The organism is Caulobacter sp. GW822-FHT07D08 (assembly GCF_058798735.1).
On sequence record NZ_JBXAKU010000010.1, the window covers coordinates 113,318 to 223,076 of the forward strand.

A 109,759-nucleotide genomic window follows, 5' to 3' on the forward strand; every position below is an offset into this window, starting at 1 on the left:
CAAAGCTGGCCTTGGCCTCGGCGCGGACGGCCGGGAAACCCTCCTCGACGTCCTTGCGGTTCCAGGCGACGCGGATGCCCTTGCCGCCGCCGCCGGCCGACGCCTTGATCATCACCGGATAGCCGATCTGTTCGGAGATCGTCACCGCCTCGGCCGTGTCGGCGATCTCGCCGATATGGCCAGGGACGCAGGAGACGCCGGCGGCCTGCGCGAACTTCTTGCTCTCGATCTTGTCGCCCATGGCCGAGATGGCGCCGGGGTTGGGACCGATGAACACGATCCCCTCGTCGGCGCAGCGCTGGGCGAAGCCGGCGTTCTCCGACAGGAAGCCGAAGCCCGGATGCAGGGCCTCAGCGCCCGTGGCCTTGCACGCCGCGATGATCTTGTCGGCCACCAGATAGCTCTGATTGGCAGGCGAGGCCCCGATGTGCACGCTCTCGTCGGCCATCTCGACGGCCAGGCTGCCGGCGTCGGCGTCGGAATAGACCACCACCGTCTTGATGCCCAGGCGGCGGCAGGTCTTGATCACGCGGACGGCGATTTCGCCACGGTTGGCGATCAGGAGTTTTTCGAACATGGACCGCGCTCGCTGACAGGCATTGGAGGTGGGATTGAGGACTGATCGTCAGCGCCGACTTCGACCGTCATGACGACGTCGCCATAGTCATCGATGACCAGCACGCGGTTGTTAATCATCAGTACTTGGCTGTTGATCTCATCGACGAATGTTGGCGGAGACGCGCCGCTATGCTTCCACCACACGCCGAGACGAAAGAGCCGACCGCACCGTGCGTCGAGCATTCCCGGCCAACGGCCATCGCCATATCCTGCCAGGATCCAGCCGAGCGCGTCCCGTTCTGAAGGATCGGTCGTTTCAGTCACGGCGAAGCCCCGCCGCTCCCGCCAGGCGTCTGCGACCCACTTGAGTTTTGAGATCCGCCTCGCGGGAGATTTTCGGCCCGATCGTCCCGCTGATGATGCAAGACCTGTCGACCGCCAACGCCCCGCTTCTCATCGAGGCGCCAGCCGAATAGCGCCATCAAGCCGGATCGCCGCCGCGTTCAAGTAGGCGTTGCTGCAGATTTCGACGACCAGTGAGGCGTATTCAGCGCCCGTTCCCAGCCGCGCCGGGAACGGTACGCTCGTTGCAAGGCTTTCGCGTACGGCCGGTGGCAAGCTCGCCATCATCGGCGTTTCGAAAAGTCCCGGGAGAATGGTGTTGACTCGTATGCCCTCACTGGCCAAGTCGCGGGCGATGGGAAGGGCCATCCCTTGAACACCCGCCTTCGACGCCGCATAGGCGGCCTGTCCGATCTGCCCGTCCTCGGATGCGATGGACGCCGTCGAAACGACCACTCCGCGCTCGCCATTTGCCAGGCGCTCAAGCGACACCATTCCCAAAGTCGCCAGTGCGATACATCGAAACGTGCCGCCCAGATTGACGCGAAGAACACGATCGAAGTCATCCGTCGACGCGGCCGTCAGCGCCCCATCGCTTCTTCGCCGCGACACGGTCTTGGCGCCGATCACGATGCCCGCGCAGTTCACGAGGATGCGCTCCTGACCGTGACTTGCGCGAGCCTCCGCGAGGCCCGCGATCACGTCCGCATCGCTCGTGACGTCAACTCGACAGGCGAGGCCGCCGCATTCGGCCGCGACCATCTGAGCCCGCTCTAGATTCATGTCGAAGATCGTCACCTTCACGCCTTCGGCCGCCAAGCGTCGCGCCGTGGCTTCGCCAAGGCCGGAAGCGCCCCCCGTCACAATGGCCGCGATGTCGGAATTGAGTTGCATGGAGTTCCCCGGCCCTAGAGCGGAATGTTGTCGTGCTTCTTCCAGGGGTTCGACAATTCCTTCCCCTTCAGGCTCTTGAGCCCCCGCACGATCCGGCGGCGCGTGCCATGCGGCATGATCACGTCATCCACATAGCCGCGCTGGGCCGCCACGAACGGATTGGCGAAGCGGTCCTTGTACTCGGCCTCGCGGACGGCCAGGGCCTCTGGGTCCTTGGCCTCCTGGCGGAAGATGATCTCCACCGCCCCTTTGGCCCCCATCACCGCGATCTCGGCGGTCGGCCAGGCGTAGTTGAGGTCGCCGCGCAGATGCTTGGAACTCATCACGTCATAGGCGCCGCCATAGGCCTTGCGGGTGATGACCGTGATCTTCGGCACCGTGGCCTCGGCATAGGCGAACAAGAGCTTGGCGCCGTGCTTGATCAGGCCGCCGTACTCCTGCTTGGTCCCCGGCATGAAGCCCGGGACGTCGACCAGGGTGATGATCGGGATGTTGAAGGCGTCGCAGAACCGCACGAAGCGCGCGGCCTTGCGGCTGCTGTCGATATCGAGCACCCCGGCCAGCACCTGCGGCTGGTTGGCGACGATGCCGACCGTCTCGCCATCCATGCGGGCGAAGCCGCAGACGATGTTCTTGGCCCATTCGCTGCTGATCTCGAAGAAGTCGGCCTCGTCGACCATCTTCAGGATCAGCTCCTTGATGTCGTAGGGCTTGGTCGGATCGGCCGGCACCAGGGTGTCGAGGCTCATCTCCTCGCGATAAGGCTCGTCGAAGCTCTCGCGCTCCGGGGCCGGCTCGCGGTTGGACGACGGCAGGAAGTCGACCAGGCGGCGCACCTGGGTCATGGCCTCGAGATCGTTCTCGAACGCGCCCTCGGCGACACCGGACTTGGCCGCGTGAACCCGGGCCCCGCCCAGTTCCTCTGCGGTGACGACCTCGTTGGTGACGGTCTTCACGACGTCCGGACCGGTCACGAACATGTAGCTCGTGTCCTTCACCATGAAGATGAAGTCGGTCATGGCGGGCGAATAGACGTCGCCGCCGGCGCAGGGGCCCATGATCACGCTGATCTGCGGCACCACGCCCGAGGCCATGACGTTCTCGAGGAAGATGTCGGCATAGCCGGCCAGGCTGTCGACGCCCTCCTGGATGCGCGCCCCGCCGGCGTCGAACAGCCCGATGATCGGCGCGCCCACCTTCATGGCCTGGCGCTGGACCTTGACGATCTTGGCCGCGTGGGCGCCGCTCAGCGAGCCGCCGAACACGGTGAAGTCCTTGGAGAAGACGTAGACCACCTTGCCGTTGATCGTGCCCCAGCCGGTGACCACCCCGTCGCCCGGCACCTTCTGGGCGTCCATGCCGAAGTCGGCGCAGCGGTGCTCGACGAACATGTCGAACTCCTCGAAGGAACCCTCGTCCAGCAGCAGGTCGATGCGTTCGCGCGCCGTCAGCTTGCCCTTGGCGTGCTGGGCTTCGACGCGCTTCTCGCCACCGCCGGCCTTGGCCTGGGCGCGACGACGGTCGAGTTCCTCGAGAATGTGCTGCAAGGCGACGGATCTCTCGCAATGGGATCGCAAAGAACCGGCCGCCAAGCCGACAAGCGGCTCGGCGGCCTAGGTTTCCGGAGGTGGGCTCCGGCTGGGTGGGAGGAACGCTGTAAAAACATCGCTCTATTGCAAAATGCGATTTTTGCGCTTGCCGGCAACAAAAACCGGATCAAAATCAAGCTTTGAAGCCAGATTGAGTGAGCGAAATCTGTAAAGCTGCAAAGTTGTGAAAATGCGAGATAAACTGTTCATCGGCCCCAAGCTCCGCCTGCTGCGCCAAGCGAAAGGCTGGAATTTGGAGGCCTGCGCCACACGGCTTGGCTTGTCGGCAAGCTATCTCTCGCAAATCGAAGCCAATCAGCGGCCGGTGACCGCGCGGGTTGTGATCGATGTGATGCGGGTCTTCGAGGTCGAGGCCGCGACCCTCGATGTCGCCGACGACCAACGGATGGTCGCGGATCTACGCGAGGCTACGGCCGACACGATCCCCGGCGGCGAGCCTCCGGGGCTGCAGGAACTGAAGTCGGCAGTCGCCAACACGCCGAACCTGGCCCGGGCCTTCCTGGCGCTACATCACGCCTATCGTCGACTTGATGAGCGCCTCAAGACGACCGAGGAAGCGGTATCCCTGGACGAGCGGGGCGCGGCCAGCGCCCTCCTGCCCTATGAGGAAGTCCGCGACTTCTTCCACTACAAGAACAACTACGTTCATAGCCTGGACGTTGCCGCTGAAGCCCTCTCGGCCGAACTCGGCTTGGATGGCCCCGAGCCTGTCGAGACGGTGCTGGAGCGCTGGTTGAGGGAAAAACAGGGCATAGGCGTGACACGATCAGCCGAGCCGGATCTTCTACGCCGGTTCGATCCGGCAGCGGGCCTTTTGACCCTCGGCGCGCCCCAGGGCCCCGCCACGCGATCGTTCCAAATGGCCTATCAGATCGTCGCCGCATCGCTCTCTGATACGGTCGAAATGGAGTTGGGGGCGGCGGGCTTTCGTAGCGAGGGCGCGGCCAAGGTTTGCCGCACCGCGCTGTTGAACTATGCGGCGGGCGCGATGCTCTTGCCGTATGAGCGTTTCCGCGAAGCCGCACTCGCAACGCGACACGACACTGAGCGCCTGAGCCTCATGTTCCAGACGAGCTTGGAACAGGTTTTCCATCGGCTCTCGACGCTCCAGCGACCCGGCGCGCGGGGCGTGCCGTTCTATTTCGTGCGTGTCGATCAAGCCGGCAACATCACCAAGCGCCACAGCGCCACACGGCTTCAGTTCGCCCGCTTTGGCGGGACCTGCCCGCTGTGGAACGTGCACGACGCCTTCGCCACCCCCGACAAGTGGCTCGTACAACTGGCCGAAATGCCGGATGGCGTCGGCTATGTCAGCATCGCCAAGGGCGTCGTCAAACCCTCGGGCGCTTACCTACAGCCCGATCGGCGCTACGCGCTGGGTTTAGGTTGTGAAGTGCAGTACGCTGACAGTCTCGTCTATGCACAAGGCTTGGACCTGAAAGGTCCGCCGGCCCGGATTGGGGTTAGCTGTCGGATTTGCGAGCGTAACGACTGCTCGCAACGGGCTTTCCCGCCCGTGGATCGAGCCTTCGAGGTGCTCGAACATGAACGCCGCTCGGTGCCTTTCTCTCTTGAAACTTAGGGCGTTGCGGCCGGTTCGGTCGACATGACGCTGCAGCGCCGCCAAGTCTGGCTAGCGCACGGCGACGGACACCGCCGTCACCTAGCGCTAGCTGGCGACGATCCTTTGCATCAGGCCTTCGCGGGCAAGGTCGCGTTCTTGTCGAAGAGACCCACGCCCCAACCGGGCGTGGCGCCGACATAGAGGGTGTTGACGAGCACAGCTCGGCGCGCCGCTTCGGGATCTTGATTGATCAGCGCCACGAAGGTCGCCAATCCCATGGCTTCAAGACCAAAGTTGAGCACCGAACTCCAATGCAAGGCGCCTTCGAAGTAGGCGTCGGACCACTTGTCGTTGGATTCGCCGCCCCATGTCTTCAGGCCCAGCAACACCGCCCGCTTCCAAAGATCGCGCAGATTTTCCTGCCCAGGCTCGCCGCGAATGATCTTCTCGTAGGCGTCCGGATTGCCGGTCACGGCGCCTTCGAATTTGGAACGCCAGACCTTCAGGTAGAGCGGCGACGGCAGATCGTAGTCGACCCGCATGAAATCCCGAACATTGATCCGTACGGAACTGGGCTTGGCCGGGCGTTGCGGACGACGGCGGCCCACCGGGGGATCTTCGGTCTTCACCACCTGCACACCGGCATTATAGGCCATGCCGTGCACCGGCCCGGTGGTGGAGTCATCGCGGATCAGGGTTGGCAGAATGCTGAGGCAGCTGGCGGGACCGCCGGCCAGGGCGTTTAGGCGCAGAGTCATCTTTTCGGCCATGTCTTGCTGGCTCCTGGCCAGGCGGGCCGCGGCCTGCTGAACGACAGCGTCGGGCATGGCGGGCGCGCTGTCCCACTTTTCGCGTAAACGCCGCAGCTCAACCCCACCCCAGACGCTGGAAGCATAGATCGCCCAGGCCTGGGGTCCGATATCCTTGGCGTCCAAGGTCCCATCCATGATCGAGGCCGACAAACGGTCCGTCATCCAGCCGTTGAATCCCAGCCAGTAGATGTCCTGGCTCTGCAACCGGGCCGCAGTCGGAGCGAACTCGGCCGCAAGGGCCTCCATCAACGCCGGAGACTCCGGCATAACCTTGGCGAGCTCAGGACCGAGGGGCGCGGCGCCGGCGAACCGGGCGGCCCCGGCGCTAGTCACTGCCTGCGCCGCTGCCGGGAGGCTCATCGCCAGCGCCGCGGAGCCTGCTCCGGCGAGAATGGTGCGCCTGTCGTATTGCATGTTTGTCGCCTTATGAATTTGATCGCTGTGTCCGCCAAAGCCGATCGCTAAGCCGTCACGGTGGGAAGGTGCGCGCCCGTGTCGATAAGGCCGAGCAGCCAGCCCGGGGTCGCGCCGAGGTAGAGGGCGTTGCCCATTACGGCGAGCTTGGCCGCCTCGGGATCCTGATTGATCACAGCCGCGATCGCGGCGAGGCCGACGGCCTCCATGCCGAAGGTCAGGATCGAGCTCCAGCGAATGGTTTCGTCGAAATAGGCGTCGGTCCAATTGTCCTGAGAATCCCCGCCCCAGGTGGTGTTCCCGAACGCAACGCCTTTGCGCCATAGGTCGCGCAGGTCAGTCTGACCGGCTTCGCCGACGATGACCCTCTCGTAGGCCTCGGGATTGGCGGTGACCGCGCGCTCGTAAGCCGAGCGCCAGACCTTCAGGTAGTGCGGCGTCGGCAGGTCGTAGTCGACCCGCATGAAGTCACGACCGTTGATGCGTAACGCCGCGGGCTTGGGCTGGCGGTGCGGTCGTCGTTGACCGATCGGCGGATCCTCGGTCTTCACCACTTGGACGCCGGCATTGTAGGCGATGCCATAGACTGTGCCGGAGGTGCCGCCTTCACGCATCAGGGACGGCAGTAGGGCAAGGCACGCCTCGCCGCCGGCATTCACCGCCGCCATGCGCTGACGCATCTGGGCCAATATGCCCATTTGCACGTCGGCGAACGGCGGCGAGAACTTGATCCCCATCTTGGCGATCACCGGGGGCATGCCCCAATGTTCGCGCAACTCCAGCCCGCCCCAATAGCTGGACGCGTAGATGGCCCAAGCCTGGGCGCCGAGCTGCTCGGGGCTGACCTTCCCCTCCATGACCGGACCGGAAAGACGGTCGGTCATCCAGCCGTTCAAGCCCGCCCAATAGGCCTGGGGCGTCGACAGGGTCGTCGCCGTCGATGCGAACTCCGTCGCCAGGGCGTCGGCCAAGGCCGGATCGGCGGGCATCACGTCCGCCAGATCGGGCAGCAGGGGCGGCGCGCCACCCGCGAGGCGGACCTTGGCCAATTGCGGGTGCTTGGTGGTGTCACTCATGACGTGTCCCCAATCTTCCATGGTCAAGAGCCGAAGGCGTAGCGCAGGGACACGCCAAAGGTGCGCGGGTCGCCGTAGATGTTGGAGGTGAAGCCGAGCGACTTGGACTGGTCGCTGATGTTCACGATGTAGTCCTTGTCGGCGAGGTTCTTGGCCCAAACCCCGGCGGTGATCGGGCGGCCGCCGATGTTGCGAACCTCGATATTGAGATCGAGCAGACCGTAGCCGTTGGTAAAGGCGTAGGGTTGGCCGATATTGCTGTCCGTGAAGGTCACATCACCGACGTAGGCGTAGCTTAGGCTGGCCGACAGCTCGCCGAACGACAGGTCGTGGTGGAAGGTGCCCGAGAGGTTGTAGGTCACCTTTGGCGCTTGGGCGAAGCGATTGCCGGTGGCGCTGCCTGAGATCGCCGTGGCGTCGAACCGATCGTACACCGTGTCTAGCAGGCCCAACGAGCCATTGACGTCGAACATCGAACTGGGCCGCGCCTGGATCTCGAGCTGGGCGCCTTTGATGGTCGCTTCTGCGGCGTTGAACGTGCCCGCGATGGTCACGTTGTTGACGAAGCGCACCACGCTGCGCTGGATGTCTTTGTACTTGCCTTGGAAGGCCGCGAGGTTGGTCCGCACGGGCATGTCACCCAGATGCCAGTCGGCCTTGACACCCACCTCGTAGTCCGTGAGGTGCTCAGGGGCGTAGCTGCCAAGGTCGGTGTTGATGATCCCCTGGTTGAAGCCCCCGGCGTTGTAGCCCGTCCGCGTCGTGGCGTAGACCAGCAGGTCCGGCGTCACTTGATAGTCTAGTGAGACCAGATAGGTCAGCGCATCGAACTTCGCCGCTTGGCGCTGCTGGCACGCTGCGAAATTGACGCCCGGCACGGCCGGATTCAGCCCGCATTTCAGGCCCGGCAAGATGCTGGATGCGACGTTCTTCTGATCATCGTTGGTTTGCCGCAGGCCGGCGGTGAGGGACAACCGGTCGGTCAGCTTGAAGTTGCCTTGGGCATAGAAGGCGGTTGAGCGGTTGTCGGCGTGCGAGGGCGAGGTCTGCGCCGTCGCCGGACCGAACGGAGCGCCGACCGGGTTCAGGATCTGCAGCGAGTTTTCGTTGTTGGAAATCACATGTCTTAGGAACACGCCCCCGACGAGGTCGAGCCGACCGTCCAGCAGCTTGGCCCGCCCCTGGACTTCCTGGATCCACTCGTGGGTCCGATTGTAGTCCTGACCATAGACGAACGGGACGTTGAACGAAGTCTTGTTGGAGAGGTTCTTGCTCTGGCTCTTCCGATAGGATGCGATGTACTTCAGGCTCAGGTCGTCGGTCAGGTCATAGGTCAAGACGTTCTGGAAGCCGACCTCTTCGCCGTGCGAATAGGCCGGAAACGCGCTGGCGATCTTACGTATGCCGAATGCTTCCTGTTGCTGCTGGAGGCCAACCAGCAGGGTGGGGCCGTAGACGCACGCCGCGTAGGTCGCAGGACAAGCGCCGCCGGGATAGTGGTAGGTGATGGCCGCGAAGAGATGGCCGCCGGTCTTGCCGTAGTCCGCCAACGTGTAGTTGTTGATCTTGTCGGTAGGCGTGAACAGCACGCCAACCCGATAGGCTTGGCGAACAATGTCTTGGGCGTCATCGCCGAGCGTGTTTTCCACCACGCCGCCGCGATCGGTGATCTGGGCCCCCAGGCGTACCTTCAGCATGTCGCTGACCGGGATGTTCAGCACGCCGGTGAACTGGCGCCGATCATAGTTGCCCAGTTCGCCAGCGACCGAGCCTTCGAAGACGTCGGTCGGCTTTTTGGGCGTGAAGAGAATGGCGCCGCCCGTCGAGTTGCGGCCGAACAGCGTCCCTTGCGGACCTGAGACGGCCTGGACGGAGGATAGGTCGTAGAGCTGCAGGTTCACCGCCGAGGCGCCCGCCTGGCCGCTGGGTGTGGGCACCTCGTTGAGATAGGTGACGACCCCGGTGCGGATCCCCCGCAAGGAGTAGGATGCGCCATTGGCCTGGGTGCCCATCACGACGCTGAGCGTCGGCACCATCTTTTGCAGATCCAGGCCGGACTGGATAACATTCTTCTGCAGGCTCTCAGCGGAGATGGCGGTCACAGTGACCGGTACGGACTGGGCCTGCTCCTCAGCCCGGCGGGCGGTGACGACCACCTCCTCCAACTCGTTGTTCTGGGGCTTGGCCTGGGCAAATGCAGCCCCGGCGAAAGCCGAGGTCCCCATCGCGAGCGCCAATAGGCTGGCCGCCTGCAACCATTGCTTCGTCATCGTTTCCCCCTGACGCACCTTGGACGGCCCGTCTTATGCTTCGTAAGTCGATCGCCTTAGGCGTCTGTCCTTGATAGCCCTGCGCCGGGGTCCGCGGGGGCAAAATCGTAAAACCCATATTTCTTTTTATCTATTGCCTGAGCGCGCCCTAGCGGACCCATTGCCGCCGACATCATCAGGGATTGCCCATGCCCGCACGAGCCGAAGACACCGTCGCCGAGTTTCTGTCCCAATTAGATATGGAGCAGCCGGACTTGGCGCGGCTGATGGCCTACTTCAGCGCCGACGCGCGTTATTTTAGCCGCGTAAGGCACGCCGAGCCCCTGCGGGGGCGGGCGGCGATCGAAGAGGAACTGCGCAGTCAATTTTCACGCTATCGCGATTGTCGCTGCCAAATCCTGTCCGTGGCGTCCAACGGCGCGCAAGTCTTCACCGAACGGGCCGACACCGTGACCATGCGCAAGGACGACCGTAACGTGACCGTGCTGGTCTGCGCTGTCTTCGATATCGACGACAACGGGAAGATCCACTATTGGCGCGAATACTGGGATCTGGCGGATATCGAAGCGCAGATAACGGCAAGCGCACCGTAAAGATAGAACGACATCGAAGTATCGCGAAATACGATAGCGCCAGCCCAACGCGATCAACTCGTCAGATATTCTCGCGCCGTCCGTTAGGTCTTGTGCGTTCGCGTCCAAGGTCTATCGTGGGGTAATAGCTGAAGCGGCCACAAGAGCCGCGAGGCGAGGAAACAGCGTGGTCGCCAATGTCGGACAAAAAAGTTCGGTCGCTGCAACGCGTCATCGAGGTGGCTGGCGAGGCCTTCGCCTGTCGCAAGTTCAACGATGTCTCGATCAGCGAGATCTCAGAGGTCGCGCGGTGTTCGACCTCCACCATTTACGCGGTCTTCGGAAACAAGGAGGCCTTGTTTCTGAACGCGATGTCTCATCTGCTGAAGACCACCGCCCCTCGCCCCTCCCCTGAGCAGCGGCCGTCACTCCATATTCTGCTGAGCTTCGCCGAAGCCCGCATCCGAGCCTTGGCCAATCCGGTCCGGCGCGGCGCGGTCAGAGCGATCAGTTCCCAGATCGATCTGGCATCGCCCCTGATCGACATGTTGGCGCACCAACAGTGCGGCGAGGTCGCCCGGCTCCTACAGGCCGAGGTCGTTCATTGCGTCGAGAGCGGGGTCATTCGCCCCCTCGAGCCGCATCTGATCGTCTACACCGTCATGGCGGTGACCGCCTACGAGCCGGTGGTCTATGGCTTGCTCTACGGCGACGAAAAGGCGGTGGACGTGATGAAGCTGGTTGAACGCGCCTTCCTGCCGCTTGTCTCGGCCGAGGGCGCCAGACAGCTGGCCACTTATCTTGGGAAAGCGCCGGTCGAGGCCGATGCCCCCCGCGAGCGCCTTCGCGCCGCGGGTTGATCACGGTCAGATCTCCGGAAAGCCAGCCTTTATCGAGGCGTTACGATCAGTGTGCTCGTGCATCTCGATGATCTTGCCGCCGCGCACGATCGCCACGCAGTGAAAGCGATTGATGTAGTCGTAGGTGGGGTAGATGACGTCGGTGTTGATCAGGACCGACGCCCTGTCGCCTTCAACCGTCATGCCTGAAATCACCTTGCTGTAACGCACCGGGGAGACCGGCGGGCCCATGGCGGCCATTTTCGGCATCAGCTTGGCGAAGAAGTCGAACATGTCGTCATAGCCGCGGCCGTTCACCCACCAACGGAAGCCGGGTGCGGTGAGCTCCCGCGCCAGGTTGGTCGGACCTGGGGCGAGAAAAGCCTCGGCCACGGCGCGGGTCTTGGCCTCATCGATATCGTCGGGACGGGCCGCGGGCCAGGGATCAAGGCCGGGAGGAACCGCCTGGGAGACCTTGAAACGCGGGGGCCGCGCGCGCGGATCGGTCCACTCGCGCACCGAGACGATATGGTTGTCCCGCACCTGGAACAGGTGGTGATAGACGATGAAGATGGGCTCGCCGTTTTCCACGGTCGCGGTCTCATACTCGACCGCGACCCGGTCATCCTGCGCCGCCATGCCAAGTATCGAAGACTTGCGGCTGATCGCCTGGTCGAAACGGCGACGATTGATGGCCATGATCGTCGCTCGGTCGAAGTCGCCACGCGAAACGATCCACCATTTGACTTCTGGAGACACCAGGGCTTCGACGGCCGCTATATCACCGCGATCGGTGGCTTCGATGTAAGCCTTCACCAGAGCCTTGTTGCGGGAGCGGGGCTCCGCCGCCTCGGCCAGCGCCTGTCCTGCGAGCCCGAGAACCGGCGCGGAGAGGCTGGTTTGCAGCAGCTGTCGCCGGTGCGGATCCATGGATTTCCCCCTTAAAAAATCCGAGCCTTTCGATTCGCTCGGCGGCCACTGCTGCCGGTGGCGCTTTCCCAATGTCTAATCCTATATACCAATTAGTCAATTCAACCCTCGTCTGGCGCCGACTTCTCGGTTATGCGAGGTTTGCAAGGGCGATGAGGACTTATGGCTGACATTGGCCGCTCAGCGGTGCTACGGGCCCTCCCCGTACTGCGCGACATTATCTTGCGGCTTCCGGCCGGCGCTTTTATCGGCTCGGAAACCGAATTGATCGCCCGCATCGGCGTCAGCGCGCCAACGCTGCGACAGGCCGCGCGACTGCTCGAACATGAGGAACTGCTGGTCATTCGTCGGGGCGTCGGCGGCGGCTTCTTCGGCCGTCGCCCCAGCGCCGAAACAGTGGCGCGCTCGGCCGCCCTGTTCCTCAACCTACAGAACACTCCGATCGAGGAGGTCTATAGCGCCGCTCAGGCCATCAACGCCGAAGTACTGAAGCGCGCGGCTCTCTCCGACAATGATGCGGAACGGGCCCGCCTGGGGGAGATGCTGGAAGAGTGGCGCGGTTCTGAGGAATCTCTCGGCCGCGACGCCTTCATCGTTGTGGCCGAACGGCTCACCGATCAGATGGCGACCTTGGCCGGAAACGCTCCCTTGGCGCTGTTCTTGCGCGTATTCCGCTACATCTCGCTCTCGGAGCCCGGCGTGCTGAGCCGATACGACTCCAATCGCGAGGAGTGGAAAACCGCGTATATCGCGCTCGCCCAGGCCGTATTTGACCGCGACGCCCGTGCGGCTATCGCCGCTGCTGAACGATTGTCCGGCTTGGCAGCCAGTTCCGTCGAAAGCACCGATCGATAGCCGTTGCGCGACCAAGTCGGATGCGATCCGAGACATGAGCGCGGCCTCCCTGAACGGATCCTAAGCTTGGCGCAGGCTAGGCCAGGTGAGCGTCCACAGCGGCCACACCCCGTTTGCGGTCGAGATCGGCCATGTTGATGTACTCGCGCCATCGGCTGATGCGGCCGTCTTCATTCAGCTCGTAGACGGCGACCATCTGATGGGGACAGGCGCCGCCGCGCATCACCGCCCAGTCGGAGCGTTCCTGCAGCACGACCCTGGGGGTCGAGACCGCCCGCAGCGTGTTACACTTGTTGTTCGAGGCGTATCGCATCTGGCGCAGGATTTCCGCGCGGAGGGCTTCGCGCCCCCGGACCACCGGACCGCCGGGCATCCAAAGACGCCACTCCGCGTCGGGCGCCATCATCGCTACGATGCGTTCGACGTCAGGCCTGCTGGCGTCCGAACCATCGCCCCACGCATCACAGAAATCCTGCACGAACCGCTGTTCGGACGTGGCGGGAGACTGCAGGGACGCTGTGATCGCGCCGCCCTCGCTCGCCTCGGGAACCGGGCGATAGCTCTCCGCCGCACCTTCTAGGCCTGATACGGCGTCGATATTGGCGCCCGTATGCTCGACGAAATCCTTCAGGTCGAAATAGTCGCGGTAGGCGGTGATCAGATTGTCCTCATCCACCTCAAACACTCCAGCGATGTATTGCGTCAGAGGCTTGCCGTTGCGGATGAAGGAGTCCTCGCGTTCGGCGATGACGGTGTCCTCGCTCGACGCGATATGGAGGATCTTGCACATGAAGCCTCCGACGTACTGCAATTGCCGCTCGATCTCTTGGCGAATGGCCTCCCGCCCGCGGATGGAGGGACCGTCGGGCATGTAGAGGGTCCACACCGCTTCGGGAGCAAAGCAGGCGACGATCCGGTCAACATCCGGCTCGTAGGCCCCTTCACCCCATGCGCCCAGCATCTCCCGCACCACGGCTTCCTGTTTCGCGCCCATGTCGTCCTCCTATCGTTCGGGGTGGTTGCCGACCCCGCCAGCGACCGCAGGGCGCGCCAGCCAGGGCGGAGGCGCCGTCGCTTGAGCGCTCGTGAAGCGCTGGTGAATGATCGGAAGGTTCCATGTCGCCCGATCACCGACAACGCCACCTGCGGCGGCTCGGCTTGACCGCGAGTCAACCTGGGCTCGGCTGCGCGGAAGTGACGTCGGGCCTCATCTGGAAAACAAACGACGCCCCACCCGGCGCGCCAGACACAGAACAGGAAGACTCATGGCCGCACCTTCCAGCAGCGATCGTCCCTACCCCGCCCGCGAGGGGCGCTTGCCGCGCCACCTGGAAGAAGTGACGGCGCCCTGGCTCACCGGCCTGATGTCGCACCGTTATCCCGGTCTCGTGGTCGAGGCCGCCAAAATCGTCGAGGTCAGGAACGGCCACACCACCAAGCTGCGCTTGGAGCTGCAGCTGAACGCTGTCGGGCGGGCGGCCGGTGTCCCTCGCCAGGTCTGCCTTAAGTCAAACTGGTCTGAGGGTTTCGAGAGCGGGAACATTTGCGAACTGGAAGCCCGGTTCTACTATTTCATGCGCGAGCAGCTCAGCGCACCCGTCGTACGGAGCTACTATGCCGACTGGGATGGCGACGGTGGCGGGCGCGGCCTTGTCATCATGGAAGACCTGGGCGCGTCCCCCGGGCAGTTCGGTCACAGTTCGCATCATCTAGGCGTCGATGGGGTCGCCAAGGCCTTGGAAAGTCTTGCCATATTGCACGGCGCCCTGTGGGACAGCCCCCAGCTGGACGAGCAGGCCTGGCTGCATGCCTCCATGGACACTCCAGTCGATACCGACCAACTCCTGCGCATGTACAACTACATCGGGCTGAACCTCCCAAAGCCCGAGTACAGGGCCGTTTTGCCTCATTGGCTGTACGAGACACCCGAGCTGTTCAGCCACGCCTATGATGAACTCGCGGCCTTCGAGAGGGCCCAGACGACGCCCCGCTGCCTGGTTCATGGTGACGCCCACCAAGGCAACAGCTTCCTTCGGACCGATGGCGAACGGGTCTGGCACGACTGGCAGCTTGTTCGGAAGGGCCGTCCCTGGCGCGACGTCACCTATCTCATGTTGGGCGCCTTGACCGTGGAGGAACGGCGGCGATGGGACCGCGACCTGGTGACCCACTATTGTGAAGCACTCACGGCCACGGGCGCTCGCGGCGTGCTCGCAAAAGACGCCGCGTTTTAACAAGTGCGGCGCTGGCCGGTCTACGGCGCCCAGGCTTGGCTGGCCAATGTCGATCAATGGGGCCAGGGGGGCCTCGCCATGGTGGAGCGCTTCTTCAGCGCCATGGAGGATTACGGCACGATCGAGGGGCTGACACGTGGCAAGGCCCCGCGCCGTCAGGTCAAGCTGGGAGAAGGCGCCCGCGAGATCGCCTCGGGTCTGCGTGCTCTGCTGTAAGGCGGAGCTTAGCCCAGGTCTCGTCCACGCCGGCTGGGGTGCGGTCGGCGATATATCCGACCGTCAGGCCATGCCCGCCCGCTCGCCAGTAAAGCGCATGGCCGCGTCCGATTGGGCGTCCCCCGCCAGGAGCCGGGCGAGGCCCGCTTGACTGCCAGTCAAACCGCGATCGTTGCCGGTTCAAGGCGATCCCCTTACGCCAAAGACCGAAACAAGAGCCGACCGAAGCCGGCGAGGGGGAGGACAGTGCGAGGCTGCGACTTCGCCGACCGCCGATCTTCCGCGCCGCCCGTACTTGAAGGACAGCCGGTGAGCCCCTCCGAACGCGACGCGAAATTCCTTGAACGCTACGGACCGTGGGTGCTGGTTTCCGGCGCCTCGGAAGGCACCGGCGCCGCGTTCGCGCTACAGGCTGCGTCCAGGGGCGCCAACGTCATCCTCGTCGCTCGCCGCGTGGACAAGCTCGAGGAGTTGGCCGCGACGATACAAGACACTTACGGCGTCGAAGTCGCCATCCAGTCCATCGACCTATCGCTACCGGGGGCAGCGGCGTCGCTTCAGGCGGCGGCCGCCGGCAAGGATTTGGGTCTCGTGGTCTTCAATGCGGGCGGCGATAGTGTCGGCGGGCGCTTTTTGGACAGCAGCTATGAGCAGTGGCGCGTGCTGCTTCAGCGCAACATCGACCTTCTGACCGAGGCTTGTCACCGCTTCGCGAGCTACTTTGTCGACCGCGGCCGAGGTGGCATTGTTCTGGTCGGCTCGGAAGCCGCCCTTCAGGGCATCGGCCGCTTGGCGCTCTACACCGCCACCAAGGGCTATGCCCTGAACCTCGGCGAAAGCCTGTGGCGCGAGCTCAAGCCCAAGGGCGTAGACGTGCTCAACCTCCTGATCGGCGCCACGGACACGCCCAAACTGCGCACCGTCTTCGCCAAGAATGGCTTGGCCCACGACGCCGTGCCGCTGACCCCGCCTGCGGAAGTTGCTCGGGTGGGGTTAGGCGCTCTGGGCGATGGCCCCACCGTGGTGCTGAACGCCTTGGACGATGACGACAACCCTCTTCTCTCTCGCCGCCTGCGCCGCGAGCGAGTGGTTTGGCAGAGTGAGTTTCTCAACAATTTCTACGGACCGGAATAGCGCGCCATGAGACGGCTCGAGCGCAAGATCGCCATCGTGACCGGAGGCGCTGGTGGTATCGGCGTCGCCACCGGGCGCCGGCTTGCCGACGAAGGCGCCGTGGTGGTTTTGGCCGACATTGATCTTGCCAGGGCCGAGGCGGCCGCCGCCAAGATCGGCGGGGACGCCAGCGCGCTTTTCTATGACGCCGAAAAGGTCGAAACGATCGAGGCCATGGTGGCCGAAACGGTGCGGCGGCACGGTCGTGTCGATATCCTTCTCAACAACGCCGCCATCACCACGCCGCAGATTCAACGCGAGGACACCACCGCCGCCGACATTACCTTCGAGACCTGGGACAGGGTCATGGCGGTAAATCTGCGCGGCTATCTGGCCGGGTGCAAATACGTCATCCCGGTCATGCTAAGAAATGGCGGCGGGGCGATCATCAACACCGCGTCGGGGTCTGGCCTCACCGGCGATCTCAGCCGCATCGCCTATGGCGCCTCCAAGGCGGGGGCCGTGGCCATGACCCGCCACGTCGCCACGCAGTACGGTCGCCAGGGGATCCGATGCAACGCCGTCGCTCCCGGACTGATCCTCACCGAGGCGTCTAAGCAGGGCGTCCCCGAACTGATCAGCATGATCTCCAATCACGTGTTGACGCCGCGTTTGGGCACACCCGAGGACGTCGCGGCGGTCGTGGCCTTTCTGGCGTCGGAGGACGCCGGCTTCATCAACGGCGAGACCATCTGCTGCAATGGCGGGTCCTTGGCCCACCAGCCGCATACCCACGACCTTGCCCAGTACATTCAATCGCAACTCTGAGATCACACCCATGGCCGTTCCCACCGAAGACGAGATCCGCCACTTCCTCCATGAGCAGATCGAACTGTGGAACGCTGGAAAGCGCGAGGAGCAGACTGCTCTTTACCGCCGCTTCGCCGCGAAGGAGCTGGTGATCGAATATGTCGGCCAGCCCGTCGGCGATGGTTGGCGGACCTTCGAACACATGTGGGACACCTTCGGCGGCAAGGTCCGTGTCGAGGTAGATCTGATGCTGGTCAACGGTTCGGAAGGCGCTTGCCACCACCGCAACTTTCGCCTCGCCAGCGGCGTGGTCAATCCCAGCATCGAGACCTATCGCTTCGAAGAAGGCCGGCTTTTCATTCGCTATTTCTACGTCCCGACGCCGGTTCAATGACGTGCAATCTGTGATCGGTGGAGAACGCTAGTGACCTTGGAGGCCACCCCGGACGGAAGCGCCGCGAGCCGGGGCATGACCAACCGCTGGTGGGCGCTGGCGGTGCTTACCGCCGCCCAAGCGTGCCATCACATCGATCGCAACGTCATCTCGGTGGTGGCCGAGCCCATCCGCGCAGAGTTTCACCTCACCGATTCCCAGGTGGGTCTGATGGGCACCCTGGCCTACGCCATCGCCTTCGCGGTCGCAGCCCTGCCCATGGGCTATCTCGTGGACCGCGTCAGTCGTCGCAACCTGCTGGCCGCGATTCTGGCGATTTGGAGCGGCATGACGGCGCTGGGCGGGGGGGCCAACAACTTCGCTCACCTGGTGTTTGCGCGCATGGGCGTCGGCGCCGCCGAAGCCGGAGGCTCACCCACGGCCATGTCGATGGTGTCCGACTTCTTCGGCCCCAAGAACCGCTCCACGGCGCTGAGCATCTGGTATCTCAGCGCTGGCGTCGGCACCGGCATCATATTCCTTGCCGGTGGCTTCCTGGCCAAGACGTTCGGTTGGCGCACGGTGTTTTTCGTCGCCGCCCTACCCGGTTTCCTGGTGGCCCTCATCCTGCTCCTGAGCGTGCGTGAGCCCCGTCGCGGCGCGGCCGAGACGCTTAAGGTCGAGGCCTCGCCACAGCCGGGAGACGAGGCGCCGGCCACGCCCCGCGAGTCCCTGCTATTCGTGCTGCGTCGGCCGTCAGTTCTCTGCGCCATGACGTCCATCGTCATGGGTGGTGCGATGAGTTCGGCGTTCGGCCTCTGGTCGGTGTCCTTTCTGGTCCGCGTCCACCATGTCGATCTGCCGGTCGCGGCGATGTGGATCGCCCTGGCCTTCGCCGGGTTCGGCACGGTCATCCCCCTCGCGGCGGGCATCTTCGGCGACCACTTCGCCGCGCCGAAGGCGGGGTCCCGGCCGGGCCGGCTCCCGCTGCTCAGCGCCTGCACGATGACCGGCGTGGTCATTTCCGGATCACTCGCCGCCCTAAGCCCCAACCCTGCCGTGGCGATCGGCGCCATGCTGCTGTGGTGCGGGCTCATGCTGGCGCATAACGGTCCAGCCAACGCCTTCATCGTCACCTTGCTTCGTCCACGCATGCGCGGCCAGGTCGTGGGAGGGCTGCAGATGATCGCCTCCCTCGTCGGCGCCGGCCTCGGGCCCTTTCTGGTGGGGATGCTCAGCGACTTCTACGGCGGTCCCAACTCCTTGCGCTGGGCAATCCTCACGGGCATGTCGCTCAATGCCCTGGCGGTCGTCTTTTTCCTGATCTCGGCTTGGCGCGCTCCACGAGACATCGCTCTGGACCTCTAGCGGGCCTACTAGGCCTTGCGGCGGATGGCTTCGAGGACAAACTCGCTGGCCATGCGCCGCCAAGCTTCCCTACCCTCACCTGTCGCGGTGTCTCTCTCGAGGATGACCGACAACAGGTAGCTGTTGGTGAAGCCTCCTGTCATGACGAGCGAAATCAAGGCGAGGGTCGCGCGCACATCCAGGTCTTGGCGGAAGTCGCCGCACGCCTCGCCCCGCCGCAAAATGCCTTCGAGCTTTTGCGCTAGGGCTGGCTTCAGCTGGATGAACCGATTGTGGGACGAGTGGTGATCTTCGTGGAAGCCCAATCCCTCGCGGGCCAGGCGGCCCAGCAGCGGGTCCACGCGATATTGATCAAACACCGCGTCGGTGAAAGCCTGCAGCGCCTGTACCGGCGGTAGATCGTCAAAATTGGTGGCCAGCAACTCGGTCATGACCACACCCGAGGTCTGATCAAGCACTGCGGAGAACAGGTGGTGTTTGCTCTCGTAGTATTGGTAGAGGAGCTGTTTGGTCACGCCCGCTGAGCGGGCGATGGTTTCCATGTTCGCGCGCGCGATGCCGTTGATGGCGAACTCACGCCGCGCGGCCTCCAGCAGCCGCGCGATGGTGTCGGCCTTGCTCGAAGATCGCCCCCGCGCCTTCACTCCCAGATTGATGTTGTCGGTCGTCACCAGACGGTCGCCGTACATTGTTTGGTGCGCAGAGATGCACGCGGTTTGACCCGCGGTCAAATGGAACAGGTTGCTGCGGTTAGTGACGACGGGGATGGTGCCGGCTCAGAAACAAGGCCGGTTCGCGGCCGGTCAGAGGAGCAGAGCCAGGATGCGTTATCATCGCCAAATTCCGCCGCGCGCGGATTTCGGCTACCAGGTTCTGGTTGGGCCTCACAAAGTCAGCGGCGAAGCGCTCAATAGCGTCCGGGGCTACTTTGGCCTGGTCTTGAACAAGACCATTCCGTTCGGCTGCCTGCGCGACGACGAAGGCCACATCTACGCTGCGGTTCGCTCTGTCATGTCGCCCAGCGGCACGCCCAACCCCACGACCTTCTTCTACCAGTCCACACGGCTTGACGGCGCGAACTTGAAAATGGATCGGCCGCGGATGGCCGCCCAGGCCCAAACCGCCCGCCCCATTCAAACCTTGGAAGGCGATATCTGCACCTGGCGGTCACAGCCCGAGGACGCCGGCGCGCCTTGGCGACTTTCGGCTTCGGGCGCGCGCATGGACTGGGTCGAAGAAGGCCTGTTCGAGGTCGGTGGCCGCCTGCTCGGTAGCGGCATGCAATGGTACCTTCCGGGGGTGGATTGGGGCACCTTCTATGTGGCTCAGATGTACGAAGTCACCGGTCATTGCCTCGGCAGACCGGTCAAGGGCGTCATCTCGATCGACCAGGCCTATCTGGCCGAGGGCGGGGCGATCCACTACCAGAAGGATCTGGTGGTGAATAACGGGATGCACGTCATCTGGTGGAACTTCGCCACCGTTTACGATGACGGCAGCTACGACGTGGGCTCCTTCATCGTCGGTCACCAGAACCTCGGCTACGCCATCTTCCAGAATGAGAAGGGCGAGGTGCGCACCACCACCAAGATCGAGGGCGTCTCACGACATGCGCCCGACAGCTATTTCGCCGAGGACGCCCGTATTGTCCTAGAGGACAACGAGGAGTGGGAATTCCTGCCCGATCCTAAGGGGCGTATGGTGGACTTCATCGGTGGCTTTCCCATCACGGCCCAGCAGGAGGGCCGGTGGCGGCGGGTCGGCGACACGCGCACGCCTTCGCATTGGATGGCTTGGGGCGAAACCGATCGCCGCAACGGTAACACCCGTAACGGACCTGGATCCGACATTTCATGAGCCTCATCGCTGGGCAGGACTTGTCGATCCCCTACGACGCCGTATCGCACAAGCCATGACCGATAAGTACGACGTCATCATCGTTGGCGGCGGTCACAATGGTCTGGTCGCCGGCAGTTATCTGGCCAAGGCGGGCCGCAAGGTGGTGGTGCTCGAGCGCAGCGCCGTCGCCGGCGGTTTGTCACGCTCCGATCCCGTTATTCCTGAAGCGCCCGGCCATATGATCAACACGGGGGCGGTGGAATTGATCCATATCCGCGCCTCGCCGGTGATGCACGAATTGGACCTGCGCCAACACGGCTGGAACACGGTCGAGACCGATCCGACCTATGCCTACCTGGCGCCGGACGGCGGCTCGATAGCGCTGTTCAGGGATCCTAGGCGCACAGCCGAGGATATCGCGCGGTTTTCAAGGAAGGACGCGAAGGCCTATCTTGAATTTATCGGCCTCATCGACGCTTTGCTCGACTTCGCCGGAGCGATGAACAAAGGCGATCCCGGCGTCACGAAACCAAGCAAATATCTGGACATCGCCAAGGCGGCCATCCGCAATCGTCGATTGAAGGATAAGTTGCAGCTAATCAGCGCCGCGCCCGCCGACCAGCTCGCGGCCGAGTGGTTTGAGAGCGACGCGGCTCAGGCCCTGCTGCTGGGAGTGGTCGCCGGCGCAGGTCCCTTCGACACCGATGGCAACGCTGTGGCCTATGCCTTGTTCGGGCTGTTGCACCGCGTCGGTGTCTCCAAGCCGATCGGCGGCATGCGTATGCTGGCCGACACGCTCGTCCGAGCCTACGCCGCCAGCGGCGGAGAGTTAGTTCTGGACGCGGAGGTGACCGAGATAATTATCGGCGACGGCGAGGCGCGTGGCGTCCGCCTGGCGGACGGGCGCCGCCTTGAAGCCATGGCCGTCATCGCTACCTGCGACCCTCAGACGGCGGCGCGACTGACCACGCCAGGCGGTTTGGATCGCGTCACCCGGACCCGCCTAGAATACGCCCCGGCGCACCGCGCCAATGTTGGACCTTCTCTGATCAACCTGGCTTCGTCCCGCCCCTTCCGCCTGAAACGGCACCAAGATCAACGTCATGATGGCGTCGATCTTAACCAGGCGGTGGGTCTGATCGGAACCGCCGACGAACTTCGCTTAGCGTTGGCGCAGGCCCGGCGTGGCCTTACCCCTTCGTCGCCCGTCTTCTCCGTCTCGGCCGCGACCAATTGGGACCCGAGCCAGGCGCCTGCGGGACAGGGAACCGCCTACATCTACCTGCCCATTTTTCCAGTGGAGGTGAACGAGGGGTGGGCGGTCGCCAAGGCTCCCGCGGCCGAAGCCATCATCGCGCGCGCGGCGGAATTCTATGACGGCTTCGAAAGTGAGCTGGGCCGCTGGTTCGAAACCTGCCCAGAACGTGCGGTGCGCGCCAACGTCACCAAAGGCTGCGTCACCCATGTCGACTTCGGCGCCCTGCGCAGTGGTAGTCGCCGACCGGCGGTGGGCCTTGGCGGCCCCGCACCTCTCGTGCCGGGCTTCTTCCTGGGCGGCGCGGGCATCCACCCCGGCGGCGGCGTCTCCGGCGGCCCCGGCCGCCTGGTCTCACAGCGGGTCTCGACCTATCTCCGCTCGAGGAACTGATGACTTCCCAGACCTTCACCGATGCGGATCGCCGCCTGACCCTGGCGGCGCTGATGATCGTGTTCCTGCTCAGCGCGCTGGACCAGACGATCGTCTCGACGGCCATGCCGCGCATCATCTCCGAGCTGAACGGCCTCAACCTCTATTCCTGGGTGACGACGGCCTATCTGCTGAGCTCTACGGTCATGGTGCCGATCTGGGGCAAGCTCGGCGACATCTTCGGCCGCAAGCCCGTGCTGATCACCGGCATCACCATCTTCCTGGCCGGCTCGTGGCTGTCAGGCCTGTCGGGCGAGTTCGGCACGGTGCTGGGCATGCCAGGCATGGTCCAGCTGATCGTCTTCCGCGCCCTGCAGGGCATCGGCGGCGGCGCGCTGTTCACCACCGCCTTCGCCATCATCGCCGACCTGTATCCGCCGCGCGAGCGAGGCAAGTTCGCCGGCATCTTCGGCTCGGTCTTTGGCCTGGCCAGCGTGCTGGGTCCCATCATCGGCGGCTATTTCACCGACCACGGCACGGTGCAGATCGGGACCCACACGGTCGCCGGCTGGCGCTGGGTGTTCTACGTCAACCTGCCGCTCAGCTTGCTGTCGCTGTTCATGGTCATCGTGAAGATGCCGCCGCTGGAGCATCGCCGCTCGGGCAAGATCGACTTCCTGGGCGCGGCCCTGCTGATCGCCGCCTTCGTGCCGCTGCTGCTGGCGCTCAGCCTGGGCGGCCATGACTTCGCGTGGAGCTCGCCGCAGAGCCTGGGGCTCTTCGCCCTGGCCGCCGCCTCCCTGGCCGCCTTCGTCTTCGTCGAGACCAAGGTCAGCAACCCGATCCTGCCGATGCACCTGTTCCAGAACCGGGTGTTCACGACGGCGAACCTAGCCGGCTTCCTGATCTCCATGGCCTTCATGGGCGTGGTGATGTTCCTGCCGCTGTTCCTGCAGCTGGGCCGGGGCGTACCGGCCACGGTCAGCGGCATGACCATGCTGCCGCTGATGGCCGGGCTGATCGCCGGCAGCACCATCGCCGGCCAGCTGGTCACCAAGACCGGCCAGTACAAGCCCTTCATGCTGGCCGGCGCGACCATCCTGCTGGTCGGAGTCTTCACGCTGCACGACCTGTCGAAGATCACGCACCTTGGCATGCTGTGCCTGCTGCTGGCCTTCGTGGGTCTGGGTCTCGGACCCGGTCAGAGCCTGTTCAACATCGCCACCCAAAACGCCGTCGATCCGCGCGACCTGGGCGTGGCCACCAGCTCCAACCAGTTCTTCCGCCAGATCGGCTCGACCGTCGGCGCGGCCCTGGCCGGGACCCTGCTGACCGCGCGCCTGGCCAACTTACCGGGCGGGGGCCTGGATCTGGGAAAGCTCGAAGGAATGGCGATCAAGGCCGCCGCCACCGGTCAAGCGGCTCATGCTGATCCGTTCCTGCAAAGCGCCCTGATCCAAGCGGTCAGCGGCGTGATGGTCGCGGCTCTGTTCGTGATCGCCGCCGGCCTGGTGACGATCCTGTTCATCCCGGCCCTGCCCCTGCGCTCGCACCAGCCTGCAGCGGGCGCGCCGGTGCTGAACAAGGCCGAACCGACGAACTGAGGCTCAACGGACACTCGCTAAGCTGAAGCTGTTGCCGCGCATCGCACGCCTCAACGACAGGATGGTAGGCTGTGCCAGTCAACACCGTCTGGGACTGGAAGTCCGCGCGCCAGCGTTGCCGCTCCGGCCTAGCGTCGGCGGCAAACGGTTGCATTGGCCTGCGGCATCGGCTCGCCCGATGGTTCTTGATGGCCCGCTCGCCTCGGGAGCACCCTAGAGCCTGATCCGGGCCACCCTTCTTGGTCACGGCCTGTTGGCGAGCGCGGACCAGATGCTGTCGATCGTCAGATGGCGGTTCTCGGGTCCTTGATTAGGCCGGCGAGCACCCGGTCACGGACGCCGGCCTTGGACCCGCGCCAAGTCTTGATAGGCGCATTCCAGAGGCCGTCGTGCAGGCCAAGCTTAATCTGGCCGGCACAGCGGCGAAACCTGGATGATGGCCGAGCTGGTGGCCCCGCAGGAGGGATCGGTGCGCCGAGCCGCCCACGCCGCCATGGAGATCCACAAGCTGATCGCCGTGGAGTCCAGCTCTGCCGCATGGGCCGCCCGCGAGGCGTTGTCCGCCAGCCTGGAAATGGGTCTGGCTGCCCGGGAACAGGCCATCTATCAAGGTCTGCTGCTCGAGCGCCTATGGCGGGAGATCAAGGACACGCCGGCCGCCCGCCTCTCGCAGGTCACCTATCCCTACGAGGATTGATCCTGCCGGGCTTCGTCGGCGGCCATGGTCGTTCGGGACGGATCGAGAACCGGGGGCCAGGTACGCACGCCGTCGCGGTCGATGGCCGCCACGATGGCGTCCTCCCGCCAGACCTCGATTGTCTCGGCGCTGGCGTGCTCTCGCAGCAGGCCGAAGGCATGAGCCCGAACCGCGTCGCGCGTCAGGGCCTGGATATCGACGTGCGTGGCTTCTTGTTTAGGAGCCAGGCAGACGAAGGTGAAGGTCTCCACGGAAGCCATGCTTGAGCTTAGCAAAGGTCCGAAGCTTCATCGGTCACGTTTACGACAGACCGGTGGTTAAGGCCGGAACGTCTGGCCTGCCTTGCGATTTAGGGGGCGTGCGCATCGCCACCTTCAACATCAACAACGTCCGCAAACGGCTGGACAACCTGATCGACTGGCTGGCCGAGTCCGAGCCCGACATCGTCTGTCTGCAGGAGTTGAAGACCGAGGACAAAGCCTTTCCAGCTGAGCCGCTGGAGCAGCTTGGCTATCACGCGGCCTGGAAAGGTCAACCGACTTGGAACGGCGTAGCGATCCTGGCGCGCGGCGCCGCGCCGGTCGTGACCCGGACCGCCCTGCCCGGCGACCGCGCCGACAACCAGGCTCGCTACATCGAGGCGGCGGTGAACGGCGTGCTGGTCGCCTCGATTTACTTGCCCAACGGCAATCCCAGGCCTGGCCCCAAGTACGACTACAAGCTGGCGTGGTTCGAGCGCCTTATCGCCCACGCCGCCGAGCTAAGAGCGACCGGCGCCCCAGTGATCCTGGCCGGCGACTACAATGTCGTGCCCACGGAGGCCGACATCTACCAGCCGCACCGCTGGCAGGACGACGCCCTGTTGCAGCCTCAAGTGCGGGCCGCCTACCAGCGCCTCCTGGACCAGGGCTGGACCGACGCGCTTCAGGCCCAGCACCCAAAAGCCCCGCCCTGGACGTTCTGGGCCTATCTGCGCAACCGCTGGCCCAACGACCAGGGCCTTCGCCTCGATCACCTCCTGCTGACCCCTGACCTGGCCGATCAGCTGGCCGACGCCGGCGTCGATCGCTGGGTCCGCGGGCAGGAAGACGCCAGCGACCATGCGCCCGCCTGGATTCATCTGGACCGATAGCGGTGGCCTCGGTCTGGACGAGACTCGCCCTCTGAAACATTTTGTTCTATATTTGTTCCACGGAACACGTCCGCCATGTCACCGCCGAGCCGCTGACCGCCGTGGAGCTTGAAGCGGCCTCGGCGATCCTCGATTTCTCACCACCCACCCGTGGGTGCGCCACGTCGAGGCCCTCGTCGACGGTGGCTTTATGGTCTTCATCGACGACGCCATCGACGCACCTCTGACGCGCATCGCCCAGGCGCCAGAGCGGCCGCCGGAGGTCGAGCTGCATGGACCGGGCAAACCGTGCCAGGCCTTGACCGAGCATCCCCGGGCCGAGTGTGTGGAGATGTTCGTCGACGCCGTGGGTCATCCCGAGGCCGCGCCACGCGGCTGGTGGCATGCCAGGATCTGGTTGAAGACCGAGAACGGCGTCAGCGCACCCGCCGGAGAATCCTGACCGGACCCGCTGGTTGCGACTGCAGGTCGGTGGATTGCTGACCCATGAGCGTCGCTGCGGCAATTCGCCGGTCCCCAGCCCCTGGTCCGCCGGTTCAGATTTCCTATCTAAGTGGCTCACCACAAAGAGGATTTCGACGACCATGGCGACCGGTTGGACGCATGCCGACGGCGTACTTGACCAGATTACCGACACGATCACCGACGGCGTCCTGTCGGCGCGCGCGCGTCTGCCGTCCGGCGACGGCGCGGCGTTCTGCGACGAGTGCGGTGAACCGATCCCCGAGGCGCGGCGCAAGGCCCTGCCCGGGGCGCGCACCTGCGTGGAGTGCCAATCAGGACGCGACGCTCGTGTGGTGTTCAGCGCCATCAACCGTCGGGGCAGCAAGGACAGCCAGCTGCGGTAGGCGCTGAACGGCGCGCTAGCGCGGGCGTTATCCCGCCATGCCGCGCACCTCGCCACAATGAAGAAGCCGTCCGCCGCCAGCCTCAAGAAGGTCACGCCTGAGAACCTCATCGGTCTTGGGGCCGAGCGCCTGGCCGGAATCCTGGCCGAGGTGGCCGAGACGCGCGTCGACCTCAAGCGCCGGCTGCGCATGGAGCTGGCCGCCGATCTTGGTCCCGAACACCTCGTTCCCGAGATCGACAAGCGGCTGCAGGCTTTCGAGACCAGCAAGGGCCAGATCACCTGGCGCCAGAAGCCGGCCTTCATCCGCGACCTCGACGCCCTGCGCGCGCTGATCGTCCGTCTGGCGCGCGGCGAATCCGACGCCGCCGCCGAACGCTTGTGGCGTTTCCTAGCCGCCGAGCCCCAGGTCGGACGCCGCCTTCGCGAGCGCGAGGACGCCGTGGAGGCCGTCTACCTTCGGGCGGCCGCCGACCTTGGCCACCTGTTGGCTCTGCGCGATCCCCAACTGACCGCCAACGCCCTGGTCGAAGCCGCCGCGGCCCGCCCCCAGGGCTGGGCCCGATGGCTGCCCGCCGCTCTCGAACCGGTGCTACCCGCCACAGCCGCCTTGGCGCTCGTCGAGGCCCTGGCCCTGGCCCTGAAGGTCAGTGCGCCGGGCTGGTCCTTGGTCCTGCGCCATCTCGCCGACGCCGCCGGCGACATCGAGGCGGTCAAGTCGACCTATAGTCCCGCCGCCCTGAAGACCCCGGCGGTCGCGGTCCAGATCGCCCGACGCCATCTCGCGGTCGGCGAGCTCGACGACGCCGGGGAGGCGTTGCGCCAAGCCGCGCCCAAGCCGGGCCTTCTGGGTCGGCTCCCTGCGCCGGACTTCGACTGGGAGACCGCCTGGATCGACTATCTTCAGGCCGCCGGCCAAGCCGAAGCCGCCCAGGCGATCCGCTGGGCCTCGTTTCAGAGAACCCTCGACATCGGTCGGGCCAAGGCCTTCGCCGGGGCGCTCGACGATTTCGACGACGTGGCGGCCGAAGCCCAGGCCTTTGATTACGCCGCCCAGCACGCCGACTTCGAGCAGGTCCTGGACTTTCTGATGCAATGGCCTGCCTTGGCCGAGGCCAGCCGCATGATCCTGAGCCGGCCCGACGACATCAAGGTCGACGCCGAAAAGGCCGAGCTTTGGGCGGGCAAGCTGCGCCGTCGTTTTCCGGTCGCCGCGCATCAGTTGCTGCGCCGAGCGGCGACGGCGGCGTTCAAGCGCCGCGAGTTTAAGACGTCTGAACGCCTGGCCCAGGAAGCCGACTCCATCGACCTGCCCGCCTGACCGCATCGGCGGCGAGCCTCGTTGGGCGCCCTCGGGTGCTAGGCGCAGGGGGCTTCGTCAAGGCGCATCGCCACCAGGAAGGCTTCGAGCAGCGGCTTGGCCAAGGTCTCGAACCGGCCGACCGCCGGCATCGGCACGCGAGCGATCAGGCCGCCGGGAAACTTCGCGACCGCCCCGCCGGTCAGGGCCACGACGAGCTGCAGTTGGTCGCGCGCGTCACGCAGATGGTCAGGCGCGCCGACCGCCGCCACAACGGCCTCGTTGGGCAGCTTCAGTTCATAGGTCACGACTTGGCGGGTGGCCGCCGCATAGCTCTCGAAACGCTCGCGACGGGCGGCGATCTCGAACTGCAGGATCTGCGCGGCCGACGGGGTGTCTTCCGCTGCGGACTCGACGGGTCGCGTCGCTGGTTTGGCCATGGCTTGGATATTGGGGATGATCTTCGCTCAAGCGACGGCGGCGGTTCGTCGCGGGCGCTACAGCGCGCTATGGGCGAAGCGGTCGCGGATGTTCTTGTTGAAGTATTCGACCTTGGCGAACGCCAAGCGCAGGCCTTCGGCCACGTCCTTGGGCGCATCGGCATAGGCGTAGGCGCGACCGCTGACGAAGATGATCGTCAGGGTCGCGCCCGCCGGATCGTAGATGTAGCTTTTGATCAGAGCTGACGGCATGAGCGCGCCTTAGGTCTTTTGGCGGTCGCCCTTGTCGCCCTGGCCGGGACCGGCGTCATGGGTCGAGTGGCGCCGCTGGTCCGCCGCAGAGGACTTACCCACGTCCACTTCTTCGCTGAAGTGGCCCTGGTTGTCGCGGCGCACGTAGCGCTTGTCACCGGGGGTGGGTTCGATCAGTTCGCGTTTGGGCATGCAAAAATCTCCCTGCTTAAAAATCGAATCCGCAGCGACGCGATTCTGTTCCGCGAGCGGCGTCCAGACACGCGCGAAGGCTCGCGCCTTTCTTCCGATCGGACGGAACGTCCGGGCGTGCGGGCGCATCTCCTGGTATCTGGAGAGCTTGGCCTTGGGATCATCCTTGGAGTTGGTCGTGGCCATGGCGTCTCCTTTGCCAACCTTAACGGCCAGGCGGTGCGGCTGATCCCGCCGCTAATTCTGTGGACAAGCGACCGCTGAAAACCGGGCGGAAACCATCACGTGCGATAACCGAGGGGTATCGGATTGAGCCGAGAGGTTTGGTCATGGATTTTCAGGAACACGCAAAGCAACACAGTCAAATCCGCGATGCGCTCGTCGCGGCCATTGCCGAGCGCCAAGCGATCGATCCCGCGACTTTGCGATCGGATCGTCTTTGCCCGAGCGGGTGCTGGCTGCATGGCGAAGGCGCCCGGCGCTGGGCCGGCAACCACGCCTTCCTGGGACTGATCGAGGCGCATCGCGCCTTCCACCACGAGGCCGCGGGGGTCGCCGACCTGATCAGCCGCGGCCAATGGGTCGAGGCGCAAAGATCGCTTCGCAACGGATCGCCGTTTGCGCTGGCGCTCGGCGACCTGACCGCCGCCCTGCGCCGAATGCGTGCGGCGGCCACGTCGGTGGCCGCCTAGACCAGGCTAGGCCCGCAGCGCCACGGGCATCGTGGGTTCGGCCAGATAGGCTGGAAAGAGGAAACGTCCAGCGCGTTCGCCGTTGCCCAGGCGGATTTCCAAAACCACCGGCTCGCCCGCGTCGGACAATCGGTGACAAAGGTCACGCGCGGCCTGCTCGGCGCGGGCGCCGGTAGCGAATTCCAGGGGGCCGTCGTCGAAATCGCCGTGAACGATCCAGCCGTCTCCCGACGGCGCGACAAAGACAAAGCAAGGCATGGCTACAACGCAGAAACAGTAGAATGACGAAGTGGCGGCCGGTCCTCCGCCGGCCGGCCGACCACTCCTACGCTTAGGAGAACGTGTCGCGGTCCAGGCGCCTCAGCGCTGAGAGGACTTCGCTGAGCGGCACCGGCCCGGGCGTCCCCAAAAGCCATCTCTGGCTAGGCCGATGTTCCACCGCACTGGCGTCCGAGGCCCAGGCCGCCAAGATCTCGCGCTTTTCAGCGGGATCGAGGTCCTGGTCCTTGAGCACCTCCAAAGGATGGAGAAAGCCGACAGCGGGCCGCACAGGCCATGGACGCGCCCGATCGTTCCAAATGTCCGTGCGCATGGCCCGTCTCCTAGGCGGCCTTCCGCGTCTTCGCGGGCTCGAGAGGCAGCGCGCGTAGGTCCGCGCCCACGGCAATGCGAATCTGCCTGGGCTTCAGAGCTTCGGGCACCTCGCGTGCGAGGTCGATCGACAAGACGCCATGGGCGTGGGTCGCGTCCTTGACGATCACGTAGTCGGCCAGCTCGAACCGGCGCTCGAAGGCGCGCTGGGCCAAGCCTTGGTGGAGGAATGTTCGCGCGCCCTGACCCTCGCTCGCCGCCTTCTGTCCTCGGATCACCAAGAGATTAGGCTCGGTCGTGATCTCCAGATCCGCTGGCGCGAAACCGGCGACCGCCAGCGAGATGCGATAGGCGTCCTCGCCCGTCCTTTCGATATCGTACGGCGGATAGGACGTGCTGGCGCCGGTGCGCAGCGCGGTCTCGACCAGATCGACCATCCGGTCGACGCCGATCATCGAGCTATAGAGGGGGGTAAAATCAAACGCGGTGCTCATTTCCATCTCCTCGAAAGCAAGTTGGACATGAGGGGCGCTGAGCGAAGCGCCAAGCACCCCACGCGCCGGGCCCTGTCGGCGCCCGGCAAGCAAGCGATGAATTAGGTCGACCTCGAAATGCGTCAAGATGTTCGCGCTTGGAAAAAATACTCGGATGTCGTCCTAACCTCGCGTGGTCCTTCCGTCGCGGACCACCCCGGGGGGAACGCCACGCGTCAAGCGCTTGAAGCTCCCGCAGGTTTTCTCCGTTTCCACCCGCCAGGGTCGAGCGTAAGGCTTGAAGCGTGAAGCGATGCTCGCTTCTGCCCTTCCTGGGCGTTTCCTCCCTATGACTGGCCCGGCGTGTGAACGCCGGGCCTTCTTTTTGGCGCGCGGCGCCGCCTGCCAGCGCCTCGCATGTCAAAAGCGGTCACAGCTTCAGCTTGGCGAAAATTTTCCGAGTCGCCTCAAACCCTTGGCGGCGTTGGGTCAGGCCTTGGCGCGCGCGTGGGTCGCACCCCTGGGCTGATTGACCCTCGCGCTGGGACTGCACGCTCAAACCGATCGGCGAAACGGGCCGTCTGGCCGTGCGCCTGGGCCTGCGCCGCATCAGTGGCCTGCGGGAGGAAGACGCCGCCCGCCTCGTTCTGGCCCGGGGCGAGGAGCCTTATCGGTCGGTCGAGGACGTCTGGCGCCGCCCGGGCCTGGTCCCGGCGCGCTCGATCACCTGGCCAAGGCCGACGCTTTCGGCCCCGAACTCAACGTGGCCCTGAAGGCCATGACCGAGGGCCGGGAGATCATCGAGGACTACAGCCACGTCGGCCTGACCCTGCGCCGCCAGCCGCTGGCCCTGCTGCGCGAGGACCTCTCCGCCCTCAAGCGCGTCCCCTGTCGCGCGGCGGACACGGCCTGGGACGGCCAGTACGTCCAGACCGCCGGCCTGGTGCTGGTTCGCCAGATGCCCGGCGCCGCCAAGGGCGTGATGTTCATGACCATCGAGGACGAGACCGGCGTGGCCAATCTGGTGATCTGGAAGACCCTCTACGAGAAGCAGCGTCCCATCGCGCTCGGCGCCCACCTGATCGGGGTAGACGGTCGCATCCAACGCGAGGGCGAGGTGGTCCACCTGGTCGCCTACAAGCTCCACGACCTGCGCGACGTGCTCAGCGGCCTGGAAAGCCGCGCCAACGATCCGGGCGACATGGCCTAGGCCAAATGCTCGCGCAATTTCTGCTGAGGAAGCCGATGGACGCCCAGCCCCGCCTGTTCGACCTGCCCCTGGCACCCAGGAAATCCCTGCCCGAAGGGTTCCGCTATCAGGAGAACCTGGTGAGCCCGCAGGAGCAGCGCGACCTGGTCGCCAGCGTCCAGGGCCTGCCGTTCAAGCCCTATGAGCACCTGGGCTATTTCGGCAATCGCCGCATCGCCGGCTTCGGCTGGCGCCAGGACGAGGCGGGCATGATGGTCGAGACCAGCGAGCCGATCCCCGCCCTTTTGAAGCCCCTGATGGAAAGGGTGGCCGCTCTCACCGGCCTGGCCGCCGAGAGCTTCCGCCACGCCCTGGTCACCGAGTACTCGCCCGGCGCCGACATAGGCTGACACCGCGACCGTCCGCGGGCCGTGGCCGTCGCCGGCGTCTCGCTGCTGTCGCCCTGCAACTTCCGCCCGCGTCGCAGGGCCGGGGCCGGCTGGGAGCGCGCCTCGATCATCGCCGCGCCGCGCTCGGCTATCTGATGAGCGGCCCCTCGCGCAGCGACTGGCAGCACTCCATCCCCGACGTCGAGGCCCTGCGCTACTCGGTGACCTTCCGAACCGTCCGCGGCTGAACCGCGCCCATCCCCGGCTAGGTCGCGGCCGGCGCGTTCAGCATTGCCTCCAGCCGCGTGACGCTGGACAGCACCGCCTCGAAGTCGGGAACAGCGCCAAAGATCATGCCGCTCATCGCCGCGTAGTCGCGCGCCAGCCTGACAATCATGTCGTCGTGCGGCGCCAGGGCGAAGCTCCCCGGCTGAGCCGAGGCCAGGTCGGCGTCGGGGCGGTTGAAGAACAGGCGCGCGTGGGCCACGCAGTCGGCGCCCAGGGCTTGGGCGCCCAGGGCGCCCCGGGCCGCCGGGCTCTCCATCAGCCGATGGATGTCGTAGTAGTGGCGCGAGACCCGCTGGCCCTCGCCCCGCAACACGCCCTTGGCGTCGAAGGCCCGCCGCAAGCCGTGCAGGATCACCACCTTGTCCCAGAAGGTGCGTTCCGGATCGACCGTGACGACGCCGGCCACGGCCAGATCCGCGCCCGGCAGATCTTCGTCCGCATAGGGTCTGATGGTCCTGGGCTGGTGCGGATCCAGGGCCGACTTGGCCCCGCTCTCGATCTTGACCAGCTTGTGAACATAAGGGTCGTCGGCCGTCACGGCCGGGTAGCGCAGAAGCAGGCTCTGGCCATCCTGGTCGTCCAGGTCGATGTCGACGGCGAAGGCTCCGGCGTCCAGGCCGTTGCACGCGGCGCAGGCGACCGTCAGTGCGACAAGACGCTCGCGCAGTTCGCCCTGGATATAGTCGGCGCACCGGGCCCGCAGCGCCTCGAGCCAACGCTTGCGCTCATTGGAGCCCATGGCCTGCAGTTGGGCGATGGTGGTCGTCGAGTCCAGGTCCGCCCGGAACACCGTCACGTCGATGTCCTCGGAGAAGCGGCTGATCAGCCCAAACCCCTTGGAGAGCGAGGTGCCGCCCTTGAACAGCAGGCGCGGCTCGGCGGGCAGGCCGTTGAACAGGGCGTCCAGGGTCCAGCAGACCCAGAAGTCCTTCTCGATGTTCGAGGGCGTGGAGCCCAGCCGCTGGGCCGTGGTGTTGAACAGGCCAAGGCGCGTTTCGGCGTCGGCGCCGATGACCTGATCGAAGGCTGGATTCATCATGGCGCCGGCGCCTGGGCCAACTCATCGGCGATGTGCGGGCGGATCAGGTCCTGCATCCAGCTGGGCAGGGCGGCGAATCCGTCGGCCAGGTCCCGGCGCAGCGCCGGCCCCGTCTTGGGATCGGCGAGCAGATTGCCCACCCGCCGCGCGTAGTCCTGGCCGACGTCGTCCTGGCCAAGCGTGTCGCGCAGCCAGTGCAGCGCCTGGACCAGGCGCATGGCTGGCCGGCCGGCCCAATAGAGCTTGCTGGCCGCGGTCGGCCGGAAGGTGATGGCCATCTGGCCAAGCTTTATCGACCGCAGCCGCGCGTCGGCATGGACCACGATCTTGGCCGGCACGGCGTTGGTGAAGCCCAGGTCGTTGGCCGCCGTCATGCCGTCGATCAGCAGCCGGATGTGGTCGCGGCGGGCCACCGCGTCGATCACGGCGGCCGGGTCGGGCGGACTCAGCTGCTGGGTCAGGCTGTTGAGCTTGGGTTTGTCGTAGAGTCCCCGGTCGATCCGGCGCAGCACGCCCTGCGCCAGCCGGCGTTGCAGCGCCTTGTCCACAGCGTCGCGACCGCCGAGGTCGGTGAAGTCCGACGGCGTCCACACCTGGCGGCCGGCCGCCTTGGCGATCCGGTCGTCCATGGTAGAGGTCAGTTGTGATCGGCCGCTGGTCATGTCCGAAATGTGTAGACAAATTTCGGACATTGGCAACCCACAGAGCGTCCGAAATTTGTATACAAGTTTCGGACGTCATTGCGCGATGGGCGTCAGGCGGTAATCGCCGTCAATCCAGCCCTCGACCCGAACGAGGCTCTCCAGACACCGGCCGGCCGGCGCGCGACGGATGAACGCCACCAGGTTGACGGCCTGGCCGATCGCCCGATGGGGCACACGCGGCGCGACCTCGCCGATCAGGTCTTCCAGGCGGCTGAGCGCCTCTCGCGCGCTGTTGGCGTGAAGCGTGGCCAGGCCGCCGGGATGCCCGGTGTTCCAGGCCTTGAGCATGTCGAGCGCGCTGCCGTCGCGGACCTCGCCGATGATGATGCGGTCCGGGCGCAGGCGCAGCGCGGCTCGAACCAGATCGGCCATGGTCACCGCCGGCTCCGTGCGCTTGGTCACCAGGGCGATCTGATCCTTGGCCGAGCACTGCAGTTCAGGCGTGTCCTCGGCGATCAGCACCCGATCGGCGGCGAAGGCGGGCTCGGCCAGAACCGCATTGGCCAGGGTGGTCTTGCCGCTGCCCGTGCCCCCGGCGATCAGGATGTTGTCGCGGCCCTTGGCGGCCGCGCGCAGCGCTTGGGCCTGCGCGTCGGTCATGACGCCCGTCTTCACATAGTCGTCGAGGGTGAAGATCACCTCCGGCCGCTTTCGGATGGTGAAGGCCGGCGCGGTCGACACCGGCATGAACACGCCCTGAAAGCGCTCGCCTGACCTGGGCAGGGTGGCGCTGACCAAGGGCTGGTCACGGGTGACCACCTCGCCCACATGGTCGGCCACCAGCCGCAGGATCCGCTCGGCGTCGGCCGGCGCCATGCGCTCCCCGCTGAAGACCCGGCCCTGGCCGATCCGCTCGACCCAGATCGCGCCGTCTGGATTGACCATCACCTCTACCACCGAAGCCTCGGCCAGGGCGGCGGCGATCACCGGTCCCATGGCTTGGCGCAGGGCGCTGTGCTTGCGGTCGAGCGCTTCCTGGGACGAAGACGTCACGCCTAGTCCTCCTCGTTGTAGACGAGGTCGAGGATGCTGAGCCCGTCCGCGCAGGCGAGAGTCATGGCGACATCGGTGCCGCGCATGGGCGGGGCGTATTCCTCGATGGCGCGCACGCTCAGCCAGTCGATTGGGGGCTTTCCTGGAACGTCCAGGGTCTCGGGCGTCTGGACGAACCCGGCCTTTTCTCCGTGAAAAAAGTCGCGGCAGTGGACCGAGAACAACGGTTCTTCCCAGAAGCGGATCTTGTCGGCCAGGAAGGGCTTGGCGTTGTTGACGAACAGGAACTGCTTGCCGCCCGGCAGGGCCCGCACATCCTGCTCGGCCAGAACATAACGTTCCACCTCGGCCTGGTTGCGGCTGCGGTGTCCCTTGGCGAACATCAGTCTTGGATCGCTGAAGCTCTCGCGCATTTCCAGGGACCGCCCCGCCCGCTTGATGATCCGCTCGATGCTGGTCGGCTCCGAAGTCGCGAAGGCGGCGGTGATGTGGCAGTTGTCGAAGATCGAGGTGTGCACGCCGTAGTGCTTGAACACGTCGTTAAACGACTGGCAGATCAGGTGGGCGGTGACGCCGTAGCCGGCCATCTCGCCCAGGGCGTTCTCCAGGAACGGCAAAGCGCCCAGCTTTGGGAACTCGTCCAGCATCATCAGCAGCCGGTGGCGCTTCTTGCGGCCGCGGCTGTCGGCGTCGATGGTCTCCATCAGACTGTTGAGGCTCTGGCGCAGCATCACCCGCACCAGGAACGCCAGGCGGTCGGCGTGGGCCTGGGGCGTGATCAGGTAGAAGCTGACGGGCGCCGGCGCGCAGACCAGATCGCCGATGCAGAAGTCCGACCACGACGTGGCGTGCGAGACCAGGGGATCGGCCCACAAGGCCAGCGACTTCTGCGCCGTGGCCAGGACGCTGGAGCGCACCCGGGGCTCCATGCTGCGAAACGCCGTCGCCCCCAGCCAGACCTCCGGATGCACCTCGGCGATCGGCTCGCCGTCGGGGTCGCGCGCCAGGCCGTCGGCGGCGCGTGGGTCGGGGCGCCAGCGATGCTTGGTTCCCAGCATGGCGTCCAAGGTTGCGTTGATGTCGATCAGCAGCCTTCGAACGTAGGTCAGGTTCTTCAGCTCGTCGGGCGCGGTGTAGAGCGCGTGAAGGATCACGCCGGTGAAGAAGTTGGCCGCGCTCTGGTCGAAGAAGTCGAGATTGCCCTGCTTGAGGCCGATGGGATCGACGAGAATCCCGACGATGTTCTGGATGTCGGCGATCTCCATGGGCCCCTTGCGGACCTCGAAGAGCGGATTCCAGCGGGCTGTGTTGGGGTCGGTGGGGGCGAAATAGAAGGTGTGGGAGAACTTGCGGCGATGATCGGCGGTGATGTGCCAAAGCTCGCCCTTGCGGTCGTAGGTGAACTGGCTCTCGCCCCAGGCCGTCTCGGTCGTCACCACGTGGCCCGCGCCCTTCCCCGAACGTGAAGCGCCCACCAGGATGCAATGCTCTACGCCGGTGAAGGTCAGGAGCTTGCCCTTCAGCCGTCCCAGCACCCGGCCGGTAAGCCGCTCGCCATTGAGCAGGCCCGCGGCCCTGGCTTCCGCGACGCCGCCCCAGGCGGCCGCGCCGAACGGCTTGGGCCTGGCGACGAACCGCCGCGTCAACCCGGCGATGAGCAGGATCGGCCAGACGAAGACGCAGAGCCCGACGAGGGCGGCCTGGTCGAAGGCCTGCGGGTACCGCGCAGCCCAACGCCCGTACCAGGACAGGATCGACCACGGCGCATAGATCCTGATCGGACCAAGTTCGCCCCACCCCGCCCCGAACGGTCTGGGATAGGCGAAGAGATGGCCCGCCGTCTGGGTCGCGGCCCAAAGCCCGATCAACGCCAGCAACAGGCTTAGAGGCGCGAGCCAGCGGGCCTTGGCGGACATGGTCATGCGGCCAGCAGAACCTACGGGGCGCGGCGGGCCAATTCCGCATTTCTCCGGGGTCGGGGTGCTTGCGCCAACCGGTTCCTGGCCCGCTAAGGTCCGGAGGCGGCGCGCAGGAGACCTCGATGGGCGGCATCTGGATGAACAACCACGACCTGGCCGACAGCCTGGCCGAAGTCGTCGGCTTCAAGGCCGGCCTGGCGCTCTCGCGCGCCCGGACCGCCGCGATGCTCAAGGCGTACGACGCCAAACTGGCCGAGCGGCTTCTGTGGCCCGACGCGCGCATGATGCGCGTGGAGTCGACGACCTATCAGGAGGCGGCCACCTATCTGCTCTACAAGGTCGGATACGTGGCCACCCCGACGGTCCTGCCGCCGGTGGGCGGGGTCTATCATCGGTACAAGGCCGATCCTGTCCGCGGCAAGCTCACCGCCCCGATCGGCGAGATGCTGGTGGAATGGATGGACGCGGCCCTGTCCGCGCCGGCCCCAGCCAGCGGCCTGGACCCGACCCCGTTCATGAAGCGCGCGGCCGAGACGTTCGGCGCGCCCGGGCTCGACGTCGCCATGGCCTACCTGCGCGGGATCGACGCCAGTCAGCAGGTGGATCCCTGGACGAGCATCCGCCGCACCGACTGGGCCGATACGCGCCAGCTGGAGGACCTGTTCAAGAGCGAAAACCTGGACACGCTGTACGGCAAGTTCTTCGACCAGCGCTTCATCGACTATATCGCCCGCAACTTCGACGAGGAGATCGACGACGTCCATTGGCGCCAGTTCGAGGCGCTGACCGCCGAGCACTTCGAGAAGCAGGGCTTTCGCGCCGAGCTCGGGCCAGGCCGCAACGACGACGGCATCGACGTCCGCGTCTTCCCCAAGGACGACAATCCGAGCCTTCCGCCTCTGATCATCGTCCAATGCAAGCGTGAGAAACGAAAGATCGGCAAGACCCTGCTCAAGTCAGTCTATGCCGACGTGCTCTGGGAGAAGGCCGGCTCCGGCCTGATCGTCACGACTACCGAGCTGTCGCCAGGAACCGACGACATGCGCCAGGCGCGCGCCTATCCGGTCGAGGCGATCGATCGCGGCAAACTGCGCGACTGGGTGCTGGCCATGCGAACGGCGCCGACCTAAGGCGCTGCTCAGCGATCGGGCCCAATCCCCGGGATCTTGCCCTGGACCAGCGCCATCACCTTGCCCAGCGCCCGCTCCTGGGCGAGCGGCGCGTGCGCCTTGACGACATCGACCACGCGGCGATCAACCTCGCGCACCGCCTGCCCCCCCCCCAGGTCCATGCGGGTCGGCGCGACCATCTGGTCGTGGCCCAATTCCCGGGCGACCAGCAGCTTGACCCGGGTGCGCGCGACCGCCTCGATACGCCGGTCGGCGCGCTTGATCTTCCGTTCCAGGGTGCGCGCCTCACGCCGCGCATCGGCCGCGGCGTGCTTGGCCGGATCCAGGCGCGAGGCGACATAGGCGCGGCCGGCCGGGCTGCGCAGCCAGTTTTCCCGAACCGCCAGCTCGACCTCGGCGCGGCGCTGAACCGCCCTGGCGCGATCCAGGGCGTTGAGTTCGGCGTGCGCGGCCCAGATCATGCGAGCCGGGTTGCGGATCCAGCGAAGGAGCGTCTGACGCTGCGCCCGGCCCCGTTCGATCCGTTCCTGAGTCCAGTCCAGACGCCGCGAGGCCGTCGCGCGCCGGGCGAGCGCATCGCCTAGAACCTCGGCCACGACCGCGCGACCGCTCGGGACCTCCACCGGCGACGAGGCCCGAGCATGCTCGCGGGCCCAGCCCTCCCGCTCGCGGATCATGGTCTGATGGATGGTTTCAAATTCGCGGATCACCGCGTCGATCGGATAGGCCTGCCGCGGCCGGCCGGCGGCGAGCCTGTCCTCGAGGTCGCGGATCTGGGCGGGCCGCTGCCCCCGCTCCTGGTTGCGCGTCCGAATCCTTCGGTTGATGTCGCCCCGGTCGGAGCCCTCGCCGCGACGTTCCATCCCGGAGGCCGCCGGGCCCAGATGGATGGTCGGCTCGGCGTCATGACCCTGGTCGCCCAGGCTGTGGCTGGTCACCTGCGGGGCCTCGGGACCCAGATGCTGGCGCAGATGCAGGTTCTGAATCTGCTCCCATTCCAGACGAAGGGCCTTCACCGCGTCGGGGTTGTCCCATTCGCGCGCCTTGAAGCCGAAGCCGTCGGGGCCCACGCGCCGGGTCGTCACCAGGATATGGGCGTGATGATTGCGCTCGTCGCCGTGCGCGTCCGGATAGTGGATTCCATAGTCGGCGATCATGCCCCGACCGACCAGGCTTTCGCTGACGAAGGCCCTGACCAGCGCATGACGTTGCGCGTCCGTCAGCTCGTGCGGCAGCGAGATCAGGACCTCGCGCGCCGTTCGCGAGTCGGCCCGCCGATCGGCCGCCTCGGCGGCGTTCCACAGACTTTCGCGCTCCAGCAAGGCCGCCGGCGCGTCGTCTGGCGCCATCACCCCCGTGAACGCCACCCCGCCCTTGCCGGTGTAGTCGAAGACCATCTCCAGGCGCTCGTCGAGGAGCCTGGCGGCGGCGCGATAGGCCGCGGCGGCCACGGCCGAACGGCCGTCGCTGCGTTTGATCGCCTTCACCTCCAGCCGGTACTGGGCCACCCGATCATGCTCCCGCCAAGGGCGCGGAGCGCCCCGACAACTCCCGCGCAGCGGGCCGGATCGCTAAGGGGCTGGCCCCTTGGCACGACGCCCGTCGAGACCCGCGATCGGGTCCGGAGACGGGCCGCCGGGTTTCCCGGCCGCAGGCATTGCACTGCAATGCATAACTGCGCCCTTGTCACTAATGACGAGATAGGGTTACGCTCCTTGCGTCCCTAGTGCAAGCCGCCGCCGTCCCATGACCCCAGCCCTCAAGCCGAGAAGAGCGCGCCGTCGCCCGCCCGAGTCCGAGGCCGCCAGAGCGCGCCGTCTTCACAACCTCGCCGTCCAGTTGGCCGACCGCGAACATCGCGCCAAGACCGCGTTGGCCAATCTGTCAGGCGGCCTGCCGCGCCATCGGGGCCATGTGACGCGGCTTGACCAGATCGAGGACGACGAGCGCCGGCTGACGGTCTGGAAGGCGCGGGTCGAGCGCCTGGAGGCGCTTCTCGACCAGACCGAGCGCAAGCGCGAGACCCGCGCCAAAATCGTGCTGGGCGGCGCTCTGCTGGCCGAGGCGCGGGCCGATGGCGACGGCCAGGGCGCGGCGCTGATGGCGCGTCTGATCGACGTGCTCGACCGGCGGGTCAGCCGCCCCCGCGACCGCAAGGCCTTGGCCGACACCCTGGGCTTGGCGATCCACGCCCTGCCGGGTGGGACGCCGCCGCCGCTTCCCGATTTCGACGCCCTGACCAGGGCCGTGCTCGACGGCGACGCGGCTTCGCCGACGGGTCCGGCCCGCGGGCGCAAAAAAGGGGGCTGACGCCCCCGTCTCAGCCAAGGCCCTCCTCCGCCGCCCAGCGGTGATACATCCGCTCCAGGGCCTCGTCGCATTCGATCCTCAGCTGCTCTCCGCTCTTGCCGGTCGGCCGGAAGTCCACCCCCAGGTGGTCGATCGCGATGTGGTCGAAGGTGATCACGCAGTCCATGTCCGGTGTCGCGACCGCCGCCGCGTGCATCGCCAGGGCCTGGCTGCGACGGTCGCTCCAGCGGCGGATGAACCCGCCGGTCGTCAGCCTCAGGTAACAGCTGTACCGCGGCTGGCCCGAAGCGATGTGGCCCTCGGCCAGGTCACGGTCGAGCCAGCTCAGATGCGACAACGTCGAATAGGTCATGGGACGATCTCCGGATCGACGCTCCCTTCGAGCGCCTTTGTCCCTCACGGCATGTCGGGCCCCGGCCCGTCACCGAAGCCGGCGCCCGCGCCGGCGTAGGGGAACCCGCGCAGCGGGTTGACGGGCTGGGTGACATGACAAACTTGGAAGAGGCGCCCCCAGGCTCAGTAGCCGAAGCCGCGCCGTCGCCAGTCGACGGCGACGAGCGCCGTCAAGGCGCTCGCCAGCGAGGCGGGCCCTCCGCCGGACGCGCGCCGACCGGGACCGGCCGCGCAGCGTCGGCCCGGGGAGGCAAGCGAGCGGAGCCCATCCGTTGGGGTGCACTCGCCGCAGGCTGCGTCCCGGAGGGCTCGCGTCAAGGATTGGGGGCGCTAGGCCCCCTCCCCTTTCCGGAGTTTCGCGACGACGGCCTGGCAGGCGGCGAGATAGAGGCCCGCCACGAGCGCCATCGCCAGGCCGCAGCCGCAGACGCCCGTCAGCGCGGCCCCTGTGGTCCGTCCGAGAAACAAAGAGGCGACGAGCCCGAGCAGGGCCACGAAGCCGATGGCCACCGACAGCTTCAGGCCGACGGCCACGATGAGGATTTCGATGCGCGAGAAAGTCATGGTCTTGGACTCCAGACGACGCTCCCAGCGAGCGCCTGGCCCCGCCGCGCCCGTCGGGTCCCGGCCTGTCACCGCCGGGCGCGCCTCGCGCGCCCCAGGGGAACCCGCGCCAGCGGGTTGACGGGCTGGGTGACGGGCGAGCTTGGCGAAGGGCGCCGCGAGATCCGGTGGCCATCACAACCGGCGGAAAAAGCCGTCGACCAGGTCCCGATCGGTCGGTCCTCGCGCCGCGAGCGCTCAGGGACCGTCAGCGGCCAAGGCCTGCCCCCGGCTCAGCGCGGGGGCGGCTGGGTTCGCGCGGGGTCCTCGACGATCCGACCGTCCGGCAGCACGAAGAGGCCGCGCGCTCCAGGGTGAAGCGCCGCGTCGGACGGCCCCGAACCGGCCACATCCGCCGCCCCGATGCTTTGGCTCTCGTTCGGGAAAATCGACCCGCCCGCCTGGGGGACCCTGTCGGTCGGCGGCGCGGCGGCGGCGGGCGCTTGGCCGACATAGAACGCGTGGTCGCCGATCACCACGCTGGGCGTGGCCCCACCGAAATTGACCAGGCGCGCCGACACGGTCCCCGCGGCGGCGCGCGCGGCGACGATCCGGGGGTTCTGGAAGTAGAGCGCCCCGCCGGTCAGATCGGGCAGACGCCCCTCCAGGGCGAGGTTCAGGATGGTGTCGATCCGGGCGCGTTCCGACGGCCGCGCCGCCGGCAACCCCCGCCAGTCGCCGCCCGCGCGCGTCACCGGCTCGAATTGGCGGCGGGCGTTGACCACCTGGTCGACGCTGTCGCCCCAGGCCCGCGAGGCCAGGCGATTGAGGATCGTATGGATCACGGCGGCTAGGCCGCTGTCACCCTGCCCCGCGGCCTCGGCCAGGGTCACCCGAGCGATGGCGTCACGCGCGCCGGGCGCCTCGACGAGGACGCGCAGACGGCCAAGATCGCTCCCAACCGACGAGGCGGCTTGCTGGGCCCACCCAAGGTCCGGCGCGGCCGCCAGGACGGCCCCCTCGACAAGCAGCCTCATGATCCTGGCCCCAGGGTGCGTCATGAGGCGCTCGGCGGCCCAGGAGGGGCCAGCAAGGGCGTATAGACCGCCAGGATGTCGCCGCGCCGCACTGGACCGTAGTAGCGACTGTCGAAGCTGTTAGGGATGCGGGTGGAGAGGACGAAGTATTCCCCCTCGCCAAGCCTACGGCATCCGCTCCATCCCGGCAGCGTCCGGCCCTGGCGGTCGGCGCGCGCGATCCGCGCCACGGGATGGCCTTTAATGGCCAGAACGTGGCGCTCGGCGCAGACCTGATCGCCCTGCCCGGCCCGGATGGTCTTGAGGATGCTGGTGCGCGCGCGCGCGGGCAGGGCCTCTCCGACATAGGGCCAAGCCGCCGCCGGCGGCCGAAAGGCGATGATCGTCCCCACGGCCGGCGCGTCCGAGGATCGCAGGTAGAGGCCCGTCGGTTCGCTAGGCGTGTCGTTGAAGAGGATGAGCGGCGCGGGCTGCAGCGCCTGGGCCAGGGCCACGGGCGTGGGGATCAAGCCGAGCATGGCGATGCGAAGGCCCCGATGCATGGGTCCAGACTTTCACGTCGCCGCCGGACGCCGCAATTCCCGAGAACTATAGGGTTGCTCGCCGGCGTCGGGACGGTGGGTGTTCCCCCGCGCCTCACTGTCTTCTCCAAGCGGGGGGATCAGGGCCGTCTTTTTGGCCCTGTTTCTCCCGGCGGCGCCTCAGCTGCGCCGTTAGAGATATTGTTATGGAAGAAGTTAGATAAGTTAAGGGGCTCCCGGGGGCCAAGTTCGTGTTTGCTTACAACGACTTATGAGAAGCCCGGGTGTGCGATAGACCGTCACTGGGTGTCTGATCCCCCGAGAGTGCGGTGGGCGTTCCCCCGGACCTTGGGTGTGTGATCCCCCGCAGCTGTCCACAGCTAGAGCAAGCGTCTCGGCGGTGTGTGATCCCCCGAAGGTCGCGGAATCTTCTCCGGTGGGCGAAACCCCGAAAGTCGTGATCGTTTTTCGATGCGGGAGCCCGGATTGTCGGGGTTTTGGACACCTCGGACGCTCGGCGGTGTGTGAAACCCCGAAGCGCGGGCCCACCCTGCCCTGTTGGCGGCCTGGCGGTGTGTGAAACCCCGACGCTCGGCGCCCCCGGCGGTGTGTGAAACCCCGATGGGCGGAGTGGCGGCCGGTGGGCGAAACCCCGAAGGACCTCCCGATCGGCTCGAAAGGGAGAAAGGGACTCCAAAATCGCCCTCAGGCTCGGATTTTAACCGGCTATTTACCAATTTGGCGGGCGCCGGGCGCGACTCCGGTGGGTGAAACCCCGTCACTGGAAGGGTTCGATACACTTTAAAGCGTTCAGGCAAGAGTTTGATTTCAAAAGGAATCGGCGAGCACGGTGTGTGATAGTCCGTTAGGCGTCGCCGGACTTCACGCGCCGCTTGGCCCACGGGTCGACCAGACCATCCACCTCGTCGGCGCGGCGATCCTCCCGCTCCCGGCGGCGCCGCGCGGCGTCCTCGGCCTCCAGCTCGGCCTGCACCTGGACCCGTTCAACGACCGATCGCCGGATGAACCGGACCGCCTGGGAGCCGTCGCCGGCCGTCGTGTAGGCCATGTCGTATTCGGGCAGATCGTTGGCCTCGACGATCTTGCGCAGCATGCGCGCGAACTCCTTGGGCGCGCTGTCGGATCCGCTCTTCTCGTGCAGCAGGCTGACGCGGCAGGTCCAGCCGTCGTCCTGGTCGCCCGCGTGCTTGCGCGCGATGCGGTAGATGATGCGCTCGAGCCCGCCGGAGATCTGGAAATAGTCCGGATGCATGGTCAGGACCGACTTCTCGGTCATGATCCCTTCCCAGACCCAGTTGGACAGCACGATGCGAAGCGCGACCGGCTTGTCGTGTTCGTCGGTTTCCACCCGCCACTCGTCGAGCCAGCTGAACCGGGCTTCACGACCCTTCTTCGGGCCCCGGATGGTCGTGCTGATCGAGGTGGTCGCGAGCCGATCAAGCGCGGCCTTCAGGTCGGCATAGCCCTTGCCGCCGGTATCGCGTTGGATCGTGCGCAGCAGATCGTAGGCGGTGACGCGCAGCGTGCGCGGCACGTCGTTCTTGCCATCGGCCTTCATCCGGTTGAGCGCGCTCGCCGCCCAGATCAGGACGTCGGCGTCCCAGATCGTGGCCATGCCATAGGCCGGCATCGCCTCGACCTTCACCGTGACCTCGCCATCCTGGCTGGCGTACTCGATCGGCTTAAGGCGCTTGCGCTTCTGCAGCGAGAAGAACGGCCGCTCCATCGTCTCGCGCTGATCCTTCAGCGAGAGATCCCGCATCAGCGGGATGAAGAGGTCGAACTGGTTGTTGCGGTCCTTGGGGGCCGTCATGCGCCCTGCCCTACTCTCACGATCATCTGGCGTACCGCGATTCGTCCCCGTGACGCCGCGCGCGCGATGGCCGCAGGCCTTTCGCCGCAACCACCCAAGTCACCCAAAGGGCAAAAGGGCAAAGCCCCATTTGCCCTTTTGCCTATTTCCGCGCCCGACGCCCGTCTTCCTGGAGCGTGGCCAGGTCGATCGGGTAGCCCTTCTCGGCCAAGGCCTCCAGCACCAGGAACTTCACCGTCACCCTTCGCTTGACCGCGTCCAGCTTCAGAGCGGTCGATAGCTCGTCGTCGATCACGAACTTGAGCGAGGTCTCTCGCTCGGAGAAGTTGCTCGCCGGGGCGGGCTTGACCGCCTTGGGCTTGGGCGCTGCGCGCGGGGCCGGCGCTGCGGCCGCGACCTTCGGGGCGGGATTCGACGCCGAGGCCGGCGCGGACGCGGGCGCCGACAGCGCCGGTTCGACCCTGGCGACCGGTGCGAGCGCCGGTTCGGCCGCGCTCGCGGGCGCGCTGGTCGTGCGGTTGAAGCCCAGGTCCTCGGTGGCCTTTCGCAGGGCCTCGGCGGTTCCGGCGTCGTTAATGCGCTGCGGGCGCGGCGCGGGCTGGAAGATCGGGCGGGCGGTCTTGTCGGTCATGGTCTCCCCTCCCCTATCAGGCCGCTTCGGCCTGGCGGGCGAGCGCCTCGAGCAGCTCGGCCAGCACGGCGGCGATCTCCTTGGCGGCCTTGGGCTCGCCGCCGGGCGCGCTGGGCGTCATGCCCGTGAAGTGGATCTGCTGGTAGGCGGCGCGCTGGATGACCTCGGTGTTGAGCACCGGAATGTCATTGTCGCGGATCTCCTGGCGGGCATGGCCGGCCACGCGGCTATAGAGCGGGTTCATCTGGCTAAACACGACGCGCGCGGGGATGCCGCGCTTGAGCATCTTCTCGGCGCGCTTGACCACCTCATAGGTGCGGTAGACCTCCTGCAGGTCCATGCCCGAGATTTTGGTCGGGATCAGGACCATGTCGCTCTCGGCGATGGCGTAGGTGACCGCCTGGGAGGCCGCGCCTTCTAGGTCCACGAAAACCAGGGCGTACTCGCTGGCGGCGTTGGCGATGACGTCCTGGATCTTGGTCTCATTGGCCTCGCTGATGACGGTGACCTTGCAGTCGTCGCCGGCGCGTTCGCGCCAGCTGGCGACGTGGCCGTTGGGATCCCCATCGACGATGGCCACCGAGCCGCCCTGCCGGGCGAAGGCGTCGGCCAGGCACATGACCAGGGTGGTCTTGCCCACCCCGCCCTTCGTCGAACACACGCTGATGACCGCCATGGGGAAGTTCCCTTCTGAGGCAATGGGCAACTGGGCAAATGGGGTCTTGAGCTTCTACCCAAGTCCCCTCTTGCCCAAATAAGGTTATGGGCAATTGGTGAACAGGGTTTTAACCCAAGTGGGTAAATGGGGTTCTGGGGGCATGTGGAAAACCACTTTTCCACAGAAACCCACTTGCTCAAATTCGCACAACACCTTCAACTCAGATGGGCAAGCGTGGACTAAACCCAGACCCCATTTGGTGATGACCACTCTAACCCAGACGCCCAAGTTCGCAAATGGGCTGAAGGGAACTTCCCGGTTTGGGCAAAATACCCAAATGGGGATTTGCCCTCTTGCCCTGATGGGAAGAGGGGTCTGGGCAAGCCCCCAAGAGGGTAAGACCACGCCTTGAGCTGAACTGCTTCGCCGGGCCGCGCAACACCCCAGACGCCCAAATGGGAACTTCCCCATTTGCCCACTTGGGTGAACCGCAGCGTCACAGCCGCCAGGCGCGATAGCGCGAGCGACCGCTGACTTCCATCACCGACGCGCCCAGGTTCGTCAGCAGCCGCCGGGCCGTATGGCCGGCGACGCCCAGGTGCTCGGCCGCCATAGGCGCGCTGACCAGGGGTCTGGCCAGCAGTAGGTCGACGAGATCGGCCGAGCGGTCGTTGGCCCTGCGCTCGCCGACGCGCTTGAGCACCACCTGGCGGGCCAGATCCAGACGCTTCATCTCGCCCAGGCCCGCTTCGGCTCCGACGGCCATGATCTTCAGCCAGTAGGCCAGGCGGGCCGCGATCGGGGCGGCGACGAAACCGCGCGCTGGCTGCAGGTAGATCCGACGCGGCGCCTCGAAGGCCAGCAGGCATGAGCGCGTGCGGCACGACAGCCTTAGAGCCTGGGCCACCAACACCCCGCCAACGAAGTTCTGGCGGGGCAGGGGATTGACCAGGCGCCAGCCCTCCAGCGCCGTGGCCGCGCGCAGCAAGGCCGGGGCGCGATCGGGGAGGCGGCGGGTCCACTGGACCCACTCCTCCACCGCCTCGACCGGATCGGCCGTCTCGCCCCGGCTGAGGGTTCGAACCTGGTGGACGAGTTCGCCGACCAGGTCGCGGGTTTCCGCGCCGGGGCTGGGCCCAACCTCGTCGGGGTCGATCGGGGAGGGGACCAAAAGCGGCGCCTCGCTGCGATGGCCCGCCAGCCAGACCGCTCCATGGGCGGTCTGCAGCTCTGGGCCTGCGCCGCGCGCTCGGCGCCGGGCCCGCACGAGACCGTACGTCGCGCGCAGAGCCTGGTCGGGAAGGCGCGCATCCATCTGGGCGTCGTGCAGGACCAGGTCCTCCATGTCGACGATCTCGCCGCTGACCCAGCCCCAGCCGTTGGCCTCGATGAAGTCGACACGCGCGGCCCAGCCCTCGGCGAAGGGGCAGGTCTGGGCGCGCGCGTCGAGTCGGCTCACGCTGTCCTCGGCCCGAGCCAGGGCCAGGAACAGCGCCTCGATCGGGGCGTCCATCAAAGCCCGTTCTCCACGAAAATAGCCGAGTCTGGGTGACGCACATTTGTAGGCTATAAATGTGCGTTACGCCAACCGCGTGTTACCTGCCCCGGGGTCGCCCCCGGGGCAGGCGCGTCGGCCCTAAGCTTCCTCGTCCGACTCCGGGTTGCTTTCGGGCCGGTCGAGCGACTTCAGCTCGTGACCCGGCCCAGCGACCACCACCTTGGTGAAGTAGCGTTCCTGGCCGTCCTTGTCGGTGTAGTGCTCGTTGCGGATCTCGCCCTCGACATAGACCTTCGAGCCCTTGGGCAGGGGACGCGAGGAGAGCCACTTGACCGTCGCGGGGCTCCAGATCTCGACCTGGTGCCAGGTGGTGAAGTCCTGACGCTCGCCGTTCTTCTTGGTGTAGCGGCTGGTGGCGACCCGCAGGACCGCCAGGGCCTTGCCGCCCGAGGTGGCGCGAATTTCAGCGTCCGCGCCGGTGAAGCCGATCAGTTGAACCTTGTTGAGCATGGTCTTTCTCCGTCTTCCGCCGGGAAGGGCCCCGGCGGCTCGCGGTCCCTGCCGCGATCACGCGTCCTGGCAGGGCGGGGACGAAGGTCCGGGCCAAAGCCCGCGGACGGTGGACACCGGGCTGCACGCCGCGCAGCGGAGGAAGGCCGGAGGCTCCGCCGGCCGCGCCTCGCGCGCGAGGTCGGCTTTGACCCGGACCGCCCCGCCCTAGGGATGGCGTGACCGATCGCGCGGGTCCGCTCGCCACCGGGTCTCTCCGGCCAAGACGAATGACCTGCTGATCAAGGTGCTGATCGGCCAAGCCGCGCGCCGCGCGTTTCGTCCGGTTCGGCGCGGTCGGCGCAGGCGGGCCGGCGCTCGCCGCCGCCTCCACGCCCAGCATCGGCAAGATTCAGGACACACCGGCCCCCGGGCGCGAGGGAGCCCGCGACATCCAGGCGCCGAACGCCCCAACCCCAAGCGCGCGTGTCGCGGGCGCGCCGCCTCGCGCAAGACGCCGTCAGCGGCTGGCGACTTCAACAGGCGACAGGTCGTCGGTCGGGCGCTGACGGCGCCGGCCGATACAACTCCGAACGGGCAGGGGCGCCGACCGTCCGCCCCCGTGGGGGCGCCGGGCGGGTTGTCGCGAGGCGAAGGAACGAATCGCCAACCGCTAAGCTTGGGGTCCAACCCGGCCGAGGCCGCAAGATCTCGCGGTTCGTTCGGGCTTTATTCCGCCGGGCGCGACGCCGTCCCGGGGCACGGCAAGGACGGCGCTCACCCTGCGCTGGGGGCGTCGTCCTCCGCCATGGCCCGGACCAGGTCCAGGATCTGCCGGCGAACCCGACCTCGCCCGATCTTGGCGAACTTCTCGGCCAGTTCGAGACCCTCCGGCGTGGCGAGGAAGGCGTTGAGCGTCCGGTCCGCCGCGCCGCGGGCGGGGTCGGCGGCGCAGTCGACCGGATCGGCGAGGCCTTCGAAGAAGTAGGCGATCGGCACCTTCAGGACGCCGGCGGTCTCGTAGAGCTTGGAAGCGCTGATGCGATTGGCGCCGCGCTCGTACTTCTGCACCTGCTGGAAAGTGAGCTTCAGTCCGGCGGCCAGCTGTTCCTGGCTGACGCCGGCCACCTTGCGGCGGGTGCGCACGCGGGCGCCGACATGCAGGTCGATCGGGTTGGGCGCGCGGCTGTCGGGCGGGGAATTGGCCAAGTCTTGAGGTCCTTTGTCCGAAGCCGCGGGCGCAAAACGCCGCCGGCGCGTCGGTGCGAGAGAAAAAGCGCAGGACGGCGGGTTTTCAACCCTGATCTTTTACCAGGGACGAACGCCGGCCCGCGAGCCGCACAAAAGAGGGCGCGACGGAGCAAGACCGCCGCGCCCGCGCCGTCAGGCCCTCAGGCGCACCGCCACGCAGCGGATCCCGCGTTCAGCGGCCTTCTGAGCCAGGTTGAGGGCCGGACCGAACGGCTTGAGCGCCGCCCCCCGCGCGGCGTCCAGTGAATTGGCCAGGGTCAGGACGCAGACCGGCTCCAGCTCCAGCAGCTCGTCATTGGCCCGGAACGGCGCGGCCCGGCCGTTGCGGTCGAAGTCGGCCCTGGCCAGCACCGTGGTGACGCCGTGCGAGCGGGCCCATTTCTGGGCGAGCTTCTCGCCGCCGCGCGCGCCGGTGACGGCCAGGGCCATGTCGGGCCAGGTCTGGCGCGCCCAGTTGAGGGCGTCGAAGATGCGCCCGGCGTCGACGGCGGTGTCGGCCTGAGGGGCCGCGCGGAAGCCCACCACCACGGCGCCCGGATCGACGGCGCGATGCCGGCGGGCCCGCATGGCGCGGATCGCTTCGCGGGCCTCGACCTGGGCCGCCGACAGGCGCGAGGCCTTGACGCTGCCGCGCCAGGGTTGCCAGGCCTCGCCGGTGGCCAGGGCGTAGGCCTGGGCGGCCGCGTCGCGGATCAACTCGACGGCCTGGACGGCGACGTCGGCCGCGCGCGTGCGCTGGGTGGCCTCCTGCAGGTCGGTGTCGGCCACCTCCGAGCCGTTGAAGTCGCGGACCTGGCGCTGCAAGTCGTCCCGGGCGCGGTCGGCCTCCCGCTCGATCCGCTGGGCGGCCGAATGGAAGGCGCCGATCAGGGTCTCGGCCAGGGTCGTCTGGAAATCCTCCAGGGCGGTGTCGGCCAAGAGGTCGAGCAGCTCGGTCATCACGCAGTGACCCAGCTGAACAAGGGCGTCCTCGGGCGGGTGCGGCCGAGGGTCGTCCAGGCTCAGGGCCTGGGCCTCCAGGGCGGTGAGCGGGCCGGTGAGGAGGGCAGGGGCGGTGGCGGTCATGGGACCAGTCCTTCAAGAGGGTCGGGAGCGAGCCCGTGGGCTCCCGACCGCCTTCCGCGCCGACGGACCGGTCCCGGTCGCAAGGGCTTTGAGCGCAGCGTCCCTTGCGGCCGGAGCCGGCCGGTGGCGAGGTCGCTGGAGCCCAGGGCGGTCTCCCGCCGCCGCCAGGACGGTCACCAGCCCCCCGCCGCGCCCGAACGACCTCGCCGCGCCGTCCCCGCGCAGGGGTCGGCCTTGAGCTGCAGGCGGACCGGATAGGCGACCGCGTGGTGGCCCGGGCAATAGGGCCCCTTGCCGATGACCGCCGCGCCGCAATAGCCGAAGCCCGCCGCCTTGGGATCGCCCACCGGCCAATGGCAGATCCGCGCCGTCAGCGCCGCCCCATCGAAGACGCGCGCGACCGCCTCGACCGGCGCGGCCTGGGGCGTTCGCGTCCGTACGGCCGGGGCGGCCGGCGGGGGAGGGGGAGGGGGCCTGGACGGCGACGGCCGGCGCAGGGCCGACGTCCTTGGCCGTTCGGCCCGGGTCCGGCGCGGAGCCGACGGCTCCATGCGCCCGGCCAGGCCCAGGCGGTGGACCTTTCCGATCACGGCGTTGCGGGTCACCCCGCCCAGGGCCTTGGCGATCTCGGCGGCGGAGCGGCCCGCCAGCCACAGGGTCTTCAGGGCGGTGACCCGCTCGGCGCTCCAGGAAGAAGACGGCATCGGACAAACCTCGTCTGCTCGCGCCCGATCGGCGCGCAGACGGATCCCTCCCTTTGCCTTTCCCCAGGCTGGGCGGGTCCCGGCCCACCCTTGAGATTCTCCGGTATTGGCAGGCCGCCCGGCCCCGCCTAAACCTCGTCGTTTCCGATCCTGGCCCCGCCCCATCGGGGCTCGCCCGGGAGGCCAGCGTTATGTCCAGGCTTCGGCTAAAGACGCTGGCGGGTGACTATCAAGCGCCTTCTCAACTCCCGGAGCGGCTGATCGATCGGCGACACGTCGGATCAAGGACCTCCATGTCGATCATCAAGGCCAAGCCCTTGCGTCCCGGCGACGTTCTCCTGGAGTCGGGGGATCCCAAGATCGCCGCCAGCACCGAGGGCGGCGTCTTCGGACATGCCAGCCTGGCCGTGACCCGGCTCACCTGGATGCAGGTCGGCCTGCGCGCGATCATGCTGCAGGCGCGACCCATCGCCCGCTACCGCTCCGGATCCGAGACGTTCATCGGCTTTGAAATCGACGGCGCCTTGGTGCGCCGCCGCCTCGCGCCGCCGTCGGCGACGGACGTCTGGGCGGAGGTCACCTCGGAGCTGGGCCGCAGATACGCCTCACGGGTCAAGCTGCAGCAGATCAAGGATCTGACGCCCGAGGCGATCGAGGCCTTGGCCCAGCCGCTGGACTACGTGCCGGAGACCGATGATCCGCTCACGCCCGGCCGACTCTGCTCGGAGGCCTGCGCCGTGGTCCTGAGCCTGTCGGACACCCTCATCAGCCCCGACGCCTTGGCGGCCGCCGCCGAGCTGGTGGATATGCCCGCCCTCGTGGTCCCGCAGGCGACCTTCATCGCGGCGCATCCCCGATCGGACGAGCTCGCCGATCTGGTCAACACCATCTCCCGCCGCGCCGCCCCCAGGCTCTCGCTGGCCTTGCAGGCTTGCGCCGCGCGCCTGAAGGCGGGCGAGGACGTCGACCAGGACGCGGCCTTGGCGTCGATTCAGGCCGAGTTCATCGACACGGTCGGGACCAATTCACGGTTGGTCCGCGAGATTGAAGACCTCGAGGCCCAGATCCTGGACGGCTGACAGCGCGGACCGTCACTTTTGCTTGTGACGCCTGGACGGGGACGCCAGACTCACCGGCGATGAAATCGAATCTCGACTACCTGCCCGACCGCCAGCACCGGGAGCTGGACAAGATCGTCGGCCACCTGCTGGCCGGCTTCGAGCAGGCCGTGGCCGGCGGCACCCAGCCCTGGCGGCGCGGGGCCAAGATCTACAAGATCATCCTGTTTGGCAGCTACGCGCGCGGCGACTTCGTCGACGAACCGCACAACGGCTACCTGTCCGACTTCGACATCCTGGTGGTGGTCAGCGACGAGAAGCTGACCGACACAGCCGACTACTGGTACGAGACCGAGGAGAAGATCGCCCACGACCCGTCGATCGGCCGGATCGTCAACCTGATCATCCACGATCTTGGCGAGATCAACGCCGCCCTCGACGCGGGCCAGTACTTTTTTCGGGAGGTCATCGAGCAGGGCGTCGTCCTTTACGAGGTGCCCGGCCATGCCTTCCACCCACCCCAGCCCCTGACGCCCCGGGCCGAACTGGACCTGGGCGAAAAGTACTATCGCAAGATCTTCGACACGATCCAGACGTCGTTCGAAACGGCGATCTTCCAGATCTCCAAAGGCGACCAATTGGACTGGCCGCACAAGGCCGCCTTCAACCTGCACCAGGCCGTTGAGGCCGCTTATATCGCCGTCCTGCTGCTGACCGGTTTCTACGCCCCGCGCTCGCACAACATCCTGTTCCTGCGCTCCCAGGCCGAGGCCAAGGCGCCGTCGCTGATCCCGGTCTGGCCGCGCGACACCCGCGCTGCGCGCAAGCCGTTCGGCAAGCTCAAGCGCGCCTATGTCGACGCCCGCTACAACCAGGACAGCTTTCACATCACCCAGGCCGAACTGGAGCACCTGAAGGTCAGCGCCGAGCAGCTGATCGGGCTGGTGCGGGCGGTCTGCGACCAGCGCCTGGCGGCGCTACGACGGGCGGCGGACGCGGGGTAGGGCGATCCGATGGACCTCATGCTGGAGCACAACAGGGTCGCGGAGCTGGGCGTGCGGGCGGTCGGCCTTCGTCCGGCGGTCGGCGCGTTCGATCTTTTGCTGATGACGACCATCGCGCCGACCAAGGCCGGCGCCTTTTCGGGTCAAGCCGCGACGCCGCGTTGGATCCGCATTGACGGCCTGGAGCTCTTCGTCCATCCGCGCGGACAGAACCGCGTGCGCCTGGCGACGCTTCAGGTCAGCGCGCCGACCTGGTTCGCGCAGGCCGACGGCAACGCCAAGCGCCCGCTCGACTTCCAGGCCCAGCTCGCCCCGCGCCAGCTATTGGCGCTCGAGGACCTGCGCGACGGCGGGGCGCTGGCGCTGCAGGTGCAGGCCTTCGGCGTCGGCGGCCTGATCGACGACCCAGTCGGTCACTCGACCCTGCAGGGCGACGGCTATCACACGGTCGCGCAGTCGGACTGGATCGCGCAGCTCAAGGGCGCGGGCGCTCTGGGGGTGATCCTCCTTGAAACCAGCTTGCCGCTCTCGCTCGGCGCAACGGACGACGACTCTATCGCGCGCCAGCTCCACATCGCCGAAAAGGCCTTTCACACCGGCGACTATCAAAACTGCGTCGGCGCCTGCCGGCTCGCCTATGAACGGCTCAAGCTTGGCCCCCAGTCCAAGCTCAAGACCCCGGTCGACGCCAAGACCCTGTCGTTTCCCGAGAGGATCGAGCTGCTGTTGGCGTCCGCCCGCCACGCCACTCAGCTGGCGCACCACGACGACGGCGGCGCGCTCAGCGCGCACGTCTACAGCCGCGACGAGGCGCGGCTGCTGCTGCAGGTGACGGCCGCCGCCGTGGCGTACCGCCTCAGACGCTGACCCCGCTCCAACGTCCGCGTCAGGGATCGCAACCCGAAGGGCCAAGACCCGCGCGCGGGGCTTGGGGCGGCCCGCCGCCTAGAGCCCGGCCGCCGCCAGGCGGCGACGCCCGTCCGGTCTCTCAATAGCCGACCTCGGCAGGTTGGACGTCCGGATAGCGGGTCAGCAGCGCCTGCACCGCGGCGACCCGGCCGCCGGCCAGCCCCCGGCTGGTCAGCAGGTGATCCAGGCACTCCAACCGGGCCTTCAGCTTGTTGACCGGCGCCGTCGGCAGGTTCTGGCGGCGCAGGCGGCTGGGTTGCTTCTGGAAGATCCGATTGAACAGCCGATCGTGGTGGGCGCAGACGTTCCGCAGATCGACCAGGCATTCCAACCAGTTGGTGAGAACCTCGTGCGTGGGCATGCCGAAGTCCTGGGCCACGGCGGTCTTTATCGCATTGGACAGCAGGGCGTAGAACCGCACCGCGGCCCCGAAGGTCAAGAACTCCTTCATGGTCCAGAACGGGGGAAGCACCGGATCACCGTACTTGGCCATGTAGTTGTGGGCGCGCGCGTCCCTGGACTTGGCATAGAGCGTCGACAGCTGGTCGAGCGCGACACGCCGTGACGCGCCGTCCTTGAAGGCGTCCTCGGCTTTGTGGGGATGGCTGCCGTGAGCGCGGGTCAACGCCTCGGACATGCTGTTGCGGAAGGCCAGCTCGAAATCGCCGCAGGCATCAAAGCAGATCGCCCGCAGACGGCGATCGCAATCATAGAGATTCAGAATCTGGTTGTAGGTCGTGCCGGCTCGAAAGGGCTTTCCCGCCAGATGAGTCTGGCGGCGAGCGATGAAGTAGATGCGCAGCCGCTCATAACCGACCCGCTCGATCTTGCGGGCGGCGACATTGGGCCGAGGCACCACGAGTCCGCGGGCGCGCAGATGCGCCACCCAATCGCTGGGCGTGGCGTGCGGCTTTGTAAAGGGAGGAAGCGCCATCTCAAACGAGAAGGACCGCCCTTTTGCACTCCACCCGGAGGTGGATCGTGTGGCGGCCCGTGACCCCTTATAAATAGCCTTTCGGCCTTTAAGTTCAAGTAAAAAGGCCCGCTTGCCGTCGCCGATCCGCAAGCCGCCTCTTTCAACTTGGCAATATTGGGGTCCACCCGAGTCCTGGCAAGCGCGAAGGCCCCCGCCGAGCCCTTCCGGATGGATTGAAATCCGCACGATTTCGCCGTAGCATCACCGCAAAGCTCGCCCGGCGGCCGATTTCCCGCGCCCACCCCGAGGCGCCAACGCCTCCCGGGGGAGACCCTGTCGTCGCCCGGCCCCCAGGCGGGACCGCCTCCCCGGCGGGAGACCCCCACGCCCGACCAAGCAGATTGCCGCCATGCTGCATCCCGTTGGAGCTGCATGCCCTGTCGCTCATTCCCAGATTCCCGCAGCCGGGAGACGCCCGCGCCTCCCCCTCGAAGTTGCGCCGGGCCCGGCCCGGGCTCATATCGATGTGACCAACCGGAGCCGAAGCGATGAGCGCCAAGGAAAAGGGCAAGGCCGCCGACGCGGACCTGCGCACGAACGAGAAGAAGTGGTCCAAACCGCTGATCGAGGCGGGCTACACGGTGTTCCCCACCGTGATCATCGAGAACCAGCGCCAGCTGGGCCTCGACGCCGTCGACGTCAACATCCTGATGCACCTGGCGTCCAAGTGGTGGAAGGCCGAGGGCAAGCCCTATCCGTCCAAGGGCACGATCGCCCAGGCCATGAACCTGGACCCGCGCACGGTGCAGCGGCGGATCGCGGCCCTGGAGAAGGCCGGCTATGTCCAGCGCGAGGAGCGGCGCGAGACCCCGACCGGCAGCAAGATCAATGTCTACCACCTGGACGGCCTGATCGCCGCGGCCAAGCCCTTCGCCGAGGAGAAGATCGCCGACATCGCCGAGCGGGTGGCGATCAACAAGGCCAAGGCCGCCCGCAAGGGCGCGCCCAAGCCCAAGCTCACCCTCGTGGCCACCGAGGAGGACTAGAGCCTAGTCCTCCTCCCTGACGCGGCGTAGCTCAGCCAGGATAGAGCCCCTGTTTTCGACATGGACTGGACGGTGACACGCCAGACTATGGGCAGGGAGGTCGCGGGTTCAAGTCCCGCCGCCGCGTCCCATCCCTTTCACTCAAGGCTCGGAACCTCGTCGATGCCCCTTGATCCAAGTTCCGCCCCCGCCGCGCCGGAAGGCGGCGATCGGGAATGGATGAAGGCGGCGCGGATCGTCGCGCAAATCCCTTATCCGCCGGTGTCGGCCTGGGAGTTCAACCAGCTCAAGACCGAAGCGGCGGTGCGCGAACGCCTGCAGGACGCGACGGTCTACATCATCGCCCAGCGCCCGATCCTCTGGTTCGATCGGGTGCGCGACGAGGACGGCGACATCAGGTTTGAGATCAACGACGGCCGGGGCCCGCCGGTGAAGGGGATCATCGATCCGCTGCGCCTGGGGCTCTTCGACCCCGGTGAGCCGATATTGCTCGAATGCGGCTTCCACCATGACGCCGAGGAAGCCCCGCCGCCCTGGGACCGGGCCGGAAGCATCAAGCTTTTGGACCGCGACAAGCGCCTGCGGGCCTGGTGGAGCCCGCAAAAGCTGCTGTTCGAGGCGCTGGCCCACGATCTGAGGGTCCCCTTCGCCGGCGACCCCGAACGGTTCATGGAGTTCGAGATCCACTATATCGGCAAGGCCTACGACCAGAGCCTCTGGGAGCGGCTGGCCGCCCATCGCCGCTATCTCGAGATTCTCATCAACGAGAAAGTCCGGGGCGTCGACCACACCCAACCGTCGCTGGAAATCACCATCCTCGCTCTGGAGGTCGTAGAGCTGGAGGAGCTTGTCGGCATGCGCGACGGGCCCGACGAGGACGCACCCGATCCGCCTCATGTGAGGATCTTCCGCCACCCCGACGATCCGGCCGATCCGCGCTGGCAGGCATTCCGGCGCCGATGGGCGCATGGTCACGAAGCGGCGGTGACGACCGAGCTCGAGGCGGCGCTCATCGACCTCTTCAAGCCCGAGCACAACAAGATCAAGGTCAAGAAGTACCCCAAGATCGCCGGCGGCCTACAGGCCCTGGGCTATAGCGACACCCTGCTGCGGCTGAGGAACTGCCCTTATATCTTCCGCACCGAGGCGGGCGGCACGCCCCTGGAAGGCGCCGATCCCGAGGACGGCTGGTAGCCGCGTCGGTAAGCCCAGCCCCGCGCCGACCGACTTGGCGCGGCCCAAAGTCTATGGCATCGCACGGCGGGAAACCTGCGGATCCCGCCCCATGACGCCCGACACCTTCCGCTCGCTCGCCCTTGGCCAAATGAACGCCCGCCTGGCCTCGCGCCTGGGAACGATCGAGTTCCTGATCGGCGACAAGGTTTTCGCCGCTCTGGGGGTGGATCCCGGCGTGGCGATGGTCAGGCTTTCGCCCGAGGACCAGGCCAGGGCCCTGGCCGCCGCACCCGCCGTGTTCTCGCCCCACCCGGGCGGGGCCGGCGCGCGCGGCGTCACCTGCGTGCGTCTGGGCCTGGCGCAAGACCATCAGGTCAAGCCGGTGCTCGTCCAGGCCGCGGGTCGCGCCCGCAACGCCCGCTCGGCGCTCACCCGCCTGAGCTGAGCGCCGCCGCAAGCCCCCTGGCTTGCAACCCCGAATCCGCCGTCTTAGACTCTGCCCGTGTCGCTGAAAGCGCGACACCGAGGCGTGAGAACCTCGCTTGATAGAGCCGCTTCGCGCCCGGGCGTCACCCCGGCGCGACCGGTGTGCCTGCGCCGCTGGCGTCGACGACGACGCGCGCCTTGCCACTCAAGCCATGGTCTCAAGGACGACCCGACCCTCGTCGGGCGGCGCCTCAGCACGGAGGCGAACCATGGCCGGTGGCCACGATCTTGAGGGCGGGTCGGTGACGACGCCCGCCGCTGGGCGGCGAGGGGAGGATCGACGATGAGCGACCTCCTGGTAGAGCCGCGTCCGGCCCCGACCGACACGCCCGCCCCCATCCCGGCGCGGGGCGGCGACGTCGAGCGCCTGTTCCGCAGCCAGGCCCCACGGCTCTTGCGGCTCCTGACCCGGCGCTACAGCCGCGAAGAGGCCGGCGACATCGTCCAGGAGGTCTTCCTGCGCCTGACCGGCGCGGCCGACCGCCAGACCCTCACCAATCCCGAGTCCTACATGAAGGGCATCATCTGGAACCTGCTGCGCGACCGGTCGAAGAGCTTCGCCCGGCGGATCGAGCGGAGCCACGCCGAGCTGCAGCCCGACCGCCACGCGGCCGAGGAGGGCGATCCACATCAACTCCTGGTGGCGCGCCAAACCCTGGCGCGCTACGAAGCGGCGGTCGGCGCCATGAAGCCCAAGACGCGGGAGGTCTTCCTGCGCCATCGGCTGGACGGAGAGAGCTACGGCGAGATCGCCGAGGCGCTGGGCATGAGCGTGAGCGGAATCGAAAAGCAGATGGCCAAGGCCGCGGCGCACCTCAAGCGCGCCTTGTCCAAGCGCTGAACAGGGAAGGGGGCGTATGAGCCAGCAGGACAAGGCCAGGGACCAGGAGGCCGCCCAATGGTTCGCGCGCATGCGCGGTCCCGGCGCCCTGACCCATCGCGCCGCCTTCGACGCCTGGCGCGCCGATCCAGCCAATCGCCAGGCCTATGAGGAGCTCGAACGCCAGTTCGACGCGGCCGGCGTCCTGGCCCAGTCGCGCCGCCCCGAGATGCGCCATCGCTCACATCGCATGCAGGATCGCATCCCGCTCTACAAGATCACCGGGGCCCTGGCCGCCTGCGTGATCGCCGCCGCCGTCCTGTCGCTGGTCGTCTGGCGCGGCGGCCAGGCCGAGACCCACTACGCCACGGGCCTGGGTCAGATTCGCGCGGTCAAGCTGGCCGACGGCTCCTCCATCGTTCTGGACACCGACAGCGCCGCCACCGCCGTCACCCGCGGCGGCCGCCAGGTCGTGCGGCTGGATCACGGGCGGGCGCGGATCGTCGCGGTCGGGGCCCTGCGGATCGAGGCCGACGGCGCCCAGCTCGACGGCCAGGGCGCCGCCTTCGATCTGGCGCTCGCGCCGCAGGGCAACCTCGCCGTCACCGTGCTGTCGGGCCAACCGCGGCTCGCCGGCGCCGCGGCCCGGCTGCTGCCGGCCAGCGCCAGCCTGCCGGCCGGGCGCGAGGTGCTGTTCGGACCCAATCTGTCGTCGGTGAACATCCGGCCCGCCTCCCGGGTCGAGGCCCAGTGGCCCTCGGGCCTGCGCAGTTTCGACCAGACGCCGCTGTCGGCGGTGGCCGCGATCGCCAACCGCTACAACAGCCGCAAGATCCGCCTGGCCGACCCGTCCGTCGGCGCGCTGCGGGTCTCGGGGGCCTTCCGCGTGACCGGCGCGGACGAGCTGGCCAACGGGCTGGCGGCGGCTTTCGGCCTCACCGTTCTCAAGGCCCCGAACGGCGACCTCATCCTGAGCCGCGCTGCCGCCTGACGACGACGCCGTGACACTGGCGTGAACTTTTTTTGGGAGGCGGCGGCCCATCGCCTCGTCCCTAGCCCCCAGACACGACGCATCTCGCGTCCCTTGGGGGAAACCATGTTCTCGATCACGACCCGTCGGGCCCTGCTCGCCAGCGCCGCGGTCCTCAGCCTGACCCTGGCGGGTCAGGCCTCGGCCCAGACCCGTCAGCCCACGGCAGCGCAAGCCTATGACCTCAAGCGCCAGGATCTCGGCCAGGCCCTGACCGCCGTGGCCCAGGCCAGCGGCCGCGAGGTGATCGTTCCCTCCGACCTGGTGGCGGGCAAGGACGCGCCGGCCCTGAAGGGCCGGTTCACGGCCGACCAGGCCTTCGAGCGCCTGCTGGCCAATTCCGGGCTCGTCCTGATCCCGGTCGGCGACAAGCTGGTCCTGCGCCGGGCCCTGGCCGCCGCCACGGGGGAGCAGACGGCCGGCGACCCTGAAGTCCTGTCGGAACTCGTGGTCACCGGCACGCGCATTCGCGGCGCGGGCCCTGTCGGCTCGAACCTTATCGCGATCACGCGGGAGGACATAGATCGCGCGGGCGCAGCGACCGCACAGCAGATCTTGCAGTCGGTCCCCCAGAATTTCGGCGGCGGTCCCGGCGAAACCACCTCTGGGGTCAGTAGTCGAAACGGCGCGCCGCTGAACACCGCCATGGGGTCGGGGGTCAACCTGCGCGGCTTGGGATCGAACTCCACCCTGGTGCTCATCAATGGCGTCCGGCCCGCCGGAGCCGGCATCGCCGGGACCTTCACCGACATTTCCGTACTGCCCGCTTCCGCCATCGCTCGGGTCGAGGTTCTGGCCGACGGCGCCTCGGCCCTCTACGGCTCGGACGCCGTGGCCGGGGTGGTCAATTTCGTGATGCGGGACCGCTTCGAAGGTCTGGAAACCCGCTTGCGCTATAGCAGCGCCGACGGCGATGCTCGCGAGGTCCAGGCGGGCGTGCTTCTGGGCCGCACATGGAAGTCCGGTGGGCTGACCCTCGCCTATGAGTACTACGATCGCGACGCCCTTGCGGCCGCGAAGCGCGCCTACGCCACCGAGGATCTGCGCCCCTTCGGCGGCGCTGACTATCGCCAACCCTACGCTGCGCCCGGCACGATCATCGCTGGCGGCCAAGCCTATGCGATCCCGGGCGGCCAGGACGGTCGCAACCTGACGACCGGCCAACTCGCCCCCGGCCAGGTCAACAGGACGGACGCCTACGCCAATGCCGATCTCCTGCCCCGGCAACAGCGTCACAGCCTCTACGTGTCGGGCCGCCAGGAACTGACCGCACACACTGACGTCTTCGTTCAGGCGTTGGCCGCCCGGCGGACCTTCGACCAGCGGATCCTGGGCGGCAATCCGACCACGGTCAGCGTGCCGTCGACCAATCCGTTCTATCTCAACCCGCAGGGCGGGACTGATCCGGTCCTGGTGCAATACGACTTCACTGGAGACCTTGGCGCCACCCGCACCAACGGCAGAACGGACGCCTATAGCGGCCTGGTCGGCATGACGCGGGATCTGGGAAGATGGTCGGCGAGCTTGCAGGGCGCGCTAGCGCAGCAGAAGGAGCGCTACCGGATCGATAACTACGGGCCCAATGGCGTCGCCCTGGCCGCGGCGCTGGCCGACAGCGATCCCGCGACCGCCTACAATGTGTTCGGCGACGCGGGATCGACCCCGCTGGCCACGCGCGAAGCCGTCCGAGGCTGGTTCGCCAGCCATAGCCTGTTCAAGTCGTGGTCGGTGTCGTTCCGCGCCGACGGCCCCATCGGCTCGCTGCCAGCCGGCGAGGTCATGTTGGCCGTCGGCGCCGAGCAACGCGCCGAACGCTACACCCAGAGCTCGACCTATCTGCTGTTCAGCATCAACCCGTTCGACCTCCCCACCGAATACCCCGGTACGCGTCGGATTACCGCCGGTTACGCCGAGCTGCGCGTTCCATTGGTCAATCCGGCGATGAGCGTCAGCGGCGTCCGCGCCCTGGACCTCTCCCTCGCCGGTCGCATCGAGCGCTATAGCGACGTCGGCACGACGTCCAACCCCAAGATCGGACTGGATTGGCGCCCCAGCGCCGACCTAACCGTGCGGGCCAGCTATGGCACCTCGTTCAGGGCGCCCAGCTTCCAGGATCTGCGTCAAGGTCCGTCGGTCAATGCCTACCAGCCCACAGTTCTCGTGGATCCAAGCTCCCCGAGCGGTTCGACCACGGTGCTCACCCTCCTGGGCAACGCCCCTGATCTAGGCCCTGAACGCGCCACGACGTGGACCGCCGGCGTCATCTTCCGACCCGCCCAGATCGACGGCCTGAGCGCTTCGCTGACCTACTACGACATCGACTACCGCGACCGGATCGCCAACGTGAACGCTAACGCGTTCAACATCCTGATTGAGCGCGAAGTCTACGGGGACGTCATCCAGGACCACCCCGGCGCGAGCACCGTCGCCGCCTACTACGCCAGCCCGCTGCTGTACAATCCCGCCGCCATACCGGCCTCGGCGGTCACCGCCATCGTCGATCTGCGAAATCGCAACCTCTCCTCGGCGCGCCAGCGTGGCTTGGACCTTGATCTTGGCTACGACGTCTCGACCCGGCGCGGCGAGGTGTCCCTGGGTTTGGTCGGCAGCTACATCTTTTCCATCGACCAGAAGGTCACCTCCGGCTCGCCGACCATCAACGTGGTCGGCACGGTCGGAACGCCGACGGACCTACGCCTTCGGGCTCACGCCGGCTGGAGCGTTGGCCCGTGGGCGCTCACCGGCTTCGTCAATTATATCTCGGACTACCAGAACCAGACGGTAACGCCCCGCCAGACGGTCAAGAGTTGGACCACGGCCGACCTGCAGGTGGCCTATAAGGTTCCTGACCGCGCCGATCGGCTGTCAGGCCTGCGCGTGGCCTTGACCGTGACCAACCTGTTCGACAGGGACCCGCCTTACGCCGAGTTGCGCACGGTGCTTTCGGCAATCGGCTATGACGGCGAGAAGGCCGATCCCACGGGCCGCCGCGTGGCCCTGGAACTGGTCAAGTCATGGTAGCCCTGCTGCTCGCGGCCAGCCTGGCCGTCGCCTCCACCGAGGCGCCGCGGGTCGCGCCCCCGACCTTGTCGGCGCTGATCGAAACGGTCGACATCACCACGCCGGTCATTTCACCGGACGGGCGATATGTCGCGTTTCGGCAGGGCCGCGCCTCGCTGGAGGCCAATCACTACGGCCTTGGATGGTGGGTGGCTGCGATCGACGGCTTGTCCCCCCCGCTTAAGGTCGGGGATGGCGGCCTGGCGTTATGGAAGGCCGAGGGGGTCGCGGTCGAAGAAGCGCCGGTCTGGTCGGCCGATGGACGCTACATCTACTATCGTGCGCTGCGGGAGGGACAGGTCCAGATTTGGCGATCACGCGCGGATGGCTCGGGGAGCCAGCGACTCACGGCCGATGACGCCGATGTCGATCGCTTCAAGGTCGACGCCGACAATCGCCTTGTCTACTGGGTGCGCGCGACCCGCGCCCAGGTGGCCGACGCCGAACGTACGCTCTACGACAGCGGCGTCCGGATCGATCACACCGTCGATCCGGCCCAAGCCCTGTTCGGCGCGGTCGAGATCAACGGCCGCATGGCGTCCGAGCGCCTTTCAGGACGCTGGTTCCAACGCGACGCCTTGCTCGGCGACACGCCCGAGCAAGCCAAGGCCATCGACTTGACCACTCTGGCCCCGACCAGCGCCCCAAGCGACGGCTCTCAGCGCCCTCCGCCGCCGGATGTCTTCGCCGCCGAGCATGTGATCACCACGATCCCTTCCCCCCGGTTCGGCGAGGCGCGCTTGGTCTGGCGCGACAATCACATGAGGCTTGAAGTGGTGCGACCGGGCGGGGCGGTCGACAGCTGCCAGGCCAAGGCCTGCCGTGACCACACGCCATCGTGGATCACCTGGCGGCCCGAACGGGACGAAGTCGTTTTCGCCGCGACCGATCCAGGCCTTCGCACAACCCTCTATATCTGGCGTCTGGCCGGTGGCGTGCGCGCGATCGTCCAAGACCCAGGCCAACTGGGCGGGGGAGAGTTTGGCGCGCCCTGCGCGGTCGGCGTCGACGCCCTGGTCTGCGTTTCGTCCCAGGCTTTGACGCCTCCGAGGCTGGAGAAGATCGGCATTGATACCGGCCGCCGGACGATCCTAGCCGCCCCAAACGGACCCGCCCCAAACGACAAGACCGTCGTCGCCGAGGCTCTGAGCTGGACCGACGCCAAGGGACGCGTGTTCACGGGACAGCTGATCCGGGCAGCCGGTGCGGGACGCACGCCTCTGTTCATCAACTACTATCGTTGTGAAGGGTATCTGCGCGGCGGCGTCGGCGACGAGTGGCCCCTGGTGACAATGGCCCAGGCCGGGCTGACCGCCCTGTGCATCAATCCGACCCGATCCCAGAGCACCGACCTGGACATGGTCGCCGACTACCAATCCGGTCTGGAAGGCGTGGTGGCCGTCGTCGCGCTTCTGGATCGCCGGGGCCTTATCGATCCTTCCAAGGTCGGCATGGGCGGCCTAAGCATGGGCAGCGAGGTGACCCTCTGGGTCGCGCGCCACACCAGGCTACTGGCCGCCGCCTCCATCGCTTCGCTGCAGGTTGAGCCGGGGTACTACTGGTTCAATGGCGTCGCGGGACGCGACATTCATGACGGCCTAAGGCGCGCGTGGAAACTTGGGGCGCCGGACGAGACGCCCCAGCGCTGGAAGGAGGTTTCCGCCGCGCTGGACACCGCTGACCTCACCACGCCCTTGCTCATGCAACTGCCCGAACAAGAGTTTCGGCCGACGATCGAACTGTTCGCACGGCTCTCCAATAGCAAGACCCCCGTGGAACTGCACGTGTTCGCACAGGAACGGCACGTCCTAGCGCAGCCTCGGCATCGCCTGGCAGCCTACCAGCGCAACCTCGACTGGTTTCGCTACTGGCTGCAGGACTACCGGGATCCCGACCCGATGAAAATCGACCAGTACCGCCGCTGGGACGCCATGGCGGCCAAAGCTCGCGAGCATTAGGTTTGACCCCAGGTTCGCGCCCAGGCCTCGACATCGGCCAGGTAAAGGAGCCGCGCCATGTCCAGACCGTTGGGCGCGGGGTCATCGAGCACCTGGCGGATCGCCTGACCATCGGCCAGGCCTGCGGTGACCAGCCAGCCGCGGACCAACTGGTCGACCAGGGTCGCGCGATTGGCCTCGAAGGCGGCGCCCATGAAGACGTTGAGCCCGCTTTTGGTCTGACGGCGCTTGATCGCGTCAGGCAAAACATCGCCGAAGGCGTCACGCGCCAGCGCTCGGTTGCGGCCTTCGGCGATCGACATCCAAGACGGAACCCGAAGGCAGGTCTCCATCACCGGTTGGGCCAGTAGCGGATAACGCACGGGGGCCTGGGCGGCGTGCTCGTAGCGATCGAGAAAGGCCTGGGCGACAAGGAGGCTCGCGACATGCTCGCGCTTGCCAGGCAGCACCCCGGCCGGCGCGGTCAGCCAAGGATGCTCTGGAAGGTCTGGCATGACGTCGCCCGCCAGGAATCGGGTAACCGGAACCACGCCTAGGCTCGACCTGCGCGCGATGGCCTTTCGAAACGCCAGACGGGCGACGTCCCACAGCGTGGCCTGATGGAGTCGGGCCAGATCGGCCAGTGACCGCAGAAAGTGACCGCCGGGCCCGAAGGTCAGCAGCGCGTCGGTGGCCGGCGCAGCCGTAGCGATCGAGCAGAAGACATTGTCCCCGCCCAAGCCGGTGAAATAGGCGGCAGCTCCCAGCTCCCGGCCGAGACGCGTGAAAGCAGCCTCGATCGGCTGGAGCAGAGCCTGGGAAGCGGGTCGAGCGTGACGACCGGGTCTCGCGCGACGAACATCGATCTGATGGGCATGAACCTCGCGCTCGATGAGAACGCCGCCAGCGGCCGTGGCGGCCTCTCGCGCATAGGCGCGCTCGTCGGCCTCGGCAGCGAGCGTGTAGAAATTGGCGAATGTCGCGTCCCCTCCCGCCAGGCCGGTGGCGATGATCGAGGAATCCAGGCCCCCAGACAGTTCCAGGATCAGCGGCGCGGAAACCCGCGCCCAAGCGCGGACGCTACGGTCCACCGCCTCCCGCACCGACGAGGCGGCGCACTCGCGATCGGGAAACGCCCGGTCGCGGTCGGCGAACACCCATGGTGACCAGGCCAGGGCCGTGGTTGCCCGTTGGTCGGGGCCAATGCAGGCGCGAACGCCCGGCAGCAGTTCGTCCACCCCGCGCAATCCCGTGCGAACGCCGCGACAATGCGGATAGGCCAGAATCTGCCCGACCGTCGGCCAGTCGAGACTCGGCCGAGGAAGGCCCGCCGCGAGCGCCAGGTCCAGCGACGAGGCGATGAGGGTCAAGCGCTCCTGGCGGATCCAAAGGGCGGGCAAGGCTCCAGACGGATCGCGCAATACCTGCGCGCCGCCGCCCGTCGGCGGCGTGATGATCGCCAGATACCCGCCCCAGGTATTGTCGATCAGCCATTGTCCGTTGGAGGCGACGATCGCTTGAACCTGATCCGGACCAAACTGATCGATCGCCGCAGGTTCGGCGGAATCGACGAACACATGGCCCAGAACGCACCCAGCCGCTCCAAGCGGTCGGTAAGGCAGCTCAGACTCGACCAGGACGGCGAGTTCACTGGTCTCCACGACTAGCCGGAGCGTCGAGATGGCGCGGGCGCCGTGCCGTAGCGCGTCGGCCGCAGGGCCTTGGCCCAGGATCAACAGATAGCCGCCAGCCATCAGACCACCAGGATCGGCGTGAACTCCGCCACCCGATCCAATCGATCGTTCAGCACGACGTCATGAGCTTGGACCCAGCAATGGGCGGCGAACGGCTGGCGTATCACGCCAAACACGAGATCGGCCGTTAAGCCGCGTTGATGGAGGAAGGCCAGTAGCGACAGGGAATCCAACAGGCACACCGGCTTAATCGGCGTCCAACGCCGTGCGCTCTCGAATAGGCTCGAAGGATCGGCCAGCTGATCGAGCGCCGAGGCCTGACGGTTTGCGCGTTGGACGTCCAGGCCCTCGAGGATTTGGGACAGGGAAAGGCGGCGTAACGCTGAACGGGTCGCCAGCAGGTGGCGGGTCGCCCAAACGCGCGCCGCCATCGTTGTCCGGCTATCCGGCGGCGGAGTGTCCATCCAGCTCGCCGTCGGCAGCTGGGTCGTCTGGCGTGTGATCCGTGCGCCGCCCTCGGCGGTTATCACTCCGATCCGACGTAGGCGGGCCACCAAGCTGGGGTCGGCGTCATCGGCCTGGAAGGCGCGCCCCGCCAGCGCGCGGAATGCGGGCTCCAGGGGCCGCGGCAGGGCGAAGTATCGTCCCTTGGCGACGTCTAGGAACATCACGCCGCCCTGGGCGTCGCAAAAGGCCAGATGGGAAGGCACGTGAAACTGCATAGGCGGCTCGGCATTGGGGACCCGCCAAGGCGAGCCCCCACCCGACTTAGTCTTCCGACAGACCGGGGTTCAGGGTGCCGATGCCCTGCTCGGGGCGAACCGGGAAGTTGCCCTTGGTTTCGACGGTGACGGCGCCCAGGTCGATCAGGGCGTCTTCGATGTGGTCTTCGGTCCGTTCCATGACGGTCTCCTTCTCTAAGTCACGCCCACCGTGACGGTTGTAAGGTGCGACCGAAGGTGGAAAACACGCAGGGAATAACACGGGGATTTTTCGAAAATTCGCCGGAAATTCAGCGTGGCTCGCGGTCCGCCAAACCGTGAAGGTGACGGACGAGGGTGGGCACCAGGCGGAGACGCCGGCGATGATAGGCAACCATCATGGTCCGGATCGCGGTGCCATCACCGTCATTCAGCAGCCTGCTCAGCTCCGCAACCTCATCGCCGAAGTCGGCGACGAGGCCCAGCTCCGCGCGACGAACGCGACGCAGGCGATCACTGACCCCGGCCACGGCCCACTCGACTTCGATGTTGTCGCTCTGCGCGGCCAGCACGGCGAACAGCGTCTCCAGGCTGGCGATGGGCCTGGCGACAGCGTCGATGTCCGGTTCCGGCGTGAACGTTCGCGCCAGTCCCGACCTCAGGGCGTTGACCAGCAAGGCGGCGTTCCACTGGTAGAGGTCCGACAGACCCGGCTCGGTCAGTCGTGGGAATGAAAAGCCTTCGCCCTGGTGGCTGACCAGCAACCGCTCCCCGGCCATTCGGTGAAGGGCCGCGCGCACGGGGGAGGCGCTCGCTCCGACGTGGCGCGAGAGTTCGCGGATGTCGACCCGCTCGCCAGGGCGATAGTCGCTGTCGGTCAGGAGGAAGGACTTGATGGCGAGGTAGACCCGCTCACCGGTTCCGGCTTTCTCGATCATCCGCACGATGATGGCGATCTGCCATCGTTCGCGCATCTCCCGAAGAATCCGGGTGGAGTTCTCCAGGGTGCGACCGATCAGATAAGGCCCTCGGCCTTCAGGCTGAGGACCCTGTCGCTGCCGATGATCATGTGGTCCCACAGCGCCAGGCCCAGGGCCTTGGCCGCGTCGGCCAGGGCCTTGGTCATCTGCAGGTCGGCCCGCGAGGGGGCGGGATCGCCTGATGGATGATTGTGGGCCACGATCAGGGCGCTGGCCCCGACCTCCAAGGCGCGGCGCAGGACCTCGCGCGGATAGACGGGCGCATGGTCCGTGGTGCCCTGGCCCAGCCGCTCCACGACGATGAGCTGGTTGCGCTTGTCGAGGAACAGCACCCAGAACTCCTCGCGCGGCAGGCCGCGCATCTGGATCGCGAAATAGTCCGCGACCGTCCTGGACGAGGTGAGCAGCTGGCGATCGGTCAAGGCCGCGGCGCTCACCCGGCAGGTGATCTCGCGGACGAGCTTGAGGTTCACCGCCGACTGGGGGCTGACATGACGCAGCAGCTCCGCGACGTCCGCGGCCAGGACGCCCGCCAGGCCGCCAAACCGCTCGAGCAGGCGCTCGGCGTTGCCAAGGGCCTCGTCCCGGTCGCTGGCGGCCAGGTGCAGATGCAGGATCTCCACATCCGACAGCACCGCGCTGTCCATCCGCGCGGCGACCTGGCGCACGGCCTCGGCCGAAGCCGTCTGCGGTATGAAATCGCGCGCGGCGAGGACCTCGCCAACGCCGAAGCCTTCGGGCGAAGAGTCGAGGACCGCAGTCTGATCAGCGGCGGTCGCGGTGTCGGGAGAAAGTGGGGGAAGGCAGGCGGACATGGAGTCCTCCAGCTGGCCGGCGCCGGACGGATTTCCGGATCGCCCGCCTCCGACCGCCCTTCCTTTCCCTTTGACCCGACGCGGGCGGCCCCGGGCCCACGTCGGGGCCGCCCAACGCCACGGCCGATCTCGGCCCCGGAAAGGCGCGGTGCGCTAAGCCGCCGCCGGCAGGACGGTCTGGGCCGGCCATTTCTCAAGCAAGGCGGTGAAGGTCGCCGGCTGGTCCACGGGGACGAAGACCCGCGGCTGATAGTTGATGATCTCGACGAAGCAGCCGAGCAGCTGGAAGGCCTGGCGCTGGGCCGCCGCGCCGACCACCTCGACCCGCCAGCGATCCATGACCCGGGCCCGGCGCAGCCAGAGGCCGCCGGCCAGGGCGATCGCCGCGCCCTCCTCGAGGATCATCCGCCGCGCCAGGGATCCGTCGGCGACGGCCTGGGCCATGTCGGTGAGGCCCAAGGCCACCTTCACGGTCGGAACCTGGCCGATATCGAGCGTGCGCCCCAGCCACCGCCGGCCATCGGGCGCCTTGACCCGGCGCACGGTCGCCTGCCGGCTGGGCAAGCTCGACCAGACCGGCAAGAGTAGCCCCGTGACCAGGGCGAGCTCGCGCGAGATCCACGGATCGGCCGCGGCCAGTTCGGCGGCCCACGCCGCCCGCCACGCCGCCTCGTCCGTCGCCTCCCAAGCCGATTCCTCGAAGGCCTTGAGCGGCGCGATCGTGCGCTTTTCAGGGCGGATCAGGCGCACGGCCTGGATCAGGCGATCATTATCGTCCGTGGTGGTCAGGCCCTGGACGATCAGGGCGGCGCGACCCGACTTGGCGTTCACCCCGTAGATCAGGCCCGCCGCGTCCTGCCCCGCCAGGGCCTCGTCGGCGGTGATCAGGGATCGGCGGGTGCGCACCGCGAAGCGGACGAGCCGCGTTTCGGCGCCCGTGGTCAGGTCGGTGCGCAGCACCTCTTCGCCCAAGACGTCGAGGTCGTCGGCGACCACGTCCTCCATGCCCTTGTCGAGCGCGCCGGAGGCGGCCGCCTTTTCGAGGATGCCCCCCAGGATCGCCTCGAACTTGGCGAACAGGCCGTTCTGGTCCTCGATCCGCAAGGCCAGCAGCCGGTTGAGGAAGGTGTTCATCGGCGGCAGATCGTCGGCGTCCTTGAGATTGCCCTCGTGGTCAAGCAGGGACAGGCCCGTCTTGGCTTCGAACGCCTCGCGGCTCATGGCCTCGACCTGGCCGAAGTGAAGCGCGACATAGAAGGCCTGCAGGGCCCGGTGGGCCCACGGGCTTTCCAGGTTGTCCTCGGCCCGAAAGAGCCCGTTGCCGGCGGTCCGGCGTTCACCGCGCGTCAGGGCGCCCAGGCTGTCCAGGCGCCGGGCGATGGTCGAAAGGAAGCGCTTCTCGCCATGGATCTCCGTGGTCACCGGCCGAAACAGCGGCGCGCTGGCCTGGTTGGTGCGATGCGAGCGGCCAAGGCCCTGGATCGCCGCATCGGCCCGCCAGCCGGGCTCGACCAGATAGTGAACCCGTCGCTGCTGATTGGCCGCGGCGAGGTCGGCGTGGTAGCTGCGGCCGGTCCCGCCGGCGTCCGAGAACACCAGGACGCGCTTCTTGCCGCCCATGAAGGCGTCGGTCTCGGCCTTGGCGGCCGAAGGCGCGCGCCGCTCGACCACCCGCCGCCCATCGCGGCTGACGACCCGGCGCGCCCGGCCGGTGACCTCGGCGACGAGGTCGGGACCGAGCACGTCGAGGAGCGTGTCCAGCACCCCCTGCACAGCGGGGAGGCAAGCCAGGTCGGCGATGGTCGCCTCGCGCAGGCGGAGGGCTTCCTGGCTGAGCACCGGGCGGCCGTCCTCGTAAAGCGGGACGACGGTCGTTCCGCCATCCTCGGTGTCGACCTCGGTCATCGCCTGAACCGGGAAGGCCGACATCAGATAGTCGAGCACCTGGTCCTTCGGCGTCATGTCAATCGAGAGGTTGTTCCACTCCTTCACTGGGATCTGGGCCAGGCGGCGCTCCATGACCGCGGCGTTGGTCGACACGACCTGGATCACGGCCGAGCGGTCCTTGGCGAGATCGTCGCGGATCGCGGCGATCAGGCTGGGCGTCTTCAGGCCGGCCAGAAGATGGCCGAAGAACCGAAGCTTTGCCCCTTCGAAGGCCGACATCACCGCCGAGGCCGCCGTGGCGCTCTTGACCTTGCCGTCCCCGTCGGCGACGCCGGTGGCCTGCAGGGCCGCGCGCAGGTTCCGGTGGATCATCTGGTAGGCGTCGGCCCAGGCGTTCCAGATCGTGACGTCCTGCTCGGTGAGCGCGTGGCCCAGGGCCTCGTACTCCACGCCGTCGAACGACAGCGAGCGGGCGATGTAGAGGCCGAGCGCCTTTAGCTCGCGCGCGATCAGCTCCATCATCGCCACCCCGCCGGCCTCGACCGCGGTGAGGAAGGCTTCGCGATTGAGGAACGGCGCCTCGGTCCCGCCCCACAGGCCCAGGCGCGCCGCATAGGCCAGGTTCTCCGGCGTGGTGGCCCCGGTCGCGGAGACATAGACGATCCGCGCCTTGGGCAGGCGGTTCTGCAACGCCAGGCCCGCCATCCCCTGTAGCGAGGCTTTCTTGAAACCGCGCGCGCCCTTGCCGCCGCCGGCGGCGTTGGCCATGGCGTGGGCCTCGTCGAACACGATGACGCCGTCGAAGTCCTCGCCAAGCCAGGCGACGATCTGGTCGAGGCGCGAGGGTTTCGCGCCGCGCGCCGGCTGGCGCAGGGTCGCGTAGGTCGAATAGAGAACGCCTCGGTCAAGACGGATGGCGTCGGCCTGCTTCCAGGCGCTCTGTGGAACGATGTCACGCGCCCCGCCGCCGATCGCGCCCCAGTCGCGGCGGGCGTCTTCGAGCAGGGCGTCGTTCTTGGACAGCCAGACGGCGCGAACGCGGCCCTGGGCCATGTTGTCGGCGATAACGCCGGCGATCTGCCGGCCCTTGCCGCAGCCCGTGCCGTCGCCGAGGAAAAATCCCCGCCGGAAGCTGACCGCCCCTTCCGTCTCCGCGGTGGCGGGCAGGGCCGTATGGGCGGCCTCGCCTATGACCCAAGCGCCGGGAAGGGTCGCGGCATGGGCCTCGCCGGCATAGATCACCGTCTCCAGCTGGGCGTCGGAGAGCCGGCCCTCGGCGAGGATCGAGACGGGCAAAACGGGGCGATAGGTCGGGGCGGGCGGCGCGACCGACGCCATGGGTCGCGACTCGACCAACGCCGAGGGGTGGACGGGGGCGCCGTCGATGGCGATGCGGCCCAGGCGGTAGGCCTGGTAGAGCCCCACGTCGTGGCCCTCGCCGCTCCAGTCGATGATCCGGTAGTCCAGGGCCGCGACCTGTGCGAGAAGGCCCATCCGGTCCGTGGGCAGGGCCAGGGATCGCGCCCTGGGCGCCAGGACCGCCGTCCGGGAGACGGCGTGGAAGCTTCTGGGCTTGGCCGTCGCGCGCGGGGTGATGGCCGCAGCGGCCTGGGCGGTTTCGGGGAGGTCGGCGCAGGCGACGAGGGCGGCGCGATCGGCGGCGACGCCGCGGTCGATGACCAGAAGACCCGTTTCCACCGACGTCCCATGGCCCGCATAGGCTCTGGGCGGGAAGGCGATCCGGCCGACGATCGCCGCCCCGGTCTCGAGCCTGGCCAGAGCCGGCGCATCGTCCAGAATTCGGCTTGGAACGATCGCCGCCAGGCGCCCGCCGTCGGCGAGGGTCGCCAGGGCCGCGGCCAGATGCGAGTCCAGGTGCTGGAAGGGCGGGTTGAGCACGACCGCGTCGAAGGCGCCTGACGCGGCCAGGAGGTCCTTCAGATGGACCGCGTCGTGACGCGAACGGCTCGCCTGCGAAAAGAGACCGTCCAGCAGGGCGGCGCGGCCGCTGGCCAGTTCGTTGAGCCAGAGCCTGCCCCCGCAGGCCTCGGCGATCACGGCGATCAAGCCCGTGCCGGCCGATGGTTCCAGCACCTGGTCGCCCGGACGGATCTGGGCGGCCAGCACCGCCAGAGCGGCCAGCTGCGGCGGCGTCGAGAACTGATCCAGGTCGACCTGCTCCTCGGAGCGCCGGGTCTGGGTCGGGGTGAGGGCCGAAAGGCTGGCCAGCAGGGCGCAGATTTCGGCCGGGGCGTCCTCCAGCCGGGAGACCTGCGGGGTCAGGCGGCGGATCTGCAGCACCATGGCCGCCTCGACCGCGTCGTAGGCGTCGCGCCAGCTCCAGGCCCCCTCGGCGTCCGAGGCGCCGAAGGCCGTGGTCATCACGCCGGCGATCAGCTTGCGCTCCAGCGACCGCGAGCGGTTGAGGTGGGCCGATAGCGCCCTGGCGGCGGAGAGGATATTGGCGCTGGCGTCGGCGGCGCTCGCGGCGTCGGCGGCGAACAAGGGCAGCGATGCGGTCATGGCGAGATCCTGGCTCACCCGCCGCGGAGGGCGCTTCCCTCCAGACCCGACGGGCTCGCCCCGCCCCCATCCCCTCGACCTTTGGAGGACCGTCCGGGCCCCTCGCGGCTGCAAGGGTCGAGCCCTCGCCCGGCGGCGAGGGCTCGCGTCGGTCAGGCCGCGACCGTCTCGGCGGCTTCCACCAGTGGAGCGGAAGCCGGATCGCCGCCCGCGTCGCCAGTCTCGGGCGCAACGTCCGAACCCTCGGCCTCATCGGCCGCAGGCTCGTCATCCTCGACCGCGGCGCTCCAGCCCAGAGCGGCGGGAACCCACTGACGTTCGGCCGCGGCCTCGGCCACGAAGCTGACCAGTTCGTCCTTCTTCAGCGTCGCGGCGCGCGCATCCTCGACCTTCATCTCGTCCAGCATCGCCATCAGCTGCGCCTTGGAGTGGGCGGCCAGGAACGTCGCGTCCGGCGTCCAGTGCACGCTGAGGTCGGCGTCGCACAGCTCGGCGATCTCGGCCGCCTCGGTCCGCGCGGCGTGGCGAACCAAGCTGGTGCGCTGCTCCCGGACGTTGAGGCTTACGGAGACCAGTTCGGCGAGCAACGCCATCTTCTCCCCGTGCGGCAGGGCGTCGACGAAACCGATCGGTCGCAGACCGCTGGCCAGATAGGCCTCTCGCCGGGCCGACAGGCGAGCGCGCACCTCACCGTCGAGGGCCGGATGCGGCGTCATGCCCCCGCGCGTATATTTGGCCGCCGTGACCGCCAGGGCCGACTCATCCTGGTAGGTGTGCGTGGTCAGGGCCAGGATCTTGAAGAGCTGGGCGACGAGGGCCGTGAGCGCCGCGCCCGGATGGTCGGCCAGGTCGCGGATCAGGCCGCGGGTGGCCAGGTCGGTGCGCACCTCGTGCAGGCTGTGGCTGACGCCCTCGACGGACACCACGACCTTCGGCGTCACCAGATCGACGACCTCGGCCGGCCGGCTCGGGCGCGCGCCATCGTCGTCCCCATCGTCGCCGTCCTCTTCCTCGCTCGCTTCGAGATCCTCCGGCTCGGGGGTGTAGAAGGTGGCGTCGACGCCGCGCTCGGCGTTGGGCGACAGCAGCAGCGCCCCGAGGGTAAGGCGGCCCAGGACGCAGGCGGCGTGCTCTTGGCGGGCGACCAGCACCGCGTCGATCGCCTCTATGGCGTCGTCGGCGACCAGCCCGACCTCGCGCAGGGCCTCCAGCCGTTCATCGACACGGTCGCGCGCCTCGGCGCGGGCCGTCTTCTGCGCTTCCGAAAGGTCGCCGTGATAGACGAACGGCAGGCTCTCGAAATCGTCGGGCGCGCGGTAGCCGGCGTCAGGCCCCACAAAGACCGCCAGGCCGCGATCCTGGAATTTGGCGATCAGCGGGGCGATGCGCTGGCGCCACGCGTGCTCCAGGATTTCCGGATCGAGCACCCGATCGGGCAGCTCGCCGAAGAGGTCGACATCCAACCGGCCGCCCGCCGCCAGGTAGCGCGCCTCGCCCACGAGCGGGAACCGGCGATCCTCGGTGGTCACCCGTCCGGTCTCGACGAGATTGCGCAGCTGATACTCCTGGAAATGCCCATCGAGCGCCGACTGGGCCAGCTGGGCCTGCTGGGTCTTGTCGGAGATCCGCGCGAAGCTGCGCACCTGCTTGAGGGTCAGCCGGCCCTGGCGCAGGGCGGCCAGCACGGTCGGGTGCACGCCGGCCAAGGCTTCAAGCCGCTTGATCTCCAGTTCCGAATAGCCGAGCGAGGCGGCGATGAACGCGGTGTCCATCTTGGCTTTGCGAAGGCTGCCGATCGCCATGATGATCGAGGCGATGTGCACCGGAGCGGTCTCGGCGTTGGGCAGCACGATCGCCGCGGCCTGGGCGGCCTTGCCGACCGCCAGGACGCACTCGACCGGATAGTCCTCGTCGATCACGCCGCGATCGACCAGGTCGAGCAAGGCCAGGCGGCGTCGACGGCCGTCCAGCGCCATATAGGGCTGTTCGCCCTTGCGGCCCGCGCGGACGATCGGCGGGACGATGACGCCGGCCGCGGCGATGGTGTCGGCCAACTGGCCGATGCGTTCATCGGCGGCCTCGTCGAAGCGGAGGTTCTCGGGCGCCAGGCCCAGGTCGCGCAAAGGCACGCGAATGCGGTTGTCGGACGGCGCGGGCGAGGCGGCGGCAAGGACCAAGGCCTTGGCGGAAGACGAACGAGACATGAGGCGGCTCCAGCGCCCCAGACAGGACCATCCTGCCGATCGGGCGCACCCGCCCGGTCCCTCACTCCCCCCTTTGCCCGCCGATGCGGCCGCGCGCCTCGGCCGCATCCAGCTCATTCCAGTCGCCGAACCCCGGCGGCGGGAGGGCGATCCTCGTCGCGACGCCGAGCGTCTCGAGGGCGCGGGCGAGGGCGGCCGCGGACGCCTCCCCGTCCCGGCCGCGATCGGCGGCGATGATCACCCGACGCACCTCCGGGGGCGGACGCCAGGCGCGGAGATTGGAGGTCGAGAGGAGCGCCCAGGCCGGCAGGCCAAAGCGGCGCCGGGCCGACAACGCGGTGAAGACGCCTTCGGCGACGAGCAGGGTTTCAACCGCGACATCCAGGCGCACGGCGCCGCCGGGCGCGAGGCAGCCGACCGTCTTGCGCGCCAGCCGCAGCGCCGAGGCGCGGTGGCCATCGGCCCGCAGGTAGGTGATCTCGACGGCCGTGATCGCCCCGTCGCGATCGCAGACGCCAGCGAGCAAGGCCGGCCGGGTGGCCGCGCCCGGTCGATAGACCGAGAGCGGAACCAGGCCGTGGTGCCGCAGCGCCGAAGGTCCGGGCGGATCGCCGACCAGGCCCCGCAGCCGGCAATGACGCTCGGACAAGGTTCCGGCGACCGTTCGACCGTCGGCCCAAAGGGCCTGGGCGACCTCCCGGCGGCGCGCCCGGTCCTCGTCTCGACCCGGGCGCCGCGGCGAGGCCGCCGGGTCGTCGGCTCCGTCGCCCAGCAGGCCCCTGGCGCGAAGATCGTCGCGGACCCGGCGCCAATCCCCGTCGCCAAACGTATGGATGATCAATCGACCGTCGCGCTCCAACAGGGACACCGATCGATCCCGTCGGCTATGGCCCGGGGCGGGGATGTTGGCGCGACGACCTCCGGCATAGAGATCGCCCCCAAGCGCTCTGACAATGGATTTAAGGGACATGGCAAGGCTCCAGCGACCGCAAACCAGCGGCCCGCCGGCCTGGCCCTCCCTTCACCCTTTCCGGCGGGTGGGCTGGAACAGGCCTGGCAAGCTGGACATCACGGCTTCACGCACCCTGAACTCGCCCAATCCCTCCAAAACCGTTCGCGGCATCGGCGCGCCGCCCGCCAAGGCCGCCTTCATTCCTTGACTGACCGCCTCGGGGAGGAGCCCGGCGATGGCGTCGGCCAGGTCGAGGTCTCGCCGCAGAGCCGCGAAGCTCATCGGGATCAAGAGGGCGGCCCTCTGCGGATCGGCGCCGATCGCCTTGGCAAGGCGCAAGGTCGCGTCCGGCTCGCCGGTGGTCCCGATGGCCAGGGCCATATTGTTGGCGATCCAGGCCGCGCGACGGGTCAATTGCTGCAGGTCGAACCGGGCGGCCCGCGAGGGCGCGACCACGCCCGCCCGATAGAGCGCGTGGGCGGCCGCGGCGTGAATCGTCGGACGCCCCTGTTCGAGGACGATATCGGCCAAGCGATTGAGACCGGTGTCGCCGCCTTGAGCGGCCACGGCGCCCAGCAAGGCGTGGAGCAGATCTGTGTCCTCGGTCTCAAGGGCGGTCGCCAGCAGCGTTTCCACCGTGTCCGGCGACAGCGGGGCTTGCTGGGCCAGCAGATCGGCGGCGGCTTCGGCGATCGGGAAGCTGGCCTCTTCGCCATAATAGGTCTGCGCCCGGCTCCAACGATCCTTGGTCAGAGCGACCAGGGTCGGCTGGAGGGCGGGGTGGGGCCTCTGCTTCAGGAGGTCGACCAAGGCCTGACGCACCCGGCTTCCCTTGTCGCCCGCCAGGGCCAGCAGGCGCGCGGAAAGGGGATCGGGTTCGCGGGGGGCGAGCGCGACCAGGGCCGCGCGCCGAACATCGGCGAACCGGTGGCCAAGACCGGCCTCGACGACATCCCAGTGTCCAAGCTCGACAGCCAGGCCAAACGCCGTGACCGCCCTGGCGATATCCTCGTCCTTCACACCGGGGGTGGCGAGCAGCCCTTCGATCAGGTCGCGGGCGTCCCGGCCCGAGGCCGCCAGCAATCGCGCCTTGGCCAGCTGCAGGTCGGGGACCCCCGAAGCGTCGATCTTGTTCAGGCTGGTGGCGTCCTCGTCCGAAAGCGGCGCGGCCTCGCCGGTCAGGACAAGGCGCGCCAGGGTCTGGAACGGCTCGGCTGCCGACGGCGCGATCTTGGCGAAGTCGACCACGGCGTTCTTGACGCCGTAGCCTTGCTGGGCGGCCTTCAAGTCCGTCATCCATCGCAACACCTCGCCCAGGTTTGCGGCCTGGGCGGCGGCGCCGAGCGCGGCCTTCACGGCTTCGGGCTCGTGCCGGGCCATGACCTCGATCACCGCGCGGCGCGTGGATCCGTCGAGCGAGGGATCATCCAACCGTGCGGCCAGTCGTCCGGCCAGCCGGGGAGACCATGTGTCTTCGGCCAGGTCCCAAAACCGGGATTCGTGACGATGCCCGCGGCATGCGTCGGCCAGGGCCTCCAGTTCCTCCGGCTCGGGCGTGGCCTCGGGCTCTGCCGCCAGACCGATCCAGGTCCACAGCAGATCGTCGCGGTCCGGTCGGGCGAGGATCGCTCGCCACCCGCGCAACCGACGCAGGTCCGCCAGGAAAGCCTTGATGAAGGTGTCGGCCGTATCGCCCTGGTCGTAATATCGCTCCGCCAGGTACTCCTCATAGCCTTCACTATGCTCGCCGTTGCGAATCTCCAGCCACAGCTGGTCGTCATTGGAGCCAAGAAGCTTGCGGCTTTCGGCGATCGCCGCCGTCACGACCGGCTCGAACCCGTCGAAATCGACGATCGCGCCGCGGGCGACGGCCTCGGAATTCCAGCTCTGGCCGTCGGCGACCATGCCCAGGGCTGCATCGCGGAAGGCGTCGGTCTGCGGCCCGGCCACCCGCGAGAGGCGCTTGGCGAAGTCCTGTGGAAAGCGGTCGCGCGGGCCGGCCAGGAGTTCGCGCACGAACCGACCCGCCAGGGCCCGGACGTCGGGATCTGCCGCCAGAACCTCGGCCTGGGCCTTGGTCGGCTTGGTGTCGCGCCAATGATCGAGATTGCCGAACAGCTTGCCCCTCGCCATGAGCCATCGCGCCAGGTCGGCAATGGTGTCGCCGACGGCGCCGACGTCCGCCGCCAGCTTCAGGTCGTGGTCCAGCTGGCCGCCCTTGACCGCCAGCCGCCGGCGAAGGAACCCGTCCAGGCGAGCCTGGGCGGCGGCCGACAGCCGGATGGCGACATCGTCGCGCCTGGCTCCCTGGACCAGCTGGGCGGCGGATTCCTGACCCCAGTCGGCGTCGCCGTCGTCTTGGTCGTGCAGCACATCGACCAGATGGCCCAGCAGCCTGGCCGCCCGCGCGGCGTTGGCCTTGATCACCCGCTCCAGCCCGGCTTCGACGCGAGGATGGTAGTAGCTGATCACGTCCTTGGGCTGGCGGATGTTGCGGCCCGCCGCCATGAAGCGGATCAGGGGCTCCACCCGGTCCTCGACCGTGTGGTCCTTGTCGCCCAGCGCCAGGGTGATGTCGGGGATGGCCGTCCATGAGAGCTGCGGGCGCGCCTTCAGCAGCCCCCAGACGGCGATGGCCGCCGGCGTGTCGTCACGATCCTCGATCTGCTCGACGATGGTGGTTTCGATGGCGTCGTAGTGGGACCGTTCGATCGAGCGGCTGATCAGTTCGGGCGTCGTCTCGCCCGATCGGGCGCCGTCGCGCAGGCCGTCGAAGAACTTCTGGATCTCATAGGGGCTCTCGAGGCGCTCAAGGATCCGGCCGCGAGCGGCGTGGACGCTGGGCTTGAGCGTTTCGGGCAGGTCGCGCAGGCGGTTCTCGAACAGCTGGTAGCGCTCCTTCTGCCCGTAGTGCCGCGTCTCCAGGTGGACGAACCACTCGGCGTTCAGCCGCGTGGCTCCCGCCTCCGAGAGCACGTCCGAGCGCGTCGTGACGATGAAGCGGCGGTCCTTGCGCGCCTCCTGGAGCATGCGGTCCAGATCGGTGTTCCAGGCCCGGTGATCGGCGTGGAACCGGTATTTGCCCCACGGATCCTCGATCATGAACACGACCGGCGACGGATCACGATAGTTCCAGACGTCGTAAGGGCCCCGGACCGTGACCACCTTGAAGGCCCCGTCGATCTTGGTCTTCAGGTGGTCGAGCAGCATGTCGGCGGCCGTCGTCTTGCCGGTGCCCGAACTGCCGACGATGACGATGGCGTTTCGCGTCTCCAGGGCGGAAACCAGCTCGCGCCAGTTGGTCGGCTTGACGAAGGCGGCGACCCGGGAGGTGTTGGACAGATAGCCCTCGAATTCCGCGATCGTGGCCTCGAGGGCCTCGCGGGTCCAGTCGGACGGTCCGTTCTTCATGTGCCACAGGGCGATCTCGCGCAGCTTGGCCAGGCAAGCCTCGACGTGGATGCGCGGGACCTTGCAGGTGACCAGCAAAAGCTCGCGGATCAGCGCTTCCAGTTTTTGCTCATCGAGCTGGGCCAGAACGCCGATCCTCCCGGCTCCCTGGGGGACAAGCTTGGCGAGCGTGGCGGGCAGGGTCGCCGGCCATTGGCCGACGGCGCGCACGCCCAGGTCTCGAGCCTTGCCCTTCAGGTCGGCGCTGGTCATCAGCAGATAGCGCAGCTGGGCGTCGCCGTTGAGCAGGGCGGCGGGCGACTTGCGCCGCCGATCGGCGGCGGACTGATCCTCCTCGGCGTCGCGACGGGCGATCAGCTTCTCGAGATCCTCCAGGCTCCACGGTTCGGTGTTGCGCAGCTTGGCCTGCACGATCAGACGGTCGTCGGCCAGGCCCAGCGCCGTGGCGGCGCTCGCTCTTGCCTCGTCAGTCAGGTCGCCCGCCAGGTCTTCGTGGTTGGCGGGCTCCAACGTGATCCTGTCCAGGCGCTTCTGGGCGATGATCAGGTCCAGGGCGACATAGATCGAGACGTCGACCTGGTAATAGTACCCCGCCAGCCCGGCCGGCGCGCTGGCCTGATTGGTCTCATCCATCGATCGCGCCCTCCCGGCCAGAAGCGCATGGCGATAGTCGATTTTCACGCAGAGCGCGACTTCCGGCGCGCCTCGCCCGAACTTCGGGGCGCCAAATCGCCTCTGTGCCGCACAGGGCTGGACCCCGCAGCGCCTTCATCGTTCCCCGCGCCTGGGCGGCGTTTTCCCGAACCGGTCCTTCAGCCCGTACAGGCTGGGCAGCAGGTGCAGGCACCCCACCTTCTCGCGTTCGCACATGGCGCGCAGATAGCCGCCGGCCGAGCTCCTGATCTCGCCGTCCTTCCAGCGGGCCAGGATGGTGGTCAGGGCGACAGCGGCGCGGTTTCGGCCCATGGCCTCCCGCGCCTCGCGAACGGCCGACAGGTTGATCCCCATCAGGGGCGCGGCGCGGCCGACGGCGTCGACCAGGTCCTCCCACGCGGCGCCGGCCAGATCTTCCAGATAGTCGCCGACCTCGGGCACGGCCTCCAGCACCAGCGACAGCGGGATCACCTCGTCGCTGACCAGCGCCTCCACCCGCGAAGGTTCAACCGCCACCGAGGCGGATGTCGTTCGCGCCGACGGCTCGACTACCTCTCTCCGAAGAGATGGATACGTTGATCCTTCAGATCTTGGCTGGGTTGTAGGTTCTTTCTGGGCTTCGTCCACGACGCCCCTGGGCTTATATTGTCCGTCCTGACGGGCCCTGACCCAGGCCGCATCCACGGCGGCCAGCAGCGCCTGGAACGTCTCGTGCAGCGCCTCGAGCTCTCCGAGAGAGGGGGTCCGGGGAAGACGGCCCAGGGCGTGATCGACAGCGCCGTGCCAGTCGAAGCCGCCATAGCCGCGATGGAGCGCGTCGGCGCAGACAGTGCGGATCTCCCGCCGGATCTCGCCCAGCTTGCGCTTGAGGTGGCGACGTTGGGCCTGCTCGAGGCCGCGGGCGGCCGCCAGGTCGGCGAACTCGTCCCAGCGCACGGCCAGCGGCGCGAGATCAAAGCCGAAAGCCTCAACGATGTGGCCGCGCTCGTCGCGATAGCCCCAGCGCTTGCCGTTGCCGCTGTCCTTCATGTGGACCAGGCCCGCGCGCACCGCCGCGCGGATCAGGCCCTGGACGCAGCTTCGCGAGCGCTGCAGCTCTTCGCAAAGCGCATCGTTGGAGGGCCAGGCGATCGGCCGGGTGCGGCCGATCCAGTCCTGTTCGGCGGTGACTCGCACCAGGGCGCGCATCAGGCGCACGACCCCGTCGCCGAGCCCCAGCCGGGGCGCGGCCCGCTCGAAACGATCGAGCAGCATGGCCTTGGAGATGCCCTCCGGCAGGCCTTGGTAGGTGTCGGCGAGCTTGGCGGCCGCCCACTGGGCGTCCGCCAGACGGCGCACGTCACCGATCCCGTTCGAGACGGTCTGCATATCCTGCTCCTCCTTGGGGAGGCCGCAGGCGCACAAGTTCCCGTCGCGCGAACGCGCGTTTTTGGATTGCGGCGATGTCGGTGATTCGGTTAGAAAGAGCAGGACTTGAGAGCTCGGTCGGGGTTGGCGCCCCGTCTAGCGAATGACCTGGAGAGCCCGGCGCGTTTCGGCGAGCCGGGTTTTTCTATGCGCTCACGGCACGGTTCCTTTCCGATTGCCCCCGCTCGAAGTACTCCCGAAGCGCTTGCTCCAGAGCCGCCGTGCGGTTGTTGAACCCGCGCCCGTCCTTCATCGCATCGAGCCTGTCGATGAGATCCCTATCCACCAGCGCGTTCAGTTGTCCCTTGCCGCGCGCCCGGGCCTCGGCCCGGAGACGCTTCTGGTACTGCGCGTGATATTCGAGGTCGCGTGCGGTCGTCATGGCGCGGACGATAAGATCGCGATTCCGGCCACCGGAACTAATAAAGGTGAGCGCCCAATACCGGGGACGCGCGAATAAACGTCTTGAGTTGAAGAAGAATCGGACTCGCCGCCCGAGTCGCGACGCATCAGCGACCTCCCACGACTTCAGGCGGCAGGATCAGGTCTTTGTCGACCATGACCCGCACTGGGAAGCCCGGACGGATGCGCAAGGTCGGGGCGCGCTGCAGGTCGCGCTCGACCAGGCGCTGGCCGGTCTGGCTGGCCTGGGCGGCGATCCCGCCCGCGCCATCCTGCAGGACCAGGTTTTCGCTGCCGCGGGCGATGCTGTTCTGGGCCGCGGCCCCGCCGATCGAGATCAGGGTCGACAGGCCGATGGCCCGGGCCAGGACCGGCAGGTGGGTGTCGACCTTGTCCGTCAGGCCCGCCGTCCCGGTCGCGTCGGCCCCGGTCATGCCGGCCAGGTCCACCGAACGTCCCGATGGCCAGATCAGCCGTGTCCAGACCAGCAGCACCCGGTCCTGACCATAGCCGACCTGGCTGTCGTACTTGCCGATCAGCCGCGCGCCCTGCGGGATCAGCACCCGTCGGCCGGTGCGATGATCAAACACCGGTTCGGTGACCTGGGCGGTGACCAAGCCGGGGAGGTCGGAATTGAGGCCGGTGATCAAGGCGGCCGGAATGACGGTGCCGGCCTTGACCTCGTAGGGCGACAGCGCCGCCTGCGGCAGGCTGGGCGCATAGGTGGGACCGGCCGCGCCCGCGCGGGCGATGAACGCCTCCTTGGGACGAGACCCGTCGCCCGGCGTAGCGACCGGCGCCGCCGCGCCCAGCGAGAAATCCGCAGCGGCCGGCGCGGAGGCCTGGGCCGCGGGAGCCGGGGCCCCGCCGAAGAACGGCCCGGCCCGTCGCGCCGCCTCACGCTCGTCGGCCCGCTGGCGAGCGGCCGGGTCGGGTGGGGCGCCGGGGCCGGCCGGCCCGGTCGGCGAACCCGGCGCTTGGCCGCCGTCTAGAGTCCCAGAGGGACCCGACGCCGGGGCGGCGGGCGCGAACGGCGAGGCCTTGGGCGGGGGCAGATCGCCATAGGTCGCCGGCAGGCGCGCGTCGACTGGCGCCGTGGTGGCGGCCTCGGGACTGGCCTGAGGTTCGGCCGGCGCCCTGGCGGCCTTGCGGCCGCCGCCGAAGGCGATCAGAAACCCAATCCCGACCAGCAGCAGGACGCCCAGCACGCCCGAAAGGATCACCGCGGGTCGATAGCGGGCGATCGGCCGGCGCGGCGCATCGAGCACCGAGCGCGGGGCGGCCTTGGCCGAGGCCGACGCGTCCAGCTCCGCGGAACCATCGCCGTGGGCGGCTGGGCTCACCGGGCGCCGCCCTGGCGCGAGATGCGCACGATGCTCTGGCGGCCCTCGCCGATCCGCAGCTCGGCCCGATCGATCAGGCGGTCGACGACATAGAAGGTCCCGCTCTGGCGGTAGTTGACCAACTCGGCGCGGTCCTTGTCGCCCAGCAGAAAGAGCGGCGGAGCCTGGTCGGTCGCCAGATCGGCGGGGAACTCGATATAGGTCTTGGCCCCGTCGTCGAAGACCCGCACCGGGGTCCAGCGCGGCGGCCTCCGATCCTTGGGATCGATGCGGTAGCGGAAATTCAGGCGGTCGACGGCGACGTCGGCGGCGACGGCCGAGGCCTGTTGCTGGGCCAACACGCGCTCGGCGGCGGCGGCCTTGGCCAGGTCCTGCGGATAGTTCCAGCTCAGGACGGCGGTGTAGACCCCGCCGGCGTTGCTGACCGCATCGATCAGGTAGGTCCGCTGGTCGGTGGTCAGGACGATGTTGGTGCGCAGGTCCGGCCGGATCGGCTTGACGAACACCACCACCTGGGACGCCTCGCCGGCTCCGGCGCTGGTCTCGCCGATCACCCAGCGGACCGTGTCGCCGGCGGCCTTGGAGATCAGCTTCTCGCCGGGCTTGAGCGCGATGGTGGTCAGGAACCTTGGACTGGTGTGGACGGTGTAGAGCCGGCCGGGCTCGAAGTCGTAATAGAGCGCCGAATTGACGTAGGCCGCCGGGGTCGGCCAGTCGCGGGCCTGGGCGTTGGCCAGGGCGATGGTGGCCATCGGTCCGGACGCCTCGCGGCGAACCCGCCTCGGCGCCGCCCGGCGCCTGGGCTTCGGCGCGGCATGCGCGGCGGCTGTTCCCCCGCCCGAGGCGATCTGCTGGGTTTGCGCCGCCCGGATCGGCGCGGCCGGCGAGGGACCGGACTTGGCCGCTGGAGCGGGACCATCGGGCGCGGCCGGCGCCGACCCGGGGACCAGGCCCAGAAGGAGGGCGACCGCCAGGGCCGCGACGGACAGGCGCCAAGGCGCGACAGGGCCGCTCATAGGTCTCGACTCCACTGGAAGGCGGTGATGAAGACGCCCAGGGGGTTGGCGCGAAGCTGGGCCTCGTTGCGCGGCGGGGTGTGGGCGACGGTGAACAGCCCGGTCCAGCGCTGAGCGGGCAGGGCCGCGCCGTGATCGTAAACGGTCTCGCGCCACTGGACCTGGTAGGTGGTGGGACTGCGCGGCAACACCGAGACGATTTCGACCGTGGCGGCCTCGTCGCCGACCCGCGCGAAGGGATCGTGGTCGCGGGCGTGCTGGGTCAGGGTCGCCTTGGCGTCGCCCGAGACGAAGGCGTAGGCCCGCACCCAGTTTTGCCGCAGCACCACCGGGTCGGTGCTCTTGGCCCGCACCAGTTGCACGAAGTCGGCGACGAAATAGCCGGTCTCGGCCTGGCCTGGCCGATAGGTGCGGTCGGCCGGCTCGATCCGGCCGGGCCGGCCGTAGCGGTCGACCGGCACCACATAGGTGGCGATCTTGGTGTCCTGGCGCTCGTAGATGTAGGCCCCCAACGAGAGCGCCGCGAGACCGGCGCAAGCAAACGCCATCAGCCGCCAGTTGCGGGCCGCGGCCAGCTTGGCGCCGTCGCGGTCGTCATGAATTTGGCCGGCGCGCTGATAGGGCGTCTCGGTCGGCAAGGAGTCGCCGTAGCGCTCCTGGGCGCGGCGGAAGGCGGTGGACATCGACTAAGGCTCCGAGGCTCAAGGGTCTTCGGACGGCGGGTGGATTTGCGGCATGCCGATCGGCTGGCCGGCGGCGTCCTCGCGCCACGGCCGCGCGCCGCTGACCGCCCCGCCGCCACGCGATCGGCCACGGCGGCCTGGGCTGGGCGGCGGTGTCTGGCCGCCGCCGTCGCTCCCGCCTCCCTCGGCGGGCGCCGCCGGATCGGTCGAAGGTTGGGAGAACGAGGCCTTGGCCTTGGCCACCACGCTGGCCAGGCTCGGGGCGGCGCCGCCGGGCGGCGAGCCGCCCGAAGGCGGACTGGGGCTCGCCCCGCCACCCGAGGCGCCGCCGCCAGGCGGCCCCCCGCCGGAAGAGGGCGAGCCGCCGCCCGAGGGCCCACGGCCGCCACCCATGCCGCGCAGGCCGGCCGCGCCTCGGGCGGCGCTGGCCCCCGCGCCGGCCGCCATACCGCCCATCGCCCAGCGGCCCGCCAGGGCCAGGCCGCCGGCGGTGGCGGCCAGGCCCACGACGCTGGAGGCGGCCGATCCCGCGTTCAATTGCGGCGTCCCGGTGATCTGGGCGGCGGCGATCGCCGGGATCTTCAGAGCCAACATCAAAAAGACGATGGCCGCGACCAGCAGCCCGCAGCTCTCCTGCCAGGTCGGGTCTGGCGAGACGATGTAGCTGGAGAAGATCTGCTCGCCGATCGACACGACCATGGCCAGGGCCATCATCTTCACCCCCACGGCCGGCACGTAGGCGATCGCCCGTTCGGCCAGGAACGCGGTCTGGGTGAGGATCCCGAACGGCACCATCACGAATGAGATCAGGGTGACCACGTAGAACTCAATCACCGTGACGACGACTTCGACGCCCAGGAGCACGAAGGCCAGGATCACGCCGATGATGACGATGGCGGTGACCAAGATGGTGTCGATGTGGGTGAAGAAGCCCACCCCCATGCCTTCGCTGGCCAGCCGGCCGATGTACTTCAAAAGCTCGAAGGCCACGTCCAGGCCGTCCCAGACGATCTTGGACGGGGCGTTGAGAAAGTCGCTCAGGCTCATCCGACCGCCCCCGGCCTTGAGGCCCAGGGCGGTGAAGCCCTTGATCACCGTCAGGGTCAGGGGATGCCAGTTGCTGATCAGCCAGGCGAAGAAGCCGAACAGCAAGAGCTTTCGGATCAGCGCGGCCGGCACGTTGTCGTTTTCGTCGACGGCCCAGAGCAGCGCCGACAGGCCAAGGCTGATGACGATCAGGGCCGCGAAGGTCGTTCGCACGTCGCCGTTGATCAGGCCAAACCCCGCTCCGACCTGACTGGTGAAGCGCGCGAGGAAATCGTCGAGGGCGGAGGGGGAGGCTGTCTGCATCGGCGGCTAGTGGAGGTCGCGTTCGGACAGGCGGCCCGGTTTGCGCTGGACGTAGGCCACCGAGCAGGGGTCGTTCGTGTCGCGAATGTCCGGGTCGGGGCAGCGCTTTGGCTTGGCGGTCGGGGGCTTGGCCGCGACCTCGGCTGGGGCCTTGGCCGAACCTTGGCCGCAGGCCGCCAGGGCCAGGCACAGCGACAGGACAAGCCCGGGGGTGGTCTGAACTTTGGTCATTGCAGGACGTCTCCGGAGAAGCGAGGCGCGCCGCGGGTCACCGCCGAATTGCGCTGACGGTCGGCCTCGCTCTTAATGACGACGGCGCGCCGTTCGGCCTCCCAAGTTTCCGCCTGCCGCGCCTGGGTGATCATCAGGGTCTGCAGCTGGGTCAGCTGGGTGGAGAGCGCGGCCAGGAGTTGGTTGGTGGCCTGGATGGCCGCGGTCTGACCAGCGGCCGATTGGGAGGCGCCGACCGCCGAAGCCACCGCCTGGCCGGTCGCGCCCTGGGCCTGGACGATCTGGTTCTGAACGGCCATGGCGTCCTGCAGGGTCTGACGGCTGCTCTGGCTCCAGCTGGCCAGGCGCGCGGCCAGGTCGCGGGCCGACAGACCGCTCAGATCGTCCGGATAGAGGTCTGCGAAGCTCTGGCTGATATTGGCGGCCTGATAGCCCAGCCCCCGGGCCTGCTGCAGCAGCGTGGTGGCCTGGCCGGCGATGTCGCGCAACGGGCCGGTGACGTCCACGCCCAGGGTCTGCAGCATCCGCGCCTGGTTGGTCAGCTGGCTCTGCAGGGCCTGGATCTGCGACAGCCCGTTGGAGACGGTCTTGATCGCCTGGGCCACGGCGGCCGGATCGTAAACGGTGACCTGGGCGCGCGCCTGGCCGGCGGCGCCGGCGGTCCCAAGCCCAACACCCAGCGACAGGGCAAGGCTCAGGCCCGAACGCATCAGGCCGCGACGGGAGGGGATCATGGGCGAGGCTCCGAGATCGAGGTCGGGAAGGGCGGGTCCGATCGCGCGCCGGTCCAGTCCAGGACGAGGTCGGCCAGGCGATGGCGGACCAGGATCGCCGCCCCGATCAGGCCCAGGCCGACCAGCAGGAGGCGCGGGTCGCGCAGGGCCGGGGCCAGGACCATGGTCAGGACCATCCCCGGCGCCAGGGACAGGACAAAGGTCAGGCGCGCCAGGCGTCGCGCGCGCGCGGGGACCGCGGATCGCTCGACCGGGGCGGGTTCGGCCTCAAGGTCAGGCCGCATCGCGGGCCTCGTCGAGGAAGTCGCCGACCTCCGGCAAGCCCTTGGCCCGATAGAAGCCGGCGGCGAACCCCTCGGGTCCCGCCTGGCGCAGCACCTTGTCGATCAGCGACTGGTCACCGGGGCTGGCCGAGCCGACGGCGGCCAGGGCCACAGGGCCAAGGCCCAGCTCGAAGAGCCGGTCGCCCGCGGCGCTGTGATAATAGTATTCGCGCTTGGGCGCGGCGCCGGCGATGATCTCGATCTGTTGGTCGTTGAGCCCAAACCCGGCATAGGCCTTGGCCACCAGGGGCGTTCGGGCCTCGGGGTTGGGCAGGAAGATACGGGTAGGGCAGCCTTCCATCAGCGCGGGGGCGATGGGGCTGTCGGTGATGCTCGACAGCGACAGCGTGCTGAAGACGACGCAGACATTGAGCTTGCGCACCGTCCACAGCCACTCGCGGATCTTCTGGGCGAAGGCGGTCGACTCCAGGAACCGCCAGGCCTCGTCCAAGACGATCAGGGTCGGCCGGCCGTCGAACCCGCGCTCCAGGACGTGAAAGAGATAGGTCAGGACGGGGCCCAGGGCCGCGGGCGTCTCCATCAGGGCCCCCAGCTCGAAGGCCTGCCAGTCGCGCGCGGTCAGCCGCTCCTCTGCCGCGTCCAGCAGCCGGCCATGGGGCCCGTCCAGTGTGAAGGGCTTGAGCGCGGCCTTGACCGCGTGGTCCTGGACCGTGGCGGCCAGCACCGTCAGGGTGCGCTGCTCGGCCGGCCCCGAGGCGAGGTTGGCCAGGGCCGTCCACAGCTCGTCCTTAAGGGCGGGCGTGGCTACCACGCCGCCGGCGGCCAGCAGGTCCAGGAGCCAGTCCTGCGCCCAGATACGCTCTTCGTTCCGGTCGATCCGCGCTAGCGGTTGGAAGGCCGGCGCCTCGCCCCACGGGCCCAGGTCGTAGAAGCCGCCGCCGACCAGCAGACTGGCGGCGCGGCTGGAGCGGCCCTTGTCGAACATCACCACCCGCGCGCCGGGATAGCGCCGCCACTGCAGGGCCAGGGTGTTGAGCAGCACCGACTTGCCCGCGCCGGTGGGCCCGACCACGAAGGTGTGGCCGACATCGCCCTGGTGCAGGTCCAGGCGAAAGGGCGTGGTGGCGTTGGTGCGGGTGTGCATCAGCGGCGGCTGGACGCCCGGACGGCCTTGCTTTTCCAGCTCTTCGGTCAGGTGGGCGTTGACCAGCGGGCCTGGCCAGATGGCCGAAACCGGCAGCAGGTCGCAGAGATTGAGCGAGCTGACCATGGGCCGGCGCACATCGGCATAGGCCTGGCCGGGCAGGCCGCCGAGCCAGGCTTCGACCGCGTTGAGGTCCTCGACCTTGGTGACGAAGCCGGCGCGATTGATCACCGCGTCCACGGCCCGGACTTTGGCGGCCAGCCGGTCCGGGTCCGGGTCGGTCAGGGTCACGGTCGGGGTGACATAGCCCATGGCCGCCGCGTCGCTGCCCAGGATCGCCAGGGCCGCGTCGGCGTCCTGGGTCTTTTGCAGGGCGTCGGGATCCTCCAGCAGCGAGGGCTCGTGGGTGATGGCCTCCTTGAGGAGCGCCAGGACGCCCTTGCGCTTGGAGAACCAGCGCTTGCGCAGGGTGGTCACCGCCCGGCGCGCGTCCTCCTTGTCCAGCGGCAGGAAGCGGCAGACCCAGCGGTAGGAGAGGCCCAGCGCATTGAGCTGGTCGAGGAGTCCTGGCCAGGAGGCGGCCGGATAGGCCCGCACGGAAAGGGTGCGCAGATAGTGGTCGCCCAGGCGCGGATAGAGCCCGCCTTGGAAGTCGTCGTCGGTGAGCACCGCGTCCAGATAGATCGGGATCTGCGGCCGGGCCACGGGCTGGCGCTTGGTCGAGACGCAGGCGTGCAGATAGGTGAGGGTGGCCTCGTCATCGAGCGGAGCCACCAGCGGAAAGACCCCGGCCAGGATGTCGCGCACGGCCCCGACCGTGGCCTTGAATTCCTCCAGCGCCAGGCGATAGAGTGCGTCCGCACCCCGGCCCTGGGGGAGGTTTTCCACCAAGAGGCTCTCGGCCCGGCCGATGGCGTCGGCGGCCGGCAGGTAGGTGAAGGTCGCGAAATAGCGCGACTCGAAATGGGCCGACTCGGCTTCGAAAGCCGCGCGCCGCTCCTCGTCCATCAGGTGGCTTACGGGATCGGGAAAGACGCTGGCCGGATAGGAATTAGAGGGCGATCGCACCGCCTCCAGGTGCAGGCACCAGCGCGAACCAAACCGCCGCAGGGCGTTGTTGAGCTGGGCGCGCACGGCCATCAGCCCCGCGGGCGTGGCCGAGGCCAGGTCCGGCCCCCGAAACTCCAGGCTCGTCTGGAACGACCCGTCCTTGTTGAGCACGATCCCCGGCGCGATCAGCAGGGCCCAGGGGAGGTGGTCGCAAAGCCGGCTCGAGCGCGTGCGGTACTCGTTGAGGAACAGCATAAGCGCCTAGCCGTCGTAGTGGGTCGGCTGGCGCAGGTGCCGGCGCAGGATGTCAAAGACGTAGGGGTCGCGCTTGGCCATCCACAGCGCCGCGCCGTAAAGCACGGCGCCCAGCGGCAGGCCGATCCATGGCGCCTGCAGGCCCAGCGCCAGCACCGCAGTCAAGGTGCCGATCAGAACCGCGGTCATGCGCGGCACCCCCGCCAGGGTCACGGGCTCGGAGAGCGAGCCGTGGAAGTCGATCTCGTAGCCGTCCGGGGCGCCCATCAGATCGCCGCCCCGCCGGTGAAGCCCAGGAACCCCAGAAAGAAGGTCGAGGCGGAGAACGCGATGCACAGGGCGAACATCACCTGCATGCCCTTGCGCACCCACGAGCCGCCCTCGGAGATGGCCACCCCCAGGCCGGTGACGGCGATGGCGATCACCCCGATGGCCTTGGCCACCGGTCCGGTGATGGAGTCGGCGATCTGGGTCAGCCAGTTGTCCCAAGGCATGCCGCCGCCCGTTCCCCCGGCCCAGGCCGGCTCGAACACGAGCAGGGCCAGGGTCAGGCCGATCGCGAGGTTGGCGGCGGCTGAGCGCAAGCGGCGGTGGCGGCGTTGGGCGGAGATCATGGGCGCCTCGGGTTGAGTCGAACCGACCCTGGCAAACCCGTTATGGGGACGACAATTCCGAGGAAATGCGGGTGGCAGTCCTGCGGGTGCGGACTTCCACCCGCAGAGTCTCAGTGCTGAAGCTTGGCGCGTGGGCGGCGTTTTCGGGCGCGGGCGCGCAGGCCTCGTCCTGGACGCGCGGGGCGGCGTCCAGGACGAGGCCTGGCCGAGGATCTGGCGGGCAGGGCGGGTCGCTAGCCGCAGGGCGGAATGGGTTGATCGCCAGGGGCGGACCCGCCAGGAAGGGCCGGCGGCCGCTCGGATGGCGCGTCCTCCAGCGCGATCGGCGGAATTTCCCCGCGCTGGATGGCGATCGCCACCGCCTGCATGCGATTTCGTGCGCCCAGGCGCTTATAGGCGTCCGACAGGTACTGGTTCACCGTTCTGTAGGACAGGCCCAGGATGAACCCAATCTCGACGGCGGTATGACCTTTGCTTGCCAAGATCAGGCACTGGCGCAGGCGCGGTGACAATACATTGCTCACGAACTCTACTCCTAGCTGGCACGGAACCAGCCGGCGTCATGTTTCGTCGACAGCACTCAAAGCACAGGCCGTTCTCAAGCGGCGAACACTCCGCATGCCGGATTCTTCGCGAACGCCGGCAACACACGTCATAAAAGCGAGCTCTCGTCGCATCGGCGCGCGACGGGCTCACCCGTCATCGACCCTCTCAGGCCCATGGCGGGGTCGGCCGGTCCAAGTCGTTTCCTCAGATCTTGAAGGTCCAGGCCGGTGAGGGGCCGCCCTTGCGATCCCGCGCCCCAGGCGATGCAGGCGATCATGCCGTAGCTCCAGAGCGCCAGAACCGTCAGATAACCCGCCGCGCCAAGCCTCCCCTCGGCGGTGATGAAGGCCAGGTGCGCGCCGACCGTCAGGACCTGGAACGCCGCGGCGAGGACTGGCCAGAGCTTTTCAGATCCGAGGACGACGGCGACCGACACGCCCAGAACGACGGCGTCGATGGCGATCACCGCGCCCTGGGGTCCGGTCCAGGGTCGTTTCTCGACCGCCAGCGACGCCATGCAGGCGGCCAGATAGACCGCGCCCAGGACCTTCTCCTCCCAGCGCCCCCGAATAAGTGCGGCCACGCAGACCAGCACCATGGCGATGGCGAAGACGAGGGGAGACCAGGCGAACACGCGGCGATCGGCTCAGGCGGCCGCCTCGAGCGCGCCCTGCGGCGCGACGCCCTCCGGCTTGTGCAGGACGCCGGCGGCGAGCGTTTCGAAGCCGTACTCCTCGCGCAGGTCGGCCAGGCCCGCATGGGTGTCGAGCACGCTGCGGCGCGCGCGCTCCAATGCGGCCAGGGCCTCGGCGGCGCCGCCGATCACGCGTTGGCCGGCGATGGCCGGGAGCCGGTTGGCGATGCGCGCCTCGCACAGGGAGGTGATGAGCTTGGCCGTCTCGCCGAGCGTGCGATCGAGCGCGTCCTCAGCCGAAAACAGCTGCTTGGCGACGCGCGCCGTGGTCAAATTCTGCATTGAACCTACTCTGGTTGGGGCCTGCCCGGCCCGACGGGGGGTTGCCGTGGTCGCCCAGCATCCGATCGATCGAACGATTTAGGATGTAGCCCACGGCGGCGGCGCCGAGGGTGACGAGTCCCAAGATCATCGCGGCGATCGCAATGGCGACCAGTCTCCGGGCCGGGGACCGCAGACCCCGTCGCACCAGGCGGTCGGCCTTGGGCCGAAGCCGCTCGGATTGAGCTCCACCCATCCCGTCGTCGAGGGCCTGTGGGGCCTCGGGCGAGTTGGGGAGGGGGTCGTGATCACCGTCCCGAATGACAGCGCCAGTTGGTCGCGAGCCGCCGGCGCCAGCCACTGGCGATGATCCAAAGTCGAGATCATCCCGATCCCCCCGCGCCGCGGTGATATAGGCGATCACCGCCTCCTTGCGGCTGGCCACACCCAGCTTGCGGATGATCGTCTGCATGAAGGTGTCGACCGAAGCCGGCCGGATGCCGAGCAGGGGTCCGATCTGCTTTGAGGTCAGGTGCTGCGCGGCCAGGTCGAGCATTTGGCGCTCCCGGTCGGTGAGGCGCTCAATCATGCGATTTTCCGCCGGGGATAAGCCGAAACGCTACAACCATAGGTCCTATTGACCCTAGGCTGCACAGAGGGTCAAGGGTCGCGGAAAGCGCGTGTCCTGACAATTTGCCTTGGCGTGGCGACCAGGCGGTCAAACCTCACTAGGTTTAAGACCTCGAAGCTTTGCACCGGGGTTCGATCGACGCCCCCATGGCGGATGCGCGCGCCGCGTCGCGCTGCTGAATTTCAGTGGAATAGGCCGTTTCATCGTTTGCTGAAAACGCCATAGGCGGTGAAACTGTTGACAAGTTTCAGTATATGGCGCACTTTCAACGCATGTTGAAATACCCCGATCCAATGAAAACGGAGCAGGAGACGGTCGCCGCCCTGGCGGAGCTGATCGAACACGTCCCGATCGCCCGTCTCCAGAACGTGGCGCGCGAAGCCGCCATCGAAGACCGCGGCGTCGACGCGGTCTTCGATGTCGACGTCGCCGACCGTCACTACCGTCTGGTTTGCGAAGTGAAGAACGACGGCCATCCGCGCACCGCCCGCCTGGCGATCGACCAGCTGAAGCACTGGTCCCTGACCCGTCCCCGGGCCGAACTGGTGTTCATGGCGCCCTACATCTCCGAGCAGGCCCGCCAACTGTGCGTGGACGCCGGCGTCCACTACCTGGATCTCTACGGCAACTACCGGCTGGCGCTGGACAATCTTTTCATCGAGCGGTCGGTCGCCGACAAGCCGGCGGTGGAGCGCAGGGATCTGAAGTCCCTGTTCAAGCCCAAGTCCGCGCGCGTCCTGCGCTGGTTGCTCAAGGCGCCGGACCGCCCGGCGCGCCTGAAGGAAATCGCCGAGGGCGCGCGGGTCAGCCTGGGTCAGGTCCACAACGTCAAGGAAGGTCTGCTGGATCGCGAATGGGCCAGCACCACGGCCGACGGCCTGGTCCTGACCGATGCGGACGGGCTTCTCGACGCCTGGCGGGAGGCCTACGAGGCGCCCGGCCAATCGCGTCGCTACTACACGATCCATCACGGCGACGCGCTGCTGGCCAAGCTCAAGGCCCTGATGGCCCGCGACGGCGAAACGCCCAGGCTGGCCATGGCCTCCTACTCGGCGGCCAACTGGCTGGCGCCATACGGCCGCAGCGAGACCACCTACCTCTACGCCTGGCCCGACATCCTGTCGGAGCTGGAGGCGGCGCTTTCGCTCACCCAGACCGCCAAGGGGGCCAATGTGCTGGTCACCGTCCTGGACGACGAGGGCGTCCTGCTCGACGCGGTCAGGCCGGCCCCGCAGATCGTGACGACCTCGCCGGTCCAGACCTATCTCGACCTCAACGACAGCGGCGATCGCGGCCGCGAAGCCGCGGAGTTCCTCCGCCACCAGGAGCTCCAATGGCCAAGACCGTGATTGAAGACCATCCCCCCGCCTATGCCTACGACGACCGCACGATCAAGGCGGTCAAGTCCGTGCTGCTGGAAATTGGCCAGATCCTGGGCAGCTACCGCAACAAGTTCGTGGTCGTCGGCGGCGCTGTGCCCTGGTTGCTGCTCGACAACCCCCAGATGCGCCATATCGGCTCGCTCGACGTCGACCTGAGCCTGGATCCCATCGCCCTGGGCGACGGCGAATATGCCCAGCTCGTCGATGAACTCAGGAAGCACGGCTACGCGCACAACGAGGACCCGACGAAGAAATTCCAGATGATCCGCACGATCGAGGCCAATGACGAGGGCCCGCCGATCCAGATCGTCGTCGACTTCCTGATGCCGCGCGACGCCAAGTACGAAAAGAACGTTCCTCCGCTCGTGGAGGGGTTCGCCGTTCAGCGCGCGGACGGCGCCCGCTTGGCGATGGCGTTCAGCCAGGGCCTTCCCCTCGAGGGCGAAATGCCCAGGGGCGGCAAGAACCGCATCGAGATGAAGGTCGCTTCGATCCCGGCCCTGCTGGCGATGAAGGGCTTCGCCCTGAAGGGACGCCTGAAGGACAAGGACTCCTACGACATCTACTATTGCGTCAGGAACTATCCCGGCGGCGTCGAGGCCTTGGTCGCCGACTGCGCGCCGCTTCTCGAAGACCCCGAAGCGCTGACCGCCTACAAGATCATCGCCGAGAAGTTCCTCGAGCGCGATTATCATGGGCCCAAGAGCGTCGCGCGCTTCGCCGCCGAGGGGAAGATCCTGGACGATCGCGACGAGGACCAGTGGCAGACGGACGCCTTCGGACAGGTTAACGCCTGGCTTCGCGGTCTCGGGCTCGCCTGAGTGTCCCCGGCATCTCCGCGCCGCAGTCATGGCGAAGGCTGAACTCGCTGGCGGCCGCACGATCGGCCGTCGCGCGCCCGGCCGATGGTCACGGGCTGTGATGTTGCGCCACGACTTGCGCGGCCATGTCGATCCACAGGTGGCTGATCTGGATGGCGGCCAGGGCGCCGGCGCGGCCGTGGGTCGATTCCAACCGCATCAGAAACGGTTCGGGGCGGGCGACGCTGCGCAGGGTTTCGCTGTCGGTCCAGTCCAGGCCGGCGTCCGCGACGAGACCCGCCACCCAGTCGCCCATGCGTTCGACCCATTGATCGAGGGTGTCGGATTGCACGTAGGCGATCATCAGCGCCTCGTCGTGGGCGCCGCCGTGATGTCCCGCCTTGAAGCGCTGGATCCCGCCGGTCGTCGACATCGCGCTGTGCAGGTACTCGCGGGCGTCCCGGCGCGGGTCGGGCGGGACGGGGAGGCGCTTGCACTCGATCGGCAGCAGGCTGTCGTAGTGGGAGTGGGCGCGCCCCTCGATCCAGATCGTCGCCCCGCTGGGGGCGGGGACAAGATCGATCTTGCGGCCCCTATGCTGTTCGTCGGGCTCCTCGACGCGGAACTGCAGGATGTCCCAGCCCGGCGATAGTCGCGTTGCGCTGTTGAGGTGGGCGCACAGCTGTGAGGTCAGGATGGTCTCGGCGGTCTCGGGCCGCCGCTGCGGATGGTCCCGCCATTTGGGCAGTTCCTGGGCGATGAAGCCGATCAGATTGCGCCTGAATCCCGCGGGGCGCTGGACGTCCGGGGCGAAGGCGCCCGCGCCGATCGAGACCGGAGGACTGTCGGCCAGCACGCGTCAGAACCCCTGCAGGCGTAGATCGGCAAGCATCTCGTCGGCGTCCCGCAGGGCGACGGATCGCAGCCAGAACCTCAGGCGGTTGGGCTTCAGCATGAAGGTGAACCGGCCATCGTAGAGGCGGGCGACGCGGGTCACCGACAGGCTCTGGCCCCTCTGGGCGCGCAACAGCCCATCGACCTGGCCCGCCAGGGCGTCCGACCCCGACCAGTCGACGTCACCGGCGCCGAAGACGAACGGCTGGCAGACCACGCCCGGCCAATGGAAGGCGGGCAGCGCCTTGAACGGCTGGTCGGGATAGACCGTCTGGATTTGGCGGACGAAGACCTCGGCGAAGTCCCCCAGCCCGTCGTCGGCCGGCCGTCTCATCGCCGGGGCGTCGCTGCCCCGGCGCACAAAGTCGCGCATATACTTCACGATGTCCGCGCACAGCAGGGCTTCGTTGTCGCTCAGCTCGAGGTCTTCGCCTTCTGGGTACGGGATGGCCAGGACGTCGGCGCTGGCGATCGAGGTCGCGCGCCGATTGAACAGGCGGCCGCTGACGCCGGCGGCGTACGCGCGCAAGGCGACGTCGTTGCGGTCGATCCAGTGCTCGACCCCACGGAGCTTTTGCAGGTCGCGAACCGGAGCGGCGAAACCGACGATCTCGTCCTTGAAGGTCAGATAGCCCTGCTCGCGGACGCCGCGGAAGAGGTCCTGGTGTTCCTTGATCAGCAGCAGGGGGGCGGTGAAGCGGCGCGCCGATTTCGGGTCCTTGATCTTCTGGGCCGGAACCGTGGTGACGGCGGCCTCGTCCAGACCGTCGGCCGACAGCGCCCTGGTCGGCAGCAAGGGTTTGCCGATCAGGTGATCCGCCGGCCGGTCGATGCCCTTCTGGCCCGCGATGAAGCCTTCGCCATAGTCCCAGCCTTCGGCCTCGGCATAGTCGCCCAGCGTCCGCAAGCCGCGCAGGCGTTGCACGAAGCTCAGAACCCGGGGGCCGCCCAGGAGGTTGGCGCGCCAGACGTCGGCGCTCTCGCCGATCGCGCCGCGCGGCAGCCAGTGCATGTCATAGTAGTCGATTTCGAAGCCCTGCTCGGCCTCCGCTCGACCGTTGCGGCGAAAGACGGCGTGGAGAAGCGTTCGGTCGGGCTCGGGCGCGGCGCTTTCGGCCACGGCGATGACGATCTTGGGGTCGGCCTCGCCTTTCTTGAACAGGCCCCGGACGGACACGAAGTCGAGGACCTCGCGCACGTTCCAGCTTGCGAAATAACGGGCGCGGAAAGGCCCCGCGAGCTGGTTGTAGAGGAAGCCCGACGGCTGGATCATGCTGATCAGCCCGCCAGGCGCCAGCATCGCCGTGGCCTCATGCAGGAACAGATAGGCCAGCTGCTTGTCGGCGAGGTCGCCATGTTCGGCCTGGTAGGCCTCGTAGCTGCGCTGGGCCGCCGTCGTGGTCATCGCCGACTCGAACGGCGGATTGCCGAGGATCACCCCGACGGGCGCGCCAACCAAGCCCTCTTCCTTGGCCTGGAAGAAGCACCTGTGATGCAGGGAGACGCCGCCCAGGCGTGGAAACAGCTTCACGCTAGAGCGGATTTCCGCCGGTTCGAGCGCGTCGCAGAGCGCCAGGCACAGACTGAACGCGGCCAGTTCCACCGCGCCCTTCTCAAGGTCGACGCCATGAACCCGGCCCAGCAGAGCGCGCAGCTGGTCCACGCCTGGCCGCTCCCAATCGTTTCGGCTGCGCCAGTAAAGGACGAGGCGCTTGTAGGCCTCCACCAGGAAGACCCCCGAACCGCAGGCCGGGTCGAGGATCACCTGGTCGGTGGCCAGGAGGCGCTCTATGCGCTCCCAGCTGAGCGCCTCGTCCAGCATGAGCCGGACCAGCATGGGCGGGGTGTAGACCGAGCTGTCGGCGTCCGTGACGAAGAGCTGGTAGATATGGCTGATCAGCTCGACCGGCAGGTCGCGGAACGAGTAGAGCCGCCAGAAGCTGAGCTGTCCGCCGGGGGCCTCGTGGCCCTCGACGAGGCGGGCGAAACGCTCAAGGTCGCCGCTGCCGCGCAGGGCGGTCTCTTCGGCCGCCGTGAGCGAGAAGATGTTGCCGTTGAAGCGCGCCTCCAGCTCCTTCAGCATCGCGATCAGGGCCGGCGCCTGGCGCAGCACCTCGAAGAAACGCGTCGCCTGGGGCTGGAAGTCGCCGAAGAACGCCGGACGCAGGACGTCGCGTTCCTCGAGATAGGCGATGAGCAGGGACAGGATCAGCAGACGCCGACGCAGCTCGACCGGCAGGATCGACTGGGCGATCAGCTCGGCGTTCAGCGCCCGCACCGCGTCCACAAGCTTGCGATGGGCGGCCTTCTGGGCCGACAGCATCAGGTGACAGATCGCCGGATCGTCCCAGAGCGTGCCGTTGCGCAACTGGGCCGCGTCCCACCAGGCTTCGGCCCGGGCGATGCGGCCCGCCAGGTCGAGCGTTCGAAAGGGCTTGCAGACCATACGGCCGTCGGCCGCCATGAAGTCGGGATCGTGCGCGCAGCGGAACAGCTGCACCGCGCCGCCGACCTTGCGGTAGACGAGCGGCACGCCGCCCCAGCTCCACAGGCGTTTGTGAAGCTCGGCGAAGGCGTCGTCGCCTCCGGGCTCGGAAATGAAGATGAAGGCTTGCGCCACCGGCGCGCGTCCGTTGCGTCCCGCCTCGAAGAACACCGCGGCCGCCCCATACTGGGCGGCGCGTTCGACGGCGGCGACTTCCTCGGGCGTTCGACCCGTGGCCTTGAACCCGGCCACCGGCGTCAAGCCGTCGATGGCCGGCAGATGGTCGATCGCCAGGTCGAACAGCCAGTGTCCGCTCGGCGTCTCGGTGGAAAAGAGGTCGGCCGTCATGTCCCGGCGTCCCAGGGCCTTGGGGATGGCGCGATGATCATCGCCCACCTCGGACCGGCACCGGCGGAAACTGCAGGCTCGGCTGCACCGCTTCGGGTTCCACATCGACCAGACGGGCGCGCAACCGCTCGACCAGCGGCCGGCATGGCGCCGACAGGATGAGGCCTTCGCCAAGATCGCGGCGCGGATCGCTGGCTTGAAGGAGTTTGACGCCCGTGGCGTCGAAGACCGCGACGCAGGTCTCGAGCATCATCCACGAACAACCGTGGCACGCTTGAACCAGCGAATCGAACGAAGATGCCAAGGCGTTGGGGCGAACGCCGTATTGCGCCACCAGGTCCGAGATCAGCGCCAGGGCGACGACGTCGCCCGGCGTGAAGCTCGGCGCATGGCCCTTGTGCCGCGCCAGGGCGGGGATGTGTTCGCGCCACCGACGCAGGGTCTCGAACTGTATCTCGAGAAGACTTCGGACTTGGCCCTGGGTGAACAGCATGTGCACCGGTACGCGCGACACCTAGCCAGGTCAACCTGTTGTTTTGGACAGGTTGAGTCGGAGTCATGGCCATTCTCTCCGGTAGGACGCTTTCACCAAGGTCGGGATGGGCTGCGACGATCGCGGACGCAGAGGGCGGCCACCGCGATGGGGCGGCCGGAATCGACACTGGCGACGCGTAGACCCGGCGGCGCGATAGCTCCTCTGGTGGCGGCCGGCCTTCGAAAGCGACGTACCGCCGACGGCACGACCATCTCGTCGTCCACGCGGAATCGTAGGAGCCTCGTGTGATCGCGAGGGGAGGGGACTTCGATGCCGGACCATCACCTGAGTGTCGGCCAGGCTTTGGCGCGGGCGATGGCGCGCGCCGAGGAGCTGCGGCGGTCCTCCGATCGCAAGCCGCGGATCCGCCTGATGACCCAATGGGGCGACTATGCCGACGGCGTCACCATCGTCGCCCGCGTCGCGGCCAAGACCAACGCCGAACTGGAGGCCCAGACCGACCTTGGCGTCCGTCACGTGCCCTTCGCTGACCTCGACGCTCGCGCCGGCGAGCTCACCGATCTGGTCGAGGCGGCCGCCGCCGAGGTTGTCGCCGCGGTCGCCGCGGCCCCGCCGCCGGGGCCGCGACCCAGCTCGGCGGACGATTTCGATGCGGACGCCTATGAGCCCGTCGAGCAGACGGCGCTGAAGGGCATGTTCGGGGTCGCCCACGAGATCATCCGCAACGCGCCCGCGGCCTTGTCGACAGGATCGACGGCCGAAGCCTGCGTGTCGGCCGCCTTGCGGGTGGCCGTGCTGGCGGCGATCGCCGCCAGGATCGACCAGCCGGATCTGCCGGACATGCTGAAGATGACCATCAGCGACCTTCGCAAGGACCAAGGAACGATCCGGCCGCCCGGCGCACAGGCCCACTGAATGAGCGATTTCGATCGGTCGGCGGAAACGGCTTTAGGCATCCTCAGGGACATCGAGCGCACCGAGCGGGAGCTTCTGGAGGTCGTGGCCCGCTATGTGGGGCCGGGCCGGCCGATGTACGCCACCCACGTCTTCCTGATGGGCGTCGGGCGACGCACGCTGGCCCAGAGCCGGGCTCTCCGCCAACTGATCGAGGACAAGAACCACCTTGTGGTCATCGCGCTGATCCGCCTGCAGCTGGACACGGCGTTTCGGTTGCACGCCGTCTTCTGGGTCGACGATCCCGAGGCCTTCGCCAAACAGGTCTTCGAAGGAGGCCAGATCAACCGGATCAGGGCGGCCGACGGCCAGCCGATGACCGACAAATACCTCAAGGAAAAACTGCTGGCCGACTATCCGTGGATGCAGGAGGTGTACGAGAGCACCAGCGGCGCGGTGCATTTTTTCGGCTCGCCATATCTCGGCGGCCTTCTCGGTGAAGGACACCGAGGAGGGAACCATCAGCCTGGCGCTCGGCCCCATCGATCCCAAGCACACGCTGGAGGACTACCGCGAACTCCTGGCCGTCACCCGCCACATCAACGCGATCATCAACGACGCCCTGGAGACCGCGTTCGACCGCCTCGGCGGCGCATCGCCGGCCGGCTAGGCTCAAGGCTCGCTGGGCGCGGCGGCCTCCGCCTCGCCCAGCGAGCGGATGAACTCGCTCTGCTGTTGGGCCGAGGCCTGGTCGAAAACAACGCCGGCTTCGAACGCCTCGCGCCCGCCCTTCGGAATTCGCATCCACACGATCCAATCGGCGAGCCGGCGTGCGGGAATCGGGGCGGCGAGCAGCGCCAGGGCGAACCGCGTGGCGGTCATGCCGCTGGACGGCAGGATCCACAGCGACATCAGGTTGACGATCAGCCCGGTCAGGACGAGCGATCCGATGACGATCAGCGGCCGCAGCCCCGCCATCCACATCAGGTCCCCGACCTCGGTCAGCCAGAGCCGCGCATAGGCGAGGCCGCCGAAGACCAGGAGGACGCAAACCAGAACGACCATCAAGTCAAACATGGGCGCGCTCCCCGGCCGGGTCGGGCGCGCCGCCGTCGGGCGACGGCGCCGCCTCGTCGGGCAGTTCTAGGATTTCGCTGACGACGTCATCGGGAATCGTCACGATCAGCACGTTGCGGATCTGGCTGGCCTCCAGCACCAGCACGCCGGCCAGGGGCCGACGGCGAGAGGTCGAAAGCCGCACGTCGGCGAGGTCTTCGGCGTCGTCACCGGCGACCGGATCGCTCGAGGGTCGATGGACCGGGACGCGGTAGGTGTAGGTCTCCACCCGTTCAGGGTCAGCCCCTTCAGCTCGCCGTCGACGTTCTGGCGGGCCTCGACAATGACCCCGCGATACCCGAGTCCCGTTCCGTCGCTCTGAGGGACGGTCAGGACATAGGCGACCGGCTGAAGCCCGTGGCGGATCGGCAGGATGATCTTCTGGAACAGCCAGCCCTGGTTGCCCAGATCGACACCGCCCACGACCAGGACAAAGCCCCGGCTCATGACGATGGCGACCGCCAGCCCGGCCTCGGCGCCCACCGTGGCGAGAAAGCCCACGATTTCTCCAAGGCCCGCCTTGCCGCCTTCGGCGAGACGCACGGCCGCCTCGTAGGGGTTGGTCGCCAGGCCCCAGACCTTGGTCAGGCCCGGCCACCGGCCTTGCAGCTCGCGGGCGACGTTGACGCCCAGGTCGAACAACGCCCAACCCAGGAGATGGGCCAGCATCGAGACGCCCAGCACCACCACCAGGCCCAGGGTCGAGGTGACCGGCAGGTCGATACGGCGCGCGCCATACCGGCCCGATTGCAGGTGGACGGCCATCAGGGCCACCAGGCCCGGGAGGATGAGTGTCAGGCCGCCAAGAAGGGCGAGCGTGAAGTTCACGCCGCTTCGGGCTTGGCTTTTACGTAGGTCAGTCGCCCGTCTTCACGGGTCAGGACGGCGTTGGGACCGGCCGCGAGCTTCTCGCGCGCAAGACGGTCGAGCTCTTCGTAGCCCCCCGCCTTGCGGGCGGCGGCGGCGACGCGGATCTGGTCCTTGGTGCTGGTCAGTACGGCCATGTCGACTCCTGGACCTGAATATAGGCGCAAACGGTTTGCGAATAAACACCAGCGCCCGGTGTCGGGTTCGTCGAGATGAACCACGCCGCGCGGACTTACGCCTTGGTCGACGTCCCGTCTCCCGGGGTGATCAAAGCCGCCGCCAGGGCGAGCACCGCCGCCGCGCCGGCCGCCAGCCACAGGCTGGCCAAGCCAAGGCGCGGAAACGACAGCGCGCCGGCGACGCCGCCCGCCACCAGCCCTGCCCAGAGCAGGAGAAAGGGCGTCCAGCCCCATCGGTCGCCGCCGGTGAGCGCGACCGCCAGCCGCTGACCGACCTTGACCAGGGCGCCGGTCATGTAGGTCAGACCGATCCGCACCTCACCGTTTTCCTCGAAGACGGTGTTCTCCGCGCCCATGGCCAGGCCCATCGCCACGATCGCGGCCCTCGATCTCCGGCCATATGCAGCCCCGCGGCCATGGCCAGCAACAGGGCCACCAGTCCCAAGACCACGGGACGCCGGCGCATGCCGGCGGCCTGGCCGGTCAGGGAACCCAGGATCACGCCCAGCACGAATGTCCCTATCAGAGAGGCCGCCACCAGCGCGCTCGCCGAGGCCTGGGCGGCGCCGACGCCAAGACGCGTGGAGTTGCCGCTCATGAACGAGACGAAGAAGCCGCCCAGCTGCAGAAACCCCAGAGCGTCGACATAGCCGGCCAGCGCGGCCAGGCAGGCCGCCAGGATCCTTTCGCGGCGATCGAAACGGGTCATGACGAAGGTGTAGCGACCGTGGACCCAGGTTGCCAATGTCGGAAGGATCGCAAGCCGACCATGGGCGGCGCGTATCGCACGTGACAGTCGCGGCGGCGTCGTGGAGGAACCGGTTGCGCTTCGCGGGCGCGTCGCGCCTCCGGGCTTGTTGACGACCACGCGCAGCGTGACAGGATCGCGGTTCACATGGCAATCATGACGATCGTCGTCCCCGAGATGTCGAGCCCCTTCGGCCCAAGGGCCAGGCCCAGCACGAGAGACGAATGGCCGATCAAGACTCTATTGCTCAAGCCGCGCTGACGGTGATGGACGCCATGCTCGACGCCGTGGTGGCGATCGATCCGCACGGCGTCATCCTGGCCTGGAACGCGGCCGCGACCCGGATCTTCGGATGGACCCGCGACGAGGCGGTCGGGCGGGCCATGGGCGATCTCATCGTCCCCCCGCAGCACCGCGACGCCCACCACGCCGGCATGGGTCGCTACCAGGAAACCGGCAAGGCCCAGGTTCTCAATCGCCGCATCGAGATTTCCGCCCTCGACAGGAGGGGCCGCGAATTTCCGATCGAACTGTCGATCATCGCCACACCCGGCGGCCCCGCCGCCTTCATTGGCTTTCTGCGCGACATCAGCGATCGACGGCGCGCCCAGGAACGTCTGGTGCTCAGCGAGGAATCCTTGCGCCTGACCACCCAGGCCGCCGAAATCGGCACCTGGGACCTCGACCTGGTCACCGATACCCTGACCTGGTCAGACCGGACCAAGGCGATGTTCGGCGTTTCGCCCGACGCGGTCTGCACGCTGGACGACTTCTACAACGGCCTGCACCCGGAGGACCGGGCGGCGACGAGCAAGGCTTTCGCCGAAGCGCTCGATCCGAATCTGAGAGCGGTCTACGACGTCCAGTACCGCACCGTCGGCAAGGAAGACGGCGTCGTCCGCTGGGTCGCGGCCAAGGGCAAGGGCCTGTTCGACGCCGAAGGCCGCTGCGTACGCGCCGTCGGTACGGCCATCGACATCACCGCCAGCAAACTGGCCGACGCACGCCACGCGTTCATGCTCGAGCTGAGCGACCTGCTGCGCGGCGCCGAAACCGAGGTCGCGCTGCAAGCCGCCAGCGCGCTGATGGGCCGCTATTTCGGCGTGTCGCGGGTCGGTTATGGCCTGCTCGACCCGATCGAGGACGTCTTCGACTATTCGATCTGCTGGACCGACGGCAGCGTTCCGCCCCTGCTCGGTCGCTTTCCGGCCCAGGCCTTCGGCCGCAAGATCGTCGCCAAGCTGAGCGCCGGCGAGACCGTGGTCGTCGACGATCTCTTTAGCGATACGATCAGCGACGAAGTCGAGACCCTGGACACCGCGTCCAGCGTCGACACGCGCGCCATCCTGGTCGTGCCGTTCCTGAGGGCCGGCCGCCTGCGGACCATCGTCTACCTCAATGACCGGCCGGTCCGGCGCTGGAGCGCTGAAGAGATCGGCTTCATGCAGGAGGTCGCCGAACGCACGCGGCAGGTGATCGAACGCGGCGAGGCCGAGGCCGCGCTCCTGGCGATGAACGCCACGCTGGAGGCGCGGGTCGAGGCCCGCACGCGCGAGCTGCGATCGACCGAGGAGGCGCTGCGCCAATCCCAGAAGATGGAGGCGATCGGCCAGCTCACCGGCGGCATCGCCCACGACTTCAACAACCTGTTGCAGGGCATCACCGGCAGCCTGGACCTCATGCAGCGCCGCTTGCGGGAGGGGCGCATCGCCGACCTGGACCGCTATCTCGTCGGCGCCATGGCTTCGGCCAGTCGCGCCGCGGCCCTGACCCACCGGCTGTTGGCGTTCTCGCGGCGCCAGCCGCTCGACCCGCGTTCGGTGCAGGTCAACCCGCTGATCGCCTCGATGGAAGAGCTTCTGCGTCGAACGCTGGGCGAAACGATCGACCTGGTTTTGTCGCTTCCGGAGGATGTCTGGCCCACGCGGTGTGATCCCAACCAGCTTGAGAACGCCGTGCTCAACCTGGCGATCAACGCGCGCGATGCAATGCCCGACGGCGGTAAGCTCACGATCACAAGCTGCAACGTTGACGTCGATGCGGCGATGTCGGCGGTTAAGCCCGACCTTCGGCCAGGTCCGTATGTCTGCATCAGCGTCAGCGATACAGGCGTGGGCATGGACGCCGAGACGATGGCCCGGGCCTTCGAGCCCTTCTTCACGACCAAGCCAACCGGACAGGGGACGGGCCTGGGCCTGTCGATGATCTACGGTTTCGCGCGGCAATCCCAAGGCTTCGCCAAGATCGAGAGCGAGCCGGGGCAGGGCGCCACCTTTAAGCTTTATCTGCCTCGAGCGGATGGACAACCCGAGGATCAAGAACCCGCTGTCGCCCTGGTGCAGGTGAAGGGCGCACATGACGAGACCGTGCTCGTGGTCGAGGACGAGCCGGTTGTTCGCGCGCTGATCGTCGAGGTCCTAAACGAACTGGGCTACCGCGCCCTGGAGGCGGCCGACGGACCCACCGGCCTGGAGATCCTGCAGTCGAACCAGCCCATCGACCTGCTGATCACGGACATCGGATTGCCGGGCCTGAACGGTCGCCAGATCGCCGACGCCGCGCGCCTGCAGAGGCCGGGACTGAAAACCCTGTTCATGACCGGCTACGCCGAGACCGCGGCGGTGGCGTCGGGTTTCCTGGACCCCGGGATGGCGATGATCACAAAGCCCTTCGCGATGGACGCCTTGGCGGCGCGAATCCGAGAATTGATCGAAGGCCCCTGATCCAGACGCTGGATCCGCTTCGCGTGGCGCAAGCCTAAAGGTTAACGGGCGGGGGCCGCACCTCGGGCATCCTGGTCAGCACCGTCAGGACGACGACCGCGATCATCAGCGGCGGCCGATTTCTACGGGCCACGTCGACGTCGTGGTCGCGGCCGCACAAGGTCCAGGCACCATTTCAGGCTGGCGGGATCGACACACACCTCGCGAGGTCGGCGGCCATTGAGTCGCGGGTCGGGGTTGCTGATGAACGCCTTGGCCCAATCCTCCCCATGCTCGGCGCAGGCGGCGTCCCACAGCTCAGCCAGAGCCTCCTGGGCCATCAATCGCTGAGCCTCCTGCCGCTTCTGCTCGGACACCCTACGCACCAGGGCATCCAGCGCCGCCTGCAACAGGGCCGGACTGGACCGAACCGCTTCCAGGCGCGTCATGACATTGGCCGGCGGCGCCAGGCCCGCCATCCAAGCCTCGGCCGCGTCCCCGCGAGCCGCCAACGCCGCCTCTCGGAACCTCGCCTCGCGCGCGTCGGCGGCGGCCAAAGCCTGCGCCTCAGCCGCCAACCGGCGACGCTCGGCAGCGTCCTTTCGAGCCTGCTCGGCCCGCTCCAGCGCCGGACGTAGCGGCAGGTCCAGCACATCGACCTCGGCGTCATAACTCCAGAAGGCGTCGCCGATCCGTGACAACCCCGCCTTGAGCTCGGTCCACGCCTGGCCGCCGCTTGCCGCCACCGACAGGGGCGAGGGTCTGGCCCCTAGGGACCGGCCAAGCCAAGCGTCGCGTTCGAAGCCCTCGCCTTCGGGGCCGGCGCGCGTCAGCAGCTCGTCCAGAACCACCCGCAGATCATCCGTCCGGGCCTGGCGTTCGCGCGTTTCGCGAACCTGCCGGGCGATCTGCTGGCGAACCTTGATCGGTGCTCGCCAGAGGCCGTCGTCGGTCTCGACCAGACCGGCCTTCTGCAGGCATCGGACATAGGCGCCGATCAACCCGGTCGGCGTGGCGAAGTCCGGAGCCAACGCACGGGCGGCACCGATCAGTTCGGCGTCGCGGGAGACTCCGAACAAGGACGGCAGAAAGCCCTGGCGATCGAGGTGGTCGCGCAGCGCCGCGATCGACAGGCCCGCGCGCCCGAACCAAGGCTGCTGGTCGATCACCAGCGCCTTGAGAACGATGGCCTGCCAGGCCTTGGGCGAGACGTTCAGCGCCTTCTGGCCCGCGGCGACCAGAACGCCGATATGGGCCGAGAGACCGCAAGCCTCGATCTGAGCGATCGCACTGCGCACGGCGGGGCGATTAGTCCCGTCCTTGGGAGAGGGGAGGGCGGCCCAGTGGCGCACAAGGGTCTTCGCCTGGCGCAAGACCTTCTGCCGGGCGACCTCCGCACGGTCGGCTAGAACCTGGGCCACCTCGGCCTCGACCGCATCCTGAGCGGGATTGAACAGCCATTTGCGCGGGGCGCTGACCAGCACCGCCTCGGCCACCGTCTCAAGATCTGCGCGACGCGCCAGCTTCGACAGGTCGATCTCGATGGCCGAGGTCTCCAGGCCGCGGATCCTTGCGACCTTTTCGGCGTCCGAAGCATGGGTGACCAGGATCTCGACGATCAGGTCGCGCGCTCCTCGGCGCAGGACGACATCGGCGACAACCCCAGGGAAGGCCACCTCCGCCGCCGCGGACTCGAACGCCTGGTGTTTGGCGCCGTGACTCTGGCGCCGCACGCCCTCGCGGTCTGCGACGATGGCCGGCAAGGTCAGGCCCAGGGCATCGACGAGGATCTGCTTGGCAAGCTTGTGGAGCGCGGTCTCCAGGGCGTGAACGCAAACGCGGTCGCGCGCATGGGCGAAATGATCGGCTCGTCGCCCCGGCCCCTCACGAAATTTTCGGGCGATCAGAGGCTCCGCGCACGCCGGACAGACGCACCCGCAGGCGCGCCCGCTGACCACGTCGCGGATCGAGACGATGCGTCCCTCGGCCGTCTGGCCAAAAGCCAGTCGCACCGTACCCTGCCGCCACCGGCTGTGATCTCCGCCCCACCGCGCCATGGCCGGACTCTGCGCTGCGTCGGGCCGCTACGCCAGGCGCCGGTCCTGCGCATGCGACCCATTCTGTCGCAGCCACGAGGCGACACGCTAGCCAAGTGCAGCTTCCCATTCGACTATGCGGGGGCTGACAGAGGAGGGCCAATTGAAGGCGATCGAGACAATCTGGAAAGGCTATCGGTTCCGCTCTCGCACCGAGGCGCGTTGGGCCGTCTTCCTCGAAACACTAGGTGGGTTCACCTCAAGGTTTGTGCGCTAAAAGGCGCTTAGAAGTACGAACCAAGAACATTGGTGCGGAAGTCGGCGTTCGCGCGTGTCGGCGCGTGGCTGGTCGTCTGCGCGCTCGCTAGCCGGAAAGCAGACCTTTCAGTCTCTCGCCTGGAGGGTTAGGCGTCATCATGAGGTGCGCGCTCCGCTCGCCGCCCAAACTGAACCTTCAACCGGCGCAGCAGGAGAGCTGCTTCACATCCTTGGAGAAGGTCTGGGCCGCGAGCTTCAGGCCTTCCACCATGGTCAGGTAGGGGAACAGCTGGTTGCCAAGCTCGCCGACGGTCATGCGCGCCCGGATGGCGAGCGCCGCCGTCTGGATGATCTCGCCCGCCTCCGGCGTCACGGCCTGGACGCCGATGAGCCGGCCGCTACCGGCTTCCGCGACGAGCTTGATGAAGCCGCGTGTGTCGAAGTTAGCGAGGGCGCGCGGGACGTTGTCCAAGGTCAGGAGCCGGCTGTCGGTCTCGATCCCGGCGCGGCGGGCCTCCGTCTCGCTGAGCCCGACCGTGGCAACCTGCGGATCGCTGAACACGACCGCCGGCATCGTGGCCAGGTCTAGGGCGACCTCGCCACCGGTCATGTTGATCGCCGCCCGGGTTCCGGCCGCCGCCGCGACATAGACGAACTGTGGTTGGTCGGTGCAGTCGCCGGCGGCGTAGATGTGCGGCGTGCTGCTGCGCATGGCCGCGTCGATCACGACGCCGCCCTGCGCGTTGACGGCGACGCCGGCCGCCTCCAGGGCGAGCGCTCGGGTGTTGGGCGCCCGGCCCGTCGCGACGAGCAGCTTGTCCGCGCGAAGTTCGCCTTGGCCGGTAGCGAGGACGAACTCGCCGTCGGCGTAGGCGACCTTGCTCGCCTGGGTGTGTTCCAGCACCTCGATGCCCTCGGCGCGGAAGGTGGCCGTGACCGCCTCGCCGATGGCCGGGTCCTCACGGAAGAACAGGGTGTTGCGCGCCAGGATCGTCACCTTGCTGCCGAGCCGGGCGAAGGCCTGGGCCAGTTCGACGGCGACGACCGACGAGCCGATTACCGCCAGGCGCGACGGGAGGGTCTCGCTCTCAAGGGCCTCCGTCGAGGTCCAGTACGGCGTATCCGACAAGCCCGGAATGGGTGGCTCGGCCGGGCTGGCGCCGGTGGCGATCAGGCAGCGGTCGAAGGGCACATGTTGCTCGACCCCGCCGGCCTGGCGCACGAGCAGACTGTGGCGGTCCCGAAAGAGGGCATCGCCGCGCAACACCGTGATGGTCGGGGTGTCGGCGAGGATGGTCTCGTATTTCGCCTGCCGCAGATCATCGACGCGCGCCTGCTGCTGGGCCACCAGCCGCTCGCGCAGGATCGCGGGCGTGCAGGCCCCGATCCCGTCATCGAACGGGCTTTCGCGGCGCAGATGGGCGATATGCGCCGCACGGATCATGATCTTGGACGGCACGCAGCCGACGTTGACGCAGGTTCCGCCGATGACGCCGCGCTCGATCAGGGTGACCTTGGCGCCCTG

110 protein-coding genes and 1 tRNA gene (2 of these 111 cut by a window edge) are annotated in these 109,759 nt (G+C 67.8%); 40 read left to right on the plus strand and 71 right to left on the minus strand.

Going from position 1 to position 109,759, the window contains the following annotated elements; all coding sequences use genetic code 11:
• From AC1RJ9_RS18645 to AC1RJ9_RS18660, 4 genes are all read right to left on the minus strand, one after another.
• Window positions 1–577, minus strand: the 5' end (the start) of a protein-coding gene (locus AC1RJ9_RS18645) for an acetyl-CoA carboxylase biotin carboxylase subunit (RefSeq protein ID WP_492838750.1). 1,418 nt of this gene lie to the left of the window's left edge; only the first 577 of its 1,995 coding nucleotides appear in the window; the start codon lies at window positions 575–577; its stop codon lies off the left edge, out of view.
• Window positions 559–882, minus strand: a complete 324-nt coding sequence (locus AC1RJ9_RS18650; RefSeq protein WP_127846917.1) for a hypothetical protein — start codon at window positions 880–882, stop codon at window positions 559–561. Before AC1RJ9_RS18650 ends, AC1RJ9_RS18645 begins: the two co-directional genes overlap by 19 nt.
• Window positions 883–1,011: 129 nt before the next feature.
• Window positions 1,012–1,794, minus strand: coding sequence for an SDR family NAD(P)-dependent oxidoreductase (locus AC1RJ9_RS18655; RefSeq protein ID WP_062095590.1), 783 nt, complete (start codon window positions 1,792–1,794; stop codon window positions 1,012–1,014).
• Window positions 1,795–1,808: 14 nt separating this feature from the next.
• Window positions 1,809–3,341, minus strand: a complete 1,533-nt coding sequence (locus tag AC1RJ9_RS18660) for an acyl-CoA carboxylase subunit beta (protein ID WP_492838749.1) — start codon at window positions 3,339–3,341, stop codon at window positions 1,809–1,811.
• 232 nt (window positions 3,342–3,573) lie between these two features.
• On the opposite strand from AC1RJ9_RS18660, the gene AC1RJ9_RS18665 reads away from it, so the two are divergent.
• Window positions 3,574–4,986, plus strand: coding sequence for a helix-turn-helix domain-containing protein (locus tag AC1RJ9_RS18665; protein ID WP_099504255.1), 1,413 nt, complete (start codon window positions 3,574–3,576; stop codon window positions 4,984–4,986).
• Window positions 4,987–5,096: 110 nt separating this feature from the next.
• Here AC1RJ9_RS18665 and AC1RJ9_RS18670 read toward each other — a convergent pair whose 3' ends face one another.
• The 3 genes from AC1RJ9_RS18670 to AC1RJ9_RS18680 all read right to left on the minus strand — a co-directional run bounded on the left by AC1RJ9_RS18670 (window position 5,097) and on the right by AC1RJ9_RS18680 (window position 9,540).
• Window positions 5,097–6,026 (minus strand): hypothetical protein, encoded by a 930-nt coding sequence (locus tag AC1RJ9_RS18670; protein WP_492838748.1) that lies wholly within the window; start codon window positions 6,024–6,026, stop codon window positions 5,097–5,099.
• Between the two features lie 215 nt (window positions 6,027–6,241).
• Entirely contained in the window at window positions 6,242–7,270 is a 1,029-nt protein-coding gene (locus AC1RJ9_RS18675; RefSeq protein WP_099504253.1) for a hypothetical protein, read from the minus strand.
• A 23-nt stretch (window positions 7,271–7,293) separates the two neighbouring features.
• Entirely contained in the window at window positions 7,294–9,540 is a 2,247-nt protein-coding gene (locus AC1RJ9_RS18680) for a TonB-dependent receptor (protein ID WP_099504251.1), read from the minus strand.
• A gap of 188 nt (window positions 9,541–9,728) precedes the next feature.
• Here AC1RJ9_RS18680 and AC1RJ9_RS18685 point away from each other — a divergent pair, with 188 nt between their 5' ends.
• Window positions 9,729–10,133, plus strand: coding sequence for a limonene-1,2-epoxide hydrolase family protein (locus AC1RJ9_RS18685; RefSeq protein WP_099504249.1), 405 nt, complete (start codon window positions 9,729–9,731; stop codon window positions 10,131–10,133).
• A 176-nt stretch (window positions 10,134–10,309) separates the two neighbouring features.
• Window positions 10,310–10,972, plus strand: a complete 663-nt coding sequence (locus tag AC1RJ9_RS18690; protein WP_099504247.1) for a TetR/AcrR family transcriptional regulator — start codon at window positions 10,310–10,312, stop codon at window positions 10,970–10,972.
• A 6-nt stretch (window positions 10,973–10,978) separates the two neighbouring features.
• Here AC1RJ9_RS18690 and AC1RJ9_RS18695 read toward each other — a convergent pair whose 3' ends face one another.
• A complete protein-coding gene (locus AC1RJ9_RS18695; protein ID WP_099504245.1) occupies window positions 10,979–11,881 on the minus strand; it encodes a nuclear transport factor 2 family protein in 903 nt (300 codons plus the stop codon).
• 162 nt (window positions 11,882–12,043) lie between these two features.
• Here AC1RJ9_RS18695 and AC1RJ9_RS18700 point away from each other — a divergent pair, with 162 nt between their 5' ends.
• A complete protein-coding gene (locus AC1RJ9_RS18700) occupies window positions 12,044–12,736 on the plus strand; it encodes a GntR family transcriptional regulator (protein ID WP_099582575.1) in 693 nt (230 codons plus the stop codon).
• A 76-nt stretch (window positions 12,737–12,812) separates the two neighbouring features.
• Here the strand turns inward: AC1RJ9_RS18700 and AC1RJ9_RS18705 are convergent, their stop codons facing one another.
• Complete coding sequence (locus tag AC1RJ9_RS18705) at window positions 12,813–13,730, minus strand: nuclear transport factor 2 family protein (RefSeq protein ID WP_099582574.1); 918 nt, start codon at window positions 13,728–13,730, stop codon at window positions 12,813–12,815.
• Between the two features lie 271 nt (window positions 13,731–14,001).
• On the opposite strand from AC1RJ9_RS18705, the gene AC1RJ9_RS18710 reads away from it, so the two are divergent.
• The 6 genes from AC1RJ9_RS18710 (at window position 14,002) to AC1RJ9_RS18735 (ending at window position 18,850) form a co-directional block, all read left to right on the plus strand.
• Window positions 14,002–14,970, plus strand: coding sequence for a phosphotransferase (locus tag AC1RJ9_RS18710; protein ID WP_492838747.1), 969 nt, complete (start codon window positions 14,002–14,004; stop codon window positions 14,968–14,970).
• A gap of 3 nt (window positions 14,971–14,973) precedes the next feature.
• A complete protein-coding gene (locus AC1RJ9_RS18715; RefSeq protein WP_492838746.1) occupies window positions 14,974–15,186 on the plus strand; it encodes a hypothetical protein in 213 nt (70 codons plus the stop codon).
• A gap of 309 nt (window positions 15,187–15,495) precedes the next feature.
• On the plus strand, window positions 15,496–16,320 hold the full coding sequence (locus AC1RJ9_RS18720; protein WP_158235509.1) for an SDR family NAD(P)-dependent oxidoreductase: 825 nt from the start codon (window positions 15,496–15,498) through the stop codon (window positions 16,318–16,320).
• A gap of 6 nt (window positions 16,321–16,326) precedes the next feature.
• Complete coding sequence (locus AC1RJ9_RS18725) at window positions 16,327–17,127, plus strand: SDR family NAD(P)-dependent oxidoreductase (RefSeq protein ID WP_099504236.1); 801 nt, start codon at window positions 16,327–16,329, stop codon at window positions 17,125–17,127.
• Window positions 17,128–17,137: 10 nt separating this feature from the next.
• Window positions 17,138–17,503: a holo-ACP synthase gene (locus tag AC1RJ9_RS18730; RefSeq protein WP_492838745.1), complete on the plus strand. Its 366-nt coding sequence runs from the start codon at window positions 17,138–17,140 to the stop codon at window positions 17,501–17,503.
• 75 nt (window positions 17,504–17,578) lie between these two features.
• Complete coding sequence (locus AC1RJ9_RS18735; RefSeq protein ID WP_492838744.1) at window positions 17,579–18,850, plus strand: MFS transporter; 1,272 nt, start codon at window positions 17,579–17,581, stop codon at window positions 18,848–18,850.
• A gap of 8 nt (window positions 18,851–18,858) precedes the next feature.
• Here the strand turns inward: AC1RJ9_RS18735 and AC1RJ9_RS18740 are convergent, their stop codons facing one another.
• Window positions 18,859–19,521: a TetR/AcrR family transcriptional regulator gene (locus AC1RJ9_RS18740; RefSeq protein WP_199170752.1), complete on the minus strand. Its 663-nt coding sequence runs from the start codon at window positions 19,519–19,521 to the stop codon at window positions 18,859–18,861.
• Window positions 19,522–19,672: 151 nt separating this feature from the next.
• Between AC1RJ9_RS18740 and AC1RJ9_RS18745 the strand changes: the two genes are divergently transcribed.
• The 4 genes from AC1RJ9_RS18745 (at window position 19,673) to AC1RJ9_RS18760 (ending at window position 24,617) form a co-directional block, all read left to right on the plus strand.
• Window positions 19,673–20,707 carry a hypothetical protein gene (locus AC1RJ9_RS18745; RefSeq protein ID WP_099504227.1) on the plus strand — a complete coding sequence of 345 codons (1,035 nt, stop codon included), beginning with the start codon at window positions 19,673–19,675 and terminating at the stop codon, window positions 20,705–20,707.
• A 55-nt stretch (window positions 20,708–20,762) separates the two neighbouring features.
• Window positions 20,763–22,337 (plus strand): phytoene desaturase family protein, encoded by a 1,575-nt coding sequence (locus AC1RJ9_RS18750; protein WP_099504226.1) that lies wholly within the window; start codon window positions 20,763–20,765, stop codon window positions 22,335–22,337.
• Window positions 22,337–23,920, plus strand: coding sequence for an MDR family MFS transporter (locus AC1RJ9_RS18755; RefSeq protein ID WP_492838742.1), 1,584 nt, complete (start codon window positions 22,337–22,339; stop codon window positions 23,918–23,920). The genes AC1RJ9_RS18750 and AC1RJ9_RS18755 overlap by 1 nt, the downstream gene beginning before the upstream one ends.
• A gap of 433 nt (window positions 23,921–24,353) precedes the next feature.
• A complete protein-coding gene (locus tag AC1RJ9_RS18760; protein WP_492838741.1) occupies window positions 24,354–24,617 on the plus strand; it encodes a hypothetical protein in 264 nt (87 codons plus the stop codon).
• Here the strand turns inward: AC1RJ9_RS18760 and AC1RJ9_RS18765 are convergent.
• On the minus strand, window positions 24,605–24,877 hold the full coding sequence (locus tag AC1RJ9_RS18765; RefSeq protein ID WP_099582571.1) for a hypothetical protein: 273 nt from the start codon (window positions 24,875–24,877) through the stop codon (window positions 24,605–24,607). The two genes, AC1RJ9_RS18760 and AC1RJ9_RS18765, sit on opposite strands and share 13 nt — an antisense overlap.
• 98 nt (window positions 24,878–24,975) lie before the next feature.
• On the opposite strand from AC1RJ9_RS18765, the gene AC1RJ9_RS18770 reads away from it, so the two are divergent.
• From AC1RJ9_RS18770 to AC1RJ9_RS18785, 4 genes are all read left to right on the plus strand, one after another.
• Complete coding sequence (locus AC1RJ9_RS18770; RefSeq protein ID WP_099582570.1) at window positions 24,976–25,749, plus strand: exodeoxyribonuclease III; 774 nt, start codon at window positions 24,976–24,978, stop codon at window positions 25,747–25,749.
• Window positions 25,750–25,939: 190 nt separating this feature from the next.
• A complete protein-coding gene (locus tag AC1RJ9_RS18775; protein WP_492838740.1) occupies window positions 25,940–26,191 on the plus strand; it encodes a hypothetical protein in 252 nt (83 codons plus the stop codon).
• A 142-nt stretch (window positions 26,192–26,333) separates the two neighbouring features.
• Window positions 26,334–26,597 carry a DksA/TraR family C4-type zinc finger protein gene (locus tag AC1RJ9_RS18780; RefSeq protein ID WP_099504214.1) on the plus strand — a complete coding sequence of 88 codons (264 nt, stop codon included), beginning with the start codon at window positions 26,334–26,336 and terminating at the stop codon, window positions 26,595–26,597.
• A gap of 57 nt (window positions 26,598–26,654) precedes the next feature.
• Window positions 26,655–27,917, plus strand: a complete 1,263-nt coding sequence (locus AC1RJ9_RS18785; protein ID WP_492838739.1) for a DUF6880 family protein — start codon at window positions 26,655–26,657, stop codon at window positions 27,915–27,917.
• A 38-nt stretch (window positions 27,918–27,955) separates the two neighbouring features.
• Here AC1RJ9_RS18785 and AC1RJ9_RS18790 read toward each other — a convergent pair whose 3' ends face one another.
• From AC1RJ9_RS18790 to AC1RJ9_RS18800, 3 genes are read right to left on the minus strand one after another with little or no spacing between them, the layout of a single operon-like run.
• Window positions 27,956–28,336 (minus strand): hypothetical protein, encoded by a 381-nt coding sequence (locus AC1RJ9_RS18790; RefSeq protein ID WP_492838738.1) that lies wholly within the window; start codon window positions 28,334–28,336, stop codon window positions 27,956–27,958.
• Between the two features lie 57 nt (window positions 28,337–28,393).
• The gene (locus AC1RJ9_RS18795) at window positions 28,394–28,588 is read right to left on the minus strand and encodes a KTSC domain-containing protein (RefSeq protein WP_099582566.1); all 195 of its coding nucleotides are present in this window, start codon (window positions 28,586–28,588) and stop codon (window positions 28,394–28,396) included.
• A 9-nt stretch (window positions 28,589–28,597) separates the two neighbouring features.
• Complete coding sequence (locus AC1RJ9_RS18800) at window positions 28,598–28,966, minus strand: hypothetical protein (RefSeq protein WP_492838737.1); 369 nt, start codon at window positions 28,964–28,966, stop codon at window positions 28,598–28,600.
• Between the two features lie 143 nt (window positions 28,967–29,109).
• Here AC1RJ9_RS18800 and AC1RJ9_RS18805 point away from each other — a divergent pair, with 143 nt between their 5' ends.
• The gene (locus AC1RJ9_RS18805) at window positions 29,110–29,472 is read left to right on the plus strand and encodes a CZB domain-containing protein (RefSeq protein ID WP_099582564.1); all 363 of its coding nucleotides are present in this window, start codon (window positions 29,110–29,112) and stop codon (window positions 29,470–29,472) included.
• A gap of 6 nt (window positions 29,473–29,478) precedes the next feature.
• Here the strand turns inward: AC1RJ9_RS18805 and AC1RJ9_RS18810 are convergent, their stop codons facing one another.
• The 3 genes from AC1RJ9_RS18810 to AC1RJ9_RS18820 all read right to left on the minus strand — a co-directional run bounded on the left by AC1RJ9_RS18810 (window position 29,479) and on the right by AC1RJ9_RS18820 (window position 30,683).
• On the minus strand, window positions 29,479–29,730 hold the full coding sequence (locus AC1RJ9_RS18810; RefSeq protein ID WP_492838736.1) for a hypothetical protein: 252 nt from the start codon (window positions 29,728–29,730) through the stop codon (window positions 29,479–29,481).
• A gap of 73 nt (window positions 29,731–29,803) precedes the next feature.
• The gene (locus AC1RJ9_RS18815) at window positions 29,804–30,064 is read right to left on the minus strand and encodes a hypothetical protein (RefSeq protein ID WP_099582562.1); all 261 of its coding nucleotides are present in this window, start codon (window positions 30,062–30,064) and stop codon (window positions 29,804–29,806) included.
• Window positions 30,065–30,074: 10 nt separating this feature from the next.
• On the minus strand, window positions 30,075–30,683 hold the full coding sequence (locus AC1RJ9_RS18820) for an Hsp20 family protein (protein WP_492838734.1): 609 nt from the start codon (window positions 30,681–30,683) through the stop codon (window positions 30,075–30,077).
• 440 nt (window positions 30,684–31,123) lie between these two features.
• On the opposite strand from AC1RJ9_RS18820, the gene AC1RJ9_RS18825 reads away from it, so the two are divergent.
• Genes AC1RJ9_RS18825 through AC1RJ9_RS18835 form a run of 3 tightly spaced genes read left to right on the plus strand, consistent with a single transcriptional unit; the run spans window position 31,124 to window position 32,135 of the window.
• Window positions 31,124–31,309, plus strand: a complete 186-nt coding sequence (locus tag AC1RJ9_RS18825) for a helix-hairpin-helix domain-containing protein (protein WP_492838733.1) — start codon at window positions 31,124–31,126, stop codon at window positions 31,307–31,309.
• The gene (locus tag AC1RJ9_RS18830) at window positions 31,300–31,746 is read left to right on the plus strand and encodes an OB-fold nucleic acid binding domain-containing protein (protein WP_492838732.1); all 447 of its coding nucleotides are present in this window, start codon (window positions 31,300–31,302) and stop codon (window positions 31,744–31,746) included. Before AC1RJ9_RS18825 ends, AC1RJ9_RS18830 begins: the two co-directional genes overlap by 10 nt.
• 5 nt (window positions 31,747–31,751) lie before the next feature.
• The gene (locus tag AC1RJ9_RS18835; protein WP_492838730.1) at window positions 31,752–32,135 is read left to right on the plus strand and encodes a 2OG-Fe(II) oxygenase family protein; all 384 of its coding nucleotides are present in this window, start codon (window positions 31,752–31,754) and stop codon (window positions 32,133–32,135) included.
• Between the two features lie 244 nt (window positions 32,136–32,379).
• Here the strand turns inward: AC1RJ9_RS18835 and AC1RJ9_RS18840 are convergent, their stop codons facing one another.
• From AC1RJ9_RS18840 to AC1RJ9_RS18855, 4 genes are all read right to left on the minus strand, one after another.
• On the minus strand, window positions 32,380–33,441 hold the full coding sequence (locus AC1RJ9_RS18840) for a nucleotidyl transferase AbiEii/AbiGii toxin family protein (protein ID WP_492838729.1): 1,062 nt from the start codon (window positions 33,439–33,441) through the stop codon (window positions 32,380–32,382).
• Window positions 33,438–34,070, minus strand: a complete 633-nt coding sequence (locus tag AC1RJ9_RS18845) for a DUF6088 family protein (protein ID WP_199170751.1) — start codon at window positions 34,068–34,070, stop codon at window positions 33,438–33,440. Before AC1RJ9_RS18845 ends, AC1RJ9_RS18840 begins: the two co-directional genes overlap by 4 nt.
• Window positions 34,071–34,178: 108 nt before the next feature.
• Window positions 34,179–35,081 (minus strand): P-type conjugative transfer ATPase TrbB, encoded by a 903-nt coding sequence (gene trbB, locus AC1RJ9_RS18850; protein ID WP_492838822.1) that lies wholly within the window; start codon window positions 35,079–35,081, stop codon window positions 34,179–34,181.
• A gap of 59 nt (window positions 35,082–35,140) precedes the next feature.
• Window positions 35,141–37,060 carry a type IV secretory system conjugative DNA transfer family protein gene (locus tag AC1RJ9_RS18855; RefSeq protein WP_492838728.1) on the minus strand — a complete coding sequence of 640 codons (1,920 nt, stop codon included), beginning with the start codon at window positions 37,058–37,060 and terminating at the stop codon, window positions 35,141–35,143.
• A 119-nt stretch (window positions 37,061–37,179) separates the two neighbouring features.
• On the opposite strand from AC1RJ9_RS18855, the gene AC1RJ9_RS18860 reads away from it, so the two are divergent.
• Entirely contained in the window at window positions 37,180–38,187 is a 1,008-nt protein-coding gene (locus AC1RJ9_RS18860; protein ID WP_492086094.1) for a restriction endonuclease, read from the plus strand.
• 8 nt (window positions 38,188–38,195) lie between these two features.
• On the opposite strand, the gene mobQ is transcribed toward AC1RJ9_RS18860, so the two are convergent.
• Entirely contained in the window at window positions 38,196–39,695 is a 1,500-nt protein-coding gene (gene mobQ / locus AC1RJ9_RS18865; protein WP_492086093.1) for a MobQ family relaxase, read from the minus strand.
• 238 nt (window positions 39,696–39,933) lie between these two features.
• Here mobQ and AC1RJ9_RS18870 point away from each other — a divergent pair, with 238 nt between their 5' ends.
• On the plus strand, window positions 39,934–40,497 hold the full coding sequence (locus tag AC1RJ9_RS18870; RefSeq protein WP_492086092.1) for a hypothetical protein: 564 nt from the start codon (window positions 39,934–39,936) through the stop codon (window positions 40,495–40,497).
• 10 nt (window positions 40,498–40,507) lie between these two features.
• On the opposite strand, the gene AC1RJ9_RS18875 is transcribed toward AC1RJ9_RS18870, so the two are convergent.
• From AC1RJ9_RS18875 to AC1RJ9_RS18930, 12 genes are all read right to left on the minus strand, one after another.
• Window positions 40,508–40,849: a hypothetical protein gene (locus tag AC1RJ9_RS18875; protein ID WP_492086091.1), complete on the minus strand. Its 342-nt coding sequence runs from the start codon at window positions 40,847–40,849 to the stop codon at window positions 40,508–40,510.
• Between the two features lie 371 nt (window positions 40,850–41,220).
• Complete coding sequence (locus AC1RJ9_RS18880; protein WP_492086090.1) at window positions 41,221–41,454, minus strand: hypothetical protein; 234 nt, start codon at window positions 41,452–41,454, stop codon at window positions 41,221–41,223.
• A gap of 272 nt (window positions 41,455–41,726) precedes the next feature.
• Complete coding sequence (locus tag AC1RJ9_RS18885; protein ID WP_492086089.1) at window positions 41,727–42,470, minus strand: cell wall hydrolase; 744 nt, start codon at window positions 42,468–42,470, stop codon at window positions 41,727–41,729.
• A 20-nt stretch (window positions 42,471–42,490) separates the two neighbouring features.
• Window positions 42,491–43,012, minus strand: coding sequence for a S26 family signal peptidase (locus tag AC1RJ9_RS18890; protein ID WP_492086088.1), 522 nt, complete (start codon window positions 43,010–43,012; stop codon window positions 42,491–42,493).
• Window positions 43,013–43,856: 844 nt separating this feature from the next.
• Window positions 43,857–44,825: a replication initiator protein A gene (locus tag AC1RJ9_RS18895; protein ID WP_492086087.1), complete on the minus strand. Its 969-nt coding sequence runs from the start codon at window positions 44,823–44,825 to the stop codon at window positions 43,857–43,859.
• 142 nt (window positions 44,826–44,967) lie between these two features.
• On the minus strand, window positions 44,968–45,456 hold the full coding sequence (locus tag AC1RJ9_RS18900) for a hypothetical protein (RefSeq protein WP_492086086.1): 489 nt from the start codon (window positions 45,454–45,456) through the stop codon (window positions 44,968–44,970).
• A 16-nt stretch (window positions 45,457–45,472) separates the two neighbouring features.
• Entirely contained in the window at window positions 45,473–46,132 is a 660-nt protein-coding gene (locus AC1RJ9_RS18905; RefSeq protein WP_492086085.1) for an AAA family ATPase, read from the minus strand.
• 478 nt (window positions 46,133–46,610) lie between these two features.
• Entirely contained in the window at window positions 46,611–47,627 is a 1,017-nt protein-coding gene (locus AC1RJ9_RS18910; protein ID WP_492086084.1) for a DUF1612 domain-containing protein, read from the minus strand.
• Between the two features lie 123 nt (window positions 47,628–47,750).
• Entirely contained in the window at window positions 47,751–48,122 is a 372-nt protein-coding gene (locus AC1RJ9_RS18915) for a single-stranded DNA-binding protein (RefSeq protein ID WP_492086083.1), read from the minus strand.
• Between the two features lie 756 nt (window positions 48,123–48,878).
• Entirely contained in the window at window positions 48,879–49,310 is a 432-nt protein-coding gene (locus AC1RJ9_RS18920; RefSeq protein ID WP_492086082.1) for a helix-turn-helix domain-containing protein, read from the minus strand.
• A gap of 174 nt (window positions 49,311–49,484) precedes the next feature.
• On the minus strand, window positions 49,485–50,417 hold the full coding sequence (locus AC1RJ9_RS18925; RefSeq protein ID WP_492086081.1) for a DUF2493 domain-containing protein: 933 nt from the start codon (window positions 50,415–50,417) through the stop codon (window positions 49,485–49,487).
• A gap of 173 nt (window positions 50,418–50,590) precedes the next feature.
• The gene (locus AC1RJ9_RS18930; protein ID WP_492086080.1) at window positions 50,591–51,121 is read right to left on the minus strand and encodes a GcrA family cell cycle regulator; all 531 of its coding nucleotides are present in this window, start codon (window positions 51,119–51,121) and stop codon (window positions 50,591–50,593) included.
• A 293-nt stretch (window positions 51,122–51,414) separates the two neighbouring features.
• Between AC1RJ9_RS18930 and AC1RJ9_RS18935 the strand changes: the two genes are divergently transcribed.
• Genes AC1RJ9_RS18935 through AC1RJ9_RS18945 form a run of 3 tightly spaced genes read left to right on the plus strand, consistent with a single transcriptional unit; the run spans window position 51,415 to window position 54,050 of the window.
• Window positions 51,415–52,200 carry a hypothetical protein gene (locus tag AC1RJ9_RS18935; RefSeq protein ID WP_492086079.1) on the plus strand — a complete coding sequence of 262 codons (786 nt, stop codon included), beginning with the start codon at window positions 51,415–51,417 and terminating at the stop codon, window positions 52,198–52,200.
• A gap of 59 nt (window positions 52,201–52,259) precedes the next feature.
• The gene (locus AC1RJ9_RS18940) at window positions 52,260–53,183 is read left to right on the plus strand and encodes a HEPN domain-containing protein (protein ID WP_492086078.1); all 924 of its coding nucleotides are present in this window, start codon (window positions 52,260–52,262) and stop codon (window positions 53,181–53,183) included.
• A gap of 9 nt (window positions 53,184–53,192) precedes the next feature.
• Complete coding sequence (locus tag AC1RJ9_RS18945; RefSeq protein WP_492086077.1) at window positions 53,193–54,050, plus strand: hypothetical protein; 858 nt, start codon at window positions 53,193–53,195, stop codon at window positions 54,048–54,050.
• A gap of 121 nt (window positions 54,051–54,171) precedes the next feature.
• Here AC1RJ9_RS18945 and AC1RJ9_RS18950 read toward each other — a convergent pair whose 3' ends face one another.
• Window positions 54,172–54,948 (minus strand): Abi family protein, encoded by a 777-nt coding sequence (locus tag AC1RJ9_RS18950; RefSeq protein WP_492086076.1) that lies wholly within the window; start codon window positions 54,946–54,948, stop codon window positions 54,172–54,174.
• Between the two features lie 608 nt (window positions 54,949–55,556).
• Between AC1RJ9_RS18950 and AC1RJ9_RS18955 the strand changes: the two genes are divergently transcribed.
• The 8 genes from AC1RJ9_RS18955 to AC1RJ9_RS18990 all read left to right on the plus strand — a co-directional run bounded on the left by AC1RJ9_RS18955 (window position 55,557) and on the right by AC1RJ9_RS18990 (window position 64,584).
• Window positions 55,557–56,054 carry a helix-turn-helix domain-containing protein gene (locus AC1RJ9_RS18955; RefSeq protein ID WP_492086075.1) on the plus strand — a complete coding sequence of 166 codons (498 nt, stop codon included), beginning with the start codon at window positions 55,557–55,559 and terminating at the stop codon, window positions 56,052–56,054.
• Between the two features lie 20 nt (window positions 56,055–56,074).
• A tRNA-OTHER gene (locus AC1RJ9_RS18960) sits at window positions 56,075–56,181 on the plus strand.
• Window positions 56,182–56,216: 35 nt separating this feature from the next.
• On the plus strand, window positions 56,217–57,248 hold the full coding sequence (locus AC1RJ9_RS18965; RefSeq protein ID WP_492086074.1) for a hypothetical protein: 1,032 nt from the start codon (window positions 56,217–56,219) through the stop codon (window positions 57,246–57,248).
• Between the two features lie 91 nt (window positions 57,249–57,339).
• Window positions 57,340–57,675 (plus strand): hypothetical protein, encoded by a 336-nt coding sequence (locus tag AC1RJ9_RS18970; RefSeq protein WP_492086073.1) that lies wholly within the window; start codon window positions 57,340–57,342, stop codon window positions 57,673–57,675.
• A gap of 324 nt (window positions 57,676–57,999) precedes the next feature.
• Window positions 58,000–58,557, plus strand: a complete 558-nt coding sequence (locus AC1RJ9_RS18975) for an RNA polymerase sigma factor (RefSeq protein ID WP_492086072.1) — start codon at window positions 58,000–58,002, stop codon at window positions 58,555–58,557.
• A 16-nt stretch (window positions 58,558–58,573) separates the two neighbouring features.
• Complete coding sequence (locus tag AC1RJ9_RS18980) at window positions 58,574–59,527, plus strand: FecR family protein (protein WP_492086071.1); 954 nt, start codon at window positions 58,574–58,576, stop codon at window positions 59,525–59,527.
• Between the two features lie 105 nt (window positions 59,528–59,632).
• A complete protein-coding gene (locus tag AC1RJ9_RS18985) occupies window positions 59,633–62,587 on the plus strand; it encodes a TonB-dependent receptor domain-containing protein (RefSeq protein ID WP_492086070.1) in 2,955 nt (984 codons plus the stop codon).
• Window positions 62,581–64,584 (plus strand): Atxe2 family lasso peptide isopeptidase, encoded by a 2,004-nt coding sequence (locus tag AC1RJ9_RS18990; RefSeq protein ID WP_492086069.1) that lies wholly within the window; start codon window positions 62,581–62,583, stop codon window positions 64,582–64,584. The genes AC1RJ9_RS18985 and AC1RJ9_RS18990 overlap by 7 nt, the downstream gene beginning before the upstream one ends.
• Here the strand turns inward: AC1RJ9_RS18990 and AC1RJ9_RS18995 are convergent.
• From AC1RJ9_RS18995 to AC1RJ9_RS19115, 25 genes are all read right to left on the minus strand, one after another.
• Window positions 64,581–66,317 (minus strand): asparagine synthase-related protein, encoded by a 1,737-nt coding sequence (locus tag AC1RJ9_RS18995; RefSeq protein ID WP_492838725.1) that lies wholly within the window; start codon window positions 66,315–66,317, stop codon window positions 64,581–64,583. The genes AC1RJ9_RS18990 and AC1RJ9_RS18995 overlap by 4 nt on opposite strands.
• Entirely contained in the window at window positions 66,317–66,979 is a 663-nt protein-coding gene (locus AC1RJ9_RS19000) for a lasso peptide biosynthesis B2 protein (protein ID WP_492086067.1), read from the minus strand. The genes AC1RJ9_RS18995 and AC1RJ9_RS19000 overlap by 1 nt, the downstream gene beginning before the upstream one ends.
• A 46-nt stretch (window positions 66,980–67,025) precedes the next feature.
• Window positions 67,026–67,160 carry a benenodin family lasso peptide gene (locus AC1RJ9_RS19005; protein ID WP_492086066.1) on the minus strand — a complete coding sequence of 45 codons (135 nt, stop codon included), beginning with the start codon at window positions 67,158–67,160 and terminating at the stop codon, window positions 67,026–67,028.
• Between the two features lie 109 nt (window positions 67,161–67,269).
• On the minus strand, window positions 67,270–67,932 hold the full coding sequence (locus AC1RJ9_RS19010; protein WP_492086065.1) for a GntR family transcriptional regulator: 663 nt from the start codon (window positions 67,930–67,932) through the stop codon (window positions 67,270–67,272).
• A 41-nt stretch (window positions 67,933–67,973) separates the two neighbouring features.
• Window positions 67,974–68,753, minus strand: a complete 780-nt coding sequence (radC, locus tag AC1RJ9_RS19015) for a RadC family protein (RefSeq protein WP_492086064.1) — start codon at window positions 68,751–68,753, stop codon at window positions 67,974–67,976.
• Between the two features lie 153 nt (window positions 68,754–68,906).
• A complete protein-coding gene (locus AC1RJ9_RS19020; RefSeq protein ID WP_492086226.1) occupies window positions 68,907–73,163 on the minus strand; it encodes a strawberry notch-like NTP hydrolase domain-containing protein in 4,257 nt (1,418 codons plus the stop codon).
• Window positions 73,164–73,315: 152 nt separating this feature from the next.
• Window positions 73,316–75,367, minus strand: a complete 2,052-nt coding sequence (locus tag AC1RJ9_RS19025) for a chromosome partitioning protein ParB (protein WP_492086225.1) — start codon at window positions 75,365–75,367, stop codon at window positions 73,316–73,318.
• Window positions 75,368–75,428: 61 nt separating this feature from the next.
• Window positions 75,429–76,235 (minus strand): toprim domain-containing protein, encoded by an 807-nt coding sequence (locus AC1RJ9_RS19030; protein WP_492086224.1) that lies wholly within the window; start codon window positions 76,233–76,235, stop codon window positions 75,429–75,431.
• Window positions 76,236–76,388: 153 nt separating this feature from the next.
• Window positions 76,389–80,363 carry an nSTAND3 domain-containing NTPase gene (locus tag AC1RJ9_RS19035; protein ID WP_492086223.1) on the minus strand — a complete coding sequence of 1,325 codons (3,975 nt, stop codon included), beginning with the start codon at window positions 80,361–80,363 and terminating at the stop codon, window positions 76,389–76,391.
• A 135-nt stretch (window positions 80,364–80,498) separates the two neighbouring features.
• A complete protein-coding gene (gene repC / locus AC1RJ9_RS19040; protein ID WP_492086222.1) occupies window positions 80,499–81,752 on the minus strand; it encodes a plasmid replication protein RepC in 1,254 nt (417 codons plus the stop codon).
• A 184-nt stretch (window positions 81,753–81,936) separates the two neighbouring features.
• Window positions 81,937–82,173, minus strand: a complete 237-nt coding sequence (locus tag AC1RJ9_RS19045) for a ribbon-helix-helix protein, CopG family (RefSeq protein WP_492086221.1) — start codon at window positions 82,171–82,173, stop codon at window positions 81,937–81,939.
• Between the two features lie 127 nt (window positions 82,174–82,300).
• The gene (locus AC1RJ9_RS19050; protein ID WP_492086220.1) at window positions 82,301–83,536 is read right to left on the minus strand and encodes a TraB/TrbI/VirB10 family type IV secretion system protein; all 1,236 of its coding nucleotides are present in this window, start codon (window positions 83,534–83,536) and stop codon (window positions 82,301–82,303) included.
• Window positions 83,533–84,552 (minus strand): P-type conjugative transfer protein TrbG, encoded by a 1,020-nt coding sequence (trbG, locus tag AC1RJ9_RS19055; protein ID WP_492086219.1) that lies wholly within the window; start codon window positions 84,550–84,552, stop codon window positions 83,533–83,535. Before trbG ends, AC1RJ9_RS19050 begins: the two co-directional genes overlap by 4 nt.
• Window positions 84,549–85,235, minus strand: coding sequence for a conjugal transfer protein TrbF (trbF, locus tag AC1RJ9_RS19060; protein WP_492086218.1), 687 nt, complete (start codon window positions 85,233–85,235; stop codon window positions 84,549–84,551). The genes trbG and trbF overlap by 4 nt, the downstream gene beginning before the upstream one ends.
• Before the next feature lie 18 nt (window positions 85,236–85,253).
• Window positions 85,254–86,585 (minus strand): P-type conjugative transfer protein TrbL, encoded by a 1,332-nt coding sequence (trbL, locus tag AC1RJ9_RS19065; protein ID WP_492086217.1) that lies wholly within the window; start codon window positions 86,583–86,585, stop codon window positions 85,254–85,256.
• Between the two features lie 6 nt (window positions 86,586–86,591).
• Entirely contained in the window at window positions 86,592–86,816 is a 225-nt protein-coding gene (locus AC1RJ9_RS19070; RefSeq protein ID WP_492086216.1) for a hypothetical protein, read from the minus strand.
• Window positions 86,813–87,550 carry a TrbJ/VirB5 family protein gene (locus AC1RJ9_RS19075; protein ID WP_492086215.1) on the minus strand — a complete coding sequence of 246 codons (738 nt, stop codon included), beginning with the start codon at window positions 87,548–87,550 and terminating at the stop codon, window positions 86,813–86,815. Before AC1RJ9_RS19075 ends, AC1RJ9_RS19070 begins: the two co-directional genes overlap by 4 nt.
• Window positions 87,547–87,834, minus strand: a complete 288-nt coding sequence (locus AC1RJ9_RS19080; protein WP_492086214.1) for a hypothetical protein — start codon at window positions 87,832–87,834, stop codon at window positions 87,547–87,549. Before AC1RJ9_RS19080 ends, AC1RJ9_RS19075 begins: the two co-directional genes overlap by 4 nt.
• Window positions 87,824–90,283, minus strand: a complete 2,460-nt coding sequence (gene trbE, locus AC1RJ9_RS19085) for a conjugal transfer protein TrbE (protein ID WP_492086213.1) — start codon at window positions 90,281–90,283, stop codon at window positions 87,824–87,826. The genes AC1RJ9_RS19080 and trbE overlap by 11 nt, the downstream gene beginning before the upstream one ends.
• A 6-nt stretch (window positions 90,284–90,289) precedes the next feature.
• Window positions 90,290–90,550 carry a VirB3 family type IV secretion system protein gene (locus AC1RJ9_RS19090; RefSeq protein ID WP_492086212.1) on the minus strand — a complete coding sequence of 87 codons (261 nt, stop codon included), beginning with the start codon at window positions 90,548–90,550 and terminating at the stop codon, window positions 90,290–90,292.
• Window positions 90,550–90,897 carry a TrbC/VirB2 family type IV secretion system protein gene (locus AC1RJ9_RS19095; protein WP_492086211.1) on the minus strand — a complete coding sequence of 116 codons (348 nt, stop codon included), beginning with the start codon at window positions 90,895–90,897 and terminating at the stop codon, window positions 90,550–90,552. The genes AC1RJ9_RS19090 and AC1RJ9_RS19095 overlap by 1 nt, the downstream gene beginning before the upstream one ends.
• Window positions 90,898–91,130: 233 nt before the next feature.
• Window positions 91,131–91,421, minus strand: a complete 291-nt coding sequence (locus tag AC1RJ9_RS19100; protein ID WP_492086210.1) for a helix-turn-helix domain-containing protein — start codon at window positions 91,419–91,421, stop codon at window positions 91,131–91,133.
• A 128-nt stretch (window positions 91,422–91,549) separates the two neighbouring features.
• Window positions 91,550–92,077 (minus strand): hypothetical protein, encoded by a 528-nt coding sequence (locus AC1RJ9_RS19105; protein ID WP_492086209.1) that lies wholly within the window; start codon window positions 92,075–92,077, stop codon window positions 91,550–91,552.
• 12 nt (window positions 92,078–92,089) lie between these two features.
• Entirely contained in the window at window positions 92,090–92,419 is a 330-nt protein-coding gene (locus tag AC1RJ9_RS19110) for a hypothetical protein (RefSeq protein ID WP_492086208.1), read from the minus strand.
• Window positions 92,370–92,987: a LuxR C-terminal-related transcriptional regulator gene (locus AC1RJ9_RS19115; RefSeq protein WP_492086207.1), complete on the minus strand. Its 618-nt coding sequence runs from the start codon at window positions 92,985–92,987 to the stop codon at window positions 92,370–92,372. The genes AC1RJ9_RS19110 and AC1RJ9_RS19115 overlap by 50 nt, the downstream gene beginning before the upstream one ends.
• Window positions 92,988–93,322: 335 nt before the next feature.
• Here AC1RJ9_RS19115 and AC1RJ9_RS19120 point away from each other — a divergent pair, with 335 nt between their 5' ends.
• Both AC1RJ9_RS19120 and AC1RJ9_RS19125 read left to right on the plus strand, forming a co-directional pair.
• Complete coding sequence (locus AC1RJ9_RS19120; RefSeq protein ID WP_492086206.1) at window positions 93,323–94,378, plus strand: type IV toxin-antitoxin system AbiEi family antitoxin; 1,056 nt, start codon at window positions 93,323–93,325, stop codon at window positions 94,376–94,378.
• A complete protein-coding gene (locus AC1RJ9_RS19125) occupies window positions 94,363–95,232 on the plus strand; it encodes a hypothetical protein (RefSeq protein ID WP_492086205.1) in 870 nt (289 codons plus the stop codon). The genes AC1RJ9_RS19120 and AC1RJ9_RS19125 overlap by 16 nt, the downstream gene beginning before the upstream one ends.
• A gap of 88 nt (window positions 95,233–95,320) precedes the next feature.
• Here AC1RJ9_RS19125 and AC1RJ9_RS19130 read toward each other — a convergent pair whose 3' ends face one another.
• Genes AC1RJ9_RS19130 through AC1RJ9_RS19140 form a run of 3 tightly spaced genes read right to left on the minus strand, consistent with a single transcriptional unit; the run spans window position 95,321 to window position 99,452 of the window.
• Window positions 95,321–96,067, minus strand: coding sequence for a hypothetical protein (locus tag AC1RJ9_RS19130; protein WP_492086204.1), 747 nt, complete (start codon window positions 96,065–96,067; stop codon window positions 95,321–95,323).
• A 3-nt stretch (window positions 96,068–96,070) separates the two neighbouring features.
• The gene (locus AC1RJ9_RS19135; RefSeq protein ID WP_492086203.1) at window positions 96,071–98,938 is read right to left on the minus strand and encodes an Eco57I restriction-modification methylase domain-containing protein; all 2,868 of its coding nucleotides are present in this window, start codon (window positions 98,936–98,938) and stop codon (window positions 96,071–96,073) included.
• 37 nt (window positions 98,939–98,975) lie between these two features.
• Window positions 98,976–99,452 (minus strand): hypothetical protein, encoded by a 477-nt coding sequence (locus tag AC1RJ9_RS19140; RefSeq protein WP_492086202.1) that lies wholly within the window; start codon window positions 99,450–99,452, stop codon window positions 98,976–98,978.
• 291 nt (window positions 99,453–99,743) lie between these two features.
• Between AC1RJ9_RS19140 and AC1RJ9_RS19145 the strand changes: the two genes are divergently transcribed.
• A complete protein-coding gene (locus AC1RJ9_RS19145) occupies window positions 99,744–100,349 on the plus strand; it encodes a hypothetical protein (protein WP_492086201.1) in 606 nt (201 codons plus the stop codon).
• Between the two features lie 33 nt (window positions 100,350–100,382).
• Here AC1RJ9_RS19145 and AC1RJ9_RS19150 read toward each other — a convergent pair whose 3' ends face one another.
• The gene (locus tag AC1RJ9_RS19150) at window positions 100,383–100,835 is read right to left on the minus strand and encodes a hypothetical protein (RefSeq protein ID WP_492086200.1); all 453 of its coding nucleotides are present in this window, start codon (window positions 100,833–100,835) and stop codon (window positions 100,383–100,385) included.
• On the opposite strand from AC1RJ9_RS19150, the gene AC1RJ9_RS19155 reads away from it, so the two are divergent.
• Window positions 100,825–100,998, plus strand: coding sequence for a hypothetical protein (locus AC1RJ9_RS19155; RefSeq protein ID WP_492086199.1), 174 nt, complete (start codon window positions 100,825–100,827; stop codon window positions 100,996–100,998). The two genes, AC1RJ9_RS19150 and AC1RJ9_RS19155, sit on opposite strands and share 11 nt — an antisense overlap.
• A 2-nt stretch (window positions 100,999–101,000) precedes the next feature.
• On the opposite strand, the gene AC1RJ9_RS19160 is transcribed toward AC1RJ9_RS19155, so the two are convergent.
• The 5 genes from AC1RJ9_RS19160 to AC1RJ9_RS19180 all read right to left on the minus strand — a co-directional run bounded on the left by AC1RJ9_RS19160 (window position 101,001) and on the right by AC1RJ9_RS19180 (window position 103,235).
• Window positions 101,001–101,405, minus strand: coding sequence for a hypothetical protein (locus AC1RJ9_RS19160; protein ID WP_492086198.1), 405 nt, complete (start codon window positions 101,403–101,405; stop codon window positions 101,001–101,003).
• 105 nt (window positions 101,406–101,510) lie between these two features.
• Window positions 101,511–102,272 carry a hypothetical protein gene (locus tag AC1RJ9_RS19165; RefSeq protein WP_492086197.1) on the minus strand — a complete coding sequence of 254 codons (762 nt, stop codon included), beginning with the start codon at window positions 102,270–102,272 and terminating at the stop codon, window positions 101,511–101,513.
• Window positions 102,269–102,448, minus strand: a complete 180-nt coding sequence (locus AC1RJ9_RS19170; RefSeq protein ID WP_492086196.1) for a hypothetical protein — start codon at window positions 102,446–102,448, stop codon at window positions 102,269–102,271. The genes AC1RJ9_RS19165 and AC1RJ9_RS19170 overlap by 4 nt, the downstream gene beginning before the upstream one ends.
• Window positions 102,449–102,543: 95 nt before the next feature.
• A complete protein-coding gene (locus AC1RJ9_RS19175) occupies window positions 102,544–102,858 on the minus strand; it encodes a DUF1275 family protein (RefSeq protein WP_492881672.1) in 315 nt (104 codons plus the stop codon).
• The gene (locus tag AC1RJ9_RS19180) at window positions 102,792–103,235 is read right to left on the minus strand and encodes a YoaK family protein (RefSeq protein WP_492086194.1); all 444 of its coding nucleotides are present in this window, start codon (window positions 103,233–103,235) and stop codon (window positions 102,792–102,794) included. Before AC1RJ9_RS19180 ends, AC1RJ9_RS19175 begins: the two co-directional genes overlap by 67 nt.
• 227 nt (window positions 103,236–103,462) lie before the next feature.
• Between AC1RJ9_RS19180 and AC1RJ9_RS19185 the strand changes: the two genes are divergently transcribed.
• Window positions 103,463–105,961 (plus strand): PAS domain S-box protein, encoded by a 2,499-nt coding sequence (locus AC1RJ9_RS19185; protein ID WP_492086193.1) that lies wholly within the window; start codon window positions 103,463–103,465, stop codon window positions 105,959–105,961.
• A 122-nt stretch (window positions 105,962–106,083) separates the two neighbouring features.
• Here the strand turns inward: AC1RJ9_RS19185 and AC1RJ9_RS19190 are convergent, their stop codons facing one another.
• Together AC1RJ9_RS19190 and merA are read right to left on the minus strand one after the other, a co-directional pair.
• Window positions 106,084–107,997 (minus strand): hypothetical protein, encoded by a 1,914-nt coding sequence (locus AC1RJ9_RS19190; RefSeq protein WP_492086192.1) that lies wholly within the window; start codon window positions 107,995–107,997, stop codon window positions 106,084–106,086.
• A gap of 433 nt (window positions 107,998–108,430) precedes the next feature.
• A protein-coding gene (gene merA / locus AC1RJ9_RS19195; RefSeq protein ID WP_062099739.1) for a mercury(II) reductase crosses the window boundary here: on the minus strand, window positions 108,431–109,759 show its 3' portion. The gene runs 360 nt beyond the window's last position; only the last 1,329 of its 1,689 coding nucleotides appear in the window; its start codon lies off the right edge, out of view; the stop codon is at window positions 108,431–108,433.

What these genes read in the sequence shown, in the direction of transcription:
- AC1RJ9_RS18655 (WP_062095590.1), bottom strand. Translation starts at nt 1,794, where the DNA reads ATGCAACTCAATTCCGACATCGCGGCCATTGTGACGGGGGGCGCTTCC.
- AC1RJ9_RS18665 (WP_099504255.1), top strand. Translation starts at nt 3,574, where the DNA reads ATGCGAGATAAACTGTTCATCGGCCCCAAGCTCCGCCTGCTGCGCCAA.
- AC1RJ9_RS18670 (WP_492838748.1), bottom strand. Translation starts at nt 6,026, where the DNA reads ATGGAGGCCCTTGCGGCCGAGTTCGCTCCGACTGCGGCCCGGTTGCAG.
- AC1RJ9_RS18675 (WP_099504253.1), bottom strand. Translation starts at nt 7,270, where the DNA reads ATGAGTGACACCACCAAGCACCCGCAATTGGCCAAGGTCCGCCTCGCG.
- AC1RJ9_RS18680 (WP_099504251.1), bottom strand. Translation starts at nt 9,540, where the DNA reads ATGACGAAGCAATGGTTGCAGGCGGCCAGCCTATTGGCGCTCGCGATG.
- AC1RJ9_RS18685 (WP_099504249.1), top strand. Translation starts at nt 9,729, where the DNA reads ATGCCCGCACGAGCCGAAGACACCGTCGCCGAGTTTCTGTCCCAATTA.
- AC1RJ9_RS18690 (WP_099504247.1), top strand. Translation starts at nt 10,310, where the DNA reads ATGTCGGACAAAAAAGTTCGGTCGCTGCAACGCGTCATCGAGGTGGCT.
- AC1RJ9_RS18695 (WP_099504245.1), bottom strand. Translation starts at nt 11,881, where the DNA reads ATGGATCCGCACCGGCGACAGCTGCTGCAAACCAGCCTCTCCGCGCCG.
- AC1RJ9_RS18700 (WP_099582575.1), top strand. Translation starts at nt 12,044, where the DNA reads ATGGCTGACATTGGCCGCTCAGCGGTGCTACGGGCCCTCCCCGTACTG.
- AC1RJ9_RS18705 (WP_099582574.1), bottom strand. Translation starts at nt 13,730, where the DNA reads ATGGGCGCGAAACAGGAAGCCGTGGTGCGGGAGATGCTGGGCGCATGG.
- AC1RJ9_RS18710 (WP_492838747.1), top strand. Translation starts at nt 14,002, where the DNA reads ATGGCCGCACCTTCCAGCAGCGATCGTCCCTACCCCGCCCGCGAGGGG.
- AC1RJ9_RS18725 (WP_099504236.1), top strand. Translation starts at nt 16,327, where the DNA reads ATGAGACGGCTCGAGCGCAAGATCGCCATCGTGACCGGAGGCGCTGGT.
- AC1RJ9_RS18730 (WP_492838745.1), top strand. Translation starts at nt 17,138, where the DNA reads ATGGCCGTTCCCACCGAAGACGAGATCCGCCACTTCCTCCATGAGCAG.
- AC1RJ9_RS18735 (WP_492838744.1), top strand. Translation starts at nt 17,579, where the DNA reads ATGACCAACCGCTGGTGGGCGCTGGCGGTGCTTACCGCCGCCCAAGCG.
- AC1RJ9_RS18745 (WP_099504227.1), top strand. Translation starts at nt 19,673, where the DNA reads ATGCGTTATCATCGCCAAATTCCGCCGCGCGCGGATTTCGGCTACCAG.
- AC1RJ9_RS18750 (WP_099504226.1), top strand. Translation starts at nt 20,763, where the DNA reads ATGACCGATAAGTACGACGTCATCATCGTTGGCGGCGGTCACAATGGT.
- AC1RJ9_RS18755 (WP_492838742.1), top strand. Translation starts at nt 22,337, where the DNA reads ATGACTTCCCAGACCTTCACCGATGCGGATCGCCGCCTGACCCTGGCG.
- AC1RJ9_RS18760 (WP_492838741.1), top strand. Translation starts at nt 24,354, where the DNA reads ATGATGGCCGAGCTGGTGGCCCCGCAGGAGGGATCGGTGCGCCGAGCC.
- AC1RJ9_RS18765 (WP_099582571.1), bottom strand. Translation starts at nt 24,877, where the DNA reads ATGGCTTCCGTGGAGACCTTCACCTTCGTCTGCCTGGCTCCTAAACAA.
- AC1RJ9_RS18775 (WP_492838740.1), top strand. Translation starts at nt 25,940, where the DNA reads ATGGTCTTCATCGACGACGCCATCGACGCACCTCTGACGCGCATCGCC.
- AC1RJ9_RS18780 (WP_099504214.1), top strand. Translation starts at nt 26,334, where the DNA reads ATGGCGACCGGTTGGACGCATGCCGACGGCGTACTTGACCAGATTACC.
- AC1RJ9_RS18785 (WP_492838739.1), top strand. Translation starts at nt 26,655, where the DNA reads ATGAAGAAGCCGTCCGCCGCCAGCCTCAAGAAGGTCACGCCTGAGAAC.
- AC1RJ9_RS18790 (WP_492838738.1), bottom strand. Translation starts at nt 28,336, where the DNA reads ATGGCCAAACCAGCGACGCGACCCGTCGAGTCCGCAGCGGAAGACACC.
- AC1RJ9_RS18795 (WP_099582566.1), bottom strand. Translation starts at nt 28,588, where the DNA reads ATGCCGTCAGCTCTGATCAAAAGCTACATCTACGATCCGGCGGGCGCG.
- AC1RJ9_RS18800 (WP_492838737.1), bottom strand. Translation starts at nt 28,966, where the DNA reads ATGGCCACGACCAACTCCAAGGATGATCCCAAGGCCAAGCTCTCCAGA.
- AC1RJ9_RS18805 (WP_099582564.1), top strand. Translation starts at nt 29,110, where the DNA reads ATGGATTTTCAGGAACACGCAAAGCAACACAGTCAAATCCGCGATGCG.
- AC1RJ9_RS18810 (WP_492838736.1), bottom strand. Translation starts at nt 29,730, where the DNA reads ATGCCTTGCTTTGTCTTTGTCGCGCCGTCGGGAGACGGCTGGATCGTT.
- AC1RJ9_RS18815 (WP_099582562.1), bottom strand. Translation starts at nt 30,064, where the DNA reads ATGCGCACGGACATTTGGAACGATCGGGCGCGTCCATGGCCTGTGCGG.
- AC1RJ9_RS18835 (WP_492838730.1), top strand. Translation starts at nt 31,752, where the DNA reads ATGCTCGCGCAATTTCTGCTGAGGAAGCCGATGGACGCCCAGCCCCGC.
- AC1RJ9_RS18840 (WP_492838729.1), bottom strand. Translation starts at nt 33,441, where the DNA reads ATGATGAATCCAGCCTTCGATCAGGTCATCGGCGCCGACGCCGAAACG.
- AC1RJ9_RS18845 (WP_199170751.1), bottom strand. Translation starts at nt 34,070, where the DNA reads ATGGACGACCGGATCGCCAAGGCGGCCGGCCGCCAGGTGTGGACGCCG.
- trbB (WP_492838822.1), bottom strand. Translation starts at nt 35,081, where the DNA reads ATGGGACCGGTGATCGCCGCCGCCCTGGCCGAGGCTTCGGTGGTAGAG.
- AC1RJ9_RS18855 (WP_492838728.1), bottom strand. Translation starts at nt 37,060, where the DNA reads ATGACCATGTCCGCCAAGGCCCGCTGGCTCGCGCCTCTAAGCCTGTTG.
- AC1RJ9_RS18860 (WP_492086094.1), top strand. Translation starts at nt 37,180, where the DNA reads ATGGGCGGCATCTGGATGAACAACCACGACCTGGCCGACAGCCTGGCC.
- AC1RJ9_RS18870 (WP_492086092.1), top strand. Translation starts at nt 39,934, where the DNA reads ATGACCCCAGCCCTCAAGCCGAGAAGAGCGCGCCGTCGCCCGCCCGAG.
- AC1RJ9_RS18875 (WP_492086091.1), bottom strand. Translation starts at nt 40,849, where the DNA reads ATGACCTATTCGACGTTGTCGCATCTGAGCTGGCTCGACCGTGACCTG.
- AC1RJ9_RS18880 (WP_492086090.1), bottom strand. Translation starts at nt 41,454, where the DNA reads ATGACTTTCTCGCGCATCGAAATCCTCATCGTGGCCGTCGGCCTGAAG.
- AC1RJ9_RS18885 (WP_492086089.1), bottom strand. Translation starts at nt 42,470, where the DNA reads ATGAGGCTGCTTGTCGAGGGGGCCGTCCTGGCGGCCGCGCCGGACCTT.
- AC1RJ9_RS18890 (WP_492086088.1), bottom strand. Translation starts at nt 43,012, where the DNA reads ATGCATCGGGGCCTTCGCATCGCCATGCTCGGCTTGATCCCCACGCCC.
- AC1RJ9_RS18895 (WP_492086087.1), bottom strand. Translation starts at nt 44,825, where the DNA reads ATGACGGCCCCCAAGGACCGCAACAACCAGTTCGACCTCTTCATCCCG.
- AC1RJ9_RS18900 (WP_492086086.1), bottom strand. Translation starts at nt 45,456, where the DNA reads ATGACCGACAAGACCGCCCGCCCGATCTTCCAGCCCGCGCCGCGCCCG.
- AC1RJ9_RS18905 (WP_492086085.1), bottom strand. Translation starts at nt 46,132, where the DNA reads ATGGCGGTCATCAGCGTGTGTTCGACGAAGGGCGGGGTGGGCAAGACC.
- AC1RJ9_RS18910 (WP_492086084.1), bottom strand. Translation starts at nt 47,627, where the DNA reads ATGGACGCCCCGATCGAGGCGCTGTTCCTGGCCCTGGCTCGGGCCGAG.
- AC1RJ9_RS18915 (WP_492086083.1), bottom strand. Translation starts at nt 48,122, where the DNA reads ATGCTCAACAAGGTTCAACTGATCGGCTTCACCGGCGCGGACGCTGAA.
- AC1RJ9_RS18925 (WP_492086081.1), bottom strand. Translation starts at nt 50,417, where the DNA reads ATGACCGCCACCGCCCCTGCCCTCCTCACCGGCCCGCTCACCGCCCTG.
- AC1RJ9_RS18930 (WP_492086080.1), bottom strand. Translation starts at nt 51,121, where the DNA reads ATGCCGTCTTCTTCCTGGAGCGCCGAGCGGGTCACCGCCCTGAAGACC.
- AC1RJ9_RS18935 (WP_492086079.1), top strand. Translation starts at nt 51,415, where the DNA reads ATGTCGATCATCAAGGCCAAGCCCTTGCGTCCCGGCGACGTTCTCCTG.
- AC1RJ9_RS18940 (WP_492086078.1), top strand. Translation starts at nt 52,260, where the DNA reads ATGAAATCGAATCTCGACTACCTGCCCGACCGCCAGCACCGGGAGCTG.
- AC1RJ9_RS18945 (WP_492086077.1), top strand. Translation starts at nt 53,193, where the DNA reads ATGGACCTCATGCTGGAGCACAACAGGGTCGCGGAGCTGGGCGTGCGG.
- AC1RJ9_RS18955 (WP_492086075.1), top strand. Translation starts at nt 55,557, where the DNA reads ATGAGCGCCAAGGAAAAGGGCAAGGCCGCCGACGCGGACCTGCGCACG.
- AC1RJ9_RS18965 (WP_492086074.1), top strand. Translation starts at nt 56,217, where the DNA reads ATGCCCCTTGATCCAAGTTCCGCCCCCGCCGCGCCGGAAGGCGGCGAT.
- AC1RJ9_RS18970 (WP_492086073.1), top strand. Translation starts at nt 57,340, where the DNA reads ATGACGCCCGACACCTTCCGCTCGCTCGCCCTTGGCCAAATGAACGCC.
- AC1RJ9_RS18975 (WP_492086072.1), top strand. Translation starts at nt 58,000, where the DNA reads ATGAGCGACCTCCTGGTAGAGCCGCGTCCGGCCCCGACCGACACGCCC.
- AC1RJ9_RS18980 (WP_492086071.1), top strand. Translation starts at nt 58,574, where the DNA reads ATGAGCCAGCAGGACAAGGCCAGGGACCAGGAGGCCGCCCAATGGTTC.
- AC1RJ9_RS18985 (WP_492086070.1), top strand. Translation starts at nt 59,633, where the DNA reads ATGTTCTCGATCACGACCCGTCGGGCCCTGCTCGCCAGCGCCGCGGTC.
- AC1RJ9_RS18990 (WP_492086069.1), top strand. Translation starts at nt 62,581, where the DNA reads ATGGTAGCCCTGCTGCTCGCGGCCAGCCTGGCCGTCGCCTCCACCGAG.
- AC1RJ9_RS18995 (WP_492838725.1), bottom strand. Translation starts at nt 66,317, where the DNA reads ATGGCTGGCGGCTATCTGTTGATCCTGGGCCAAGGCCCTGCGGCCGAC.
- AC1RJ9_RS19000 (WP_492086067.1), bottom strand. Translation starts at nt 66,979, where the DNA reads ATGCAGTTTCACGTGCCTTCCCATCTGGCCTTTTGCGACGCCCAGGGC.
- AC1RJ9_RS19005 (WP_492086066.1), bottom strand. Translation starts at nt 67,160, where the DNA reads ATGGAACGGACCGAAGACCACATCGAAGACGCCCTGATCGACCTGGGC.
- AC1RJ9_RS19010 (WP_492086065.1), bottom strand. Translation starts at nt 67,932, where the DNA reads ATGCGCGAACGATGGCAGATCGCCATCATCGTGCGGATGATCGAGAAA.
- radC (WP_492086064.1), bottom strand. Translation starts at nt 68,753, where the DNA reads ATGTCCGCCTGCCTTCCCCCACTTTCTCCCGACACCGCGACCGCCGCT.
- AC1RJ9_RS19020 (WP_492086226.1), bottom strand. Translation starts at nt 73,163, where the DNA reads ATGACCGCATCGCTGCCCTTGTTCGCCGCCGACGCCGCGAGCGCCGCC.
- AC1RJ9_RS19025 (WP_492086225.1), bottom strand. Translation starts at nt 75,367, where the DNA reads ATGTCTCGTTCGTCTTCCGCCAAGGCCTTGGTCCTTGCCGCCGCCTCG.
- AC1RJ9_RS19035 (WP_492086223.1), bottom strand. Translation starts at nt 80,363, where the DNA reads ATGGATGAGACCAATCAGGCCAGCGCGCCGGCCGGGCTGGCGGGGTAC.
- repC (WP_492086222.1), bottom strand. Translation starts at nt 81,752, where the DNA reads ATGCAGACCGTCTCGAACGGGATCGGTGACGTGCGCCGTCTGGCGGAC.
- AC1RJ9_RS19045 (WP_492086221.1), bottom strand. Translation starts at nt 82,173, where the DNA reads ATGACGACCGCACGCGACCTCGAATATCACGCGCAGTACCAGAAGCGT.
- trbG (WP_492086219.1), bottom strand. Translation starts at nt 84,552, where the DNA reads ATGAGCGGCCCTGTCGCGCCTTGGCGCCTGTCCGTCGCGGCCCTGGCG.
- trbF (WP_492086218.1), bottom strand. Translation starts at nt 85,235, where the DNA reads ATGTCCACCGCCTTCCGCCGCGCCCAGGAGCGCTACGGCGACTCCTTG.
- trbL (WP_492086217.1), bottom strand. Translation starts at nt 86,585, where the DNA reads ATGCAGACAGCCTCCCCCTCCGCCCTCGACGATTTCCTCGCGCGCTTC.
- AC1RJ9_RS19070 (WP_492086216.1), bottom strand. Translation starts at nt 86,816, where the DNA reads ATGACCAAAGTTCAGACCACCCCCGGGCTTGTCCTGTCGCTGTGCCTG.
- AC1RJ9_RS19075 (WP_492086215.1), bottom strand. Translation starts at nt 87,550, where the DNA reads ATGATCCCCTCCCGTCGCGGCCTGATGCGTTCGGGCCTGAGCCTTGCC.
- AC1RJ9_RS19080 (WP_492086214.1), bottom strand. Translation starts at nt 87,834, where the DNA reads ATGCGGCCTGACCTTGAGGCCGAACCCGCCCCGGTCGAGCGATCCGCG.
- trbE (WP_492086213.1), bottom strand. Translation starts at nt 90,283, where the DNA reads ATGCTGTTCCTCAACGAGTACCGCACGCGCTCGAGCCGGCTTTGCGAC.
- AC1RJ9_RS19090 (WP_492086212.1), bottom strand. Translation starts at nt 90,550, where the DNA reads ATGGGCGCCCCGGACGGCTACGAGATCGACTTCCACGGCTCGCTCTCC.
- AC1RJ9_RS19095 (WP_492086211.1), bottom strand. Translation starts at nt 90,897, where the DNA reads ATGATCTCCGCCCAACGCCGCCACCGCCGCTTGCGCTCAGCCGCCGCC.
- AC1RJ9_RS19110 (WP_492086208.1), bottom strand. Translation starts at nt 92,419, where the DNA reads ATGCAGAATTTGACCACGGCGCGCGTCGCCAAGCAGCTGTTTTCGGCT.
- AC1RJ9_RS19115 (WP_492086207.1), bottom strand. Translation starts at nt 92,987, where the DNA reads ATGATTGAGCGCCTCACCGACCGGGAGCGCCAAATGCTCGACCTGGCC.
- AC1RJ9_RS19120 (WP_492086206.1), top strand. Translation starts at nt 93,323, where the DNA reads ATGAAAACGGAGCAGGAGACGGTCGCCGCCCTGGCGGAGCTGATCGAA.
- AC1RJ9_RS19125 (WP_492086205.1), top strand. Translation starts at nt 94,363, where the DNA reads ATGGCCAAGACCGTGATTGAAGACCATCCCCCCGCCTATGCCTACGAC.
- AC1RJ9_RS19135 (WP_492086203.1), bottom strand. Translation starts at nt 98,938, where the DNA reads ATGACGGCCGACCTCTTTTCCACCGAGACGCCGAGCGGACACTGGCTG.
- AC1RJ9_RS19145 (WP_492086201.1), top strand. Translation starts at nt 99,744, where the DNA reads ATGCCGGACCATCACCTGAGTGTCGGCCAGGCTTTGGCGCGGGCGATG.
- AC1RJ9_RS19160 (WP_492086198.1), bottom strand. Translation starts at nt 101,405, where the DNA reads ATGTTTGACTTGATGGTCGTTCTGGTTTGCGTCCTCCTGGTCTTCGGC.
- AC1RJ9_RS19170 (WP_492086196.1), bottom strand. Translation starts at nt 102,448, where the DNA reads ATGGCCGTACTGACCAGCACCAAGGACCAGATCCGCGTCGCCGCCGCC.
- AC1RJ9_RS19175 (WP_492881672.1), bottom strand. Translation starts at nt 102,858, where the DNA reads ATGGGCCTGGCCATGGGCGCGGAGAACACCGTCTTCGAGGAAAACGGT.
- AC1RJ9_RS19185 (WP_492086193.1), top strand. Translation starts at nt 103,463, where the DNA reads ATGGCCGATCAAGACTCTATTGCTCAAGCCGCGCTGACGGTGATGGAC.
- AC1RJ9_RS19190 (WP_492086192.1), bottom strand. Translation starts at nt 107,997, where the DNA reads ATGGCGCGGTGGGGCGGAGATCACAGCCGGTGGCGGCAGGGTACGGTG.